104 protein-coding genes, 2 tRNA genes and 10 pseudogenes (1 of these 116 only partly in view) are annotated in these 113,625 nt (G+C 68.7%); 32 read left to right on the top strand and 84 right to left on the bottom strand.

Translation table 11 applies throughout. The features are described 5' to 3' along the window. The 6 genes from ACRRRO_RS06935 to ACRRRO_RS06960 form a co-directional block, all read right to left on the bottom strand. Positions 1–336, bottom strand: the 5' end (the start) of a protein-coding gene (locus ACRRRO_RS06935; protein ID WP_424787163.1) for a sugar ABC transporter permease. It extends 591 nt beyond the left edge of the window; only the first 336 of its 927 coding nucleotides appear in the window; the start codon lies at positions 334–336; its stop codon lies off the left edge, out of view. After that, entirely contained in the window at positions 336–1,241 is a 906-nt protein-coding gene (locus ACRRRO_RS06940; RefSeq protein WP_434081286.1) for an ABC transporter permease subunit, read from the bottom strand. The genes ACRRRO_RS06935 and ACRRRO_RS06940 overlap by 1 nt, the downstream gene beginning before the upstream one ends. Then, complete coding sequence (locus tag ACRRRO_RS06945; protein WP_434081287.1) at positions 1,208–1,987, bottom strand: hypothetical protein; 780 nt, start codon at positions 1,985–1,987, stop codon at positions 1,208–1,210. Before ACRRRO_RS06945 ends, ACRRRO_RS06940 begins: the two co-directional genes overlap by 34 nt. A gap of 84 nt (positions 1,988–2,071) precedes the next feature. Beyond that, positions 2,072–2,275 carry a hypothetical protein gene (locus ACRRRO_RS06950; RefSeq protein WP_434081288.1) on the bottom strand — a complete coding sequence of 68 codons (204 nt, stop codon included), beginning with the start codon at positions 2,273–2,275 and terminating at the stop codon, positions 2,072–2,074. Beyond that, complete coding sequence (locus tag ACRRRO_RS06955; protein WP_434081289.1) at positions 2,250–3,341, bottom strand: sugar ABC transporter substrate-binding protein; 1,092 nt, start codon at positions 3,339–3,341, stop codon at positions 2,250–2,252. The genes ACRRRO_RS06950 and ACRRRO_RS06955 overlap by 26 nt, the downstream gene beginning before the upstream one ends. Positions 3,342–3,422: 81 nt before the next feature. Beyond that, on the bottom strand, positions 3,423–5,609 hold the full coding sequence (locus tag ACRRRO_RS06960) for a beta-galactosidase (RefSeq protein WP_434081290.1): 2,187 nt from the start codon (positions 5,607–5,609) through the stop codon (positions 3,423–3,425). 200 nt (positions 5,610–5,809) lie between these two features. Here ACRRRO_RS06960 and ACRRRO_RS06965 point away from each other — a divergent pair. Next, a pseudogene (locus tag ACRRRO_RS06965) lies at positions 5,810–6,814 on the top strand (LacI family DNA-binding transcriptional regulator). A 14-nt stretch (positions 6,815–6,828) separates the two neighbouring features. Here ACRRRO_RS06965 and ACRRRO_RS06970 read toward each other — a convergent pair. The 3 genes from ACRRRO_RS06970 to ACRRRO_RS06980 all read right to left on the bottom strand — a co-directional run bounded on the left by ACRRRO_RS06970 (position 6,829) and on the right by ACRRRO_RS06980 (position 8,798). Next, positions 6,829–7,182, bottom strand: a complete 354-nt coding sequence (locus ACRRRO_RS06970; protein WP_434081291.1) for a hypothetical protein — start codon at positions 7,180–7,182, stop codon at positions 6,829–6,831. Between the two features lie 42 nt (positions 7,183–7,224). Further along, on the bottom strand, positions 7,225–8,136 hold the full coding sequence (locus ACRRRO_RS06975; protein ID WP_424795659.1) for a macrolide 2'-phosphotransferase: 912 nt from the start codon (positions 8,134–8,136) through the stop codon (positions 7,225–7,227). A 251-nt stretch (positions 8,137–8,387) separates the two neighbouring features. Further along, a complete protein-coding gene (locus ACRRRO_RS06980) occupies positions 8,388–8,798 on the bottom strand; it encodes a DUF6463 family protein (protein ID WP_424795658.1) in 411 nt (136 codons plus the stop codon). 115 nt (positions 8,799–8,913) lie between these two features. On the opposite strand from ACRRRO_RS06980, the gene ACRRRO_RS06985 reads away from it, so the two are divergent. Then, on the top strand, positions 8,914–9,282 hold the full coding sequence (locus ACRRRO_RS06985; RefSeq protein WP_424795657.1) for an ArsR/SmtB family transcription factor: 369 nt from the start codon (positions 8,914–8,916) through the stop codon (positions 9,280–9,282). Further along, positions 9,279–9,722 carry an SRPBCC family protein gene (locus ACRRRO_RS06990; RefSeq protein WP_424795656.1) on the top strand — a complete coding sequence of 148 codons (444 nt, stop codon included), beginning with the start codon at positions 9,279–9,281 and terminating at the stop codon, positions 9,720–9,722. Before ACRRRO_RS06985 ends, ACRRRO_RS06990 begins: the two co-directional genes overlap by 4 nt. Before the next feature lie 99 nt (positions 9,723–9,821). Here the strand turns inward: ACRRRO_RS06990 and ACRRRO_RS06995 are convergent, their stop codons facing one another. Next, on the bottom strand, positions 9,822–10,217 hold the full coding sequence (locus ACRRRO_RS06995) for a RidA family protein (RefSeq protein ID WP_424795655.1): 396 nt from the start codon (positions 10,215–10,217) through the stop codon (positions 9,822–9,824). A gap of 125 nt (positions 10,218–10,342) precedes the next feature. On the opposite strand from ACRRRO_RS06995, the gene ACRRRO_RS07000 reads away from it, so the two are divergent. Together ACRRRO_RS07000 and ACRRRO_RS07005 are read left to right on the top strand one after the other, a co-directional pair. Continuing rightward, on the top strand, positions 10,343–10,876 hold the full coding sequence (locus ACRRRO_RS07000; RefSeq protein ID WP_434081292.1) for a helix-turn-helix transcriptional regulator: 534 nt from the start codon (positions 10,343–10,345) through the stop codon (positions 10,874–10,876). Continuing rightward, positions 10,806–11,228: pseudogene (locus ACRRRO_RS07005) on the top strand (WYL domain-containing protein); the annotation flags it as partial. The gene ACRRRO_RS07000 and the pseudogene ACRRRO_RS07005, both read left to right, overlap by 71 nt. Before the next feature lie 358 nt (positions 11,229–11,586). Here the strand turns inward: ACRRRO_RS07005 and nrdF are convergent. From nrdF to nrdH, 5 genes and pseudogenes are all read right to left on the bottom strand, one after another. Further along, positions 11,587–12,545: pseudogene (gene nrdF, locus ACRRRO_RS07010) on the bottom strand (class 1b ribonucleoside-diphosphate reductase subunit beta). A gap of 28 nt (positions 12,546–12,573) precedes the next feature. Continuing rightward, entirely contained in the window at positions 12,574–13,128 is a 555-nt protein-coding gene (gene nrdI, locus ACRRRO_RS07015) for a class Ib ribonucleoside-diphosphate reductase assembly flavoprotein NrdI (RefSeq protein WP_434081293.1), read from the bottom strand. A gap of 3 nt (positions 13,129–13,131) precedes the next feature. Further along, a pseudogene (gene nrdE, locus ACRRRO_RS07020) lies at positions 13,132–14,723 on the bottom strand (class 1b ribonucleoside-diphosphate reductase subunit alpha). 30 nt (positions 14,724–14,753) lie between these two features. After that, positions 14,754–16,481: pseudogene (locus ACRRRO_RS07025) on the bottom strand (ribonucleotide reductase N-terminal alpha domain-containing protein); the annotation flags it as partial. 236 nt (positions 16,482–16,717) lie between these two features. Further along, positions 16,718–16,966, bottom strand: a complete 249-nt coding sequence (nrdH, locus tag ACRRRO_RS07030; RefSeq protein ID WP_424787182.1) for a glutaredoxin-like protein NrdH — start codon at positions 16,964–16,966, stop codon at positions 16,718–16,720. A gap of 596 nt (positions 16,967–17,562) precedes the next feature. Here nrdH and ACRRRO_RS07035 point away from each other — a divergent pair. Continuing rightward, positions 17,563–17,895, top strand: a complete 333-nt coding sequence (locus tag ACRRRO_RS07035) for a hypothetical protein (protein WP_434081294.1) — start codon at positions 17,563–17,565, stop codon at positions 17,893–17,895. A 16-nt stretch (positions 17,896–17,911) separates the two neighbouring features. Here ACRRRO_RS07035 and ACRRRO_RS07040 read toward each other — a convergent pair whose 3' ends face one another. From ACRRRO_RS07040 to ACRRRO_RS07090, 11 genes are all read right to left on the bottom strand, one after another. Next, entirely contained in the window at positions 17,912–18,961 is a 1,050-nt protein-coding gene (locus ACRRRO_RS07040; RefSeq protein ID WP_424795651.1) for an NAD(P)-dependent alcohol dehydrogenase, read from the bottom strand. A gap of 9 nt (positions 18,962–18,970) precedes the next feature. After that, on the bottom strand, positions 18,971–20,011 hold the full coding sequence (locus ACRRRO_RS07045) for a Gfo/Idh/MocA family protein (RefSeq protein ID WP_424795650.1): 1,041 nt from the start codon (positions 20,009–20,011) through the stop codon (positions 18,971–18,973). After that, positions 20,008–20,907 carry an NAD(P)-dependent oxidoreductase gene (locus ACRRRO_RS07050; protein ID WP_424795649.1) on the bottom strand — a complete coding sequence of 300 codons (900 nt, stop codon included), beginning with the start codon at positions 20,905–20,907 and terminating at the stop codon, positions 20,008–20,010. Before ACRRRO_RS07050 ends, ACRRRO_RS07045 begins: the two co-directional genes overlap by 4 nt. Continuing rightward, on the bottom strand, positions 20,904–21,695 hold the full coding sequence (locus tag ACRRRO_RS07055) for an SDR family NAD(P)-dependent oxidoreductase (protein WP_424795648.1): 792 nt from the start codon (positions 21,693–21,695) through the stop codon (positions 20,904–20,906). The genes ACRRRO_RS07050 and ACRRRO_RS07055 overlap by 4 nt, the downstream gene beginning before the upstream one ends. After that, on the bottom strand, positions 21,695–22,573 hold the full coding sequence (locus ACRRRO_RS07060) for a carbohydrate ABC transporter permease (RefSeq protein ID WP_424795647.1): 879 nt from the start codon (positions 22,571–22,573) through the stop codon (positions 21,695–21,697). Before ACRRRO_RS07060 ends, ACRRRO_RS07055 begins: the two co-directional genes overlap by 1 nt. 30 nt (positions 22,574–22,603) lie before the next feature. Then, positions 22,604–23,545 (bottom strand): carbohydrate ABC transporter permease, encoded by a 942-nt coding sequence (locus tag ACRRRO_RS07065; protein WP_434081295.1) that lies wholly within the window; start codon positions 23,543–23,545, stop codon positions 22,604–22,606. A 55-nt stretch (positions 23,546–23,600) separates the two neighbouring features. Further along, positions 23,601–24,299, bottom strand: coding sequence for an extracellular solute-binding protein (locus ACRRRO_RS07070; RefSeq protein ID WP_434081296.1), 699 nt, complete (start codon positions 24,297–24,299; stop codon positions 23,601–23,603). Continuing rightward, positions 24,235–24,789, bottom strand: a complete 555-nt coding sequence (locus ACRRRO_RS07075) for an ABC transporter substrate-binding protein (protein ID WP_434081297.1) — start codon at positions 24,787–24,789, stop codon at positions 24,235–24,237. The genes ACRRRO_RS07070 and ACRRRO_RS07075 overlap by 65 nt, the downstream gene beginning before the upstream one ends. 158 nt (positions 24,790–24,947) lie before the next feature. After that, entirely contained in the window at positions 24,948–25,496 is a 549-nt protein-coding gene (locus tag ACRRRO_RS07080) for a sugar phosphate isomerase/epimerase family protein (protein WP_434081298.1), read from the bottom strand. Beyond that, the gene (locus ACRRRO_RS07085; RefSeq protein WP_434081299.1) at positions 25,454–25,762 is read right to left on the bottom strand and encodes a hypothetical protein; all 309 of its coding nucleotides are present in this window, start codon (positions 25,760–25,762) and stop codon (positions 25,454–25,456) included. Before ACRRRO_RS07085 ends, ACRRRO_RS07080 begins: the two co-directional genes overlap by 43 nt. Further along, positions 25,759–26,871: a Gfo/Idh/MocA family protein gene (locus tag ACRRRO_RS07090; protein ID WP_424795643.1), complete on the bottom strand. Its 1,113-nt coding sequence runs from the start codon at positions 26,869–26,871 to the stop codon at positions 25,759–25,761. The genes ACRRRO_RS07085 and ACRRRO_RS07090 overlap by 4 nt, the downstream gene beginning before the upstream one ends. Positions 26,872–26,954: 83 nt before the next feature. Between ACRRRO_RS07090 and ACRRRO_RS07095 the strand changes: the two genes are divergently transcribed. Then, positions 26,955–28,166 (top strand): substrate-binding domain-containing protein, encoded by a 1,212-nt coding sequence (locus ACRRRO_RS07095; RefSeq protein ID WP_424795642.1) that lies wholly within the window; start codon positions 26,955–26,957, stop codon positions 28,164–28,166. A 72-nt stretch (positions 28,167–28,238) separates the two neighbouring features. On the opposite strand, the gene ACRRRO_RS07100 is transcribed toward ACRRRO_RS07095, so the two are convergent. The 19 genes and pseudogenes from ACRRRO_RS07100 to ACRRRO_RS07190 all read right to left on the bottom strand — a co-directional run bounded on the left by ACRRRO_RS07100 (position 28,239) and on the right by ACRRRO_RS07190 (position 46,026). After that, positions 28,239–29,651 (bottom strand): NAD(P)(+) transhydrogenase (Re/Si-specific) subunit beta, encoded by a 1,413-nt coding sequence (locus ACRRRO_RS07100; RefSeq protein ID WP_424795641.1) that lies wholly within the window; start codon positions 29,649–29,651, stop codon positions 28,239–28,241. 3 nt (positions 29,652–29,654) lie between these two features. After that, the gene (locus ACRRRO_RS07105; RefSeq protein ID WP_424787195.1) at positions 29,655–29,954 is read right to left on the bottom strand and encodes an NAD(P) transhydrogenase subunit alpha; all 300 of its coding nucleotides are present in this window, start codon (positions 29,952–29,954) and stop codon (positions 29,655–29,657) included. Continuing rightward, complete coding sequence (locus ACRRRO_RS07110) at positions 29,954–30,331, bottom strand: hypothetical protein (protein WP_434081300.1); 378 nt, start codon at positions 30,329–30,331, stop codon at positions 29,954–29,956. Before ACRRRO_RS07110 ends, ACRRRO_RS07105 begins: the two co-directional genes overlap by 1 nt. Then, positions 30,313–31,077: a hypothetical protein gene (locus ACRRRO_RS07115; protein WP_434081301.1), complete on the bottom strand. Its 765-nt coding sequence runs from the start codon at positions 31,075–31,077 to the stop codon at positions 30,313–30,315. Before ACRRRO_RS07115 ends, ACRRRO_RS07110 begins: the two co-directional genes overlap by 19 nt. Before the next feature lie 70 nt (positions 31,078–31,147). Next, complete coding sequence (locus tag ACRRRO_RS07120) at positions 31,148–31,870, bottom strand: FadR/GntR family transcriptional regulator (RefSeq protein WP_434081302.1); 723 nt, start codon at positions 31,868–31,870, stop codon at positions 31,148–31,150. 3 nt (positions 31,871–31,873) lie between these two features. After that, a complete protein-coding gene (locus tag ACRRRO_RS07125) occupies positions 31,874–32,041 on the bottom strand; it encodes a hypothetical protein (RefSeq protein ID WP_424795638.1) in 168 nt (55 codons plus the stop codon). After that, the gene (gene dgoD / locus ACRRRO_RS07130; RefSeq protein ID WP_424795637.1) at positions 32,035–33,183 is read right to left on the bottom strand and encodes a galactonate dehydratase; all 1,149 of its coding nucleotides are present in this window, start codon (positions 33,181–33,183) and stop codon (positions 32,035–32,037) included. The genes ACRRRO_RS07125 and dgoD overlap by 7 nt, the downstream gene beginning before the upstream one ends. A gap of 203 nt (positions 33,184–33,386) precedes the next feature. Continuing rightward, positions 33,387–34,253, bottom strand: coding sequence for a 2,3-bisphosphoglycerate-dependent phosphoglycerate mutase (locus ACRRRO_RS07135; RefSeq protein ID WP_434081303.1), 867 nt, complete (start codon positions 34,251–34,253; stop codon positions 33,387–33,389). Positions 34,254–34,464: 211 nt separating this feature from the next. Next, complete coding sequence (locus tag ACRRRO_RS07140; RefSeq protein ID WP_434081304.1) at positions 34,465–35,280, bottom strand: FAD-linked oxidase C-terminal domain-containing protein; 816 nt, start codon at positions 35,278–35,280, stop codon at positions 34,465–34,467. Beyond that, positions 35,277–36,146 carry an FAD-binding oxidoreductase gene (locus ACRRRO_RS07145; protein ID WP_434081305.1) on the bottom strand — a complete coding sequence of 290 codons (870 nt, stop codon included), beginning with the start codon at positions 36,144–36,146 and terminating at the stop codon, positions 35,277–35,279. The genes ACRRRO_RS07140 and ACRRRO_RS07145 overlap by 4 nt, the downstream gene beginning before the upstream one ends. Further along, positions 36,143–36,784: a lysophospholipid acyltransferase family protein gene (locus ACRRRO_RS07150; protein WP_434081306.1), complete on the bottom strand. Its 642-nt coding sequence runs from the start codon at positions 36,782–36,784 to the stop codon at positions 36,143–36,145. Before ACRRRO_RS07150 ends, ACRRRO_RS07145 begins: the two co-directional genes overlap by 4 nt. Further along, entirely contained in the window at positions 36,726–37,154 is a 429-nt protein-coding gene (locus tag ACRRRO_RS07155) for a 1-acyl-sn-glycerol-3-phosphate acyltransferase (RefSeq protein WP_434081307.1), read from the bottom strand. The genes ACRRRO_RS07150 and ACRRRO_RS07155 overlap by 59 nt, the downstream gene beginning before the upstream one ends. Next, positions 37,151–37,950 (bottom strand): annotated as a pseudogene (locus tag ACRRRO_RS07160) (SDR family NAD(P)-dependent oxidoreductase). The gene ACRRRO_RS07155 and the pseudogene ACRRRO_RS07160 overlap by 4 nt, the downstream one beginning before the upstream one ends. Next, a complete protein-coding gene (locus ACRRRO_RS07165) occupies positions 37,950–40,241 on the bottom strand; it encodes an HAD-IB family hydrolase (protein WP_424795632.1) in 2,292 nt (763 codons plus the stop codon). The pseudogene ACRRRO_RS07160 and the gene ACRRRO_RS07165 overlap by 1 nt, the downstream one beginning before the upstream one ends. A gap of 5 nt (positions 40,242–40,246) precedes the next feature. Further along, positions 40,247–41,110, bottom strand: a complete 864-nt coding sequence (locus tag ACRRRO_RS07170) for a hypothetical protein (protein ID WP_424795631.1) — start codon at positions 41,108–41,110, stop codon at positions 40,247–40,249. Then, a complete protein-coding gene (locus ACRRRO_RS07175) occupies positions 41,107–41,901 on the bottom strand; it encodes a ferritin-like domain-containing protein (protein ID WP_424787206.1) in 795 nt (264 codons plus the stop codon). Before ACRRRO_RS07175 ends, ACRRRO_RS07170 begins: the two co-directional genes overlap by 4 nt. A gap of 13 nt (positions 41,902–41,914) precedes the next feature. Further along, entirely contained in the window at positions 41,915–42,190 is a 276-nt protein-coding gene (locus ACRRRO_RS07180) for an HPr family phosphocarrier protein (RefSeq protein ID WP_424787207.1), read from the bottom strand. A gap of 137 nt (positions 42,191–42,327) precedes the next feature. Continuing rightward, positions 42,328–43,983, bottom strand: coding sequence for a threonine/serine ThrE exporter family protein (locus ACRRRO_RS07185; RefSeq protein ID WP_424795630.1), 1,656 nt, complete (start codon positions 43,981–43,983; stop codon positions 42,328–42,330). A gap of 297 nt (positions 43,984–44,280) precedes the next feature. Continuing rightward, positions 44,281–46,026, bottom strand: a complete 1,746-nt coding sequence (locus tag ACRRRO_RS07190; RefSeq protein WP_434081308.1) for a cobalamin-independent methionine synthase II family protein — start codon at positions 46,024–46,026, stop codon at positions 44,281–44,283. 252 nt (positions 46,027–46,278) lie between these two features. On the opposite strand from ACRRRO_RS07190, the gene ACRRRO_RS07195 reads away from it, so the two are divergent. Next, complete coding sequence (locus ACRRRO_RS07195; protein ID WP_434081309.1) at positions 46,279–47,055, top strand: IclR family transcriptional regulator; 777 nt, start codon at positions 46,279–46,281, stop codon at positions 47,053–47,055. Between the two features lie 135 nt (positions 47,056–47,190). Here ACRRRO_RS07195 and ACRRRO_RS07200 read toward each other — a convergent pair whose 3' ends face one another. The 10 genes from ACRRRO_RS07200 to ACRRRO_RS07245 all read right to left on the bottom strand — a co-directional run bounded on the left by ACRRRO_RS07200 (position 47,191) and on the right by ACRRRO_RS07245 (position 59,214). After that, positions 47,191–49,341 carry a malate synthase G gene (locus ACRRRO_RS07200; RefSeq protein WP_424795627.1) on the bottom strand — a complete coding sequence of 717 codons (2,151 nt, stop codon included), beginning with the start codon at positions 49,339–49,341 and terminating at the stop codon, positions 47,191–47,193. Then, positions 49,338–50,741, bottom strand: a complete 1,404-nt coding sequence (locus ACRRRO_RS07205; RefSeq protein WP_424795626.1) for an FAD-binding oxidoreductase — start codon at positions 50,739–50,741, stop codon at positions 49,338–49,340. Before ACRRRO_RS07205 ends, ACRRRO_RS07200 begins: the two co-directional genes overlap by 4 nt. Before the next feature lie 362 nt (positions 50,742–51,103). Further along, on the bottom strand, positions 51,104–53,398 hold the full coding sequence (locus ACRRRO_RS07210; protein ID WP_424795625.1) for a dipeptide ABC transporter ATP-binding protein: 2,295 nt from the start codon (positions 53,396–53,398) through the stop codon (positions 51,104–51,106). Positions 53,399–53,422: 24 nt separating this feature from the next. Beyond that, complete coding sequence (locus tag ACRRRO_RS07215) at positions 53,423–53,788, bottom strand: ABC transporter permease (RefSeq protein ID WP_434081310.1); 366 nt, start codon at positions 53,786–53,788, stop codon at positions 53,423–53,425. Further along, on the bottom strand, positions 53,757–54,590 hold the full coding sequence (locus tag ACRRRO_RS07220; RefSeq protein ID WP_434081311.1) for an ABC transporter permease: 834 nt from the start codon (positions 54,588–54,590) through the stop codon (positions 53,757–53,759). Before ACRRRO_RS07220 ends, ACRRRO_RS07215 begins: the two co-directional genes overlap by 32 nt. An 18-nt stretch (positions 54,591–54,608) precedes the next feature. Then, positions 54,609–55,601, bottom strand: coding sequence for an ABC transporter permease (locus ACRRRO_RS07225; RefSeq protein ID WP_424795623.1), 993 nt, complete (start codon positions 55,599–55,601; stop codon positions 54,609–54,611). A gap of 54 nt (positions 55,602–55,655) precedes the next feature. Beyond that, positions 55,656–56,126, bottom strand: a complete 471-nt coding sequence (locus ACRRRO_RS07230) for a hypothetical protein (protein WP_434081312.1) — start codon at positions 56,124–56,126, stop codon at positions 55,656–55,658. Next, positions 56,123–56,719 carry an ABC transporter substrate-binding protein gene (locus ACRRRO_RS07235; protein WP_424795621.1) on the bottom strand — a complete coding sequence of 199 codons (597 nt, stop codon included), beginning with the start codon at positions 56,717–56,719 and terminating at the stop codon, positions 56,123–56,125. Before ACRRRO_RS07235 ends, ACRRRO_RS07230 begins: the two co-directional genes overlap by 4 nt. A gap of 232 nt (positions 56,720–56,951) precedes the next feature. Continuing rightward, positions 56,952–58,019, bottom strand: coding sequence for a substrate-binding domain-containing protein (locus ACRRRO_RS07240; RefSeq protein WP_424795620.1), 1,068 nt, complete (start codon positions 58,017–58,019; stop codon positions 56,952–56,954). A 187-nt stretch (positions 58,020–58,206) separates the two neighbouring features. Next, entirely contained in the window at positions 58,207–59,214 is a 1,008-nt protein-coding gene (locus ACRRRO_RS07245) for a hydroxyacid dehydrogenase (protein ID WP_434081313.1), read from the bottom strand. A gap of 159 nt (positions 59,215–59,373) precedes the next feature. Between ACRRRO_RS07245 and ACRRRO_RS07250 the strand changes: the two genes are divergently transcribed. Then, positions 59,374–61,374 carry a heparinase II/III domain-containing protein gene (locus ACRRRO_RS07250; RefSeq protein ID WP_424795618.1) on the top strand — a complete coding sequence of 667 codons (2,001 nt, stop codon included), beginning with the start codon at positions 59,374–59,376 and terminating at the stop codon, positions 61,372–61,374. 22 nt (positions 61,375–61,396) lie between these two features. On the opposite strand, the gene ACRRRO_RS07255 is transcribed toward ACRRRO_RS07250, so the two are convergent. The 3 genes from ACRRRO_RS07255 to ACRRRO_RS07265 form a co-directional block, all read right to left on the bottom strand. Next, positions 61,397–62,113: an endonuclease III domain-containing protein gene (locus tag ACRRRO_RS07255; RefSeq protein ID WP_424795617.1), complete on the bottom strand. Its 717-nt coding sequence runs from the start codon at positions 62,111–62,113 to the stop codon at positions 61,397–61,399. 9 nt (positions 62,114–62,122) lie between these two features. Continuing rightward, entirely contained in the window at positions 62,123–62,782 is a 660-nt protein-coding gene (locus ACRRRO_RS07260) for a response regulator (RefSeq protein ID WP_424795616.1), read from the bottom strand. A gap of 132 nt (positions 62,783–62,914) precedes the next feature. Beyond that, positions 62,915–63,793, bottom strand: coding sequence for a sensor histidine kinase (locus ACRRRO_RS07265; protein WP_424795615.1), 879 nt, complete (start codon positions 63,791–63,793; stop codon positions 62,915–62,917). Between the two features lie 228 nt (positions 63,794–64,021). Here ACRRRO_RS07265 and ACRRRO_RS07270 point away from each other — a divergent pair, with 228 nt between their 5' ends. Beyond that, positions 64,022–64,711 carry a DUF4352 domain-containing protein gene (locus ACRRRO_RS07270; protein WP_424795614.1) on the top strand — a complete coding sequence of 230 codons (690 nt, stop codon included), beginning with the start codon at positions 64,022–64,024 and terminating at the stop codon, positions 64,709–64,711. Positions 64,712–64,831: 120 nt separating this feature from the next. On the opposite strand, the gene ACRRRO_RS07275 is transcribed toward ACRRRO_RS07270, so the two are convergent. The 3 genes from ACRRRO_RS07275 to ACRRRO_RS07285 form a co-directional block, all read right to left on the bottom strand. Next, positions 64,832–66,220 (bottom strand): MFS transporter, encoded by a 1,389-nt coding sequence (locus ACRRRO_RS07275; protein ID WP_424795613.1) that lies wholly within the window; start codon positions 66,218–66,220, stop codon positions 64,832–64,834. 18 nt (positions 66,221–66,238) lie between these two features. Continuing rightward, a complete protein-coding gene (locus ACRRRO_RS07280; protein ID WP_424795612.1) occupies positions 66,239–66,715 on the bottom strand; it encodes a nucleoside deaminase in 477 nt (158 codons plus the stop codon). A gap of 97 nt (positions 66,716–66,812) precedes the next feature. After that, positions 66,813–68,066: a trans-sulfuration enzyme family protein gene (locus ACRRRO_RS07285; RefSeq protein ID WP_424795611.1), complete on the bottom strand. Its 1,254-nt coding sequence runs from the start codon at positions 68,064–68,066 to the stop codon at positions 66,813–66,815. 122 nt (positions 68,067–68,188) lie between these two features. Between ACRRRO_RS07285 and ACRRRO_RS07290 the strand changes: the two are divergent. From ACRRRO_RS07290 to ACRRRO_RS07300, 3 genes and pseudogenes are all read left to right on the top strand, one after another. After that, positions 68,189–68,892 (top strand): annotated as a pseudogene (locus ACRRRO_RS07290) (MSMEG_4193 family putative phosphomutase). Positions 68,893–68,901: 9 nt separating this feature from the next. Then, positions 68,902–69,453: a DUF3090 domain-containing protein gene (locus ACRRRO_RS07295; protein WP_424787228.1), complete on the top strand. Its 552-nt coding sequence runs from the start codon at positions 68,902–68,904 to the stop codon at positions 69,451–69,453. Then, a pseudogene (locus ACRRRO_RS07300) lies at positions 69,453–70,216 on the top strand (SCO1664 family protein). The gene ACRRRO_RS07295 and the pseudogene ACRRRO_RS07300 overlap by 1 nt, the downstream one beginning before the upstream one ends. Positions 70,217–70,336: 120 nt before the next feature. On the opposite strand, the gene ACRRRO_RS07305 reads toward ACRRRO_RS07300, so the two are convergent. Next, positions 70,337–70,744 carry a CarD family transcriptional regulator gene (locus ACRRRO_RS07305; RefSeq protein ID WP_434081314.1) on the bottom strand — a complete coding sequence of 136 codons (408 nt, stop codon included), beginning with the start codon at positions 70,742–70,744 and terminating at the stop codon, positions 70,337–70,339. A 599-nt stretch (positions 70,745–71,343) separates the two neighbouring features. Then, positions 71,344–72,132 carry an LLM class flavin-dependent oxidoreductase gene (locus tag ACRRRO_RS07310; protein WP_424795609.1) on the bottom strand — a complete coding sequence of 263 codons (789 nt, stop codon included), beginning with the start codon at positions 72,130–72,132 and terminating at the stop codon, positions 71,344–71,346. 98 nt (positions 72,133–72,230) lie between these two features. Between ACRRRO_RS07310 and ACRRRO_RS07315 the strand changes: the two genes are divergently transcribed. Further along, entirely contained in the window at positions 72,231–73,256 is a 1,026-nt protein-coding gene (locus tag ACRRRO_RS07315) for an ATP-binding protein (protein WP_424795608.1), read from the top strand. Between the two features lie 53 nt (positions 73,257–73,309). Here the strand turns inward: ACRRRO_RS07315 and ACRRRO_RS07320 are convergent, their stop codons facing one another. Then, positions 73,310–73,894: a hypothetical protein gene (locus tag ACRRRO_RS07320; RefSeq protein ID WP_424795607.1), complete on the bottom strand. Its 585-nt coding sequence runs from the start codon at positions 73,892–73,894 to the stop codon at positions 73,310–73,312. A gap of 35 nt (positions 73,895–73,929) precedes the next feature. Further along, complete coding sequence (locus ACRRRO_RS07325; RefSeq protein ID WP_424795606.1) at positions 73,930–74,535, bottom strand: hypothetical protein; 606 nt, start codon at positions 74,533–74,535, stop codon at positions 73,930–73,932. Between the two features lie 460 nt (positions 74,536–74,995). Here ACRRRO_RS07325 and ACRRRO_RS07330 point away from each other — a divergent pair, with 460 nt between their 5' ends. Continuing rightward, the gene (locus ACRRRO_RS07330; RefSeq protein WP_434081315.1) at positions 74,996–77,563 is read left to right on the top strand and encodes a LuxR C-terminal-related transcriptional regulator; all 2,568 of its coding nucleotides are present in this window, start codon (positions 74,996–74,998) and stop codon (positions 77,561–77,563) included. Positions 77,564–77,649: 86 nt separating this feature from the next. On the opposite strand, the gene ACRRRO_RS07335 is transcribed toward ACRRRO_RS07330, so the two are convergent. Beyond that, complete coding sequence (locus ACRRRO_RS07335; protein WP_424787236.1) at positions 77,650–78,282, bottom strand: TetR/AcrR family transcriptional regulator; 633 nt, start codon at positions 78,280–78,282, stop codon at positions 77,650–77,652. Positions 78,283–78,363: 81 nt separating this feature from the next. Here ACRRRO_RS07335 and wrbA point away from each other — a divergent pair, with 81 nt between their 5' ends. Then, complete coding sequence (gene wrbA, locus ACRRRO_RS07340; protein ID WP_424795604.1) at positions 78,364–78,978, top strand: NAD(P)H:quinone oxidoreductase; 615 nt, start codon at positions 78,364–78,366, stop codon at positions 78,976–78,978. Next, entirely contained in the window at positions 78,975–80,450 is a 1,476-nt protein-coding gene (locus ACRRRO_RS07345) for an MFS transporter (protein WP_424795603.1), read from the top strand. The genes wrbA and ACRRRO_RS07345 overlap by 4 nt, the downstream gene beginning before the upstream one ends. A 215-nt stretch (positions 80,451–80,665) precedes the next feature. Here the strand turns inward: ACRRRO_RS07345 and ACRRRO_RS07350 are convergent. Continuing rightward, positions 80,666–80,749 (bottom strand) — tRNA-Leu (locus tag ACRRRO_RS07350). Positions 80,750–81,028: 279 nt separating this feature from the next. Between ACRRRO_RS07350 and ACRRRO_RS07355 the strand changes: the two genes are divergently transcribed. The 8 genes and pseudogenes from ACRRRO_RS07355 (at position 81,029) to pknB (ending at position 90,012) form a co-directional block, all read left to right on the top strand. After that, a complete protein-coding gene (locus ACRRRO_RS07355; protein WP_424792793.1) occupies positions 81,029–81,730 on the top strand; it encodes an FhaA domain-containing protein in 702 nt (233 codons plus the stop codon). 10 nt (positions 81,731–81,740) lie between these two features. Then, positions 81,741–82,220 (top strand): FHA domain-containing protein FhaB/FipA, encoded by a 480-nt coding sequence (locus ACRRRO_RS07360; RefSeq protein ID WP_424787240.1) that lies wholly within the window; start codon positions 81,741–81,743, stop codon positions 82,218–82,220. A gap of 7 nt (positions 82,221–82,227) precedes the next feature. Continuing rightward, positions 82,228–83,571 (top strand): PP2C family protein-serine/threonine phosphatase, encoded by a 1,344-nt coding sequence (locus ACRRRO_RS07365; RefSeq protein WP_424795602.1) that lies wholly within the window; start codon positions 82,228–82,230, stop codon positions 83,569–83,571. Then, positions 83,571–85,064 (top strand): FtsW/RodA/SpoVE family cell cycle protein, encoded by a 1,494-nt coding sequence (locus tag ACRRRO_RS07370; RefSeq protein ID WP_424795601.1) that lies wholly within the window; start codon positions 83,571–83,573, stop codon positions 85,062–85,064. The genes ACRRRO_RS07365 and ACRRRO_RS07370 overlap by 1 nt, the downstream gene beginning before the upstream one ends. Beyond that, a complete protein-coding gene (locus tag ACRRRO_RS07375) occupies positions 85,061–85,933 on the top strand; it encodes a penicillin-binding transpeptidase domain-containing protein (RefSeq protein ID WP_434081316.1) in 873 nt (290 codons plus the stop codon). The genes ACRRRO_RS07370 and ACRRRO_RS07375 overlap by 4 nt, the downstream gene beginning before the upstream one ends. Further along, positions 85,818–86,513, top strand: a complete 696-nt coding sequence (locus ACRRRO_RS07380) for a penicillin-binding transpeptidase domain-containing protein (RefSeq protein WP_434081317.1) — start codon at positions 85,818–85,820, stop codon at positions 86,511–86,513. Before ACRRRO_RS07375 ends, ACRRRO_RS07380 begins: the two co-directional genes overlap by 116 nt. Before the next feature lie 65 nt (positions 86,514–86,578). Then, positions 86,579–87,981: pseudogene (locus ACRRRO_RS07385) on the top strand (serine/threonine-protein kinase). A gap of 3 nt (positions 87,982–87,984) precedes the next feature. Beyond that, entirely contained in the window at positions 87,985–90,012 is a 2,028-nt protein-coding gene (gene pknB, locus ACRRRO_RS07390) for a Stk1 family PASTA domain-containing Ser/Thr kinase (RefSeq protein WP_424795598.1), read from the top strand. Between the two features lie 76 nt (positions 90,013–90,088). Here the strand turns inward: pknB and ACRRRO_RS07395 are convergent, their stop codons facing one another. Both ACRRRO_RS07395 and ACRRRO_RS07400 read right to left on the bottom strand, forming a co-directional pair. Next, a complete protein-coding gene (locus ACRRRO_RS07395; protein ID WP_424787246.1) occupies positions 90,089–90,742 on the bottom strand; it encodes a glutamine amidotransferase-related protein in 654 nt (217 codons plus the stop codon). Positions 90,743–90,805: 63 nt separating this feature from the next. After that, positions 90,806–91,591, bottom strand: coding sequence for a DUF881 domain-containing protein (locus tag ACRRRO_RS07400; RefSeq protein ID WP_424787247.1), 786 nt, complete (start codon positions 91,589–91,591; stop codon positions 90,806–90,808). A gap of 67 nt (positions 91,592–91,658) precedes the next feature. On the opposite strand from ACRRRO_RS07400, the gene ACRRRO_RS07405 reads away from it, so the two are divergent. Further along, positions 91,659–91,904 carry a cell division protein CrgA gene (locus ACRRRO_RS07405; protein WP_424787248.1) on the top strand — a complete coding sequence of 82 codons (246 nt, stop codon included), beginning with the start codon at positions 91,659–91,661 and terminating at the stop codon, positions 91,902–91,904. Positions 91,905–92,082: 178 nt separating this feature from the next. Here ACRRRO_RS07405 and ACRRRO_RS07410 read toward each other — a convergent pair whose 3' ends face one another. The 3 genes and pseudogenes from ACRRRO_RS07410 to ACRRRO_RS07420 form a co-directional block, all read right to left on the bottom strand. After that, entirely contained in the window at positions 92,083–92,283 is a 201-nt protein-coding gene (locus tag ACRRRO_RS07410) for a hypothetical protein (protein ID WP_434081318.1), read from the bottom strand. Beyond that, positions 92,280–92,801, bottom strand: a complete 522-nt coding sequence (locus ACRRRO_RS07415) for a rhomboid family intramembrane serine protease (protein ID WP_434081319.1) — start codon at positions 92,799–92,801, stop codon at positions 92,280–92,282. The genes ACRRRO_RS07410 and ACRRRO_RS07415 overlap by 4 nt, the downstream gene beginning before the upstream one ends. 237 nt (positions 92,802–93,038) lie before the next feature. Then, positions 93,039–93,562, bottom strand: a pseudogene (locus ACRRRO_RS07420) (peptidylprolyl isomerase). A gap of 143 nt (positions 93,563–93,705) precedes the next feature. Here ACRRRO_RS07420 and ACRRRO_RS07425 point away from each other — a divergent pair. Together ACRRRO_RS07425 and argS are read left to right on the top strand one after the other, a co-directional pair. After that, positions 93,706–94,569, top strand: coding sequence for a hypothetical protein (locus ACRRRO_RS07425; protein ID WP_434081320.1), 864 nt, complete (start codon positions 93,706–93,708; stop codon positions 94,567–94,569). Then, positions 94,512–96,347 (top strand): arginine--tRNA ligase, encoded by a 1,836-nt coding sequence (gene argS, locus ACRRRO_RS07430; RefSeq protein ID WP_434081321.1) that lies wholly within the window; start codon positions 94,512–94,514, stop codon positions 96,345–96,347. Before ACRRRO_RS07425 ends, argS begins: the two co-directional genes overlap by 58 nt. A gap of 39 nt (positions 96,348–96,386) precedes the next feature. On the opposite strand, the gene ACRRRO_RS07435 is transcribed toward argS, so the two are convergent. Further along, positions 96,387–96,665, bottom strand: a complete 279-nt coding sequence (locus ACRRRO_RS07435; RefSeq protein WP_424795597.1) for a DUF2277 domain-containing protein — start codon at positions 96,663–96,665, stop codon at positions 96,387–96,389. Positions 96,666–96,822: 157 nt separating this feature from the next. Here ACRRRO_RS07435 and ACRRRO_RS07440 point away from each other — a divergent pair, with 157 nt between their 5' ends. Then, the gene (locus ACRRRO_RS07440; protein ID WP_434081322.1) at positions 96,823–97,764 is read left to right on the top strand and encodes an aldo/keto reductase; all 942 of its coding nucleotides are present in this window, start codon (positions 96,823–96,825) and stop codon (positions 97,762–97,764) included. Positions 97,765–97,819: 55 nt separating this feature from the next. Here the strand turns inward: ACRRRO_RS07440 and ACRRRO_RS07445 are convergent, their stop codons facing one another. Then, the gene (locus tag ACRRRO_RS07445; protein ID WP_424795595.1) at positions 97,820–99,040 is read right to left on the bottom strand and encodes an RNA polymerase sigma factor; all 1,221 of its coding nucleotides are present in this window, start codon (positions 99,038–99,040) and stop codon (positions 97,820–97,822) included. Positions 99,041–99,047: 7 nt separating this feature from the next. Next, the gene (locus ACRRRO_RS07450) at positions 99,048–99,410 is read right to left on the bottom strand and encodes a YciI family protein (protein WP_424795594.1); all 363 of its coding nucleotides are present in this window, start codon (positions 99,408–99,410) and stop codon (positions 99,048–99,050) included. A gap of 198 nt (positions 99,411–99,608) precedes the next feature. Here ACRRRO_RS07450 and ACRRRO_RS07455 point away from each other — a divergent pair, with 198 nt between their 5' ends. The 3 genes from ACRRRO_RS07455 (at position 99,609) to ACRRRO_RS07465 (ending at position 102,009) form a co-directional block, all read left to right on the top strand. Beyond that, positions 99,609–100,574 (top strand): phosphotransferase enzyme family protein, encoded by a 966-nt coding sequence (locus tag ACRRRO_RS07455; protein ID WP_424795593.1) that lies wholly within the window; start codon positions 99,609–99,611, stop codon positions 100,572–100,574. Positions 100,575–100,595: 21 nt separating this feature from the next. After that, the gene (locus ACRRRO_RS07460) at positions 100,596–100,967 is read left to right on the top strand and encodes a TraR/DksA family transcriptional regulator (protein ID WP_424795592.1); all 372 of its coding nucleotides are present in this window, start codon (positions 100,596–100,598) and stop codon (positions 100,965–100,967) included. A gap of 268 nt (positions 100,968–101,235) precedes the next feature. Continuing rightward, positions 101,236–102,009 (top strand): SDR family NAD(P)-dependent oxidoreductase, encoded by a 774-nt coding sequence (locus ACRRRO_RS07465; RefSeq protein WP_424787259.1) that lies wholly within the window; start codon positions 101,236–101,238, stop codon positions 102,007–102,009. A gap of 313 nt (positions 102,010–102,322) precedes the next feature. Here ACRRRO_RS07465 and ACRRRO_RS07470 read toward each other — a convergent pair whose 3' ends face one another. The 9 genes from ACRRRO_RS07470 to dnaA form a co-directional block, all read right to left on the bottom strand. Continuing rightward, positions 102,323–102,454, bottom strand: a complete 132-nt coding sequence (locus ACRRRO_RS07470; protein ID WP_424787260.1) for a DLW-39 family protein — start codon at positions 102,452–102,454, stop codon at positions 102,323–102,325. A gap of 25 nt (positions 102,455–102,479) precedes the next feature. Further along, a tRNA-Ile gene (locus tag ACRRRO_RS07475) sits at positions 102,480–102,556 on the bottom strand. 151 nt (positions 102,557–102,707) lie between these two features. Continuing rightward, positions 102,708–103,001: a DUF3566 domain-containing protein gene (locus tag ACRRRO_RS07480; RefSeq protein WP_434081323.1), complete on the bottom strand. Its 294-nt coding sequence runs from the start codon at positions 102,999–103,001 to the stop codon at positions 102,708–102,710. A 264-nt stretch (positions 103,002–103,265) separates the two neighbouring features. Next, a complete protein-coding gene (gyrA, locus tag ACRRRO_RS07485; RefSeq protein ID WP_434081562.1) occupies positions 103,266–105,869 on the bottom strand; it encodes a DNA gyrase subunit A in 2,604 nt (867 codons plus the stop codon). A gap of 108 nt (positions 105,870–105,977) precedes the next feature. Next, a complete protein-coding gene (gyrB, locus tag ACRRRO_RS07490; protein ID WP_424795789.1) occupies positions 105,978–108,014 on the bottom strand; it encodes a DNA topoisomerase (ATP-hydrolyzing) subunit B in 2,037 nt (678 codons plus the stop codon). A gap of 270 nt (positions 108,015–108,284) precedes the next feature. Then, on the bottom strand, positions 108,285–108,872 hold the full coding sequence (locus ACRRRO_RS07495) for a DUF721 domain-containing protein (RefSeq protein ID WP_424787262.1): 588 nt from the start codon (positions 108,870–108,872) through the stop codon (positions 108,285–108,287). Next, complete coding sequence (gene recF / locus ACRRRO_RS07500; RefSeq protein WP_424795589.1) at positions 108,862–110,049, bottom strand: DNA replication/repair protein RecF; 1,188 nt, start codon at positions 110,047–110,049, stop codon at positions 108,862–108,864. The genes ACRRRO_RS07495 and recF overlap by 11 nt, the downstream gene beginning before the upstream one ends. Positions 110,050–110,127: 78 nt before the next feature. Next, on the bottom strand, positions 110,128–111,255 hold the full coding sequence (gene dnaN / locus ACRRRO_RS07505; protein WP_424787264.1) for a DNA polymerase III subunit beta: 1,128 nt from the start codon (positions 111,253–111,255) through the stop codon (positions 110,128–110,130). Between the two features lie 631 nt (positions 111,256–111,886). Then, positions 111,887–113,239: a chromosomal replication initiator protein DnaA gene (gene dnaA, locus ACRRRO_RS07510; RefSeq protein WP_434081324.1), complete on the bottom strand. Its 1,353-nt coding sequence runs from the start codon at positions 113,237–113,239 to the stop codon at positions 111,887–111,889. Positions 113,240–113,625: the final 386 nt, after the last annotated feature.

A 113,625-nucleotide genomic window follows, 5' to 3' on the forward strand; every position in this document is an offset into this window, starting at 1 on the left:
CATCAGCACCGAGCCGAGGGCCACCGAGACGCCGATGATCAGGCTGTTGACGGCCCAATCCCAGAACCGGGTCCCACCCAGCGCGGTGAAGTTGTCCAGGGTGAAGGTGGTGAACAACGAGGTGGACCCGGTCAGGGTGCCGGTGGTGGCCACCGCGGCGGAGAGCACGTACACCAGCGGGAACGCGGCGTAGAACACCACGATCGCGCCCAGCGGGTACTTCCAGCCGACCTCGGCCCACCACCGCGCGCGCCGCGGGCCGGTCGGGGTCGAATCCGCACCCCTGCCCCGGCCGGAGCCGAGCGGTCTTTCACGAGAAATCGAAGGAGTGGACATCACATGATCTCCTCGAGCTTGCGGGTCTGCCGGAAGGCCAGGGCGGAGATGCCTCCCACAATCAGGAAGATCACGATCGACAGCGCACTGGCCAGACCGAAGTCAGCGCGCCCGCCGGCCACGCCGGAGATCTGGTAGACCATCGTGATCAGGATGTCGGTGTGGCCCAGCACGGCGGTGGTGTCGGTGAACCTGGGACCACCGCCGGTGAGCATGTAGATCAGCGTGAAGTTGTTGAAACTGAACGCGAACGAGGCGATCAGCAGTGGCGCGGTGGAGATCAGCAGCAACGGCAGCAGCACCGAGCGCCAGGTGCGCAACCGGCCGGCCCCGTCCAACGTGGCCGCTTCGGTCACGTCACTGGGCAGTGACTGCAACGCCCCGGTACAGACCAATAGCCAGTACGGGAAACTCAGCCACAGGTTCACCCCCAGGATCGCCAGTTTGGCCAGCCACGGGTCGGTGAGCCACTCCACCCGGGTGCCGAAGAAGAAGATCTGGTTGATGATCCCGTAGTCGGGGTTGGAGTTCAGCATTCCCCGCCACAGCAGGGCGGACAGGAACGCCGGGAAGGCGTAGGGCAGGATGAACAACGTCCGCCACACCCTGCGGCCGCGGATCCGGGTGTCGTCGAAGATCGCCGCCAGCACCAGCCCCATCAGGAAGCTGCTCAGCACGGTCAGCACCGCGAAGGAGAAGGTCCAGGCCAGGATCTTCACGAACGGGCCGGAGTAGTTGGTGTCGGTGAAGGCGGTGGTGAAGTTCTCGAACCCCACCCCCACTCGCCAGCCCACCGGCAGCACCGATCCGTCCTCGGCCTGGAACTGACCCCGGTCGTTGGGGGTGTAGGCCACACCGGTCTCGGTGTTGGTCATGACGTCGGCATCGGGATCCCAGTCCAGCACCGAGGTGTAGACCGCGCCGGTGGAACCGTCGTCCGGGTGCGGCGGATCGACCCGTCGGTGGCCTCCTGTGAGACCGGCACCCGCAGCGCCACCACCTCGTTCTGCAGTTCACTGAGGATCCGGGCTCGCTCCACCACCTCCCAGCCCGGTACCGCCGTCACCCGCTCGTCGGTGACGGTGGCCTCCGGCTCCTCCGCCAGGGGTTCCTCGGCCGTGCCCACCCGGGCCACGCCGTCGTCGTAGATGGCGAAGCCGAGTTCGCCGTCGGCCTCCAACACGGTCAGGGGGTAGGAGGGGGACTCCGGCGCCCGCCGCTCGTCCTGGATCAGCAGGGCGTCCACGGCCTGGGCCTTGGTGGCGTTGTGGCCGGTGCCGTAGTTGGTGAAGGCCACGTACCCGGTGTAGACCATCGTGAACAACTGGAACACGATGAGGAATACCAGGCCGGGCGCGATGTACTTCAGCGGCAGCGTGCGGCGGGAGAAGTAGACCCAGTTCGCCGCCACCACCAGGATGAGCGAACCGGTGAAGATCCCCCAGGAGCCCTCGGTGTAGGCGGACCAGAGCAGGTAGACCCCGAAGGCGTTCACCAACGCCATCAGGGCCAGTTTCACCGCGTACCCCACCGGGGAGTTCCACTCCTTGGCGTGGGCCGTGCGCACCTTCGACGAGGCGGGCCCCGGTGGCTCGGGTACGGTCTCACCGGGCGGCGCCCCCGCGGTGGGGGGCTGGGAAAACTGGGACATCGACGTCTCCGTTACGGGGCGCTAAAGGGAAGGGCCCGCCGGGCCGGCGTGCGGGTGGTGGTGCCGGCCCGGCGGGTGGTCTGATCAGCCGAGGGTGTCCTCGAGGTTGGTCAGCATCCGCTCCCAGGCCACCTCGGGGTCATCGGACCCGGAGATGATCGCGGCCTGAGCGGCGTTCCAGTGGTCCCACACCTCAGCCATCTCCGGGATGGAGGGCATCGGCGCACCGTTCTGGGAGGAGGCCAGGAAGCCGGCCACGACCTCATCCTCGGCGACCTGCTCGGCCACCGGTGAAGGCCGGGATGCGCGGGTCGGCCTCGTGCAGCGCCGTCATCGCCTCCGGGGTTGCGATGAAGTTGACCAGGAAGTCGTTGGCCACCAGGGCGTTCTCGCTCTGTGCCGAGACGTAGAAGCCCTGCACGCCCACGAACGGCGCGGCGGTCTCGCCGCCGGCCGAGGGGATCGGGTCCACGGCCACGTCCACACCAGCGCCGGTGAAGTCGGCGATCGCCCACGGGCCGTTGATGGTGAACGGGGCGTTGCCGTCGGCGAACTCCTGCACCGCGATGTCGTAGGTCCAGTCGGTGGAGAAGACTCCCTCGTCGGCGCGCTCACCGAGCCACTCGGCGAAGGCGTAGCCGCCGTCACCGCCCATGCCCACCTCATTGGTGTAGGAGCCGTCGGGGTTCTGCTCGAACACCGGGGCCCCGAAGGAGGTCTGCATGGCGTAGTAGTTGTAGGCGTCGCCGTCGGCCCCGCCGGTGTTGATCACGAACGGGTAGTTGGTGCCGATCTCACGGCCCAGCTCGATCATCTCGTCGAAGTCCGCCGGGACCGGGTCCGGGGCCAGTTCGGTGTTGCGGATCAGGGCGATGGCCTCCAGGGCGTAGGGCAGGCCGTAGAGCTGGCCGTCATAGCTGAAGCCCTCGATCGCGACGTCCTCGAACTGGCCCTCGTTGCCGGCCAGGTCGACCGAGTCCACCACACCGTTGACGATGAAGGACCCGAGCCAGTCGTGGGCGCCGACGGTGATGTCGGGGCCCTCCCCGGTGGGAACCTGGGCCAGGAAGTCGGCGCGGATGTCCTCGAAGTTCTTCACCACGAGTTCCACCTCGATGCCGGTCTCATCGGTGAAGGAGGCGGCAGCGGACTCCACGGCCGGCTGGCGGTTCTCATCCACCCAGATGAGCAGGGAACCGTCGGCGGCCGGAGCCTCTTCTTCCTCGGTTTCCTCCTCGACCGGGGCTTCGGTCTCCTCGGGTTCGGCCGGCTCACCGTTCGTGTCGCCGTTGCCGCAGCCCACCAGTAGGGCCGCCGAGGCGAGCATCGCGATCGGGATTGCTGTTCTGCGCATGTGATCATTCCTTCACTTGTGAAAGCCGGGCCGGTCCGGTGACGGGCCGTGGCGGGTAGGGGATGGAGGGGCACCCGGGGGTCAGTCGACCTCGGGTGAGTCGGGAACGGGGACGCGCACGACGGCGTGACCGCCGGCGGGTAGGTCCAGCGGACCGGACAACGGGGCATCGGTGAGCAGATCATGCGCACCGGACTCGAACGGCACGGTGGCCCCGACGTGGGAGTGGTTGAGGATGACGACGTAGTCGCTGCCGCTACCGTGCCGGCGCACCACTTCCACCTGCTCGGGAAGGGTCGACGGCGACAGTCCGGCGTCCGCGTAGGCGGCACCCAGGACCGGGGCCAGGTGCTCCACGTCCAGTTTGGTCGCCACGTACCAGCCGGTGCCGGAGCCGTGGCTGTGCCGGGTGATCGCCGGCATGCCGTGGCTGGCCGCCTCGGTGCCTGCCCGGCCGTCCCCTGCGGCGGCGCCACCGGCGCTGCCGGGTGCGGAGTCGCCGTCGGGCGCTGCGGCGGCCGGGGTACCGGCGCCGGCGTCACGGTCCTGGAAGTAGCCGGGCTCGGCCGCCGGGCCGCTGGCGAAGGTGGCCAGCACCTGCGCGCCGTGGGTGATGACCGCTTCCTGCCAGGTGTCCACGGGCAGTTCGCGCACACCGCCGTCCGGTTCGGGCCAGCTGAGCGCAGCCCGCTCACCGGAACGCATCGGCAGGAACTCCTCCACGCTGACCCCCAATGCCTCCCGCAACGGTGTACCGAACCCGCCCTCGTGGACCGCGTCGTGCTCATCGACCACTCCGGAGAAGAACGACACGACCAGTGTGCCGCCTTGGGCGACGTAACGGGTCAGATTCGCCGCTGCCGCGTCGGTGAGCAGGTAGGAGGCCGGGGCCACCACGAGTCTGTAGGCGCTCAGATCGGACTCCGGGTGGGCGAAGTCGGTGGTGATCCCGTCGCGCCAGAGGCGTTCGTAGTAGGCGCGGATGCGCTCCTTGGCGTCCACGTCCACGCTCGGGCGCCACTGGAGGGACTGGGCCCAGTGCGACTCGGTGTCCCACAGGATCGCGGCCTGGGCGCGCACGGTGGAGCCGGCGATCTCGCCCACCTCGCCCAGCGTGGTGCCGAGCCCGCGCACCTCGCGCCAGGTCCGGGAGTCGGTGCCGGCATGCGGGAGCATCGCGGAGTGGAACTTCTCCGCGCCGAAGCGGGAGGCGCGCCACTGGAAGAAGCAGATCGCGTCGGCCCCGCGGGCCAGGTGGCCCAGGGAGTTGCGGGCCATCTCACCGGGTCGCTTGGCCACGTTGCGGGGCTGCCAGTTCACCGCGGAGGTGGAGTGCTCCATCATGATCCATGGCTTGCCGCCACCCACCGAGCGGGTCAGGTCCGCGGCCAGGGCCAGACCGATGTGGCCCTGCGGGTCGGCTGCGGTCAGGTAGTGGTCGTTGGAGACGATGTCCACTTCCTTGGCCCAGGCGAACAGGTCCGTGGTGGGGCATTCGTTCGCCATGAAGTTGGTGGTGATCGGTTGGCGTGCGTGCGCCCGGATCGCGTCGCGCTCGGCGATGTAGCACTGGCGCAACTGGTGGTCGGTGAACCGGGCGAAGTCCAGGCTCTGGGAGGGGTTGGGCACCGATGGCGTGGGGCCGGGCGGGTTGACGTGGGACCAGTCGGAGTAGGCCTGGCCCCAGAACGCGGTGCCCCAGGCCTCGTTCAGTCCGTCCAGGTCGGTGTAGCGGCGTTGCAGCCAGAGGCGGAACTCCCGGGCGGCATTGTCGGAGAAGTCCTCCCCCACCGGGGCTCCGTACTCGTTGTGCACGTGCCACATCACCACCGCCGGGTGGTCGGCGTACCGTTTGGCCAGCTCGGTGGCGATGCGCACCGCGGCGGTGCGATACTCCGGGGAGTTGGGTGAGGCCATCCCACGTGAGCCCGGACCCAGTGGCAGTGGCACTCCGTCACGGGTGCGCACCCGGGCCTGGGGGTAGGCGTGGTAGAACCATGCCGGCGGGGAGGCGGTCGGTGTGGCCAGATCCACCGAGATACCCCCGGCGTGCAGCAGGTCCAGCAGATCGTCGAGCCAACCGAAGTCGAAGACCCCCTCCTCCGGCTCCATGAACACCCAGGAGAACATCCCCAGGCTGACCATGTTCACCCCGGCTTGGCGCATCAGGGCGACATCGTCCTCCCAGACCTCCCGCGGCCACTGCTCGGGGTTGTAGTCCCCGCCGAAAGCCACCGTCGGGACGCCCTCCCACGGGCTGGTGATCATGCACGCTCCATCAACTCGGGGTCACCGGGCCATGGAGAAATCAGCGGCGCCGGCGGCAACTGGGATCGTGCACAGCCTACCGGCGATCGGAGGGAATGTAACCCTTGGATATGGCGCCGTAATCAAACTGTGACCGTGCACAGTCTCACTAGGTGAGTTTTGTCTGAACCGCAGGTCGGAACGGGTCTAAAGTCCCTTCTGTGACCGTGCATCGTCGTCCTACCATTCGCGACGTCGCCGCCGAGGCCGGCGTCTCCCGAGGCACCGTGTCGCGCGTGATCAACGGCGGGCACTGGGTCTCCCCGCAAGCCCGGGCGGCGGTGGAGCGGGCCATCCGGGTGACCGGCTACCGGGCGAACCAACACGCTCGCAGCCTGGTCACCGGCCGGTCGAACTCGGTGACGTTCCTGCTCACCGAGCCACAGCAATTGTTGTTCACCGACCCGACGTTCTCGGTGCTGCTGCGCGGCGCCGCCGAGACCCTGTCCAGCCGCGGCATGACGCTGGTGCTGCTGGTGGCCTCCACAGATGCCGAGCGCGAGCACGTGGCACAGTACGTGGGGGCCGGACACGTGGACGGAGTGCTGCTGATCTCCTCCCATGAGCAGGAGCCGCTGCTGGACTCGCTGCTGGCGCTCAACGTCCCGATGGTGGCCTGCGGAGTGCCACTCTGGGGCGGAGGGCCGGGTGCCCTCGGTGGCCGTCGACGAGGCGGGCGGCGCCCGGGCCATGGTGCGCCACCTGCGCGAGCGGGGACGACGACGGATCGCCACCATCACCGGCCCGCTGGACACCCCCGGCGGCAAGTTCCGCCTGGCCGGCTACACCGAGGAACTGGGCGAAGACTTCGATGAGGCACTGGTGGCCCACGGGGACTACTCGGCCGAGTCCGGTTCGGCGGCGATGGCCCGGTTGCTGCAGCAGGCCCCGGACCTGGATGCGGTCTTCGCCGCCTCGGACCTGATGGCCGCCGGGGCACTGACCACGCTGCGCAAAGCCGGAAAGGTGGTGCCCGACGACGTGGCGGTGGGAGGCTTCGACGACTCCGGCATGGCGGGCACCCTCGATCCGCCGCTGACCACGATGCACCAGCCGTTCGCCCAGATCAGCACCGAGATGGTCACGCTGCTGCTGGACATCATCGACGGCGCGGGGCCGAAGTCGGTGACGATGCGGTGGAACTGGTGGTCCGCGCGAGCACCTGAGCCAGGGATGCGGATCAGCGCGGTTTGCGCGGGCGCCGGGGCGGACGGCGCGCTCGCAGCCAGGCCGGCAGGTACCAGCGCGGCACGTACAGTTGCAGGCCGCCCCACATCGTGGCGGCCAACCCCAGCATCACCACGGGGGCGAACGCCAGGCGCCACTGGCCGGACCGGTCGAACTCGCTGTACTCGATCAAGGGGCCCAGCGCCACCAGCACCATCGCGATGCCGGGCAGGAAGAACAGCACCATCCGCTCATCCAGGGTGCTCCCATCGCCGCGGTGGGCCCACCAGCGAGCGCGGTCGGTTCGACCCGCCCGCGACCAGAGCACGAACGCGGCCAGCGCCGTGCCCGCGGTCGCAGACAGCACCGGCCACATGTGGTTCATCATCGCACCCGGTTGAGGCGGTCTTCAGCCCTCCGTCGGCGGGTTCAGGCCCGCCTGTGCGGCGGCAGCGTGCTCCGGATCGCCGGTGGTGAGGGCATACAGGCCATATCCGACCGGGAAGAAGGACTGCATCTCCACACAGTGATCCTCCAGCCGGGGCCAGGTGTGCCCGCCGGCCTCGGTGAAGGCGCGCATCGTCTCCTCGAAGGTCTGCGCCGGTGCGGTCATCTTCTGCATCATCAGATCCGACGCCGGGTCCCCGATTCCCGCAGTGGTCCAATCGAGCACCCCGGTGATCCGGTGCTGCTGATCGACCAGGACGTGCGCCTGATACAACTCTCCGTGGGTGAAGGCGGTCCACTCCGGCCAGTAGGAGTCGGTGTCGAGCCAGGCGTGCCAGCGCGCCAGGAGGTCATCGGCAACGCGGAACGCGGTGGCGACCTGCTCCAGGTCCGCCCGATGCTTGGCGCGGACCTGTTCCGGGGTGGTGTCCTGAACCTCTGCCTCGGTCAGAGCCCCTCGTGGGATTGCTTGCAGCGCGGCGGCCAAACGACCGAACTCGACCGCATACGTGCGGGAGGCGACGTCGACGTGGAAGGTCGGTTCGCCGTCGTCGATCGTCAGGGCGGGTGCGCCCGGCAGTTCCGGGTAGGCGACCAACTCCTCGTTCGCGACCTGCCACTGCGGGACCGCCACGTCGAGATGTTGCCCCACCACTGCCAGGACGGCAGCCTCGGCACTGATGGACTTCCCCATCCCCGACCGGCGCGGTATGCGTAGGATCCAGCGCTCGCCGTCATCGGCGTTCGCATAGGCCACGCGGTAGTCCAGCCCGGCTTCGTTCAGCCGGATCGAGTCCGCGACGATCGCGAGACCGTGCCGGCGGGCGAGTGCGGTGATCTCCTCGGGGGTGTGCGGGACGGTGGGGGTGCTCATGCCGTCCACCCTCGCCTCCGGGGCCGGCCGGGTGCAACAGGATTGGTCCCGCTGGGACCTCGTCAGCGGCGAAATGACCTGCCATCCCGTTGCCGGCCGCAAAGCGGTCGCCGAAGCCAGCATCAGTCGGCTCAACCGTCGCTTTAGCCGATTAATGCTGGCTTCGACGGGAGGGCGGGGGGTGGCCGGGGGGCTGGGGGTGGGGGTTCCTGGATGAACGTCAGGCCATCATGAGTCGGGTTGGGAGATCCTCACGCGCCCCGGCGCCGCCCGGTCCGTGCGGACCGGATGACCGCGAGCAGCCCTACCAACCCCACGAGTACGAAGCCGGACGTGGGCGCCATGCTCACCCCGATCAGGGCGACCACCAGCAGGGTGCCGCTCACCGACCACGGTAGGGGCCCGGCACGCTCGATCACCGTGATCGCGACCCCGGCTACCAGGCCCACCAACCCGGTCATCAGGAACCACTGGACCACCGCCCGGTCGCCGGTGAAGGCACCCGCCCACCCCTCCCGCGCGGCGTCGGTCAGTTCAGACCCGGCGCCCACCACACCGACCACTGTGTGCAGGACGCACACGCCGATCAACGCCGGTCCCACCAGGGGACGGAGGGGCTGCTCGGGCTTCGCAGGTGCGGAGGCGTGGGGGGTGTCGGTCATGACCCCCATGTTCCCAGCGGCGCCGACGGGTTCGGAAGTGGCAGGAGTCACGGGGTCTTCGCATGGTCCACCCGGGCAACCCTTGCACACATTGTTAACTTCTTGGTTAACTATCATGGTGGAGTCGGTGGCGATGCACGCCAGGTTTCGCGCACTGGGTGATCCCACCCGGTGCGCCATCGTGGAGCGCCTGGCCCGGGGGCCGGCGACGGTCGGTGAGTTGGCGGTGCCTCATCAGATGTCCCTGCCGGCGATCACCAAGCATCTGGCCGTGCTCGAAGCGGCCGGGCTGATCCAACGGGAGCGCACCGGGCGCCACGTGCACTGCGCCCTGCAGACACACGCGCTCGAGGACGTCGCGTCCTGGGCCGACCGACAGCATCGGTTCTGGACCGAGGCGCTCGCGCGCCTGGACGACGAAATCGCCGGATCCGCGACCATTCACACCACGAGTGCGGACCACCCACCCGAGGAGAACCCATGAACACCCGCGCACCCCACGACAGTGTCGTCGTCGAACGCTCCTTCAACGTCCCGCCGCAGCAGCTCTTCGCCGCCTGGACCGACCCCCTATTCCTCGCCCGGTGGATCAGCCCGAACCCCTCCCACCAGGTCCAGGTGGAGGGAGTCGCCGAGCCCGGCGGCGCCTACGCCATCCGGATGGGCCCGAGTTACACCGTGCGCGGCACCTGGCTGACGCTGCGCCCACAGGAGCTGATCGAGTTGGACTGGTCCTGGGATCACGAGGACCTACCCGCCTCCCACATCCGGGTCGAACTCATCGCCGAGTCCGGCGGCACCAGGCTGGTACTGACCCACTCCCGCCTGGCCGATGCCGAGGAGGCAGCCGGGCACGGGGAGGGTTGGCAACTGAACCTGGCGCGCCTGGCCGACGTCCTTTCCGGTACGGCCGGCCGATGGTAGTCGGCTTGCGGCCCATGATTGAGGGCATCTGTGGTTCCCCCTCTGCCTGCTGCTCGTGCCGTCCAGATCGGCACGAGCAGCAGGAGTGGCACGGACGCCTTACGCGACCGCAGTTCCTTCGAGTTCGACCATCTGGCCGGGGATAGCGAGACGGGTCACCCCGAGCATGGTGGTCGTGGGGGCGACTCCTGCAGCTCCGAGTTTCCCGGCGAGCACGCCGTAGTGCGGGAACAAGGCGTCCACGTCGGTGGTGTACACGTTGAGGCGGACGAGGTTCGCCAGGGACATGGAGGCCTCGGTGAGCACCGCTTCGAGGTTGTCCACAGCCAACGCGAGTTGGGCCGCGATATCCCCGTCGTGCTCGGGCCGACCATCCTTGCTCATCGCGGTCTGCCCCGAAATGTACAGGGTGCGGGTATCCCCGGAGACGACCTCACCCTGATTGAACCCCATCTCCTGCGACCACGTCACCGGGTTCACTGCTGTTCGTTCCATTGCCACTCCAATCGTTGCGACTGCGTGCGCCGGCGGCTGGGTAGCCGCCGTCCTTGACGCCCGCCAAACCAGCCTTCCAAGGAATCACGACACCTCATGTCATGTTTTTCGGTCAGAATGACGCTATGCGCGCCGATCGCCTGGTCTCGCTGGTGCTGTTGCTGCGCCAGCGAGGTCGGATGACCGCAGACGAGCTCGCCGGCGAACTCGAAGTGTCCTCACGCACGGTGCTGCGCGACATCGAGGCGCTGTCCACAGCCGGCGTTCCGGTCTACGCCGATCGCGGCCGCCACGGAGGCTTCTCCCTGCTCCCGGGTTTCCGGACCGAACTGACAGGCCTGAACCACGATGAAGCACTCGCGCTGCTCACCGCCGGGTCGGGCCGCGGCGAAAAGGTCTTCGGCCTGAGCACCGCGCTTGCGTCCGCGATGCGCAAGGTGGTCGACGCGCTGCCCGAAGGCCACCGAGCCAACCTCGACGACGCCGCGAAGCGGTTCCTCGTCGAACCCGAATCCGACCTGCTCTCCCGGCGGCTGGTCACCGAGGATGTCGCCAAGGACGTGAGGCCGAGCCGAGGTTCGCCACGCGGTGCTGACAGGTCACAGACTCCGCTTCCACTACGCCGCGCCAAACAAGGAGCCGCGCTGGCACACCGTTGACCCGATCGGCCTGGTCACCGTCCGCGACCGCACCTACCTGCTGGCCACCAAGGATGGAGAAGATCGCACCTACCGCCTGACCCGGATGCTGACGGCAAAAGAACTTCCGGAACTCGCCCAGCGTCCTGCTCAGGTCGACCTGGACCGAATCTGGGCCGAACGTAGCGCGCAGTTCTTATCCGAGGACCACATCCCTGTGCTGGTTAGGGTTGAGCCCGCACGACGGGAGGAACTGCTGAACACCGCACGCGCCGTCCGAGCCGAGGAACCAGAAGCAGACGGCTGGGTCCGCCTTCACGTGACCTTCGAGGATCTCCGACACGCGGTATGGGCCATCTGGCAACTGGACACCGCGGCTGATGTCCTCAGCCCGCCATCACTGCGCGAGGCCCTCCAGCGGCGAGCGGCGGCGAACTTGCCGCGCGGTACGCCGACCGCCACTAAGGGTTCACCTCCGGGCGCCGATCAGCATGACCAAGGCTGTGGTTCCGTGGATGCCCCTTGCCACACCGGTACTGCCACGCGACGCCACCACGGTCGCGGCATCACCGCGAATCGCTGCTGGCTGAGCGCGCACTGCGGTGAGCCCTGCATCAGTCATGAGAAACACCGCGGGCGGCGACGGCACACTTCCCCTTGCGCCATCACCGCCCGCGGCGGGTGGAACGGATTGCCCGGACCGGCCTACGCCCAGTCCGGACAATCCGGGTCTAGAAGTCCCAGTCGTCGTCCTCGGTTTCCTCGGCCTTGCCGATCACGTAGGAGGACCCGGAGCCGGAGAAGAAGTCGTGGTTCTCATCGGCGTTCGGGGACAGCGCGGACAGGATCGCCGGGTTCACCGCGGTGGCGTCGGCCGGGAACAGCGCCTCGTAGCCCAGGTTCATCAGGGTCTTGTTGGCGTTGTATCGCATGAAGAAGGCCATGACGTCCTCGGACAGACCCAGCGGATCGTACAGATCCCGGGTGTAGGCCTCCTCGACCTCGAACAGGTCCTGGAGCATCTCGAAGGTGTAGCCCTTCAGTTCATCCTGATGGTCGGCCGAGAGCCGCTCCAGGTTCTTCTGGTACTTGTACCCGATGTAGTACCCGTGCACGGCCTCATCACGGATGATCAACCGGATGAGATCGGCGGTGTTGGTGAGCTTTGCCCGGGAGGACCAGTACATCGGGGCGTAGAAGCCGGAGTAGAACAGGAACGACTCCAGCATCACCGAAGCGATCTTGCGCTTGTACGGGTCGGCGCCCCGGTAGTGCGCCACGATCGTCTGGGCCTTGCGCTGCAGGTGCTCGTTCTCCACCGACCAGCGGAACGCGGCATCGATCTCGTTGGTGGAGATCAGGGTGGAGAAGATCGAGGAGTAGCTCTTCGCGTGCACCTGCTCCATGAACACGATGTTGGACAGCACCGCCTCCTCGTGCGTGGGGTGATCACATCGGGGATCAGGCTGACCGCACCCTGGGTGCCCTGGATGGTGTCCAGCAACGTCAACCCGGTCAGCACCCGGGTGGTCATCGCCTTCTCGTCATCGGTCAGGGTGGCCCAGGACTGGATGTCGTTGGACAGCGGCACCTTCTCCGGCAGCCAGAAGTTCGACGTCAGCCGCTCCCAGACCTCCAGGTCCTTGGGGTCCTCGACCCGGTTCCAGTTGATCGCGTGGATCGGGCTGATGAGCGGATTGTCGCTGAGGGTGGAGGACTCAGGCGTAAGCGTGCTCAAGGGTTGTCTCCAATGCTTGGTGAACGGCGTCGATGTCCGATGGGGTGCCGAGCAGTTCGAATCGGTGCAAGTGCGGCACGCCCAACTTGCGGGCGATGATGTCGCCGGCGATGCAGAATCCGGCGCCGAAGTTGGTGTTGCCACCCGAGACCACACCGCGGCACAGGGAGCGGTTGTGCTCGTCGTTGAGGAACTTGATGACCTGCTTGGGCACGGCCCCGCGCTGGGTCCCGTGCCCGTAGGTGGGCGTGATGAGGATGTACTCGGTGTCCCCCACGTGCAGGAACTCATCGGTGGGGCGTAGCGGAATGCGCAGCGCCGGCACCCCCAGTCGTTGCACGAACCGGTGGGTGTTGTTGGACACCGAGGAGAAGTAGACGATGCCGGCCATCGTGATCAGGCCGTCCCTGCCGGCGGTCCGGCCGGCTGCTCGATCGTCATCTGGGGTTCCTTCGTCGCCTTCGGGTGTGGGTCGTGTGGGGTGTGGGGCCCGACGGCGGGTGGCCGAGTGCGTCGGCCACTCACCGCTGGTCACGGGTCAGGTGGTCACAGCGTGCAACTGACGCAGCCCTCCACCTCGGTGCCGGTCAGCGCCATCTGACGCAACCGGATGTAGTACAAGGTCTTGATCCCCTTGCGCCAGGCGTAGATCTGCGCGCGGTTCAGGTCCCGGGTGGTGACGGAGTCCTTGAAGAACCGTCAGGGACAGGCCCTGGTCCACGTGCTGGGTGGCCGCGGCGTAGGTGTCGATGATCTTCTCGTAGCCGACCTCGTAGGCATCGGCGAAGTACTCGACGTTGTCGTTGGTCATGTGCGGGGCCGGGTAGTAGACCCGCCCGATCTTGCCCTCCTTGCGGATCTCCACCGGCGCGGCGATCGGGTGGATCGAGGAGGTGGCGTTGTTGATGTAGGAGATCGACCCGGTCGGGGGCACTGCCTGCAGGTTCTGGTTGTAGATCCCGTGGGCCATCACCGTAGCCTTGAGTTCGCGCCAGTCGTCCTGGGTCGGGATGTGCACCCCGGCCTCGGTGAAGAGTTGACGCACGCGCTCGGTGGCCGGCTCCCACGCCTGGTCGGTGTACTTGTCGAAGTACTCCCCGGAGGCATAGGTGGAGTCGGGGAAGCCCTTGAACGCCTGGCCGCGCTCGATCGCCAGTTTGTTGGACTCGGTGATCGCGTGGAAGGCCACGGTGTAGAAGTAGATGTTGGTGAAGTCCACCCCCTCCTCCGAGCCGTAGTGGATCCGCTCCCGTGCCAGGTAGCCGTGCAGGTTCATCTGGCCCAGGCCGATGGCGTGGGATTCGTTGTTGCCCAACTCGATCGAGGGCACCGAGTTGATGTGGGTCTGGTCCGACACCGCGGTCAGGGCCCTGATCGCCGTTCCCACGGTCTTGCCGAAGTTCGGGGAGTCCATCGCCATCGCGATGTTCAACGAACCCAGGTTGCAGGAGATGTCTTTGCCGACGTGGGCGTAGGACAGGTCCTCGTGGTAGGTGGACGCGGTGGAGACCTGCAGGATCTCGCTGCACAGGTTGGAGTGGGTGATCTTGCCGGCGATCGGGTTCGCCTTGTTCACCGTGTCCTCGAACATGATGTAGGGGTAACCGGACTCGAACTGGATCTCGGCCAGGGTCTGGAAGAACTCACGGGCCTTGATCTTCTTCTTGCGGATCCGGCCGTCGTCGACGAGTTTGCGTACTCCTCGGTGACGTTGATCTCGGCGAACGGCTTGCCGTACACCCGCTCCACGTCATAGGGCGAGAACAGGTACATGTCCTCGTTCTTCTTCGCCAGCTCGAAGGTGATGTCCGGGATCACCACGCCGAGGGAGAGGGTCTTGATCCGGATCTTCTCGTCGGCGTTCTCCCGCTTGGTGTCCAGGAATCGCATGATGTCGGGGTGGTGGGCGTGCAGATACACCGCCCCTGCGCCCTGGCGGGCCCCGAGCTGGTTGGCGTAGGAGAAGGAGTCCTCCAACAGCTTCATCACCGGGATCACCCCGGAGGACTGGTTCTCGATCTTCTTGATCGGGGCCCCGTACTCGCGAATGTTGCTCAGCAGCAACGCCACGCCGCCGCCGCGCTTGGACAACTGCAGCGAGGAGTTGATCGCCCGGGAGATCGACTCCATGTTGTCCTCGATCCGCAGCAGGAAGCAGTTGTGAACGATGACACCGTGAACCGAATAGGTGTGGGTGTCTGCCACCTCGAGGTTGTAAACCTCCCCTTCGGTCTCCTCGGTCGAGGTCGTTGTCACCCTGTGGGCGGGTTGCCCGTCGATCCATTCCGCAGGGCTGGGGTGGTGCGGTGTAGCACCTGAAAACTTGTGAAGGTCCTTGGCGACATCAAGAACGAAGTCGTAGTGCGAGCCCGGGTATCCGGTCACATCGATCTGGCTGGTAGGAGTTCCCGAGGCACTCCGGTAGGAACGCGTCCGAGCCAGCACGCCCACCCGTCGAGACACTAATGCCAGTTGCTCAACGAGCCCGACGTTGCTCAACGACATGGTGACGCCGCTACCCGTGGTGCACCCATCGCCCCGGAACGCACCGATGAGCACCTCCCGCTGGAACGCTTGAGGAGCGGTCATCAGGACCGCCGGAAGCGACTTCTGGTCGAATCCGCTGCCGACGAGGTTGAGCATGAATCCGCCGAGCACCGTCGAGTTCAAGTAGACGTTAGTCGAGCCGTCGCGGTTGATCTTGGTGCGAGCATCGAGGCCGAAGAGGCTCTTCCCCAGGAGCACGACGTCCTCGATGTACGCCTCCTCCTTGCTGCCGAAGGTGAAGTTGATACCCTTGGGGCCGAAGACGCCTTCCGTCGTCTGATGACGCAAGACGTATCCTTCGGCTAAGTAGTACCCGACGAACCTGCCGAACTCAGAATCGAGTGGGATCTCATCGATGACCGGGGTCGCGCCGCGATTGACGTCGCCGAACTTGCGAACCGTCTTCGGGTCGCGGTTGAGGCGCACCACCATGCCCTCACGCACCGCGTACTTATCGGTCTCTCCTAGGTAGTCACTCATGTTCAGCGACCGACGCGGGCTCGGCGCCGCCGAAGGGTGCGACATGACGACATAGTCACCGGGCCGAATGTCCTTTGCCGCGACCCACGTCAAATTGCTGGTGGCCCCGTCACGTCCGGCCAGTTCCCTGATCCCCTCCGGCTGGCCCGCCGGCCTGTGAACGAGTAGCGGGTGCTCCGGCGTAGAAGTCAGATCACGCGCGATACCGGCCACGCCCAGGGTCGTCAAACCCTCCCGCGAATGGCGGCTCATGACGCCGGTCACCTTGTGGTAGTTCCCATCGTGCGAGAGCACTTCATCACCTGTGCTGATCTCGTCGATACGCACTGGACCAACACGCGTGTCAACCAGCGCTTCACCAGGGAAGCAGGAGACCGGCTCCCCGCGCTGCTTCTTGCCCGAGTTCAGGAACGTGGGCGTGGCCGGCTGGAATCGGCCGGCCACGATCTCATCGACCATCTCGCGGGCGAAGTCCTCATTGCCGGCGGCCAGCGTCAGGGCCACCATGACGACCCGGTCCTCGAACCGCTCCAGGTAGCGCTTCCCGTCGAAGGTCTTCAGCGTGTAGGAGGTGTAGTACTTGAACGCCCCGAGGAAGGTGGAGAACCGGAACTTCTTGGAGTAGGCGTAGTCGAACAGGTCCTGGACGAACTCGAAGGAGTAGGCGTCCAGTATCTCGGTCTCGTAGTAGCCGTTCTCGATCAGGTAGTCGAGTTTCTCGCGCAGGTTGTGGAAGAAGACGGTGTTCTGGTTGACGTGCTGCAGGAAGTACGCCCGCGCCGCCTCACGGTCCTTGTCGAACTGGATGTTCCCGTCGGCGTCGTACAGGTTCAGCATCGCGTTCAACGCGTGATAGTCCATCGCGGGCTCGGCGAGCTCGATCTCCTCGCGCGTCAGTGTCGCTGCCACAGTTGTTCCCATCCCTCATGGACGCCATGCGCGTCCTCAGTTGTTCCAGTAGTCGAGTTGTCCGGAATCGGCTCCCGTCTCAGGTGCCGGCGCTTCCCGGTTGTGTAGTTGCGGTGCCGTTGTTCAGGTGATGGATAACAGAACCGCCCGGCCGGCTGAGCCCGACGGGCGGTCTGTGGGTGGCGGCCTCAGGCCGTGGCGGCCTGTGGTACCCGGGCCACGAGGGACTTGATCTTGTCGGGCCGGAACCCGGACCAGTGATCACCGTCGGCGAAGACGACGGGTGCCTGCTGGTAGCCCAGCGCCTTCACCGTCTCCAGCGCCTCGGCGTCGAGGCTGATGTCCACGATGGTGTAGTCCAAGCCGTGCTTGTTCAGCGACCGGTACGTGGCGTCGCACTGCACACATGCCGGCTTGCTGTAAACGGTGATGCTCATGCCGTTTCCCCTTCTTCGAATGCTGCCCGCTGGTCTGAGGGTCTGGCGGTTCCGCCACACAAATCACGAGCACGTAACTACATGGATGTTGTTCGCTCGACCACTATACCTAGTGGTGCGGAACTTACGTGGACCCTAGGTGTTGTGTCGTGCCGACGGGCGCGTCGCGCACGCGGCGTGTCCTCCACACCCCCTGCGGGGTCTCCTGTGGACGACGACGGCGAACCTGTGGATAGCGTGTGCGCCGCCTTGTGCACAACGTTGAGATGGCAACGATCGACCCCCTATGGTCCACATCCACAGGTGGAGGAACCTCATCCAAGGAATCTGTGGGTCCACCGCGGTGTGCACAGGAACGCGCGGTGTCCACAACCTCCGACACACCCCGCGCCCGGCGTGTCCGCACCAGACCCGGAGAGTCAATCACCTCCACACCGGGCCGGGCCCGGCCGGACCCGAGTTGCGCCGTCGTGCACATTTTCCCACCGGCCACTGACATCGGCCGTGGACGTGGGCGGCTCCGGCCCGAGGACCGGACCTTCGATGGGTTCCTCTACCCATTCCGCAACCGTCCAGGTGGCAGCACAGTGGTGTCCATGAAGACACCACGCATCATCGCCGCCCTTGTCGTCGCACTCGGCGCCGGAACTCTCGTCAGCGCCTGCACCACCACCCAGTACAACTGCCAGAACAGCGCCTGCACCATCACCCTGAGCGGTTCGGGTGCCAGCACCGAACCGGCCGGGTACACCGTGGAACTGCAGGGCTCGGACGGTCAGAGCGCCGACTTCTCCATCAACGGGCAGGCGGCAACGTGTACCGAGGGGCGAGACCGTGGAGGTCGGTGGTTACAGCGCCACCTGCACCGAAGTGGGCGACAACCATCTGGTCGTCGACATCGCCTGATCGACCCCGGAGCGCCCGCGTAGGGCCGGAAGCGGCCGGTCAGGACGGGGCGACGTCGACGAGGACCTTCATCACCTCGGCCTCACCGTTACGACGGATCGCCTCACCCAGCGCCTCCAGGGGGAACCGGGCCGAGACCAACCGGTCAAGGTCGAGATCGGCTGCCAGAGCGATAGCGGCCGGCCATGTATCGGTGTACCGGAACAGCCCCTCGATCTTCAGTTCCCGGCTCTGCACCAGGAACACATTCAGCGCCACCTCCTCGGCTGCCATCCCCACCAGGACCGCAAGCCCGCCGCCGCGGAGGGCACGCAACCCAGCAGCGAGCACGCCCGGCGCACCAGAGGCGTCGATGAAGGCGTCGAAGGCCCCTTCGGGAGCCGTCTCCGTGAGCGGGTCGAAGACCTCGGTGGCGCTCATGTCCTGCGCGACCTCGCGGCGCGGCTGCACCGGATCGGCCACCACGACCTGCGTAGCCCCGAAGCCCCGGGCCGCGGCTGCACACAGCACCCCGATCGGTCCGGCGCCTGCCACGAGAACGCGCGATCCCGGGACCACGGCGGCCTTCCGCGCTGCGGCGATCCCCACCGACAGCGGCTCCAGCAACGCCACCGCGTCGTCGGAGTATCGCTCCGGCACCGGATGGGCGAGGTCCGCCGGCACGGTGACGTACTCGGCGAAGCACCCGTGCACCGGTGGTGCGGAGAGGAACTGCATCTGCGGGCACAGGTTGTACTGGCCGGTTCGACAGTGCCAGCAGTACCGGCACGGCCGCTGCGGCTCGATCGCCACCCGGCGCCCGATCAGTGAGTCGGGCCCGCCAACCTGCTCACCGGTGGCAACGATCGTGCCCGCGGCCTCGTGGCCGAGCACCAGCGGCTCGAGCACCTCCAGATCACCGACCCGACCGTGCTCGTAGAAGTGCACGTCGGAGCCGCACAAACCCACCGTATGGACGCGGATGAGGACCTCGCGCGGACCCGGAGCCGGAACCGGCCACTCCTCCAGGTGCAGTTCCCGAGCCCGGTGCAGCACCGCGGCACGCATGGTTCGCGGGACCGTCGTCGTCCTTCCCGTTGGTGTGTTCACGCAGGCACCCTACTGCGCGCCATCAACAGTCTCGAGGGGGACGAGGTCTCCGCCTGCGCATGCGGAGGCATGGGCCGCTTCCAGGACGGCGACGGTGTGAGCCGCTTCCCTCGGATCCACCGGCACCGGACCGTGCCCACGTATTGCCGCGGCCAATTGGTGGTAGAACTCATCACAGGACTGCAACGGCGCCAAGTCACCGTAATGCTGAGTTGTCCCGTCCGCCCGCTCCAGGCGCAGCGAGGTGAAGTCATCACACATGATCGTGCCCTGCTCTCCGAAGACGGCCCACTTGGGCAGATCGAGCACATTCTCCCGGAAGATCTCGATCCGGGACAGCACCCCACCCCCGAAGCCGAGCCGCAGATCCAGATAGTGCTCGACCTCGTCGCCGGCGTAGGTGTGCATCACTGCCGAGACCGTCTCCGGCGGCCCACCGTGGAGGACGACTTGGTGATCGATCAGATGCGGCGCGATCAGGTAGGACACCCCGCCACCACCTCCTCGATGGGCCCAGGTGGCCAGGTCCGACCCGGCGTGCGGCCGGTCGGTACCCGCGACGACGTACTTGCCGCCATGCATCCGTCGTTCCTCGACGCGCCACACGGGCCCGACTTCGCCCTCGCCGACCAGCCGCCTGATCAACTGGAACGAGGGTTCCCATCGGCGGTTCTGGAAAACGGTCAGAATCCGGCCATGGGCCTGGGCCGCATCGAGCATCGCACCGGCCTGGGCGGTCGTGACAGCCATCGGCTTCTCCACGACGACATGCTTCCCAGCGGCCAGGGCGGCCACCGCGACCGACTCACGCAGATGGTGCGGGGTCGCAACCACGACCACCTCGACGCGGTCGTCGGCGATCAGGCCTTGCCAGTCCTGGTGGGCGACGGCACCGAAGCGGGCTGCCGCCGCTTCCCGGCGCTCGGCACGGGCGCTGGTCACCGCCACCAGCTCGAAGTCGTTCGACCCCGCCAGGGTGCCCTCGGCGTGGTAGTGCCAGCCGCTGTTGCCCAAGCCGATCAGGCCGACGCCGATGCGCTCACCACTCATTCGGCGTCGTTCGCCGCGCTGGTCTCGGCGGCGGATGGCCGGTACCACTCGACCAGCGCCGTCTGGGTCCACCGGGAGTCGCCGGCAGCCAACACATCCTCGAACACCCGCCGCAACGCCGCGGTGAACGGCATCCGCGCCCCGATGCTCTCCGCAGCCGTGAGGGCGTATCCCATGTCCTTGGAGTGCAGCGCCATCGTGCCGCTGGTGCCGTAGCGGCGCTGCACCATGGCCGGCAGTGTGCGTTCCAGCATCCGCGAGTTCGCGCCGGTACGGCGAAGTGCCTCCGGCAAGACCTCCAGGTCCACCCCGGCGTGTTCGGCGAAGCCGATGACCTCACCGATCACCCCCATGCCGACACCGCTGAGCACGTTCTGCACGAGTTTGACGTACTGCCCATGCCCGTGCGGGCCGACGTGCTCGGTGTGCACCGTGACCGCATCGACCCACGGCCGCACGGCCGCCAGCGCCTCGGTCGTCCCACCGGCGAACCCGACCAGGCCCTCGGGACCGTAACTGACCGGGATGTCGAGCACGTGCACCCCGCGGGCATTCCCCTCGGCGGCCAGGGCCTGGGAGCGTGCCGGGTGATTGGTGCTCATGTCGACCAGGTACGCCCCCCGGCGCAGCACCTCGATCGCGCCCTCGTCGAAGAGCACCTGATCCACGATCTGGGAGTTCGGCAGTGACAGCACGAACACGTCGGCCACGGCGGCAACGTCGCGCGCCGACGCTTGCACCGTGGCTCCGGCGCTGCCGGCCCGCTCCCGGGCGTCCGGATCCACGTCGTAGCAGTGCACGACCAGGCCTGCCTCGACCGCTGCGGCTACCAGATCTGCTCCGACGTTTCCGAGGCCGATGAGGCCATAGGTGTCGGTTCTGTCCTCGATGGTCATCGGCTTGCTGCTCCTCCTCCGTCGACGGCGACGGTCGTCCCCGTCATGAAACTTGCGTCATCGCTGGCAAGGAAGGCGATCGCTGCCGCGATCTCCTCCGGTTCGGCCAGCCGACCCAACAGATTCCCGCCCGTAGCACCGCGCATCTGCTCACGCGCTGCCTGTGGGTCGGCATGATCGTTGATGTGCATCTCGGTGATCGTGCCCCCGGGAGCCACCCCCAGCACGCGTACACCCTGCGGTGCCAGGGCCGCAGCCATTGACCGGGTGACTGAAACCAGCGCCGCCTTCGTGGCGTCGTAGATCCAGCGTCCCGCTCGGGACCGGTAGGCCGCCTCGGAGGAGACGGTCACCACCACCCCACGGGCCGCCACGAGAGCCGGGGCCAGTTGGTGGACCAGGTCGGCCATCCCGCGTACGTTCACGGCGAAGAGTTGGTCCCAGCCGGCGAGCCCCTTGCTCAGGAACGGATTCTCCTGGACACCGTCAACATGTACCGCCCCGGCACAGCCGATCAGACCGCCCAGTTGTGGGTACCGGTCCGCGATCTGGGTGACCGCTGCGACGATCGAAGCCGGATCGGCGAGGTCGCAGCCGATGACGGCGGCGCTCCCCGCTGCGCTGCGCACCGCCTCCTCGGTGGTGGTGGCACCGGGAAGGTCCCGGTCGAGCAGGATCACGTGTGCACCCTCGGCTGCGAGCCGCTGCGCGGTGGCTCGTCCGATCCCGGAGGCCGCGCCGGTCACTGCGATGGCACGGCCGGCGAATCGCTGCGGATGCGCGTTCATCACTTGATTCCAGTGGTCGAGATGCCGTCGAGGAGGAGTTTCTGGAATGCCAGGAAGAACCCCAGCACCGGCAGTAGCGACAGCAGGGACATCGCGAAGAGTCCTCCGTAGTTCGAGGTGCCGGACGCATCCACGAACAATGCCAGACCGATGGGCACCGTGTAGTTGCCCTGGCTGGTGAGGTAGATCAGCGGGCCGAGGAAGTCGTTCCACGCCCAGATGAAGGAGAACGCTCCCGTTGTGGCCAACGCCGGCACCGACAGCGGCAGCATGATCTTCAGGAAGATCCGGGGGTGCCCGCATCCATCGATCCGGGCCGCCTCCATCAGTTCCTTGGGGATGAGCCGGAAGAACTGAACGAGCAGGAAGACGAAGAACGCTTCGGTCGCCAAGAACTTCGGCACGATCAACGGCAGGAACGTGTCCACCCAGCCCAGGGAGTTGAAGAGCAGGTACTGCGGGATCAACAACACGTGGAAGGGCAGCATGATCGTGCTGATCATCAGCGCGAACCAGATCTTGCGACCCCGGAACGGAAGCCGCGCGAACGCGTAGGCAGCCAACGAACAGGACAGGATGTTCCCGGTCACGGTCAGACCGGCGATGATGAGGGAGTTGAGGAAGAACGTTCCGAAACTGGTCTGTGCGACGGCGTTCCAGCCCTGGGCGAAGTTCTCCAGGGTTGGATTGGCGACCCACAGACTGTCCTCGACCAGAACCTGCTCCGACGGCCGGAAGGCCGAGGACGCCATCCACAACAGTGGGTAGACCATCACGAACGCGGCAGCCACCAGACCGACATGGATCAGTGTGCGCTGTGTATAGAACGGGATGGTGCCCAGTCGTCGTCGCGCCATCACCGAGGTCGCCGCACTCATGACTCACCATCCCCGTAGAAGACCCAATACCTACCGCTGGCGAAGACCGCCGCGGTCGCCAGTGCGATCACGACGAGCAGCACCCACGCCATCGCCGAGGCGTAACCGAAGCGGGACTCGGTGAACGCCCGCTGGTACAGGAGCAGCGTGTAGAACAAGGTGGAGCCGGCCGGACCGCCACTGCCCCCACTGATGACATACACCTGGGTGAAGGCCGAATCCGCCGATGACGGCCAGGACCCCGTTGAACAAGACGATCGGGGAGATCGAGGGCAACGTGATGTGCCGGAAGCTGCGGAACCGGCTCGCGCCGTCCAACGCAGCGGCCTCATAGAGGTCCGCCGGCACCTGCCGAAGTCCGGCGAGGAAAATGATCATCGGGGCCCCGAAGGTCCACACGTTCAGCACCATGATCGTGATGAGCGCGGTGTCGGGGTGTCCGATCCAGCTACGGCCGTCGATACCAACCACCGACAGCACGGCGTTGATGAGGCCCGCCTCACCCCAGACGAATCGCCACAGCACCGCGATCGCCACGGACCCTCCCAGTAGGGAAGGGACGTAGAAGATGGTGCGGTACAACCCCAGTGCGCCGATCCCCTTGTTCAGCAGCGTTGCCACGGTCAGGGCGAACGCCAGCATCACCGGTACCGAGATGCCCACGTACAGGAAGGTCACCTTGACCGACCCCCAGTACGCGGGGTCGACGGTGAACATCAGCCGGTAGTTGTCCAGGCCCACCCAGCGCATCGTCTGGAAGGACCCGGAGTAGTTGGTGAAGGACAGCGCCAGCGAGGCGAGCATCGGCAGCACCGTGACCCCGAAGAACCCGACCAGCCAGGGGGTGAGGAAGGCATAGCCGGCTGCGGTGGTGCGAGCCGACTCGCTCCATGTGCGCCTGGGTCGGCGCGGTCGCGGGCTCGATGCGGCTGACGGCGGCGGTGCCGAGTTGCGCGGTTCGATGTCGATCATGTCAGACGCCTTTCCGGGGTGGGCGCGCGGTGCGCGCCCACCCCGATGTTGCGGCTCAGAGTCCGGAGAGCGCGGTCTCGACCTGGGCCATGAACGCGGCCGCAGCGTCCTCTGACGTCGACTGGCCGAACACCACCTCTTCCCACGCTGTGGACAGCTGGGTGATCAACGGTTGGGTACCGTCCGGCCACACGTCGATCACCGCACCGGATTCGCGCAGGTCGTCATAGAGCGTGATCCGGTCCTTGATCGACTCATCGACGTCCGGGCTCGCCAGCATCTCCTCCAGGATCGAAGTCACCGGCGGCAGGCCGGTCTGCGTCTCCAGGATGAACGCGCCCTCGGAGGAGTTGATGAAGAAGTCGATCAGCGCAGCCGAGTCCACCACGTTCGTGCAGTTGTCCGAGATCGCCCACGAGTTCGCACCGACAACCTGGGCGGGACCTCCGGTGGGCGCGGGGGCCAGCGAGACCTGCCCGAGATCGAGTTGATCCAGCGTCCGTTGGAAGTCGGGCATGTTGTTGTCACCGGTGAAACTGACCAGGTTCCGGCCCGTCGCCATCATGCTCTGCGCGGTGGGCACGCCCTGGTACTCAGCGGTGACCTCACCGGAGGGCGCGGCGCCCTCCTCGACGGCGCGCATCCACAGGTCGAACCAGTCCACCAGCGTCTGTTCGCTGAACCCTGCCTCACCGTCGTCGAAGAGGCTCTCCCCCCGTCCGATTGCGAAGACCTGGAACTGGGACCGAGCCACCGCTGGCGCTGATGGCGAACCGATCGTCGGAGATGCTCGGCTGCGTATCGATGGCCCAGTCCACATAGTCCTCCCAGGTCCCGCTTGGATCTGGTGGCGTGCCCCCTTCCTCCTCGATGAGGGGAACATTCAGAAGCGCACCCTCGTACCAGATGCCCTTCGGTATCGAGTAGAGGTTCCCGTCCGGCGCCCGCTGGCTCTCCAGAATCTCCTCCGGGATCCCGGAGACGTCGATGGTGCCGTCCTCGATCAGATCATCCAGTGGGAGGAGTGAGCCCCGGTCCTCGTACCGCGCCTGGTACCGGGACTGCATCGCGGGGATACACGGCAGGTTGTTCGCCGCTGACTGCACCGAAAGACGGTCCCAGTGACCATCGAAGGTGGTCGGTTGGGTCTCGATCGTCACGTCCGGGTTCTCTTCCGAGAACAGGTCGACCACGTCCTGAACCGCGGCGTTACGTTCATCGGAGCCGTACCAGCTGATCGTCACCGGGCCCTCATTGGGCAGGTCGTCGCCGGCGGCACCACTGTCCGAACCACATGCTGCGATGAGCGCGACGGATGCGAGTCCCGCCGCCATCGGTACGACTCGTCTACGGCCATGGATCGGTGCCATGGCCTCGTTGCCATTGTGCTTCATGATCATCCTTATCTCTCGAGATCAGAATCTGATAGGGGCAGATAGCGCGCAGCGATCTCAGCACCTGCGCGAAGGTCGGCGAGCATGGTGTCCTCCTCGATCAGGGGGAGCTCGATGACCACGTATCCGTCGAATCCGGTTGTCAGGATTCGCGACAGAACTGCATCAAAATCGACGGCGCCGGCACCGAAGCGAACGAAGGTGGCCGCTCCGGGTGCTGCGCAGTCCTTGAGGTCCACCTGGACGATCCGTCCGGCGAACTCCTCCACGATGGCGACCAGATCATGGCCTGAGGCAAGGAAGTGCCCGGTGTCCAGGCACATCCCCACCGCCGGTGTCTGCACCGCATCGAACAGGTCCCGATAGTCCTGCGGGTGCTCGATGACGTTGTTGAAGTGGTTCTCCACGGAGATGGTCAGGTTCCGCTGTTCTGCTACCGGACCGATCAACGCCAAGAGGTCGATCAACCGCTCCAGACCGCCTCGTTGCCCGCGACCCGATCCGGTCGCCTTGATCACGCGCACGCCCAGGCGCTCGGCGGCTTCCAGCAGCCACATCCATCGAGCCGTCTCCCGGGCCACGTCCGGTGCATCCGGCCGGGGGCGAACGGGGAGATCTGCAAACTGGCCGGCGTGAGGTCATGCTCTCGGCATCGCGAGACGATGCTGTCCAGACCAGCGGGCGTGAGGTTGCGGGCGTACCAGGCATTGAACTCGATCTGCCGGACACCGACCTGCTTGGCGTGGGTGAAAGTCCGGTGAAAGTCCTCGTCACCGAATCCGTCGAAACAGATGGTGGCGATGCTGACGGTCGCGGTGCTCATCGTGCACCTGCCGAGAAGTCAGGAATGTGCACACGCTCGCCATCGGCCATCGCCGACTGATGGGCGCAGATGCCCACCGAGGTCCAGTTCGCCGCTGTGACGGCGTCGATAGCGGAGGGGCGGGCCTCCACGATGCTGCGCACGAACTCGTGCGCCAGGTGCGGATGCGATCCGCCGTGCCCCCCGCCCTGGATGAAGGAGAGGTGCTCGTTGTCGTCGTCGTAGACGCCCTGCGTGGTGAACCCGGCGATCTCCTCCGGTAGCCGGCCGGCGAAGTCGGGGATCTCGATCGGTTCGGGGTCCTCCCCGACGTGCAGGATGTGACCACCGCCCTCGATCTGCTCCCACTCGAAGGACGCGCGGTCCCCGAAGACCGTGAAACTCTCGACGTACTGGTGGGCCGTCTCGAACAGGGACCGTGCAACCTCGGCGCCGACCGCCGAGTCCTTCAGGGTCAACAACGCACTCTCGACGGCGAACGGGGACCCGTACTTGCCGGCCAACTCCGGTGAGATGCGGCCGGATCCGAGGCAGACGACGCTCTCCGCCAGAGTGCCGGCCAATGCGAGCACCGGTCCGACCGCGTGGGTGGCGTAGTGCATCGGCGGCAGCCCTTCCCAGTAGCCCGGCCAGCCGGCCATTTCCTGGTAGTGCGCGCCGCGCAGGAACTGGATCCTGCCGATGGTGCCGTTGTGGACGAGTTCCTGCACGTGCAGGAACTCCCGGGAGTACACCACCGTTTCCATCATCATGTAGTTGCGTTCGGCTTCTTCCGCCGCGGTCACGATGGCTTGGCACTCCTCCAGGGTCGTCGCCATCGGCACGGTGCACGCCACGTGCTTGCCCGCCCGGAGCGCGGCGATGGTTTGCCCGGCGTGGTCGGGAATCGGGGTGTTGATGTGAACCGCGTCGATGTCCGGGTCCTGGATCATCTCGTCGTAGTCGGTGTAGCGGCCCTGGACCCCGTACCGGTCTGCCGTCTGCTTCAGGGCACCCTCGCTGCGTTGACACACCGCGACCAACTCGGCATCGGGGTGCGCCTGGTAGATGGGTATGAACTCGGCGCCGAAGCCGAGACCAGCAATGGCTACCCGTACCTTCTCTGTCATCGTTGACCTCCTTGCTCTCAGATTAGGAAGCCGACTGACCCGAACTCCATGCGTGATCCAGCATTGAACCTTAGATTTCTTACATGGACGCCATGACGGCATCTCGGCACGTGGCACTGCTCGTCGAGACCTCGAACGCCTACGCTCGCGGTCTCCTCGCCGGGATCCGCAAGTACGTGACCGACCGTCCCGGGTGGTCGATCTACCTTGCCGAGCACTCACGTCACGAGACCGACTTCTCCTGGTTGGAGGGGTGGCAGGGTGACGGGGTCCTTGCCCGCATCGAGAACACGGAGACAGCGGACTTCATCGGGCGGCTCGGGCTGCCGACGGTCGATCTGAGTGCTGCCCAATTGGTACCCGAACTGCCCGGTGTGGAAACCGACGACCGTGCCATTGCCCGCTCCGCGGTCCAGCACTTCGCTGATCGTGGCCTGACCAACTTCGCCTTCTGTGGGGATGCCCGGTTCCGATGGTCGACCAAACGCGGACACTGGTTCAGCGCGCATGTCCTCGCCCGCGGGAGCCAGGCTCACTCCTTCGAGATCCAGCCTTCCGGCATGCGCGCCACAGATCGGGACCGGCTCGCCACCTGGCTGCTCCGCCTTCCCAAACCCGTGGGAATTCTGGCCTGTTACGACATCGCCGGCCAAGAGGTACTCGAAGCCTGCAAGATCGCCGGCCTGTCGGTCCCGGACAGCGTGGCCGTGCTGGGGGTGGACAACGACGAACTCATGGTGAACCTCACCGCACCGCCGCTCTCCAGTATCGAACCCGACACCACCCGGACCGGCTATCTGGCGGCTTCGCTCCTCGATCAACTCATGAACGGGCACCGACTCGAGCCAGGGCTACGACTGATCGCCCCCGTGCGGACCGTGGCGCGGCAGTCCTCGGACATCCTCGCCGTCGACGACCCGCTCGTGGCCAAGGCACTGCGCTTCATCAGGGACCGCGGGCACGCGACCATCTCGGTGGAGCAGGTGCTGCGCCATGTCGGTCTGTCCCGTCGTGCCTTGGACTACCGGGTCCACGACACCGTGGGACGTACGGTCCACGGAGAGATCCTGCGGGTCCGCATGGGGCATGTGGCCGAGTTGCTGACCTCGACCGATTGGACGTTGCCGCAGATAGCCGAGCGCCTGGATTTCAAGCACGCCGAGTACATGGGAGTGGCGTTCAAGAAGGCCACCGGGAAGTCGCCCGGTCAATACCGCCGCGACAGCAACGGCGCGGTCGCGCGGCAGGATTTCGGGGTCCCGGCACCGGAGGACGCGCCAACTGAGCAGACCTGATCCGAAGCATCGGTCGGGGCGGTTCGGGCGTCGTCACCTGAACTTCGTGTCGTCGGCTTGGCCTCACCGCGGTCATACCGTCGTCAGGGCCCCCACGATCGCGGCCAGGGACTCCTTGGCGTCGCCGAACAGGACCTGGGTGCGCTCGGCGAACAGCAGTTCGTTCTCGATACCGGCGAACCCCGGGCGCATCGAGCGTTTCAGGAAGATCACCTGCCCGGCCCGGTCGGCGTCGATGATCGGCATCCCGTAGATGGGTGCACCGGGATCGGTGCGGGCTGCGGGATTGACCACGTCGTTGGCGCCCACCACGACCACGACATCGGTGTTGGGCATCGAGGGGTTCACGTCGCCGGCCTCGACCAGCAGGTCATAGGGCACGTTCGCCTCCGCGAGCAGCACGTTCATGTGCCCGGGCATCCGTCCCGCCACCGGGTGGATGCCGTAGACGACGTCCACACCACGCTCGCGCAACCCGGTCACCAACTCGGCGACGGTGTGCTGAGCCTGGGCGACAGCCAGGCCGTACCCGGGCACCACCACCACCCGGCGCGCATAGGCCAGGGTGATGGCCACGTCCTCCGCATCAGCCCTACGAACCGGACGATCGGAGGTCTCGGTGGATCCCGCCGTCGAACCCCGCAGCGCCCCGAAGAGGATGCCGGTGACCGACCGGCCCATGGCCCTGGCCATGGCGTGGGTGAGGATCGAACCGGCGGCGCCGACCAAGGTTCCGGAGATCAGCAGCAGGGTGTTACCCATCGCCCACCCGGAGGCCGCCACGGCCAGACCGGTCAGAGCGTTCAGCAGGGAGATCACGATCGGCACGTCCGCTCCGCCCACCGGCAGCACCAGCAGCACCCCGACGACCACGGAGATCAACGCGGTCGCGATCCCGGCGCCGACGCCGGCCGTCACCCCCACCATCACCGCACCGGTCAGGCCCGCCAGCACCCCTACCACCATCAGCACCGGGGCGCCGGGCAGCACCACCGGTCGGGAGGTCATCAACCCTTGGAGTTTGGCGAACGTGACCATCGACCCCGACAACGACACCGATCCGGCCACGATCCCGAAGGCGGTGGCCGGGCCCGCCACGGCGGTGCTGACCGCCAGTTCCCCGACACCCGGGCCGGCGGCGGAGAGTTCGGTCAGCTCGCTGATGCCCACCAGGGCCGCGGCGCCACCACCGACACCGTTGAACATCGCCACCAACTGAGGCATCTGGGTCATCTGCACGCGCGCAGCCGCGGGGATCGCGATCGCCGATCCGACCAGCATCGCGGCAAGCACCACGTACAGGTTCATCGCCTCGAACTCGGTGGACAGCATCACCACGACGACGGCGACCACTGCGCCGGCCACGCCCATCAGGTTCCCGTTCCGGGCGGTCCGCGGGGCGGCCATCGACTTCAGCGCCAGGATGAACAGCACGGCGGCGAGCAGGTACCCCAGTGCCGTGACCGTGGGAGGCAGCAGATCCACGACTCAGCCCTCCGCCCGGTCCGGTCGGCGTTCGGCGGAGAACATCCGCAGCATCCGCGCGGTGACCCAGAACCCGCCCACCAGGTTCACCGTGGCCAGGACCACTGCGAGGGCCCCGACGGTGGTGACCGCCCAGTGCTGGGAGTGGGCCGTCACGATGATCGCGCCCACCAGGATGATGCCGTGGATGGCATTCGCCCCGGACATCAACGGGGTGTGCAGGATGGTCGAGACCTTGGAGACCACCTCGAACCCCACGAACGCCGCCAGCACCAGCAGCGTGAGCGTCAGTACCGCGTCCATCACCGGCTCCTGCCCTCGTGGGTGTAACACATCCCGTGGATCAACTCATCGTTGAGGTTGAGGGTGAGGGTGCCGTCCTCGGCGACCATCGCACGGAGCACCTGGGCCACGTTCCGGGCGAACAGCCCAGAGGCGTCCACCGGGAGGTCCGCGGCCGCCGCGGCCAGCCCGAGCAACGTCACCTCACCGCCCCCACGGGTGGAGGGGATGCGCGCCTCCACCCCGGGCAGGGACCCCTCCACGTTCCCACCGGCCGAAGCGGCCAGATCGACGACGACCGAACCCGGGCGCATCGCGGCCACCGTGGCGGCTGCGACCAGTCGGGGGGCGGGGCGGCCGGGCACCGACGCGGTGGTGATCAGGACGTCGGCGTCCATGATGTGGTTGGCCAGGACGTCCTGTTGGGCGTGCGCGGCGCCGGCATCCAGGTCGCGGGCGTACCCCGCCCCGGCCCGGGCTGCGGGGCGATGCCGACGTCGATGAACTCCGCACCGACCGAGCGCACTTCCTCGGCGGAGTCGGGCCGGATGTCGTTGGCCGCGACCTTGGCACCCAGGCGCCGCGCGGTGGCGATCGCCTGGAGCCCGGCCACCCCCACGCCCAGCACGATCACCTTCGCCGGCGGCACGGTCCCGGCGGCGGTCATGGCCAGCGGGAAGAACCGGGGCAGGCGGATCGCGGCCTCCAGCACCGCCCGGTAGCCGGCGACGAAGGCCTGGGAGGACAGCACGTCCATCACCTGCGCCCGGGAAGTGCGGGGCAGTCGTTCGAAGGACAACGCGGTGATGGATCCGGCGTTCAGGGCCTCGACGATCACCGGATCCACCCCTCCGGTCAGGCCCAGGGTGATCATCCCCGGCGGCAGGGCCGCGATCCGCTCGGGATCCAGGGGCCGCACGTGCACCAGGACCTGCGTGGTCGCCAGGGCGCGGGCCAGATCACCTCCGGTGGCGACGGTGGCGCCGGCGGCAGCGAAGTCGTCATCGGTGTGCAGGGCGAGCGTCCCGGCCCCGGACTGGATGGTCACCGACAGGCCGTGGCGAGCCAACTGGGCGACTACCTCGGGAACGAGGGCCACCCTGGTCTCCGGATCCGGCTCGCGCAGAGCCACCACGGTGCTCACACTGCCCAGGTTAGGGTCGCGGATCGGGACGCGCTGGGGCTTTGGTCCCTGCGTGTGGGCGAGAACCCGTTCAGGCGTGGTCGGTGGTGCCCGCGCGTGCCGCGGCGACCACGGTCCCCGCCTCGGTCACGAGTCGGCGCATCGCCGCGGCGGCGGTGGGCCCATCCTGCTCGCGGATCCCGGTGGCGACGAGTTGGTGCAGCAGCACGGCGATGTCCCGGGGGTGGTCGGGCACCAGGTGCCGGGCGTGGCGGGCTTTGAGTGCCTCACCGATCGGGGCGTCGAGCGCGGCGAACATCTCGTTGCCGCAGTGCTGCAACAGGAGGGAATGGAACGTCAGGTCCGCCGCCAGGAACGCGTCCAGGTCGCCCGCGGCGGCCAGGGCCGCCATCGTCTCGGCCAGTGCCACGAGTTCGGCGCCCACATGCTCCGGCGCGTTCATCGCGGCCAGTTCCGCCGCCTGAGGTTCCACCGCGGTGCGCAACTGGGTCAGCGACACCAACTGTGCCGGTGCGTCCGGCCCGGCGAGGCGCCAGTGCACCACGTCCGGGGCGAACACGTTCCAGTGCGATCTCGGCGTCACCCGCACCCCGACCCGCGGGCGGGATCGGGTCAGGTGCAGTGATTCCAGATACCGGAGCACGTCCCGGATCACGGTGCGGGAGACCCCGAAATCGGCCTGGAGATCCTCGATCCGCAGCGTGGTTCCCCGAGGATGAACACCGGAGACGATGGCCTGGCCGAGTTGATCCAGCACCTGCCGGGACAACGTGTTCGGACGATCGGCCGGCACGGCTCACCCCTTCGTGTCTCCGGCCGTGCGGCCGGAGACGATGCGCTGTGCTGCGTCGGAGGTCGATGACGTGGCGGTCCTGGCGCTGGTACTCATTCGGTGGCGCACCCCGGACGTGCTGTTCAGCGGCAGCGTGGGCACTCCGGTCACGTCGGGTTCTCCGGTCACCACTCGGCGATGCTGCCGTCCTCGCGGTGCCAGCGAGGGGTGCGCCAGCGGTGCGGGTGCCGGCCGAGCTCGCGGACGACGTTCTCATCGATCTGCACGCCCAGGCCGGGCCCGGTGGGGCGGTGGATGTAGCCGTCGGAGAATTCGAACACGGAGGTGTCGAGCACGTAGTCGAGCAGTTCGTTGCTGCCGGTGTTGTAGTGGATGCCGATGGACTGCTCCTGGATCATCGCGTTCGGGCTTGCGAAGTCCACCTGCAGGCTGGCGGCCAGTGCGAGCGGACCGAGCGGGCAGTGCGGGGCCAGTGCGGCGTCGTAGGTCTCGGCCTGGGCGGCGATGCGCCGCACCTCCGAGATCCCACCGGCGTGGGCCAGGTCGGGCTGGACCACACCGACTCCGGCCTCCAGGGCGGTGCGCATCTCACCGCGGGAGTACAGCCGCTCCCCGGTGGCGATCGGGATCGAGGTACCGGCCACCAGGGTGCCCAGGGCGGAGGTGTGCTCGGGCAGCACCGGCTCCTCCACGAACAGCGGGTGCAGGTCCTCCAGCGCGGCGAGCAGCCGGCGGGCGTACGGCAGGGAGACCCGGCCGTGGAAGTCCAGGGCGAAGTCGCCGTCGTCGCCCAGGGCTTCCCGTGCGGCGCCGGCACGTTCGATCACGCCCCGGGTGTCGGCCAGTGTGCCGAGGTGGCCCACCGGGCCGGTGGCGTTCATCTTCACCGCGGTCAGGCCCGCTTCCCGGACCGCCTGCACGGCTTCGCGCACACCGCCGGGGTTGTCCCCTCCGACCCAGCCGTAAACCCGGATCTTGTCCCGGACCGCCCCGCCGAGCAGGTCGTGGACCGGTACGCCGAGTTCCTTGCCGCGGATGTCCCACAGGGCCTGGTCCACACCGGACACCGCCGAGGAGAACACCGGCCCACCGCGATAGAAGCCGGATCGGGTCATGGTGCCCCAGAGCTGTTCGATCCGGGTGTGGTCGGCGCCGATCAGAATGTCCTCGAACGCGTGCACGGCGGCCTGAGCGGTCTCCCCGTGCCCCTCCAGGCTCGACTCACCCCAACCGACGACACCATCGGTCGTCTCCAGGCGGACGAACAACCAGCGTGGGGCGGCCAGGAAGGTCTCCACGGTCTGGATCGGCATGTGACCTCCGTTGCGGACATACCTGCATGAGGCAGTGTTTGGCGACGCGGTGGCGCGGGCCGATCTGGCTGACGCAACTGTCCGCTCGGCCCGATCGGGCTCCCGCCGCTCTGGGCTGGGCTCACGTATTGATAGCACTATTGATAGCGATCGTGCAATGTCCCCGTCTGAGGATGCCGGCGCGGCCCGGAGCCAGCGTCCGGTCAGGTCCCGCCCTGGGCGGCGATGAGTGCGGCTTCCCGCCGCGCCGCTTCCGGGTCGAGGTACTCCCCGCCCCGTGTTTCCGCGGCCAGTGGGGGATTGGACCGGCGGGCGGTGCTGGACTGGCCCGGGTCGGCGTCAGCACCGGTTCCACCGTCGGCCAGGGACTCGGTGCCGGCGCGATGGGTGGCTCCGGTGCTCGTATCTGCACCTACGGCGAACCGGTAGCGCAGCGGGCGCGCATTGGGCAGATTGAGCGCGGACAGTTCCTCGTCGTCCAGGTCGTCGATCACCGCGCAGAGCGCACGCAGCGAGTTTCCGTGCGCGACGACCAGGACGTCCTCCCCATCGAACAGGCGGGGCGTCAGCATTTGGTACCACCAAGGCCTGATGCGCTCGACCACGTCCCGCGGCGACTCGGTGGCGGTGAGGGCCTCAGCCGGCAACCGGTCGAACGGGGACAGGGTGCGCCACAGCGCCAGGGTGCGCTCGGGGAGGGGTGGTGGCCGTCCGGCATAGGAGCGGCGCCAGAAGCGGAAGCGTTCCGCACCGTGCTCGATGCGCACCTGCGCCTTGCTCAGGCCGGACAGTGCCCCGTAGTTGCGTTCGTTCAGGTGCCAGTCCCGCTCGATCGTGCCGGGGAAGCCGATCTCCTCGCAGATCAACTCGGCGGTACGCCACCCGCGCACCAGTTCGGAGGTGATGAGCGCGTCCGGGCGAAAGCCCAGGTGGCGCAACCGGGAACCGGCCAGGCCGCAGTCGCGGATCCCCGAGGGGGTCAGGCCCACATCCAACACACCGGTGAACAGCGACCGTGCGTTGGCCACCGACTCCCCGTGCCGGACCAGCATCAGCGTCCCAGGCGTCATAGTCCTACCCTGCCACCACGTCCGGTCTCACCCGCACGTGGCCGTACAGTCGCACAGCCGCTCGCATCCGGCCCCATCCGCTCGCATCCGGCCGCTCGAATCGTCCAATTGGATGCTTGTAGCGATCCCGAGCGCCCGGAACTCGCTGCAATCGTCCAATTGGATTAATGTGGCGGGTGTGGGGGGTGGGGGGTGTGGCGCGGGCCGGGGGTCACCACTCGCGTTCCGGCGGGATCAGGGTGCCAGGGTTGAGGTTACGGCTGGGGTCGTTGGCGCGCAGCAGGCCAACCAGCATGTCGGTGCCGGCCTCCCCGATGTCCTGCTCCAGCCACGGCTGGTGGTCGATACCCACGCCGTGGTGGTGGGACAAGGTGCCGTGGTAGTCCACGAAGGACTGCTGGATCGCCGACTTGACCAGGTCGTACTGGATGAGCGGGTCCAGGCCCTCCTTCGGCCGGAACGCGAACGTGAAGTACAGGCATGCCCCGGAGTGGTAGGAGTGCGACAGGTGGCACATGACGTACCCCTTCACACCCAGCTCCTCGTACGCGGTGTAGGCGTTGCGCATCGTGTTGACGTACAACTCCCCCAGCTTCGACCACGGTGCCGCCGTGTCGGAGACGTCCCCGAGGGCGCCCCGGTCCAGCAGGAAGTCCCGCAGGTACGGGGTGTCGAACTTCTTGGCGTCATACATCGCGCCCGGGCCCTTGCCCAGTTTGATCGCACCGTGCTTGCCGACGATCTTCCCGACGATGCCCTTGGTGTAGCGCATGTGAGCGGTGGTGCCCTCATACCCGATGTAACTGATGCAGACCTTGTCCAGGTCCCAGCCGCGCCGGCGCAGCACCTCGAACAGCCCCTCGCCGATCTTGGACGACAATGAGGTCGAGGCCTTGCGGGTCTGCAACGAGAACGCCGTCTCCGGGGCATCGGAGACCCGGGTGATCGTGGGTTCGGCGTCGGAGTTCGCGATCTCCTCCATGGCGGCCAGGCCGGCGGAGAAGTTCGGGAACAGGTAGGCGATCACGTCCCGGTTCTCCGGAGCCGGTGCACGTGCACCCAGGCCTCGGTGATCACACCCAGGCGCCCCTCCGAGCCCAGGATCATCTCCCGCACGCTCGGTCCGGTGGATGTCGAGGGGAGGGGACGCACCACCACCACCTTGCCCGGCTGGACCATCCGCAGCCCGCGGGTGATGTCGGCGATGTCACCGTACTTGTCCGACTGCATCCCCGAGGAGCGGGTGGCGATCCACCCACCCAGGGTGGAGTGCCGGAAGGAGTCCGGCTGGTGGCCCATGGTCCAGCCGGTCCGGCCGAGTTGTTCCTCCAGGTCCGGACCGAGCGCGCCGGCCTGCACCCGTGCGAGTCCGGCCTGCTCGTCGATCTCCAGCACCCGGTTCAGCCTGCCCAGGTCCAGGGAGATGATCGGGCGGCCCTCCTGGGCCTGCGGGGTCAGGCTGCCGGAGATGTTCGAACCGCCGCCGAACGGGATGAGCACGGCGTCCGCGGTCACGGCGAGGTCGACGAGCGCTTGCACCTCGGCCTCGTTCGCCGGATAGACGACGACGTCGGGCACGCGGGGCAGGATCCCGGCCCGGATCATCACCAGGTCGCGCAGGCCCTTACCGTAGGTGTGCACCACCCTGTCGTAGTCGGTGGTGTTGACATGGTGATCTCCGAGGATGTCGCTCAGGGCCTGACCCACGTCCTCCGGCAACCGGCTGGCGGGGACGTCCAGGTCCTCGAACCTGGGCACCTCCGCTGCAGGTTCGGACAGATCCAAACCGATCTTGTCCTTGACGAACGGGGCGAAACCGGGCTTGTCCGTGTGGTTGAAGGCGATCCCTTCCACGCCCCAGCCCCACCACTTCTGGTGCTGCACTTCGTTCATCGGTGTCCTCCTGCTTCTTCTCCGCCGTCGTCGGGGCCGCCAGTGGCCGCCTCGGAAGTCGTGTGATCCTTGGTTCGGTTCTTCCGGCGCCAACGACGCCAGCGGCCGCCGGAGCCGTCCTTGGTGCCGCCCCCGTCGGTCCCGGGCGCCTCAGCCGGGTCATCCCCGGGTGCCTCCCCCGTCTTGCCGGACCGGGCCGCGTCGTCGTCGGCCGTGCCGCCCGGGTCCCCCGGGCCCGCGGTGGGTTCGTCGCCGCCCGGGGCTGCGTCGTCGTCGGCCTGGTCCTCGCCATGACCGCTGCTGGCGCTGGGAGCGCTCTCGGGCACCACCACGTACGGGGTCTGGTTGGTGAGCATGTGCCGCACCTGGGTGGTGAGGCGTTCGTTCAGGTCCGGCAGGTTCTCCCCGCGGCGGGCCTCGATCGGTTTGCCGATGATCACCTTCACCGGCAGCCGGCCCGGCTTGGGCCAGCTGGCACCCGGGGGCATCGCGTCGTGGGCACCGACCAGGGCCAGCGGCACCAGCGGCACCCGCAGCGCCCGCGCCAGCGCCGCCGCGCCGGGGGTGAACGGGGCCATCTCACCGGTGCGGGAGCGGGTGCCCTCGGGGAAGATCGCCAGCGGGATGTTCTCGCGCAACAGCGTCACCCGACAGGCCGGCCTCACGCTTCTTGCCGCGGCCGCGTTCCACGGGATAGGAGTTGAAGAAGAACGAGGTGAGGGTACGGCGCCAGGCCTGCCGGTAGAAGTAGTCGGCCGCCACCGCGGTGGCCAGGTGACGGGTGACGCGCCACGGCAGGGCGGTGATGACGAGCGGGGCGTCCAGGTGGGAGGAGTGGTTGGCCACTACCACGAACGGGGGACGCAGGCCCTCCAGGTTGCCCTCACCGGTCACGGTGACCCGGGTGGTGGAGAACACGATCGGGCGCAGGATGAGGCGCTGTGCCACATACCGGGCCCATCGGTGCCAGGCCCAGTGGTAGCGGTCGGTGCGGCGCGCAGCCCTCATCCACGACCGCGTTTCGACATGAGTTTGCCGGCGACGGCGCGCACCAGCGGGCGGGGCAGGCGGCGCAGGAAGAAGCAGATCAGCCAGAACCGCTTGGAGGGGATGGACTCGACCTTGCCCTTGTCCACGTCGGCCAGGCAGTCGTTGACCAGCCGGGTCGAATCCAGCCACAACGCGTTCGGGATCGATCCGGTGCCGATGCCGGCCCGGTCGTGGAACTCGGTGCGTACCCACCCGGGCACCAGCGTGGTCACCTGCACGCCGGTGCCGGCCAGTTCCAGCGCGAGGGCCTCGGAATAGGTGTTCACCCAGGCCTTGATCGCCGAGTAGCCCCCCAGCGGGATCAACCCGGCCACCGACCCGACGTTGACGATCACGCCCGAGGCGCGCCGCCGCATCGCCCGCCCGGCCCGGCCCCCGAGCACCAGCACCGAGTTGACCATGAGTTCCACGGCGGAGGTGTGCTCGCCGATCTCCGCGGTGGTCAGCGGGGTGTGGATGCCGTGCCCGGCGTTGGAGATGAGCACCTGCACGGGGTTCTCATCGTCCTCCAGCCGCTCGGCCACCGCTTCCATGCCGGCCTCGGTGGCCAGGTCGGCGGTGATGGTGTCCACCGCCACGCCGTAGTCGCGGTGCAGTCCTGCGCGGTGACGCTCAGTCGCTCGGCGTTGCGGGCCACCAGGATCAGGTCGCAGCCGCGCCCGGCCAGGGCACGGGCGAAGGACAGCCCGATTCCGGAGGTTCCCCCGGTCACCAGCGCGATCCCACCGATCGGTGAGGTCTGGATGTCCACCATTACCGGCCTCCAGCCCGGATCGAGCGCAACACCGGGGAGAACCGTCCCTCCGCCGTCGTCGTCCAGGCCCGTACCGGCCAGCGTTTGGCGCGCGCGTACCGGTACAGGGCCGCGTCGGGGTTCACCGCGCTGGGGTTGCCCACCACGTCCAGCCAGGGCCGGTCGGCGTAGGTGTCGCCGTAGGCGTAGGACTCCTCCAGGTTCAGGTTCTGCTCGCGGGCGTAACGCAGCAGCCAGGTGGCGCGGGCCTCATCCACCAGCGGGGAGGTGAGCAGGTGCCCGGTCCAACGTCCGGCCGGGTCGGTCTCCATCTTCCCGGCCACGATCTCATCGAACATGTCCGCCAGCGGCTCCACGAACACGTCGATCTGCCCGGTCACCAGCACGGTGCGGTGCCCGGCGGCGCGGTGTTCGGCGATGCGCTCCACGGCCTCGGCGTGCAGCCGCGAGCGCAACGAGGTGGCGACGCGTTCGGCGATCACCTTGCGCAGTTTCTCCTCGTGCACGCCGGCGTAGCGGCGCATGAAGGAACGGATGAAGTCACCACGATCGCGCCGTTCGGCCTGCAGGTAGGACGGTGAGGTGGCCACCATCCCGCCCAGGTGCTGCAGCGACTTGCGCGCCCCCTTGGCGGCCAGCTCCACCCAGATGTAGTGCTCCAGCAGGTTCGCCGCGGCCACGGTGCCGTGCAGGTCGAACACGGCCAGCACATCGGTGCGCTCGGGCAGGGTGGCACCCGTGGCCGACCGGGCAGGCCCGCGCTTGTCCCGGGAACGCATCAGACCCGGGACGGTGGGGATGTGCACTTCCTGCAGGTAGTGCGCCCAGTCGATCTCGGTGACGTCGAAGCCGTGCTCGGCGCGGCGCTCCGGCGGCAACGCCTCGTGCAGCGCACGGGTGTTGGCGTCGTCGAAGATCACCTCGGTCTGGGTGTAGGGCTGGTACAGGTCGGTGAACTTGCGCAGTGTGCCGAGGTCCCGCTTGGCCTTGTACAGGGTGGAGATCCACTTGCGGGTGGTGTCGTTGCCGGGCAGCCGGCCCACCGCGTTGTCCGCGGTGCGCACCGCCCACTCCCGGCGCCGCAGCCCGCGCTCCACCACCGGGGCGTTGGGGAAGGACCAGTTCGGCACATGCACCACCGAACCCTCCTCGTCCAGCAGCGGGTTGGCCCGGAAGTACTCCCGGATCAGGCGCAGGATCTGCCCGAAGCGCACCGGGTTGCGGATCCCGGAGGAAACCTGGAAGTACTGCGGCTCCCCTTCCGGGGGCGGCTCGGCGGCAGCGGCCAGGGTGGCGTTGACGACGTGGTCCACCGGGATGACGTCCAGGATGGCGTCGGCCAGGGCCGGGAACTCCGGAAGCAGGCCCCGCCCGTAGGCCGCGATGAGGGGATCGGCCACCTTGAACCCGTCGATCCAGCCCGGGTAGGGGTGCTTCAGGGAGGACTCGATGATCGTGGGCCGCACCACCGACAACCGGCGCGCTCCCCACAGGTCCTCGGCCGCACGCTCCCCCAGCGCCTTGGTGAGGGTGTACACATCGGGCCAGCCCAGCGACTGCGCGCGCGTGCGGGCCGCGCGCACCAGCTGGTCGTTGACCCACTCCAGCCGGGCTGCCTCGGCGGCCTCGGCCACCGCCTGCGCGCCGGCGCGCCGGTGCTCGCTCCGGGCCTGCTTGGTCAGCGAGCCGAGCACAGCCGGGGCCCGCGAGGCCGACTCGGCCTTCTCCCGGAAGGCCAGGGCCATCCGCGTCTCGGTGGCCCGGTCGATGTTGTGCTCCAGGCTCCGTTCTTCGGCCACGCCCTTGCGCAGACCGGCCACGTAGCAGGTGGAGACGTGCACCACGTGCGGGTTCGAGCCGGAGGCGGTCAGGGCGGTGTACAGAGCCTCCGGACCGCCGACGTTGGCGGCGAAGGCCTCATCGATGGGCAGATCGAAGGAGACCGAGGACGCCGAGTGGATCACTACGTCCAGATCTCCGGGTAACTCCGGCACCGAATCCAGGTCACCCTCCAGCACGGTGACCCGGCGCTGTGCCTCGGCGTCGGCCTGCTCGGCCCCGATCTCCTCACGCCACGGCTTGAACACCGCCTTGCGGAGCAACTTGTTGACGCGCATCCGCCCGGTGAGGGTGCCCCGTGGGCGCACCAGCACGGTGATGCGGGTGGAGGGATAGGCGCTGAGCAGTTTCTCCAGGACCGCCTGACCGACGAAGCCGGTGGCACCGGTCAGCAGCACATGGGCACCCTCGAGGGGCCGGGCGGCAGCACGTGAAGGTTCAGAGACGGACACCTCGGCTACTGTACGCGCAGTTGCCAGCGGTTGGTTCCATGTACAACGAATCTGGCGAACTCTGTGCGCAACACCGCGCGCCGGGGTGCGCCGGGCAGTGCGGACAGGGCGGTATCGGCCTGTGCCAGGAGCCAACGTGCCTCCGGGTGGCCGAGCACGTACCGCAGGATCGCCCCGATCCTGCGGGGTTCGGCGTACCGCGAACCCGGCCAGCGCCAGCCGCGCAGGGCCCGGTGCAGCGACCGGCGGGCGGGGGCGTTCGTGCCGGCCCGCCGGTGGATCTGTTCGGTGTAGAAGGCCACGTGCCGCTCGGTGCTGTGCAGCACCGAGCGGGTGAGGTCATCCAACGCCGGCACCAGTTCGGCCAGCCGGATCGTCATCACCCGCAGCGCGAAGGTGTCCGCCAGCCCGGTGGCCAGCTGGCCGGCGATCACCCGTGGTCCCAGGAGGTTCGTCCCGATCGCGGCCAGAGTCGGGAAGAACCGTTCGTGTGCCTGCTCGGCGAGCCGCGCCCGCAGGCCGGGCCCAGGTGCCTCCGGCGGCGGGTGGTCGGCGAGGACCCGGCCCAGCAGGTCGGCGAGCCAGTACTTCTCATACGCCCAGGTAGTCAGGAACGCGGTCACCTCGGCGTCGGCGTGGGTGGGGGTGATCAGCAGGTCCCGCAACCAGTCCAGGGCCGCCTGCTCGACGTCCCGGATGAGTTCCAGTGCCTGCAGCACGCCCGCGGGCAGGTCGGCCTGTGCGAGCGCGGCCTGCCCACCGGCGGCCAGGGTGATCGGGCGCGGGTTGTTGATGAAGTCGGCCATATCGAAGTCTCCGGCGGGACCGACGACGACGAAAGCCCGGCTCGCACGGGGCCGCGGGCTCATCCGGTGATCCCCCGGGCGTCCATCGCATCACCCACGATGGTCAGACCCTCCATGCCGGGCAGTTTCGCGATGTGGGTGTCGATCGCGTCGATCTCCCTGCGTCCTTCTGGGCCGGAGAACAGGTGCGACATCACGTGCTGCACCTCGCCATCGTCCATGATCGAGGAGCCGACCGGCTCCCAGGCCTTGCGCAGGGCGAGCCGGGCGAAGGTGCGGGCACGCTCGGAGCCGGTCAGGCGGGTGCGCGCCTGCGTGGCGTAGAACGCGACGTGACGTGCCTCCTGGGCGGCGATCCGCTTGAGCAGCACCGCCAGGCCCGGGTGGGGTTCCATCGCCGCGAGACGTTTGTAGGCGGCGCCGGCGGACCACTCGTTGACCGCGCCCCAGATCATGTGCACCGCGATGAAGTCCCGGCCGAGCACATTGCCCAGCATCGACTGCTTCACCGGCACCAGGCGCTCGCGCCAGCCGAGTTTGATGCGCTTGGCCTTGAGGTAGTCATACGTGACGCTCACCCCGTGGAGCCCGAGCACGTGCGCGAGCGCCTCCCCGTGCCAGAACTCCTCGCGGTTCCACATGGTCATGAATGCACCCACGTCGGCCGATCGCCGGGAGGGGGTGACCAGTTGGTCCCGCAGGTAGCAGACGGTGTGGTACTCCACCTCGCACATGTACCGCAGGGTTCGCAGCGACTCCGCGCCGAGCGGCTCGTCGACGAAGGAGTCGAAGTCCAGATCCTGCCACCGCACTCGATCGGATGAGCGAGTGAACCTGTCGACATCGAAGACCACCGTCGTCCCCTCGCTACTCGGCGGTCGCCTCGAGGTCCCTGCTGAGCAGGGCGGCCAGGTCGTCCAGGACCTTGTCCGCGCGCGGCCCGTCGGCGTAGAGCGTGACGGTGTCGCCACCCTTGACCCCCAGTGTCATCACACCCAGGATCGAGGACGCGTCCTGGGGGGCCGCTCCACTCTTGGTGATCCGCACCGGGATCCCGGAATCCTCAGCCGCACGGGTGAAGATCGCCGCGGGTCGCGCATGCAACCCCACGGCGGACTTGACCGTGACGGTGCGCTCGGCCATGAGCTCGCCTTTCACTGATCACGGATGGAAGTCTCATCCTAACGGGCTGGTCCCACCGCGCGGGGGGTTCGGCGGGGGCAGGTGATGAGCATCACCTGCGGCCGTGCGGACCCCGGCGCGGGGTCCCACCCGCAGGTTCAGTTGCGAGCGCCGCGGGCACGCACGCCGACCATCTCGTTGAACCGGTCGATCCGGCGCCGCAGCGGTGTCGCCAGGTAGCCACCGAGGGTCACTCCGGCGGCCAGCGCCAACCCGATCATGAACGCCCCGATCAGTTCGGAACTGCCCGCCAGCACGTGGTCACCCTCCACCAGCGCGAACATGCCCCGGTAGATCGCCAGCCCGGGCAGCAGTGGTGTCAGGCCCGCGATGGACAGCACGAGGGAGGGTGTGCGGGTGCGCTCCCCCACCGCCACGGCGGCCAGCCCCACGACCATCGCGGCGACGAAGGCCGAGGCCTCGAAGCCCATGCCCAGGTCGATCGCGCCCCAGCGCACCGCGGTGGAGCCGGCGCCGATGGCCAGCATCAACATCACCGTGCGCAAGCGCCCGTAGGAGGCCACCCCCCACGCGGCCGCGGCCACCCCGCCGCACGCGGCCTGCACCCACACCGACGTCTGAAAGGCCATCGACTCGTTGAGTACCAGGGGGATCCCGATCGCCCGCGCGAGGTTGAGCATCACACCGATGCCGGCCACGAGCCCGATGGTGTTGAGCACCACCTCGAAACTCCGGGCCGCTGCGGTGAGCGGATATCCCTGGATCGCATCGCCGGCCGCACCCACGAGGGAGAGCCCGGCCAACAGCACCACCATGCCGGCACCGACCACCACCGAGGGCGGGAGCAGGTGCGCCGGCCAGCCCAGCATGTCCCGGCCCACCATCAACAGCATCGCCACCAGCGTGGCCATTCCCGCGCCGATCACCTGCTGGAACAGGTAGGGCAGGTTCCGGCGTCGGAAGAACCGCAGCACCCGGTCGATCGCGGCCGAGGTCAGCCCGGCCACGAGTGCCACCAGGATCCCGCCGCCGAGCAGGCCCGCGATCGAGGCGCCCATCACACCCAGCGCCACGGTGACGATCCAGCGCCGGTAGGAGTGCGGGGAGGTGACGATCTGGTCGAATCGGGACTGGGCATCGAGCAGCGTGAGTTTGCCGGTGGCGACGTCGTCGATCATCCGGTGCAGGTCGGTCAGGCGTGAGTAGTCGGCGGTGCGCACCGAGATGATCCGCACCTTGGTGAGCGGGTCGTCGCTGCGGTCGATGGTGGCGGTGATGGAGATGAAGGTGATGTCGATGTGGCAGTTGGTCACGCCGAACCCGGCGGCCATCCGCAGCAGATCCACGGTGGTGTCGGCAACCGCCGCTCCGGTGCCGATCAGCGCCTCGCCCATCCGCACCACCAGGTCCAGCACGTCCCGCTCCACCGGCAACGGCAGGCTGGAGGTACGGCGGGGGGCACTGAACTGCTCGGTGGGCGGGGAGGTCGCGGCCATGGCTGCCCGGGCCCGGTGCCGTAGCGGACGACGCAGCGGAGCCGGTGCGGACGGGGACTCTCCGGCCGATGGCAGGAACGTGGGTGGCGGGCTGGTGGCCGGTGGGGTGGGCATCACCGGGGTGTTGGCCGAGGGCGTGAAGGAGGGCGGAGGCGGCGACGTCGTCTCGGAGGGTGCGGCCCCGGCCGGTTCCGCACCGGAACCGGGCGTGACCGCACGGCGACCGACCGGCACGCCGGGGAGGCGGCGCCCCGGGCCGCGCCGGTTGCCCTGGTCTGCCGAGCCGGAATCGTTCACGCTTAGCACCGTAGAACACCCCGGGCCCGGTTGCCGAGGGGGATTTCGTTCCGTGCCTGGTGATGACCACCACACGTCGGGCCGGCACCGGCATTGCAGGACGCTTCGGGGCGCCCCGCCGCCGCCCCACGCCTCTCACGCAGGCCTCCCCCACCGCCCTCCACGCTGCCTGCGCCGCCCCGAGGACGGGTTCGACCGCCGCGACCATCCGGCCTCCTCGCTTGACCGCACCGTCCCGGTGGACGAGCCTGTGCGTCCATGGACGACGGCGAACTCCGGCGCGCACGAGGCGCCCACCTACGCAGGGTGCTGGCCTGGGCGGGGGCTGCCGTCGTCGTCGTCGGCGGTTGTGCACAGCCGCCCGAGCCGCTGCCCGCGCAGATCGAGTGCACCCACCAGTTCCGGCCCGACGCCGACCGGGACGCCGGCGCCACCCATGACACACTGGTCATCGAGCAGGGCGAGAGCGCCGAAGCCGAGTTCGATGCGATGGCCCTGCAGGTCACCTACACCGCGGGGCAGCCGGACGGGAACGGGGTGCGCGTGGTGGTCACCGGCGATACCGGAGAGCCGCTCAGCGAGTACCTGTACCAGGCCGGTACCGCCGCGCAGACGCTGCACACCGAGTTCGCCGGTGGGCACGGTTTCACCGGCCTGCTCACGACCTACGACGACGACGCCCGGCTCCAGTTCTGGTGCTCGGCGAACCGGGCGGCGGAAACCCCCTAGCGGTGGCGCGGGGTTGCCACCGTAGTGATCCCGACTGACCGGCGCGGCCGCCTCAGCGCCACAGGCGACGGGTGGCCAGCTCGCGCCCTTGGCCAGGGTGTCGAGCTTGGCCCAGGCGATCTGGGCGTGCACCCGCCCACCGAGCCCGCAGTCGGTGGAGGCGATCACGTTCTCCCGGCCGACCCGGGTGGCGAACCGTTCGATGCGCTGGGCGACCAGTTCGGGATGCTCCACCACGTTCGTGGCGTGGGAGACCACACCGGGCAGGATCAGTTTGCCCTCGGGCAGTTTCACCTCGTCCCACACGGTGTACTCGTGCGCGTGCCGCACGTTGCCGGCCTCGAAGGTGTAGGCGCCGGCGTTGACGCCCAGCACGGTGTCGATGATGTCGCGCATCGGCAGGTCGGTGGTGTGCGGGCCGTGCCAGGACCCCCAGCACAGGTGGTAGCGGATCCTGTCCGTGGGCAGCCCGCGCAGGGCATGGTTGAGTGCCTCCACCCGAACCCGGGTGAACGCCAGGTAGTCCTCCAGTGCGGGCTCGGGCTCGATCTGGTCGAAGTTCTCCGCGATGGAGGGGTCATCGATCTGCAGGATCAGGCCGGCGTCGATGATCGCCTGGTATTCCGGCCGCAGCACCTCGGCCCACGCCTCCAGGAGCTCGTCGTCGCTTCCGTAGTACTCGTTCGCGATCCGTGAGGCCGAACCCGGAGCCAGGGAGGTGATGAAGGCATCGGACACCCCGGCAGCGTCCGCGGCCGCCTTCAGGTGCGCGGCGTCGGCGGCGATCGCTTCTGCCCCGGTGTAGGACAGCGGGCCGGTGACCTTGGGGAATGCCGGCGCCTCCCCCACCATCACCCCGGAGGTGGGGTCGGTGTAGGCCTCCCGGAAGGCCTGTTGATCCCGCCGGAAGGCGAAGCCGGTGAGTTTGGTGCTGCCCGGTTCGGAGATGTGCCGCTCGGTGACCCACTTGGCGGACTCATCCAGTTCCAGACCCGCGGTGCGCTGGAAGATGTAGGACCACCACGCCCCGAAGTCCATCGGCGAGGTCATCGCCTTGCCGTACTCGCCGTCGCCCACCACCGTGATGCCGGTGTCGACCTGGCGCTGCACCAGGTCACGGACCTGCTCGCCCAGGAAGTCGTCGAAACCCGCCACCTCCTCGCCGCCGACCCGGGCGGCGTTGGCCTCGATGAGTTCGGGGGTGCGCGGCAGGGAGCCGGCGTGACTAGTCTGGATCTTCTCGGCGCTGTTCAGCATGGTGGCATCGTGGCACAGCCGGCCACCGGGCTCATCCCGGGTCGGCAGGCCGGGCACGCCCCCTTGGTAGGTAGGCCGGGCTGGGCACGCCCCCTTGGTAGGTAGGCCGGGCTGGGCACGCCCCCTTGGTATGTAGGCCGGGCTCATCCCGGGTCCGTAGGCCGGGCACGCGTCACGTCCACGGGCCCGGCACGCCCCCTTGGTACGTTCGATGCCCGGGGGCGCCGACACGTTCGGCGCCCCGCGGTAACGAAGGTCCGGGCGGACGGGAGCAGGAGGTGGCGCACATGGCGGCACACGACGACGCCGGTGACGCGCACACACCCGGCGCACCGGACCGCCGGTGGGGTGCAGTCGGTGAGCCGGGCGCTGGAGCTGCTGGACCTGATGGCCGGTGCCGGTACGGACATGTCGCTGTCCGAACTGGCCGGGGGCACCGGAATGGCCGCAGCGACCACGCACCGGCTGATGCGCACCCTGCTCGCCCATGGCTACGTCCGGCAACTCCCCTCGCGCCGCTACGGGCTCGGTCCGGCGCTGATCCGTCTCGGTGAGCAGGCCGGCCTGCACCTCGGCGCCGCGGCGCGTCCACACCTGGACGACCTGGCGGCGCAGGCCGGGGAGACGGTGAACCTGGCGATGCTGGACCAGGACATGGTGGTCTACGTGGCCCAGGCCGCCTCACGGCACTCGATGAGGATGTTCACCGAGGTGGGCCGGCGGGTGCACGCTCACTCCACCGGGGTCGGCAAGGCCGTGTTGGCCGAACTGCCCGACGCCGCGGTGCTGCGGCTCCTCGAGCGTGCCGGGATGCCCCCGGCCACCGAGCACACCATCACCGGGCCCGAGGAGTTCCTGACCGAACTGGGCACCATCCGCAGCCGTGGCTATGCCATCGACGACGGTGAGCAGGAGGTGGGGGTGCGGTGCGTGGCCATGGCTGTGCCCGAGGCGCCCACCCCCACCGCGGTCTCGGTCTCGGGCCCGGCCGCCCGGCTCGACCTGGCCGGCCTGGAGGCACTGCTGCCCGCACTGCGCCGCACCGCGGGCGTGCTGGCCGAGTTGTACGCCACCGAGGGCCCCTGACCGCCACCCGCACCCGAGGCCGACGGCCACCGCCACGCCACCCGAGGCCGAGGGCGAGGGTTACTGCCGAGGGCGAGCGGTCTACCACTCGTCCTCGGCGCGCAGGGTCGTCCTCGGCGGTTGTTGGGTGGGCCGTCAGCGGGCTGCGGCCTTGGCCTCGCGGCGGCGCCGGTGCAGGATCGGTTCGGTGTAACCACTGGGCTGGGTGGCGCCGGCGAAGATCAGTTCCTCCGCGCTCGCGAAGGCCACCCCGTCGAAGTCCGGGGCCATCGGCCGGTAGTGCGGATCGCCGTCGTTCTGGGCATCGACCACCTGCGCCATCCGCCGCAGGCTGTCCCGCACCTGCTCGGGGCTGACCACGCCGTGGCCCAGCCAGTTGGCCAGCAGCTGGCTGGAGATGCGCAGGGTGGCGCGGTCCTCCATCAGGGCCACCTCGTGGATGTCGGGCACCTTGGAGACGCCCACGCCCTGGTCTACCCAGCGCACCACGTAACCCAGCAGCGACTGCACGTTCAGGTCCACCTCCTCGGCGCGCTCGTCCTCAGACCACTGCCCATCACCCAGCGGGATGGTGAGCAGGTCCGTCAGCGTGGCGGGCTCCCGGCCGGCCAGGTCGCGCTGCCGGGCGGGCACATCCACCCGGTGGTAGTGCAGTGCGTGCAGGGTGGCGGCGGTGGGTGAGGGCACCCACGCGGTGCTCGCCCCGGCCTCGGGGTGACCGATCTTCTGGTCGAGCATGTCCGCCATCAGATCCGGCATCGCCCACATGCCCTTGCCGATCTGACCGTGTCCGGGCAGGCCCACCTGCAGGCCCACGTCGACGTTGTGGTCCTCGTAGGCGAGGATCCAGGGCTGGGTCTTCATGTCCGCCTTGCGCACCATCGGCCCGGCGGCGGAGGACGTGTGGATCTCATCACCGGAGCGGTCCAGGAACCCGGTGTTGATGAACACCAGCCGGTCGCTGGCTTCGGCGATGCAGGCCCTGAGGTTGACCGTGGTGCGGCGCTCCTCATCCATCAGCCCCAGTTTCAGGGTCCGTTCGGGCAGGCCCAGCAACTGCTCCACCCGGGCGAACAGATCCACGGCCAGGGCCACCTCCTGGGGGCCGTGCATCTTGGGTTTGACGATGTAGACCGACCCGTGCCGTCCGTTGCGCCACGGATTGTCCGGATCGAGGCTGGGGAGGGCGGCCAGGGTGGTGAACACCGCGTCCATGATCCCCTCACCGATCTCGGCGCCCGATGCGTCGAGCACCGCGTCGGTGGTCATCAGGTGCCCCACGTTCCGCACGAACAGCACCGCCCGTCCGCTGAGCACCAGGTCCGAGCCATCCGGGGCGGAGTACTGGCGGTCCTCCGCCAGGGTGCGCATCTTGCTGCGCCCGCCCTTGTCGAAGGTCGCGGACAGGTCCCCGCGGTTGATCCCCCACCAGTTGCGGTAGGCGGCGACCTTGTCCGCCGCGTCCACGGTGGCCACCGAGTCCTCGAAGTCGATGATGGAGGTCAGGGCCGATTCGATCTGCACGTCCGCGATGCCGGCGGGGTCGGCCCTGCCCACCTCGGTACCCGAATCGAAGAGGATGTCGATGTGCAGGCCGTGATGGCGCAGCAGCACCGACCAGGGCTGGTCGGGCGGGCCGCCGTACCCGGCGAAGGCACCCGGATCGGCCAAGGGGGTCACGCCGTCGTCGGTGGTGACCTGCAGGTGCCCCTCGGCAACGCGGTACGCCCGGGCCCGGGCGTGCGAGCCGCGGGCGAGCGGCACGAACTCATCGAGCAGGCTGCGCACCAGTTCCACGACCTTGGTGCCCCGCGCGGTGTCGTACCCGGCGGTGGGGATCAGGCCGGGCAACGCGTCGGTGCCGTAGAAGGCGTCATAGAGGGACCCCCACCTGGCATTGGCCGCGTTCAGGGCGTAACGGGCGTTGGTCACCGGGACCACCAACTGCGGGCCGGCGAGGTCAGCGATCTCCGGATCGACGTCGGTGGTGCTCACGCGCACCGGTCCGGGTTCGGGCACCAGGTAGCCGATCTCGGTGAGGAATCGCTGGTAGGCCCCGGAATCGACGGGGGCGGGGTGCTCGCGGTGCCAGGCGTCGATCGCGCTCTGCATCCGGGTGCGCTCGGCGAGCAGGTCGGCGTTCCGCGGACCCAGGTCACGCACGATGGCGGCGAAGCCGGACCAGAAGTCCTCGGGGGCGATCCCGGTTCCGTCCAGGATCTCGGTGGTGAAGGCGTCCAGTTCGAGGTGCACCTGCAGGCCGGCGCGCTGGATCCGGTCGGTCATCGGGGAGTCTCCTTGGTGGTGGGGGTCGGTGGGGTCGCGTCGGCGGCGAGGATGACGCCGGGGTTGAGGATCTGCTCCGGGTCCAGCGCGGCCTTGATCCGCGCCGAGACCTCCAGCACGTCGGCGCCGACCTGGGCGGCCAGCCAGGGCTGCTTGAGGCGTCCCACGCCGTGCTCACCGGTGATGGTGCCACCCAGGTCGATGGCTAGGTCCATGATCTCGCCGTAGGCGGTCTCGGCACGGGCGCGCTGGGCGGGGTCAGTGGGGTCGACCACGACCAACGGGTGGGTGTTGCCGTCGCCGGCGTGGGCGATGAAGGCGATCGGGACGTCCCGGTCCCGGGCGATCTGCTGCACGCCCTCGATCAACTCACCCAGCCTGGGCAGGGCAACACCCACGTCTTCCAGGAGCAGGTGGCCCAGGCGCTCCACCGCGGGGATGGCGAGGCGCCGGGCGTGCACGAAGTTCTCCGCCATCTCTCCGACGGCCTCGTGCGCGTCGGTGGCCCCGTGCTCGGTGAGGGCGGTCAGCAGCGCGGTCACCTCGGGTCCGTCCGGGTGCTGGTCGTCGGTGCCGGCGATCACCAGCGCGGCCGCGGAGCGGTCCAGCCCGAGGCCGAGTTCGTCCTCGACGCAGTTGACCGCCAGTTGGTCCATGTACTCCAGCATCGAGGGGCGGATGCTTCGCGCGGCGGCATGCACGGCGGCGGCCGCCGCGCCGGAGTCGTCGAACCAGCCGACGACGATGCGCGCCCGGGGAGGTTGCGGCAGCAGGCGCAGGGTCGCCTCGGTGATGATGCCCAGCGTGCCCTCGGACCCCACGAACAGGCCGACCAGATCCAGGCCCGCCACGTCCTTGATGCGGGGGCCACCGACCTTGATGGCACGACCATCGGCCAGCACCACTTCCAGGCCGAGCACGTAATCCCCGGTGACGCCGTACTTCACGCAGCACAGGCCACCGGCGTTGGTGGCGATGTTGCCGCCGATGGAGCAGAAGGTGAACGATGCCGGGTCCGGGGGGTACCACAGCCCGTGCTCGCCGGCCGCGCCCTTGAGGTCGGCGTTGATCACGCCGGGCTGGACCACGGCGGTAGCGGTGCCGGGGTCGATCCGGACGGCGCGCATCCGCATCGTGGAGACGACCAGGCCCCCGTCGAGTGCTGTGGCCCCTCCGGACAGTCCGCTGCCCAACCCTCGCGGCACGATCGGGACCCGGTGCTTCCCGGCCCAGCGCACCGCCGTCTGAACGTGTTCGGTGGACTCGGCGAGGACGACGGCGATTGCCGTGCCGGCTGCCGGGTCCAGCGCGCGGTCGCGGCGGTGGGCCTGCAGAACCTCCGGATCGGTCTGCACGATCGACTCCGGCAGGTCGCGGCGCAGCTCGGTGAGGGCATCCATCACATACGATTCCACAATACGGAACACGAATATCGCATAGTTGAATCTATGCTCGAGGATCGCTGCACGTCAAGGGTGTTCGGGGCGGGCCACACCCCGGTGCGGAGTTCATCGAAGGCATGTTCCACCGTGACATCGCAGGCCTCTGTGCACCACCCCGGGGCGCAGGCGGGACCGGCCAGTGCGCGGGGGCCGGGACGAGGTGGGCTGGGGCCGAGGCGGCTCCGGCCGCCGGGCAGGGCCGGGACGATGTGGACCGGACCGAGGCGCTGCAGGACGGGTAGCGCCCGGGCCGCCGCCCCGGGGAGAACTGAGAGGTGGCTCCCGGTGCCGACGACAGGGTGCCGGCGCTGGGGAGCGGCTCAGACCTGGTCGGCCTCGCGGGTGGTGGGGGTAGCGACGCCGCTCAGGGCCAGTTTCTCGGCGTAGTGGCAGGCGACCCGACCATCACCCAGGGTGCGCAGCGCCGGACGGTCGGTGGGACACAACTCGGTCTGCACGTGGGGGCAGCGGGTGTGGAACAGGCAGCCGTCCGGTTGGTTGGCCGGGTCGGGCAGATCGTCGGTCCCGGCGCGCTTGAGCCGTGCCTCCCGGCGGGAGGGGTCCGGGATCGGCACCGAGTGCAGCAGCGTCTCGGTGTAGGGGTGCCGGGGCCGGCGATAGAGTTCGCCGGTCTCCGCCTCCTCGGCGATCTTGCCCAGGTACATCACCGCCACCCGGTCGCTGACGTGCTCGACCACGGACAGGTCGTGGGAGATGAACAGGTAGGTGAGCCCGAACTCTTCCTGCACGTCCACGAGCAGGTTGAGGATCTGGGCCCGGATGGACACATCCAGCGCCGAGACGGGTTCATCGGCGATGACCAGGCGTGGGTTGGTGATCAGCGCCCGGGCGATGTTCAGCCGCTGGCGCTCCCCGCCGGAGAAGGCGTGCGGGTAGCGGGGCATGTACTCGGGCCGGATACCCACCCGGCGCAACATCTCCGCCACCCGGTCCTGGCGTTCGCTGCCCGAGGCCATCTTGTTCACGAGCAGCGGTTCGCCGACGATCTGCTCCACGGTCATCCGCGGGTTCAGGGAGGAGAACGGGTCCTGGAAGATCACCCGCACCTGGGTGCGGTACTTGCCCAGGGCACGACCGCTCAGCGTGGCCAGGTCCACCTGGTCACCACCGGCCTCGCGGTACAGGATCTGCCCGGAGGTGGCATCGATCAGCCGAGCGATCGCCCGGCCCATCGTCGTCTTGCCACAGCCGGACTCCCCGACCAGGCCCATCGTCTGGCCCGGCGCGATGCTCAGGTCCACCCCGTCCACGGCTCGCACGTTGCCGGTGGGGCGGCGGAACATCCCCCCGCCGATCGGGTAGTGCTTGGTCAGGCCCTTGACCTGCAACAACGGCTCGACCGAGGCGGCCGGCGCCTCCTCCGGCCGGCGCGGCTCGACGACGGCGACCGGTCCCACCGTGGGGCGGTCACCCTGGGCCGGGGGACCGGACTCGACCGGCTCGGACGCACCTGCCGGCTCGGACTCCTCTACTCCGGGGGCCTCGGGCACCGAGCCGGGGGCATCGGGGTGGCTGTAGAGATAGCAGAAGGTGCGGTGGTCCTGGTCGAAGTCGGTGGCCGGGGGCATCTCCTGGTCGCAGATCCCGGGCATGGCGAAATCGCACCGGCTACGGAACGGGCAACCACTGGGCCGGTTCTGCGGGTGCGGCACCATCCCGCGCACGGTGCGCAGACGCTGGCGCTCCCCGCCGTCGCGCACATCGGGGATCGAGCGCAGCAGGGCCTGGGTGTAGGGGTGCTTGGGCTCGGAGAAGATCTGCTCCACCGTGCCGCGCTCGGCCACCTTGCCCAGGTACATCACGGTCACCTCGTCGGCGATCTCGGCCACCACGCCGAGGTCGTGGGTGATGAAGAGCATGCCCATCCCGTTCTCGGCCTGCAGGTCCTTGAGCAGGTCCAGGATCCTGGCCTGGGTGGTCACATCCAAGGCGGTCGTGGGCTCATCGGCGATCAGCAGTCTCGGGTCACAGGACAGCGCGATCGCGATCATCACCCGCTGACACATACCCCCGGAGAGCTGGAAGGGGAAGACGTCCATGCGCCGCTCCGGGTGCGGGATCCCCACCCGGCGCAGCAACTCCACACCCACCTCCCGCGCTGCTTCCTTGCTGATCTCCCGGTGCAGGCGGATCGTCTCGATCAGTTGCGCGCCCACGGTGTACATCGGGGACAACGACGACATCGGCTCCTGGAAGACCATCCCGATCTGTCCCCCGCGGACCTGCCGGATCTCCTCCCCGTCGGTGTCCAACGCGGCCAGGTCCACCGGTTCGCCCCCGTCGGGGCTCCACAGCACCTTGCCGTCGACGACCTCCCCGGGTGGCTCGATCAACTGCAGCACCGAACGGGCGGTCATCGACTTACCGCACCCCGACTCCCCCACCACACACATCGTGGTACCCGGGCGCACCGCGAAGTCGACCCCGTCCACCGCCTTGACCACACCGTCGGGGGTGGTGAAGTGCGTACGCAGACCCTCGATGCTCAACAGCGCCCGATCAGCGGCCACCGCCTCACCCCGGGCCTCGGGGTCCATCGTGGTGGCCCCACCGTGGTCCGTGCCCATGGTCACCTCACCGGTTCGTCGCTTCATAGGATCAGCAGATCTTCCCAAAGGTCAGTTCTTGTAGGGGTCGGCCGCATCGCGCAGCCCGTCCCCGAAGAAGTTCATTGCCAGCACGGTGATCACCACCGGGATACCGGGCAGCAGGATCCACGGCGCGGTGGAGACCGCCCGGATGTTCTGCGCCTCCTGCAGCAACACACCCCAGCTCACCGTGGGCGGTTGCAGGCCGAGGCCGATGAACGACAACGCCGTCTCGGCCAGGATGATCGTCGGGATGGACAGTGACAGGTTGGCGATGATGTGGGAGGTGAAGGAGGGCAGCATGTGCCGGAACATCACCCGGGACTGACTGGCCCCATCGGCCACGGCGGCGGTGACGTACTCATCACTGCGCACGGCGAAGAACTTGCCCCGCACCTCCCGGGCCCATCCCCACCCAGCCGACCAGGGAGATCACCACCGTCAGGGCCAGATACCGCTGCACCGGTGACCACGACGACGGCACGGCGGCGAACAGGGCCATCCACAGCGGGATCGTGGGGATGGACATGATCAGTTCGATCGCGCGCTGGATGAGGTTGTCCACCCGGCCCCCGACGTACCCGGAGATGCCGCCGATGATCACCCCCAGGAACAACGACAGCAGCACCCCGATCAGACCGATCGACATCGAGATGGTGGTCCCGTGGATGATCCGGGACAGGATGTCGCGGCCGTTGGCGTCGGCCCCGAAGAGATACATCGGCGGCCCGTTGATATCCACCGGCCCGATCAGGCTGCGGTCCCAGGGGATGAAGCCGAACAGGTTGTACTCCTCCCCGCGCACGAAGAAGCCGATCGGGATGATCTCCTCCTCATCCAGGCTGAAGGTCAACGCCAGGGTGTCCGGATCCTGCTCGAAGGTGTACCCGTTCACGTGGGGGTGGAAGGAGCCCTCGTGGAAGAGATTGATCTGCTGGGGCGGCGCATAGGGGTACTCGGAGTTGTGCGCGGTCTGGGAGTACGGCGCCAGGAACGGGGCGAAGATCGCGATGCCATAGATCAGCACCGTGATCACCCCGCACACCAGCGCGACCTTGTGCCGCTTGAAGCCCCACCACACCAACTTGGACTGCGAGGCCAGCGCCAGATCGCGCCCACCCTCACGCTGGGCTTCGGGTTCCTCGGTCTCCGGGGTCTCCAACTCGGTGCCGGTGCGCGGCATGAACGGTTCGGTCATGGTGAGCCCTCCCTCCTGTCAGTACCTGAACCGCACACGCGGATCGAGCCACGCCAGCGCCAGGTCGGAGATCAAAGTCCCGATCACCACCAGCACGGCGCTGATCAGCAACACCGATCCGGCCAGGTACATGTCCTGGGCCATCAGGGCCCGCAACAGCAGCGGACCGGTGGTATTGAGGTTCAGCACCTGGGAGGTGATCGCGTCCGCGGCGATCAGACCGGGCAGAATCCACCCGATGGTGGAGAAGAACGGGTTCAACGCCACCCGGACGGGGTACTTGATCAGCATCTTCGTGCGCGGCACCCCCCGCGCCCGGGCCGCGACCACATAGGGCTTGCGCAACTCATCGAGCAGGTTCGCCCGCAGGATCCGGATATTGGCCGCAGTACCCGCGGTGCCCCAGATCACCACCGGGATCCACAAGTGCGCCAGCAGATCACCCACCCGCGCCAGCGACCACGGCGCGTCCCGGAACTCCGGAGAGAACAACCCACCCACACTCTGACCGAAATAGGTCAGGCTCAGCCACATCAGTACCAGCGCGATCAGGAAGTTCGGCACCGCCAACCCGACGTAGCCCAGGAACGTGAAGGCATAGTCCCCGGCGGAGTACTGCCGGATCGCCGAGTACACCCCGATCGGGAAGGACACCGCCCAGATGAACAGCAACGTCAGCACCGACAACAGGATCGTCAGCGGCAACCGCTCGCCGAGCAGGGAACTGACCGTGCGACCGTAGTCGAAGGAATCCCCGAAGTCACCGTTGAAGATGATGTTGGAGAACCACATCCAGTACTGCACGTACCAGGGCTGGTCCAGCCCGTAGCGCTGGGTGAGCCGCTCCAGCTGGGCCGCCCCCAGACTCCCGTCCCCCTGCGCGGCCAACTGGGCCTGCAGGGTGGTCAGGTAGTCCCCCGGGGGCAACTGGATGATGACGAAGGTGATCACGGAGATGATCCAGATCGTGGGGATCAGGATCAACACGCGCCGCATGATGTACTGCAGCATTCAGCGCACCACCCCATCTGGTGACAACGAGTTCGCCATGAACCGGACCCGGGCTCAGTCCTCGGAGAAGAACCAGGCTGGGATGTCCGTCGGGCCCGGCGTCAGGTACAGCCAACTGTCCGGGTAGGACTCCACGACGTTGCGCAGGTTGTTCTTCCTGATGCCATAACCGTCGGTGGGCAGGGCGATCCCCATGGCGTAGAACTGCTCCTTGGCGATCTCCAGGATCCGCCGGAACATCACCTTCTGTTCCTCCAGATCCGGCTCCAGCGGGATCTGCCAGTACAGTTCCATCTGCTCCAGCGTCTCCGCTGGCGGCTCCTCGACGTCCTCGCCCTCGCCCAGGCTGGAGAAGTAGGCGGACCACTTCACGCCGTAGAGGGATTCGTCGCTGGTGGGGAACCACCAACGAGTTTCGTTCATCTCCACCCGGTAGCCACCGTCCCCGGCCCACACGCCGGCGTCGAACTGGTTCGCGTCGGGGTTCTTACGGTCGTAGAACAGGGTCCGTTCGATCGTGTTCACCTCAGGAAGCCCGGGGGGTTGGCGTTCAGTTCCTCGTTGAAGTACACGTCCTCGATGGCGAACATCACGTCGTCCGCGGTCACCGGCTCACCATCGGACCACCGCATGCCCTCGCGCAAATGCATGGTGAACTCGGTGGCGTCGTCATTGATGTCGACGGACTTGAAGGTGCCCGGCAGTCCCACCTCGGCGAGCGAGTGGTCGGCGCGCATCATCGGTTCATAGGCGATGATGCGCTCCAACCAGGGGTCATCGCCCTGGCCCAGCGCAGCACCCTGGTAGGTGCCGCCGTAGACGCCGAACTCCTGGGTCTCCACGACCAGTCGGTCGGACTCGATCGGCAGGCGCTCCTCCAGCGGGGGCAGTTCCCCGGCCTCGACCTGCTCGGTCAGCAGCGGGGACTCCTTCGGGCGGTCCGGGTCCGGGGCGGCCTCGGCGCCATCGCCCTCGCCGTCGGCATCCGGGTCGGCGGTGCCTCCGCCGCCGCAGGCGGCCAGGGACACGGTCGCCAGTGCACCGCCGCCGGCGTAGAGCATGGTGCGGCGGGAGAGCAGACTCGGGTCGGGTGTGGCTGAACTGGTTCTCGCGTTCATTCCTGGGTCCTCCTTGACTCCGTATCCCGGCACCTGCGCGCGGGATGAAAAACCTTGTGTGTGGATGCCGTGTGTGCTATGAGGGTGTGCGTACGAGACCTCCACCTGCCCAGCGACTATAGGAAAGCCCGCGCACGGAGCAGAACAAAAGCGACATATTCGATCATGATCTGTGGCGCTTCGGGCACTCAGGACGGACCGCTCCCCGGGTCGACCCGTGCGCACCACCCCGTCAGTACTCGACCACAGCCCCACAGGACTCGCGCACCGTCAGCCGGGGGAGCAACTGGGAATGCCTGGGCGCCTCCTGCTCGGCCTCGGTGCGCAACCGCCGATCGATCAGCCGCAGGGCCTCCCGGCCCAGTTCCCGACGCGGTGGTGCGATCGCCGTCAACGGAACCGCGCCGTGCCCGGCCACCACGTCGTCGTAGGAGATCACCGCCAGGTCCTCGGGGATTCTCAGGCCGCGCAGTTGGGCGACCTCCACGATCCGGATCGCGTGCCGGTCCGAATGCGCGAGCACGGCCCGGGCGCCCAGCCCGTGCCGGTGCTCGATGAACTCCTCGATCGCTGCGGTCAAGTCGTCCGGGTCGTCGTGATCGCTCGGCAGCGTCACCGCCGCCACCGGATCCAGCCCGAGTTGGGCCACCGCCTGGTGGTATCCCTCCCGGATCGCCGGCGCAGTGGGAGTCGCCTCGGTCGCAGCGAGCACCACGCTGCGGTGACCCAGCCGGGCGAAGTGGTCCACCGCGAGCAGACCACCGTGGCGGTGGTCGGTGCGCACGCTGTCCAGTTCCCGTACCGCCCGGCTGGCTCCCACGTCGCGTTCCAGCACCACCACCGGCACCGGGATCGACTCCAGCCAGGCCGCGATGTCGGCAGGCACTTGCTCGTGCAGGGTGGGGGTCAGCACCAGGCCCTTGACGCCCAGGGCCAGCAGCCGCTCCACCTGGGTCCGTTCGGCCTCCGGTCGGTAGTCGGAGATGCCCAGCACGATCCGGACACCCAGTTCGGCGGCCACCGACTCCATCCCCGCGATCACGTCCGGGTAGTAGAACGTCGATGAGGGCACCACCACCCCGATCAGGGTGCGCGCCGGGCGTGGTTTGGCGGACTTGCGTTGTGCGGCCACCGCGCCGCCGTGCACACGCTGGACCAGGCCGTCGGCCTCCAACTGACTGATGTCCCGCCGGATCGTCACCTGGGTCACGCCCAGTTCGGCGGCGGCCTCGCTGGCCCGCACGGTTCCGTAGAGGGTGATCTGCCGGAGCAGGTACTCCTGGCGGGCACGCGCCAGCATCAACGGGCCCCGGGAAAGCAGCCGACGACGTCGGTGCGCAGTCCCCCGAGGGGACGGTCGGTGCGGTGCCGGCCGGCGAGTGGGGACGGGCCGGCGAAGCGCGGCCGGCCGGGGCGGTGCGCGCTGCCGGTCCGGGCAGGTGCGGGGCGGATCATGGTCCTCGTCTTCTCTGGCGGGATCCTCGGGCTCAAGCGGTCAGCGACGCGGCGTCGGGCAGGTGCTGGCTGCGCAACGGTGCTCCGCTGAGCCATCGCTGGAGTTCGTTGATGGCGTGATCACTCATCCGACGCGCCTCGTTGCCCAGGGAACCGGCGATATGGGGTGTGATGAGCACATTATCCATCGCGCGCAGGGGGTGGTCCGGCGCCAGCGGCTCGGGGTCGGTCACGTCCAGGATCGCGTACAGGCGTCCGGTGCCACATTCCCGCGTCAGTGCCTCCTGGTCGATCACCACGCCGCGGGCGGTGTTGATCACCGTGGCCCCGTCCGGCAGCAGGGCCAGTTCCCGGGCCCCGATCATGCCCCGAGTCTCGGGCAGTGCTGGGGCGTGCACGCTGAGGATCTCGGAGGTGGCCATCGTCTCGTCCAGGCTGGTCAATTCCCCGCCGAGAGCAGCCACCTGCTCGGGATCGGCGTAGGGGTCGTAGACTCGCAGCGCACCCAGTTCGAGCAGGGACAGCAGGTCCATCACACGGCGGCCGATGCGGGAGAAACCGACGATGCCCACCGCCCGGCCCCGGTTGGTCAGGTCCGAACGGCCCATCCCGGCTTGCCCGCTCTGCACCGAGGTGCGGGCGATGAACGGCACCCGCTTGCCGGCCATGATGATCGCGGCCAGGGTGTACTCGGCCACCGGGATCGCGTTGACGTCAGCGGCAGTACTCACCACGATCCCGCGTTCGTGCACTTCCTCGGTGACCATGTATCGCACGCTGCCGGCGGCGTGCAGCACCGCTCGCAGCCGGGGTGCCGCGGCCAGGACTTCCGGGGTCAGCGCCGGCGCCCCCCAGGAGGTGAGGAGCACCTCGGCCTCCGCCAGCCGCGCTCGGGCGGCCGCGGAGGTCAACTCGTGCACCACCGCTGGTTCCTCCATCGATACCAGCGTGTCCAACCTGTCGAGTTGGTCCTGCCCGAACTGCAGCGCGAAGGACTCGGGGTTCATCACCAGCAGGGCTCGGGGGGGCGCGGACAACATTGCTCCCACAGGCACCTCAGTTCTCGTGACCGGTTTTGTTTAGTTCGATCGCCAATGATCGGCAATTGGTCGTCGCAATCAATCTAGAGTGGAGGATCCGCAAATCGGCCATGGCGGCCAAGAACCCGGACAGAAACGAACATTTCGGATGGAGGCGGCGTGCAGGAATCCACCACTCCGATGCGCGCATTGTGGGGGGGTCGGGCCGAGGCGCCGGCGCTGCGGCACGTACTGCGAGCCCCCGACCAGGCATTGCCGGTGGCGCCGGCCACCGACCGCGCCGTCTGGGACCTCGGGGCCGGCCGGCTACACCACCCCACCGTGGCCGACCTCATCGAGACCGCGCAGCGAGACCGCGAGCACCCTTGGCCGCACACGCTGGCCACGCTGCTGGCCGACTACGTCCGCGCCGACAACCGGGTGGGCTATGAGGAGCAGATCTTCACCCGGCAGGGCCGGTTGTCCCGTGCGGTCATCGCCGCGGCCGCGACCGGCGAGGCGCACTGGCTCGATGATGTGGCCGACGGCCTGATCCAACTGTGCGAGCAGACCACCTGGTGCTGGCCCGCCCATGAGGAGTCCTTCAGCAAGCGCGGCTGGCTGCTACCCGACCCGGACGCCCCGGTGCTGGACCTGGGCGCCGGTGAGGTCGTCGCCCAGATCGCCTGGACCGATCACCTGCTCGGCGCGTCCCTGGACGAGCACTTCCCCGGCCTGCGCACCAGGCTGCGCCGCGAGGCCCGGCTGCGGGTGCTGGACCCCTACCTGGAGCGGCGGGACTGGTGGTGGATCGGCACCGAGCGCCGGGTGAACAACTGGAACCCGTGGATCTGCGGCAACGTCGCACTGGCCGCCCTCCGGTTGCTCGACGGACCCGAAGAGGCGGACCTGCGCGCCCGGATCGTGGCCCAGACCATCGCCGACGCCGACAACTTCGTGGACTCGCTGCCGGCCGATGGCGCCGTCGATGAGGGCGCCTCGTACTGGTGGGAGGGCGTCGGCCGGCTGCTGGAGATGCTCGACGTGCTGCACCACGCCACCGGAGGCGAGCTCGACGCCGGCGCGATCCCGGCCGTCGGAGCCGCACTGGCCTACCTGCACCGGATGCACCTAGGGAAGGGCTGGTACGTCGGGGTGGCCGACAGCGCGGCCCGCGCCTACCCCGGGGTCCCCTGGAACGTGCCCTACCGCTGGGCGGTGCGCCTCAGCGACGAGCGGGCCCGGGACCATGCCGCCGCCCAGGTCCACCCCGGGGAGCCGCTGATCACCGTGCACCGGCGCCCGACCAGTTCACTGGGCCGGATCCTGCACACGATCACCGACACCGCCTTCGCCGCCGCCGCCGGGGGTGCTGAACCTGCCCCGGAACCCGCGGTGTGGCTGCCCTCGGTCCAGATGCTGGTGCGTCATGGCCCCGCCCAGCGGGAGCCGCGCCTGAGCCTGGCGATCAAGGGCGGGCACAACGGGGAGAACCACAACCACAACGACATCGGCGCCGTGACGGTGGCCCTGAACGGGGTGCCCGTGGTGGTCGATGCCGGACGGCCCACCTACACCCGGCAGACGTTCGGACCGGACCGGTACCAGTTGTGGCCCATGCAGAGCCAGTGGCACAGCGTGCCGCTGATCCGCGGCAGTGGACAACGGGACGGGGAGCAGTACCGGGCGCGGAGCGTCTCGGTGCTGCCCGACGACGACGCGCCCCGGGGCATGGAACTGGACCTGGCCGCGGCCTACCCGCGCGCGGATGTGCGCACCTGGGTGCGCCGGGCGGAACTGGGCGACGGCGAGGTGCGGGTGAGCGATTCCTGGCACCTGGACGCCCCGGACGGTGAGACCGGACCCACCCGGGTGCACTGGATCCTGGCCGGGTCGGTGCGGCTCGTCGAACCCGGGCGCGCCACGGTGACGCCCGTGCAGGGCGAGGATGCTCTCGAACTCACCTGGGATCCGGACCTGCCCGCCGGCCTGGAGGTGCAGGAACTCGATGACCCGATGCTGACCGAGGTCTGGGGGGACCGACTGACCCGGTTGTTCATCGAAGTGGACACCAGCACCACCGGCTCCACCGGCTCCACCGGCTCCACCGGCTCCACCGGCTCCACCGGCTCCACCGGCTCCACCGGCTCCACCGGCTCCACGACCATGGTGATCCGCTGACTGGCAGCCGCTGCGCGTGAGTTTAGCGGCCGCGCTTGGCCGCAGCCGGCACGATGTCGACGGGTGCGGGTGTGGTCTTGCGGCGCCCGGCGCGGGCCTTGGCCTCGGACTGCATCTGCTTCTTGGTGGCCGCGAAGGAACAGATCGGGCAAATGGCCAGATCGTGGCGCTGCGCCGGGCAGTACTCCCGGCCGAAGTAGATGATCTGCAGGTGACGGCGGTTCCAGGTGTCCTTGGCGAAGGCGCGCTTGAGGTCGCCCTCCACCTTCTCCACCGTGGTGCCGGTGGACAGCCCCCAGCGGCGGGCCAGGCGGAAGATGTGGGTGTCGACCGGGAAGGCCGGGATGTCGAACCCCTGAGCCATCACCACACTCGCGGTCTTGTGCCCCACCCCGGCCAGGGACTCCAGGAACTCCCAGTCCGGGACCACCTCGCCCCCGGCGTCCATGATCTGCCCGGCCGCGGTCCAGAGGTTGCGCGCCTTGGTGGGTGCTAGGCCGATCTCACGGATCAGTTCCCGGATCCGTTCCGCACCAAGGGCATACATCTGCTCCGGTGTCGAAGCCTCCGCGAACAGAACCGGGGTGACCTCATTGACCTTCTTGTCGGTGGTCTGGGCGGACAGGGCCACCGCCACCAGCAGGGTGTAGGCGTCGGTGTGGTCCAACGCCGGCACCGGTTCCGGGTAGAGGTCCTCGAGGATCTCGCTGATCCGCTCCACTTTCTCCGCTCGTCGCACCCGACCAACCTACCCGTGCGAGCGCCCACTGGCGGCGCGGTCGATCACCAACGCCACCTGCACCCGGTTGGCTGCGTCGAGCTTGGTCATCGCGTTCGTCAGGTGCGTCTTGACGGTGGCCTCACTGAGGTAGTTCTGGCGAGCGATCTGGGCGTTGGTCAGGCCGGCGGCAACCGCAGTGGTAATCGTCTGCTCCCGGTCCGTGAGCCCTTCCACCCGCTCCCTGGCCTCCCGGCGCTTCTGACCGGAGGTGTCGGCCTGGACGTGGGCCATCACCGTACGAGCCGCTCGCGGGGACAACGCTCCGTCGCCGGCGGCCACCGAGCGGATCGCGGTGATGATCTCGGCCGGGTCGGCATCCTTGGCCAGGAAGCCGTGGGCCCCGGCGTGCACGGCCTCCAGGATCACGTCCTCGCTGTCGAAGGAGGTCAGGGCGATCACCCCCGGCGGGTCCGGTAGGGCCATCACCGACCGGGTCGCTTCCACTCCGCTGACGCGATGCATCCGCAGGTCCATCACGACAACGTCGGGATGATGCTTGTGCACCGCGGGGATGACCTCATCGCCGTCGCCGACATCGGCGACCACGGAAAGATCGGCCTGCTCGATGATGGTGCGCAGTAGCTGACGCACCATCGCGTCATCGTCCACCACGAGTACCCGGATCATTCCGCCGAGTCTAGAACCGACCTCCGACACCGCCCAGCGGCAACGACGCGGCAGCCGCCCCCGGCAACACTCGGCGCGCCGGCACTCTCTTTCGCCCGCCCCGGCTGCCTGCGCACACGTCGGGTGGGGGCGCTACCCCGAGGTGGTCGCCACCCAGGGCAACTCTGCGTGCAGGAGGTACGTGTCGCCGTCGACTCCTGCCTGAAAGGTTCCCCCGAGCATGTGCACCCGTTCGGCAATGCCGCGCAACCCGGATCCGCTTGAGCCCGGCGCCGGCCCCGGCTCACTGCCGGTAGGCCCGACGACGGCGTCTGCCGATCCGAACCGCCCCGGCGCGCCGCTCCATGACCCGGACCCGCCGATCCCCTGTGGGAGCAGGCGGTTGGTCACCGTGACCTGCACGCCCCGCCCGGGAGCGGCACGCAGGTCCAGGTGCACCGGTGCGGTCGGGGCGTGCTTGACCGCGTTCGTCAGGCCCTCCTGCACGATCCGGTAGACCGCTCGGGTCAGCGCCGGCGGGGCCGATTCCGCTCCGGAGACCATGATCATCGGGGTGATGTCCGCTCCGGCGCTGCGGGCATCGTCCACCAGCCCGGGCAGGTCAGCGAGCGTGGGGGCGCCTGCGCCGAGGCGGTCCGAGGCCGCGGAGTCGCGCAACGTGCTGATCAACGAGCGCATCTCCTCCAGCGCTCTGTGCGCGGCCGAACGCATCGAACGGGCCGCCCCGGGCACGTCGGTGCCGGGATCGGCGGCGGTGACTTCCAGCGCCGAGGCGTGCAGGGACACCAGGGACAGGTGATGGGCGACGGTGTCGTGCATCTCCCGGGCGATCAGGTCGCGCTCCTCCTGACGGGACAGTTCCGTGCGCAACTGATGCGCGGCGCGCTCGTGCGCCCGCTCGGCCCGCCGGGCGGCACGGGCGCTCGCGCGATAGCGGCGGGCCATCCCGACCGCTACCGTCAACCCCACGCCCAGCACCACCAGGGCGACATAGCCACCGGCGCCACCCACGCCGGCGGGGCACGCTCGGGCAGCGGGCGATCCGGGCCGGGGCTGGTCATGTCACGCATCGTAGGCATCACCACCCACAACGGACGTCATCCGGTTGGCCATGATTACCACCGCCCGGCTACGACTTTCGGCTGGCCGGGTGCACCGGATCGGACGAAGCGCTGAACGGGTCCGGGCGGACAGGCTCGATGACGTACTGCAGGTTCGCCATCGAGGAACAGGAGCATCATGAGTCAGCATCCACAGGGTCCGCCGCCGGGAACACCTACCGGTCCACCGCACGGTGCCGCGGCACCACACGCCCCTTACCCCGGCCCGGAACAGCCGGAGCCCCCCGCACCTCGCAAGCGGAACTGGTTCGCCCGGCACAAGATCCTCACCGGGTTTCTCGCTGTCCTCGCGTTCGTCGCGGTCATTGGCATCGCCACCTCCGGGGATGGGGACGAGGGCACCGGCGCCGCACCCGGTCAGTCCGCGGAGACGAACGCGGATGCCGCGCAGCAGGATGATGAGCCGGCCGAGGCGCCCGGGATCGGTGAGAACGTATCCGATGGGGACTTCGAGTTCGTGGTCACCGAGGTCGAGACCGGCGTGGACCGGATCGGGTCGGAGTTCCTGAACGAGCAGCCCCAGGGTCAGTTCGTGCTGGTCTACCTCGAGGTAACCAACACCGGCAGTGCCGCCGAGACCTTCTGGACGTCCGAGCAGGGCCTGGTCGACACCGAGGGACGCACCCATTCCGCCGACGATTCCGCCGCCCTTCTCCTCGACGACGGCGAGTTCCTGCTGACCGAGATCAACCCGGGGAACACCGCCCGGACCGCCCTGGTTTTCGATATCCCAGCAGACGCCGAGCCGGCCGCGGTGGAACTCCACGGCTCGATGTTCTCCCGGGGGGTGACGGTGAACCTGCAGTAGCCGCCGCACGGGAGAACCGGGGGGCGTGGCCCCGGGCACCGATCCGGTGTCCGGGGCCACGGGCCGTGCGGCCCGGGTTCGATGACAACGGACCACGGGATCTGTCCGGAGGTCGTCGTCTCACGCGTCAGGGGTGCGGCGGCCGCGCCGCCGGGCCCACACCAGCACCGGAATCAACATCAGGGACAGCACCCCACCGGCCAGGGACAGCGTGGCGAAGTCTGTCGCCGCCACCACCACACCGGACATGGCACCACCACCGGCGCCGGCCAGAGCGATCAGGACGTCGATAGTGCCCTGGGTACGCGGGCGGTTCTGTAGAACGGTGGCATCGACCACCAGAGCCGTTCCGGCGATCACCCCGAAGTTCCAGCCCAGGCCGAGCAGGGCAAGGGCCAGGATGAGCCAGAACAGGGAGTCCCCGGGCGCCAGCGCGGCGGTGAGCCCGGCCAACAGCAGCGTGACTCCCGAAGCGATCGCCATCGGGGTGCGACCGACCTTGTCCACCAGCACCCCGGTGATCAGGGACGGCAGGTACATGGCACCGACATGGACGCCGATCACCAGCCCCACCGCAGCCAGGTCGTGGTGGTGGGCCCGCATGTGCACCGGCGTCATCGTCATGATCGCCACCATCGCGATCTGGCTGAGCACCATCACGGTGGCACCCACGTACGCCCCCGCACCCGCCCTGGGTACCGGTTCGGCCGTGTCCGGACCCGTACCCGCCCTGGGTACCGGTTCGGCCGTGTCCGGACCCGCAGGACCGGGCGCTCGTCCGGGTGCTTCCGTCGTCAGGGGACCTTCCGCCGTCCCGGCACCCTCCGCCGCCCGCGCGTCGCGGCGACGCGCCAGCAGGTACGGGTCCGGCCGCAGGAACATCATCAAGGTTGCCCCGGCCGCCAGGTAGGCCACGCCGGCGAGCAGGAACGGACCGGCCAGCGGCGGAATCCCCAGGGTCGTGGCCAGGACACCCAACGGTTCCACCAGGTTCGGCCCGGCCACCGCACCCAGGGTGGTGGCCACCATCGCGATACTGATCGCCGCGCCCCGCCGCGCCGGGAGGGCCAGGTCCGTCCCGGCGTACCGGGCCTGCAGGTTGGTCGCGGTGCCGGCGCCGTAGACGAACAAGGACACGAACAGCAAGGGCACGTTGCCGGTGACCGCCGCCAGGACCACACCGAGCGAACCGATGCCCCCGGCCCCGAACCCGATCCCGAGACCCACCCGCCTTCCCCACCGGTGGGTGAACCGCCCCACCAGGTAGGCCGCGAGCGCCGACCCGAGGGTGAACAGACCCACGGGGAGCCCTTCCAGCCCGTCGCGGCTGAGCATCTCCTGGGCCAGCAGCGCGCCCACGGTGATACCGGCGGCCAGACCCGCCCCGCCCAGGACCTGGCTGACCACCACCACGGTCAGGGTGCGCTTCTGGACCCGGACCCGGGTCGACTCGTCAAGGTCCGCAGCCGGGGCCGGGCCCACCGGCCGCTCGCCACGGTTCGTGGTCACGCCGCGCCGCCTGCTCGCTCAGTCCTGGTGGTAGCGGCGCTGCAGATCACGAACCTCCTCGGCGAACTCCTCGACCGGGCCCTCCGTACGTATTCCGGGGGCCACCTGAGCGATAGGCAACGGTGCCACCGGCGCGGGCGCCGCCCCGAGTTCACCCCACCAGCCCCGCAACTGATCGGAGGAGGTGGCGTAGACGATCCGGCCCAGACCTGCCCAGGCGTGCGCGGCCGCACACATCGGGCAGTGCTCGCCGGAGGTGTACACGGTCGCCGCCGATCGCTGCTTGGGTCCCAGATGCGCCACGGCCCACCGGGCGATCGAGAACTCCGGGTGCCGGGTGCGATCACCCTCTGCGTCCCGGTTGTGGTCCTCGAACAACACGGTGCCCTGCGATCCCACCAGCAGCGAGCCGAAGGGCGAGTTTCCGCCGTCCAAGGCCGCGCGTGCCAGTTCCACGCATCGGCGCAGGTGCGCGCGATCCACGTCAGTGACCATGGCGCCATCCTGACCGATGCCGCCCCGATTACGGCGGAAGCCACGGCGAGCCGCCGGATGCGAGCCACGTCTCAGGCACCACACCGCCTCGACGCACTCACGTCGAGGCGTGGTGGGTCGAGGGTGTGGTCCGCACCGGGGTCGACGGCGATGCCTGGGCGCAGGGGCGGTGCCTCGGCGCCGGGTCGCCCAGGGCCTGCTGCAGGTCCGCGATGAGATCGACCGGGTCCTCCAACCCGACGGAGATCCGCAGCACGTCCGGATGGGGACGCGCCTCCGGTGCCACCGGGCGGTGGGTCAGGGCGGCCGGGTGCTGGATGAGGGAGTCCACGCCACCAAGGGAGACCGCGTGCCCGATCAGCCGGCACCGCCCGGCCACCCGCACCGCTGCCTCGAAGCCGCCGTGCACCTGCACCGCCAGCATCGCCCCGGGCCCCGACATCTGCGTGCCGACCAGTCCCTTCGGATCCTGACCGGGCAGCCCGGGGTAATACACCCGGGCGACGGCGGGATGTTCAGCCACGACTCTGGCCACCTGGCGGGCACCCTCCTGCTGGGCCCGGACCCGCACCGGAAGCGTCTGCAGACCGCGGTGCAGCTGATACCCGGCCAGCGGGTGCAACAGGCCACCGGTCAGGGCCCGCACCGCCCGGAGCCGGCGGGCCCAGTGGGCATCGGTGGCGATCACACCGCCCACGATGTCGCCGTGGCCACCGAGGTACTTGGTGGCCGAGTGCAGCACCAGTCGCGCCCCCTGCGCGACCGGAGTCTGCAAGACCGGGCTGGCGAACGTGTTGTCGACCAGTACCGGCACCTGCCCGGCCTGGGCAACCACGGCGGCGATGTCCAGCAGTTCCAGGGTGGGGTTGGCCGGAGTCTCGATGATCACCAGGCCGGTGTCGGGCCGCAGCGCAGCCGCAATGCCGTCCGCCCGCGCCCAGGTCACCTCCGTACCCAACAGACCGGTGGCCAGCACGTGGTCACTTCCCCCGTAGAGCGGACGTACCCCGACCACGTGCGGGGTGCCGGCCTGCACGGCGGCCAACAGGGCTGCGGACAAAGCCGCCATGCCGGAGGCGTAGGCGACGGACTCCTCGGCACGTTCCATCGTGGCCAGGGCGTCCTCGAACCGGGCCACGGTGGGATTCCAGAGCCGGGAGTAGACCATCGAGCCGCCCGGCTGTGGACGCCCGCCACCGGCGAGCACCTCATAGGACTCCCCACCCGATTCCACATCGGTGATCTGGTAGGTGCTGGACAGGTCGATCGGCGGAACGTGCGCCTGGCCGAGGTTCTCCCGGCCGGCGTGCACAGCGTTGGTGTCGGGTCCAAGGGTGTTCGGGCGCGACATGGTTTCCTCCTTGCAGACGGCGTCGTCCGTCAGGTCCGTAGGGTGAACGGGTCCTCCCAGCGTGTCACACGGGGGTCGGGAACAACCCCCTTCGGAGAGCCGGGCCCTTAGGATCGGGACACATGTCCACGGTGATCCTGGTCCGGCACGGTCGTAGCACCGCGAACGCCGACGGCGTGTTGGCCGGCCGCACGCCCGGTATCGAACTCGATGAGACCGGGCGGGAACAGCCGAGCGCACCGGACGGCGCCTCGGCGCCGTGCCCTTGGTGGGCGTCGTCTCAAGCCCGCTGGAGCGCTGCCGACAGACCGCGAACGCGATCCTGGCGCACCAAACCGGCTCCCCGACGGCACCAACCGAGACCGCTCTGACCGAGTGTGACTACGGCGATTGGCAGGGCCGCAAGATCGCCGACCTGGCGAACGAGGACCTGTGGACGGTCGTCCAACGACACCCTGCGGCCGCGGTGTTCCCCGGCGGGGAGTCCCTGGCCGCGATGCAGGCACGGGCGGTTGCGGCGGTGCGACGTCATCTCGCTGCGTTCCAGGCCACGCACGGATCCGCGGCGGTATGGGCGGTGGTCAGTCATGGTGACCTCATCAAGTCGATCCTGGCAGACGCCCTCGGTCTGCACCTCGACCTGTTCCAACGCATCCACGTCCATCCGGCATCGGTGTCGATCGTGCGGTACACGACCGCCAGCCCCGAGGTGGTCGCCATGAACACCGACGCGGGAGACCTATCGTGGCTGCGCGAGCAGGCAAGCGAAGCCCAGGTCGGTGGCGGAGCGGGGCCCGGGCACGCACGTGCCTCCGGCGACTCCTAACATGGAGAGGTGTCCCGCATCGTCCATAGTTTCGACTGGCCCGATCGGTTCGTCGTCGGCACGCTCGGTCAGCCCGGCTCACGTACCTTCTACCTGCAGGCCCGCACCAAGGCCGAGATCGTCAGCGTCGCCTTGGAGAAGGAGCAGTCGGCCGCGCTCGCCGAGCAGATCGACAAGCTCCTCGATCAACTGATGTCCCACCCGGACAACCCCTTCAGCGTTCCGGAGTCGCCACCGGAACGACTTCTCGACGACGACCCGCTGGATCAGCCCGTGGAGGAGCAGTTCCGGGTGGGTGCGCTGACGCTGGGCTGGGACGCCTCGACCTCCCAGATCGTCATCGAGGCCCTCGCGGCCCCCGAGGTCGATCCTGAGACGCTCGAGCCGCTCGCCCCGGAACCGGAGGAGTCCCTCGTGGTCCGGATCCCGGTCGGCGCCGCGCGGGCATTCGCCGAACGCACCCGGGCCGTGGTGGGCGCAGGCCGGCCACTGTGTCCGCTCTGCCGCGAGCCGGTGGATCCGCACGGCCATGTCTGCGATCTGACCGACGGATTCCCGTGATTCCCGCCGACCTTCGAGACGGCGAACTCGTCCTGGAGGGTCGGATCATCCAGGCTTCCAACGCCACCTTCCTCGGCCGGATCGGCACGGTGAAGGTTGTCTACAAGCCGGTGGCCGGCGAACGTCCCCTCTGGGACTTCCCCGGCTCCACCCTGGCCCGCCGGGAGGTAGCGGCCTATCTCGTCTCGGAGTCCTTCGGCTGGGACCTGGTTCCACGGACCTGGCTGCGCGATGGCCCCTTCGGCCCGGGGATGGTTCAGGTGTGGCAACAACCCGATCCGGCCCAGCAGGCTGTCGACCTGGTCCCCACCGACGACGTTCCCGTCGAAGGCTGGTGTCACGTTTCGACGGCCTGGACGCACAGGACCGTCCGGTCTCACTGATCCACGAGGACTCGCCGGTGCTGCGGCGGATGGCCGTGTTCGACGTCGTGGTGAACAACGCCGACCGCAAGGGCGGGCACGTGCTGGAGATGACCGATGGGCACCGCTATGGCGTGGACCACGGGCTCACCTTCCACAGTGACAACAAGTTGCGCACGGTCCTGTGGGGGTGGCTGGGCCATGATCTGCACGCCGAGGAGCGGGCGGGCCTGGAGCGCCTCCAGGGCGCTCTGGACACCGACTTGGGCGACCCCCTCGGCGAACTGATCTCCGGTTCCGAGATCGCGGCACTGGTCGGGCGGTGCGACCACCTGCTGCGCCACGCGCGGTTCCCCGCTCCCGCGGGTGAGATGCCCCCAATCCCCTGGCCCCCGTTCTGAAGACCACCGACGGCCGCAGGCGGAGCGATCTCAGCCATGGTCCTGCCGCCCTGCCATCCGGGCAGCCGAACACGGGCCCACGAAAGATGGTCTCGCGGCCAGCCCGTGAGGTGCCCCCGCTCAGCTGGCGGCGGCCAGCGCGGGCATCGGCGGGATCGTGCCCTGCAGGATGGCCGCATCGATCGTGGCCTCGGTCTCGGCCTCGTCCATCGACAGCACGATGGAGATCTCCGCCACCAGCGGGATCAGGGCGTCGCGCAGGAGGTTCTTCTCACCGAACGACAGACCCTTGCCGTCGAGGCGACGACTGAGGTCGCGGACCAGTCCGGCGATCGTGCGGATGTCACCGCTACGGAACCGGTCGGTGTTGGCCTTGATGCGCCGGGACCAGTTTGAGGGCTCTTCCTCGCTCGGAGCCGCCAGCACGTCGAAGATCTCCCGCAGATCCTCGATGCCGAGCACCGGACGAAGGCCGGTCTCCTCAGCCCGCTCCTCGGGAACCTCGACGACGAGGTCGGTTCCGGACACCTGCAACTTCAGGTAGCGGATGCGCGTGCCCCGTAGGGTGCGCGTGGTGTGGTCTTCGTGATGGTCGCCGGTCCGTGGTGGGGGTGGACGATGACCTGACCCTTGGTGAAATTCAATGCGTGACCCTTCGACGAACGAGCGCCACACTCGACCGCTTGGGTCGGCTCTTGAGGCCCACCGGCGGTCGTCTCGAGACCCACCATCGGTGGGTGATGACACAGCGGAACTTACACCCCTATGGAGGAACGTACGCGACCGCTGCGAGCCAGCCTTTCTATTCTCTCATGAAATGTGTCGATTTTCCTGACGACTTGATCACTATTCGGCGGCGCGGACCGGATTAGTTCCCGATCGCGGGGTGCCAGATGGTAATGCCGGTGGGTAGGAGGCGGTTCATCCGGAAGTACCGGACGCCGCGGGGGCAAGTGCCGAAGCTGCACGTCACCGCCGTGGCGGCGGCGACGTCGACGCCGCGAATTCGCGCCGGGAGGATCGTCGTGTCCGATTCCACCGGGCATAGGAAGAATCCGGGCCCGAACGGTCCGGAAATGCCGCCATGATTCATGGCCGGCCACTTCGGCCGCCAGGCAACTGCGTTCCTATCGGGGCAGCGCCGTATTGATCGTTCGGCGCATCTCATCCACCCAGCCCAACGCGGTGGGCCAGGCCGATACCACCAGCCAGGTCACGCCGGCATCGGCGTACTCCTGTGCCGGCACGCCTTCGGCCCAGGGGGCGACCACGTCCCACTCGCCGTCCTGCTCCGCCGCAGGTGGCACCTGGTCGAGGTAGGCGACCAGCTCCCGGGGTGTGGGCAACGACTCGGCCATCGGCGCGATGCCGTCCCAGCGGCGCGCGCGGCGCAGGGGCCGAACATTCGGCAGCCCACCTGCAACCCAGATCGGCGGGCGCTGCTGGATGGGCCTGGGCAGGAAGTTCGCCCTGACCCGGTAATGCTCTCCGTCGAAGTCGGTCGGGCCCCGCCACAACTGGTCGATGAGGTCCAGCCCCTCGTCGAGCATCGCAGCCCGCACCTTGCCGTCGGCCTCATCACCCAGATCGGCGAAGTCCAGGTCCGGCGGCTCCCCCAGTCCGACGCCCAGCACCGCACGACCGTTGCTGAGGTGGTCCAGGGTGGTGATCTGCTTGGCCACCACCCACGGGCGCCGCCTCGACAATGGGGTGACCAACGGTCCGAGCACCACCCGCTCGGTGGCCTGGGCCAGAGCGCCGAGCAGCACCCACGGGTCGTGCACCTCCATGCCCTGGGTCCACTGCACGTGGTCCCACAGGAACACCCCGTCCCATCCGGCGTCCTCGGCCTCCCGGCCCAGGGCCATCACAGTGGCCACGTCGGTGAACGGGGGGATGCTCAACGCGTACTTCATACTCCCCCAACCTACGCGAGGCCTCACGGTAAGTTCTGGCTCTGGAGCCCGACCTCATCGCCGCACTGCGCCGCGCGGTCGCGGCAGCGCCGCAGGACGTGACACTACGGGTGCACCTGGCCGAACAGTTGCTACAGACCGGCGACGGCGCCGGTGCGGTAGCCGAGGCCGCCGCGGCCCTGGGGGTCGATCCCTCCAATGAAGAGGCTCGGGCCATCATGGCCCGGGCGTTGCAGCCCGGTCCGCCGGGCTCCGGGGCGGGCACGGAAGCGCCGGGCCCCGGCGCGGCACCGGCAGGCGGGGAACCGGATGGCTTCGACTGGGCCGCGGCCCAGTCCCAGTTCGACCACGACCCCGACGATCCCCTCTTCTCAGACTCCGAGGGCCCGCACACCAGCAGTGCCGAAGGGCAGCACGTCGGGAACGACCGGTACTCGATCGACACCCCGGCCATCACGCTGGCCGAGGTCGGGGGGATGAAGACGGCCAAAGACCGACTCAACGCGGCATTCCTCGCGCCGCTGCGCAATCCCGAGTTGCGCCAACGCTTCGCCAAGACCCTGCGTGGCGGGCTGTTGCTCTACGGTCCTCCGGGATGCGGAAAGACCTTCATCGCCCGGGCGTTGGCGGGTGAATTGGGGGCGAAGTTCCTCTCCATCGGCATCACCGACGTCCTCGACCCGCACTTCGGCCAATCCGAACGCAATCTGCACGACGCGTTCCAACTCGCCCGCCGGGAGGCACCGTGCGTGCTGTTCTTCGACGAGGTGGACGCACTCGGTGGCCGCCGCAGTCACACCTCCACCTCCATGATGCGCACCGCGGTGAACCAGCTGCTGAGCGAGTTGGACGGTGTCGGCACCGACAATGACGGCGTGTTCGTCCTTGCTGCCACGAACCAACCCTGGGAGGTTGATCCGGCGTTACGCCGTCCGGGCAGGTTCGACCGCACCGTGCTCGTGCTCCCTCCCGATCGCGAGGCACGAGCGGCCATCTTCGCCTTCCACCTGCGCACGCGTCCGACCGGGATTATCGATATCAACGCCCTCGCCCGCGCCTCCCCGGTGAACCTCGCTAAGCGGGGTAGGCCGGTGCGAGCGCCGATCCACCCGAGCATTCTTTGAGGCGTCCACGGAGTTTCCCCCTGACCAGGCTCGTCGCCGCGTCCTCCCTTTCGCTAGTCGCAGGTCACCTGGAGTTCCGCGTTGCCGACGGCGGCATAGGAGCCGTCGTCGGTGCGGACCATCTCGGGACTGGCGGTGATGCGTGACCCCTCGACGTGGAGTCCGGCCAGGTCCCCCAGGACGTCAGCGTGCTCATACTCTCGCTCGGCCTCGCCAAAGGGGTCGTCCGTCCCGATGTACACGTTCAACTGGTTGTTGTCGCCGGAGTCCACGAAGGCCGGTGCCCCGGTGTCGTCAGTGCCCGGCCCGCTGACGATGATGTGATCCCCGGTCAGGCAGGTCTCCGGTGTGAAGGTGACCTCGTAGCCGTCGACAGACACCACACCTTCGGCAGCTGTCGTCGAACTCGCACCATTCCCCTCCTCGGTGCCGTCGGCGTCATCCTCTGGGGTGGCGACGGTGTCACCGCCCCCCTCCCCGGTGCCGTCGGCATCGGCCTCCTCGGCGGAGACGTGCACGGAGTCGCCGGCCCCGCTCTGTGTGTCGTCACTCGCTGCGCCGTCGTCGTCGCCCGAGCCGCATCCCGCGAGCAGCAGCGCGCTGGTGAGCGCGAACGCGGCGGCAGTACTCTTCTTCATGTCTCTCCTGGTCGGTGAAGTGGTGTGAGGAACTGTCAGGGGCAGGTCGCGGCGGCGACGAAGTCGCCTTCCAGTGGTTCTTCGGCGAACATGACCCCGGCCAGCGTGCCGATCGCCGTTGCTTCATCGCCGACAGCACGCACCAGTGGGGACTCGCCGGCGCCCTCCAGCCAGTCAGGTTCTTCACCTTCGTCACGCCCGTGCTGCGCCATCGAGTTGCTGTACTGCGCCATGGCCTCGTCGTCACCGGAGTCGATCAGGTGCGCGAACTGAACGTGCTCGTTCTCGAAGTTGAAGCCGAGATCGGCGCCGATCTCACGACTGAGGTAGAGACGGTGGCCGCTGCCGGTGCTCTCCTCACTCGCACTGACGATGAACTGGCCGCGACCTGGCTCGTCGTTGACGGTACAAGAGAGAGTCGTGAACTCGAAGCGCTCCCCTCCGATCTCGATGTAGGCGGTGCCCGGGGCTGCCGGAGCGACGCCTTCGTGCAGCCCATCGGCATAGAGTTCGTCCAGATAGTCGGTGGACGGCGCCGGTGCGGCGGCGTCCTCATCCTGTTCCTCTGCCTGCTCCGTGGACGACGCGGGAGCGGCGTCCTGCGGTTCTCCGGCCGCCTCCGTCTCCACCGGATCCAGCACCTCACCGTCATCCCGTGCAGTGCTCGAGGCGCATCCGGCGAGCAGTCCGAAGGCCGCTAGCACGGCGGCCGCCCTGGTCATGGTGGTTCCCAGCCTCACAGCGCGACTCCCTCTCGGTTACCCAGACGACGCCCGATCGCGAGCAAGCACGCGCCGAGGCCAAGAGCGAGAATGCTCACGGCTCCAGTCCACGCACTGACCATCGCGACCGCCTTGTCGGCAGCGTGCGCGGGGACCATCCCGACGGTAAGGAGCACCACAGCGTACTGCCCGCGACAAGTGCGGGCAGCGGGAACTGAGCAGAGCGACGTCTCGACATATTCAACTTTCCTGAACGGCATTGGCGTAGCGGGGGGCAACGCTAGGCTCGACGTCGCACCAAAGCGATAGTGAAAAGTTGACTATGCCGAGGGTCCGCGGTTTCCGCGCCCTCTCGAAGCCCGGAGAGGACACGACGCGCGTGACCGGAGCGCCACATCAGGACGGCGTACGTCGCCTCCTGGAAGCCGTGGCCGCCGGTCGGGCCTTGATCCTCACCGGACCCGGTGGTGGCGGCAAGTCGTACACGCTGCAGTTGACGCAGGATGCACTGTTGGCTGCCGGCAAGAGTGCGCCCCTCATCGCCGGCCACGTCTCGGGCTCGTCGGTGCCACTGGGCGTCTTCGCGGGCGTGAAAAAACTCTCCGCGACGGTGCTGGAGTCCCCGGCGGCTGTTGTCGATGTCTTTGCGCGCCGCCGCTCGGAGACCGTCTTGTTGGTCGACGATGTGGACCACCTCGACGATGCGTCTCTCTACGTCGTGACTCAACTGATCTCCACGACACGGCTGCCGGCGGTCCTCACCACCCGTTGCCTGAACACCGCACCGCAGTGCATCCAGGACCTCTATGACGGCGGGCACCTCATCGAGACGGTGCGCTCCCCGTTGGCCGAGGCCGAGGCCCGGGCTCTCGTCTCCGACCTCGTCGGCGGCGCGCTCACACCCCGCGCCCTGTCGGAGATCCTCGCGGCGGGCGACGGGAACCCGCTACACCTGCGGGAGATCGTCCGCGGATCGCTGGCCGATGGTCGTCTCACCCAGACCCCCCATGGCTGGGAGCTCATCGGGTCGCCTGCGCTCACGTCGCGGCTGACCAGCCTCACCGCCGAGCGTTTCGAACGACTGTCCGCGACCAATGTGGAGGCCGCGACCTTCATCGCCATGGCCGGGGAGTGCCCGTACGACGCGATCAGTGACGACGACCGCAGTGCGTTGGCTCGTCGTGCGGACGTCATCGAACTCACCGACTGCGGTTGGTTGCGACTGTCGCACCCGCTCGATGCACAGCATCTCCTGTCGACCTGCCCGTCTGCGCTGCGGCACGAGATCACGCACCGTGCAATAGACGTGCTGCGGGGCCCCTCCGCGGCATCACGCCCGCACGCGAAGCGCCAGGCAGACGTTCTGTCCCTCGAGCACGGTTGCGACTTCGAGATCTCATCCATGATCGCGCTGGGTGAGTACGCGCTCGGATCCTTCGATGCGCAACTCGCACTGCGTGCTGCCACCGCTGTTCTCGAGCGCGATCCGGACGCACTGCACGCCCGACGTACCGCTGGTCTTGCCGCCTCACTGCTCGGCCACACCGAGACCGCCGATGTGCACTTCAGGATGGCGACGTCGCTCGCTCGAACAGATGACGAACGGACGTCGGTGGCGCTCGCCCGCGCACAACACCTCGGCGTGCGTCAGTACGATGCGACGGCAGCACGAGAGGTCGTCCGAGAGGCCCTGGAGGTTGTCACCGACCCGACGAGCAGCGCCCATCTGCAGGCCGCGATCCAGCGCTGGGCAGCCGTCGCCGGGCAGTCACACGAGGCGATCGCGGCGCCAGAGGAAGCCGGCAGTCTCGAGGGGGTGGTCAGCCTGATCACCGCCGGGGTCGCCGGTGTGATCACCGGACCCTTGCACCACACCACCGCATTGCTGCCCAGAATGCGGGAGGTCCCCGCCGAACTCCTGGCCCTGGTTCCCGGTGGCGGTTCCCTCGTCGAACTCACCGAAAGCATGGTGTTGTCCTACAGCGGCGACGTTCTTGCCACCAGGCGCCGGTTGAGCCAGGCGATCACTGCGGCCGGAGTGGAGGAGCCAGAGTCCGTAGGCGTCTGGGAGTACGCGCTGGGGTTCCTGGAGTTCCTCTCCGCAGATGCCGAGCAGGCCTACCTCCTTGGTCGTGCCGCCGTCGCTCACCTCTCGTGGCGCGACAGCACCGGCCTCATGCCTGCCGCACAGGCCCTCACTGCCGCAGCCGCGATCGCGACCGGGCGAGACATCGAGGCACGCATGGCACTCGACGCGGTCCCTGAGGCTGCCGCACAGGACCCCAAGGTCGTCATGCTGCGAACCTGGGCCGACGCCTGGCAGGCGAGCGCTGAGCGCCGCGCCGACCAGGGCGCTGACATGCTGCTCGAGACGGCTCGATGGCTCATGACGGTCCAGCACACGTACTTCGCCGGCATGATCGCCCACTGCGTCGCGAGGATGGGCCGGCGAACTGCCGAGACCGCTGCTCTGCTCCGGTCCGCGTCCGAACTCGCAGGTGGTGGCCTCCTGAGGCTGTTCGCGAGCCACGCTCACGCCGTCGCCAACCATGATGTCCCCGCGCTCGAGGACGTCGCCTCAGACGCAACCGAGTTGGGTCTCCGCACGACCGCCGCTGATACGCGGCTCTGGTTGTCACACATCACCGATCGTCGGATCATCTCCGAAGCGGGGGCGCGCCGGCACCTTCTCGCCGCAGACGAGATGCGTGTGCGAATGCCGACCATGGCGTTGTGGAACGCGGCTCCGGTTCGCTCCACACTGCTGACCGAGAGGGAGCACGACGTCGTACGACTCGCCGCCGACCGGTACACCACGAAGGAGATCGCGGAGATCAACAACGTCTCGGTCAACACCGTGACGAACCAGCTGGCGTCCGCGTTCCGCAAGTTGGCGGTGGGCAGTCGAGCCGAGTTGCGCGACCTCCTGCACGCCGGGCGGCGATGAACCCAGGCCCACCGACGACAAACGGCGGAACCCGGGGACTCCGCCGTTCCGTTCTGTGCGCGAGGGGGAACTGAACCGTGAGACCATCACGCCGGCTTCTGTCCGCCCTGCCCCTCGAGTTCGCGCGCCACTGAGGAGAAGACCCAGTGGCGCCACTCGGTCAGCGTCCAGCCGGACTCGAGCACGAAGAGCAGGTAGCACTCCACCGACTCGGTCGCATAGATCACTGTTGCGAGTCGGCCGCGGTCGACGAGCGCGCCGCCCGGTCGGCCACAGATCTGGTCGGCCAGCAGCCGGCTGAACTCGGCTCGCTGTCGCCGCATCGTCCGCATCAACTCCATGACCTCGGGGTCGGCCTCCGCCGCGAGCATGGCCCGGTAGATGGGGGCCACCCGGGCCGTGCGGACGTGCATCTCGTCCAACGCCGCGCGCCAGGCCTCGGTCGCCGACTCGCACCGGGACAGTGCACGGAACCAGGCACGGTCGACTAGCGGCACCGGTTCGCCGTCGCCCGCGAGCGCGACATCATGTGCGGCCGCGATGAGGCCGACCTTCGAGCCGTGGGCGGAGTAGATGGTCTGCACCGCCACGCCAGCCTCCTGGGCGATCTCACCGAGTGTCGTCGCCACGTAGCCCTGGCGGATGAACAGCTCCGTTGCAATACGCACCACCTGCGCCCGCGCCTCATCGTTGCGCGGCCTGCCTCGTCGATGCGTCACACCACACCTCCCTCGTTGTCCCGATCGGGTCCCAGTGTATATTCTGGAATTACATTCCACTATTTCGTTGGAGAAACTACTATGACTCGCATCACGATCGCCTACTACTCCTCGACCGGATCGGTTCACGCCCTGGCGGACGCCATGGCCGACGGCGCCCGGCAGGCCGGCGGAGACGTACGCCTGCGTCGCGTGGCCGAACTCGTTCCGCAGGACGTCATCGATCGCCACCCGGAATGGCGCGACCACCTCGACGCAACCGCCCACATCCCTACCGCCACCGTCGCGGACCTGGCGTGGGCCGATGGCTTCGCGCTCGGCACACCCGCGCGGTTCGGCCAGCCGGCCGCGCAGGTCAAGCAGTTCCTCGACTCGACCAGCGCGGCCTGGCAGCAAGGTGCCCTCGCCGACAAGCCGGCGACCGGGTTCACGAGTGCCTACGAGCGACACGGCGGGCAGGAATCGACCCTCCTGGCGCTGTACCACACGTACTGTCACTGGGGCTCGATCGTCGTCCCGACGGCGTACATCGACGCGGACCTGGCCCACCGGGCCGGGGGCAACCCTTACGGCGTCAGCAACATCGCGGCCGACGGGCCGCCCGATCCGGACGTGCTCGAACTGGCCCGCTTCCAGGGCCGACGCCTCACGGCCATTGCCGGCCTGATCGCCGCTCGACAGGCAGCCGCAGCATGAGCATCACCGACGGCCGCCCCGGGAAGGAGCGACGGCTGGCTGGCCGCCGGAGGGTGGCACTGGCGACCCTGACCGGCGCGAACCTCCTGGTCTTCGCGTCCGTGACCATCATGAACGTGGCCCTGCCCGACGTGCGTGCCGACCTGGGGCTGTCGGCGAGCGCCACCCAGGGAATCGTCACGCTCTACTCACTCACCTTTGGGACGCTGATCCTCCTGGCCGGTCGCCTTGCCGACGTCGTGGGGCTGCGACGGTGCCTCACTGCGGGCCTCACCGGCTTTGCCGCTGCATCTCTGGCGGGAGGACTCGCCGACGACGCCGCCGTCCTGCTCACCATGCGTGCACTCCAGGGCGCGGCCGGCGCCTTCGTCGCTGCCACCGCCGTGTCCCTGATGTCGGTCACGTTCCCCCGAGGCCGCAGCCGCCAGATCGCGTTCGGGACCCTCGGGGTCGTCATGGGGATCGGGACGGCTGGATCGTTCCTGCTGGGCGGTGCGCTGGTCGACCTGCTCTCATGGCGCTGGTGCCTCCTCGTCAACGTCCCGCTGGCCCTCGTCCTCGCCGCCGGGGTCACGTCCACGGCTCCACCCGGCCCCCGTCCGGAGCGCGCCCGCAGGGTGGACGTCGTCGGCGCGGCGCTCATCACCGCGTCCCTCGGCGCCCTCGTCCTGGGGCTGGACCGAACGGCGGCGTGGGCCTGGACGCACCCCGGCACGGTGGGTCTCCTCGTCGCCGGCGCCCTGGGTGTCGCGACCTTCGCCGCCACCCTCAGGAGCAAACAGCATCCGCTGGTGCCGCTGTGGCTGCTGCGAGACCGGAGCCGGGCCATCGCCTACGCCTCAGCCGCCGTCGGGGGGTTGGGCATGTTTGCTGGCATGTTCATCCTCACCGCATTCCTCCAGGAGGCCAAGGAGCTCTCGCCCGTCTGGATCGGGCTCGCCTTCGTCCCGTTCGGGATCGGAGCGGTGACCGCGACCTCGACACTCCCGGCACTGCGGTCACGCGTCTCCCCCGCCAGGGTCCTCGCTCTGGGACTCACGCTCACCGCGGTTGCGATCGTCACGTTCGTCGCCCTCCGACCCGAGTCCGGCTACCTCACCGGCGTCGTGCCGGCGATGTTGCTGCTCGGCTCGGGCGGCACCGTCGTCATGATCACGGCCGGGGACGTAGCCACAGCAGGGGCAGGCGGGGACAGCGGTGTCGCTGGAGCCATGGTCAACTCGGCGCAACAGGTCGGCGCAGCCCTCGGCACCGCCCTGCTCACCGCGGTAATGACCGCGGCCACGCGCGAGCAGCTCACCTCAGGCTCACAGCCACTGGATGCCGTAGTAGCAGGCTACGCACGCGCCGGCCTCGTCGGAACGGCCATCCTCGCCGCGGCAATGGTGGGCGTAGTTCTGCTAGGGAGGACTGCCGATGAGGCCTGGCGGGTTGATCCCACGCAGCAGGCCACGAGACGCCCCGTCGACTGACGCCAGGGTGCGTCGACGGCGCCGGTCACCATCGACGAATTGGCGGCGCGTGCCGGGGCGGCGACCGCGTCGGCGGCGCGTCCTACGAGCACCGGGACCTGATCTCGCCCGAGATGGCAACCAGCGCAGCGACAGCACCCCACGTGCACCCTTGGTCGTCCAGGCCAACTCCGGAAACGCGAGCCCCGGATCGACGACCCGGGGCCTGCCACCTGTGCGCGAGGGGGGAGTTGAACCCCCACGTCCTCTCGGACACACGGACCTGAACCGTGCGCGTCTGCCTATTCCGCCACTCGCGCTTGACTGCTGAACATCCCCACCGTGGTGGGCGATGTTCAGCCCGGTTAGGTTAGCACGCAGGCCCGGTTCGAACCGCATCCCAGGCGCCCGCGTGATACACGCCACTGCCGCCCCGGGCAGCGGGATCACCCTGCCCGCGGCCCGTTTCGGGCGCGGCATCGCCCCACCGGGGGCCCGAGACGTTTACGATCGAGGAGACTAGGTGTATCCGATGACGTCGCGCGCCCCCGTCCGTGAGGGGCACCCGCCGCGTCCGAGCGCAGGGAGGAGGTGCCGCTATGGGTGTTCTGGACCGTTTCGAGAAGGGCGTGGAACGCGCTGTGAACAGCGTCTTCTCCAAGGCCTTCCGATCCGACCTCAAGCCGGTGGAGATCGCCAGCGCCATCCGACGGGACATGGACGACCGCACCGCCGCCCTCTCCCGGGGCCGCACCGTGGTGCCCAACACCTTCACCGTCGAACTGTCCGAGAAGGACTTCGGGCAGGTCCAGGACTGGGGCGAGGAGGCGATGGCCCAGGAGATGGTCGAGTCCGCAACCGAGCACGCCCGGAGCCAGAACTACGTGTTCGTGGGCCCGGTGGATGTCACCTTCGCCCCGGCCGAGGACCTCGAAGCCGGCCGGTTCCGGGTGCATTCCTCCTCCCGCCGCGGCGCCGTCGCCCCGGCCACCACCCCGAACGCCGCCAGCCGCCACCCGATCCTGGACCTCGACGGCCAGCGCTACCTGCTCACCGGACCGGTCACCGTGATCGGGCGGGGCAGCGAGGCCGACATCATCGTCGACGACGCCGGCGTCTCGCGCCGCCACCTGGAGATCCGGATCACCTCCGACGGCGTGATCGCGAGCGACCTGGGTTCGACCAACGGTAGTTACGTCGAGGGGCACCGGGTGGATGCGGCCACCCTGGTGGACGGCAACACCCTGACGATCGGCCGCACCCGGATCCTGTTCTGGTCCGGCACCGACTCCGACCAGTGAGCCCGGCTGGATGAGCGAACTCGTCGTCACGGTGCTGCGCCTGGGCTTCCTCGTGCTGCTCTGGTTGCTGGTGCTCTCCGCTATCGGAGTGCTGCGTCGCGACATCTTCGGCACGCGCGTGTTGGCCCGGGACTCGGTGCATCCCCGGGGTGGCCCGAGTCCGGCTCGGCCGGCGGCACCGGGGCGGCGCGGGCGCGGCACGCCCACGCGGTTACGGGTCACCGGCGGGCCCCTGAACGGCACCACCCTGACCCTGGGGGAGTCGGCGGTGCTGATCGGACGCTCACCAGGGTGCACCCTGGTGCTCGACGACGACTACTCCTCCAACCGGCACGCCCGGATCTTCCCCTCCGAGGGCCGCTGGTACGTGGAGGACCTGGGGTCGACCAACGGCACCTACCTGGGCGCCCAGCCCATCGCCGAACCGGTACCGGTGGGGATCGGGCAGCCGATCCGGATCGGGCAGACCGTCATCGAGTTGCACCGGTAGGCGCGCAATGACGGTTTCGCTTCGCTACGTGGCCCGCTCCGATGTGGGCCTGGTGCGCGACGTCAATCAGGACTCCGGCTATGCCGGCCCGGACCTGTTGGTCCTCGCCGATGGGATGGGTGGGGCCGCGGGCGGTGACATCGCCTCCTCGGTGGCGGTCGCCCATCTGGCCCCCCTGGACGGGGAGTCCCACCGCAGCGAGGACCTGCTGGACCGGTTGCGCACCGCCCTGGGCAACGCGCACCGGGACCTGGTCGCCTACTCTGCCGAGCAGGCCGACCTGCAGGGCCTGGGCACCACGGTGATTGCGTTGCTGCGCTCCGGGACCCGTCTGGGGATGGTGCACATCGGGGACTCACGCGCCTACCTGTTGCGTGATGAGCACCTGACCCAGGTCACCACCGACCACACCTACGTGCAGCACCTGATCGACACCGGCGAGTTGACCGAGGCCGAGGCCGAGGCGCACCCCCAGCGTTCGGCGCTGCTGCGGGTGCTGGGCGATGGTGAGGCCGCGCCGGTGGTGGATGAGTCGATCCGGGAGGCCCGCGCCGGGGACCGCTGGTTGCTGTGCTCCGACGGGCTGTCCGGGATGGTCTCGGCCGAGACCATCGAGCACATCCTGATCGAGACCGCGGACCTGGACGCCTGCGCCGACGAGCTGGTGAACCTGGCCCTGCGCGCCGGCGGCTCGGACAACATCACCGTGGTGATCGCGGATGTGGTCGAGACCAAGGACCTGCCCGACACCTCCCCCCAGGTGGTCGGGGCCGCGGCCACCGACCGGGCCCGGCCCACCCGGGGCGGGGGCGGCGCTTCCAGCCGGGCCGCCGCACTGACCCGGCCGGTCGGGACCGACGACGACGCCTCCGCCCGGCCCGTGCGTCGCCGTCGGCGCGTCCTCACCTGGGCGATCGCCGCCGTCGTCGTCCTCGGGCTGCTGGCCGGGCTCGGCACCCTGGGGTACCGCTGGACCCAGACCCAGTACTACGTGGGACCGAACAACCACCACGTGGCCATCTACCAGGGCATTCCCCAGCGCATCGGGCCGCTGCAGTTGTCCTCGGTGCATGAGAACACCGACATCGCCCTGGCCGATCTGCCCGGTTTCGTGCGCAACCGGGTGGAGCGGACCATGGCCACCAACTCACTGCCCGCGGCCGAGGCGATCGTGGCCGACCTGCGTACCCAGGCCAGACCGGCCGATCCCGATGAGGACGACGAGGACGGCGCAGATCCCGGCAACGGGGAGACCGGCCCCGGTGACGAGGGCGGTTCCGACGACACCACCGAGGACCCCGAGGACGATGAGGACGCCGCTCCCGAGGAACTCGAAGCGAGCGGTCCCTGATGGCTACCGTCACACCCCAGCCGATCAGCACCGGCCGCTGGTCCGAGGCCGGGCTGTTGCTGCTGGCCGTCGCCCTGGGCGTGAGCGGCTACCTGCTGGTCGGTGTGAACATCGAGGGCACGGTGCCCTCGGAACTGCTCCCGATGGCGGCCACCCTGGCCGGTATCGCGTTGGTGGCCCACCTGGTGCTGCGCTGGCGGGCCCCCTACGCCGACCCGGTGCTGCTGCCCCTGGCCCTGGGCCTGAACGGGGTGGGCCTGGCGATGATCTACCGGATCGACTACGCCACCGGGGACGCCGCCGGCCCGCGTCAACTCATCTGGACCGCGCTGGGGGCCGCGTTGGCGGTCACCATCGTCATCGCCCTGCGCGACCACCGGCAACTTCGCCGGTTCACCTACACCTCGCTGGTGGTCAGCCTGCTGCTCCTGCTGCTGCCGATGATCCCGGGGCTGGGCCAGGAGATCAACGGGGCCCAGCTGTGGATCCGCATCGCCGGCTTCTCCTTCCAGCCCGCCGAGATCGCCAAGATCACCCTGGCGATCTTCTTCGCCGGCTACCTGGTGGCCCACCGGGACGTACTGACCCTCGCCGGCCCGAAGATCCTGGGCCTGCAACTGCCCCGGGTGGGGGACATGGGACCGATCCTGCTGGCCTGGGTGGCCAGCGTGGCGGTCCTGGTGTTCCAGCGGGACCTGGGCACCTCGTTGCTGTTCTTCGGGCTGTTCGTGGCGATGCTGTACGTGGCCACCGACCGGTTCAGCTGGATCGTGATCGGCCTGGGCATGTTCGCGGTCGGGGTTCTCGTGGCGGTCAATACCTTCGGGCACGTGGCGGCCCGGTTCGATGTGTGGCTGAACGCCCTGGACCCGGCGGTGTACAACCGGCATCCGGGTGGCTCGGGGCAGGTGGTGCAGGGCCTGTTCGGGCTCGCCTCGGGCGGGCTGATGGGCACCGGCTGGGGAGAGGGCTACCCGGATCTGGTGCCCTACTCCAACTCCGACTTCATCATCGCCAGCCTCGGTGAGGAGCTGGGTCTGACCGGATTGCTGGCGATCCTGCTGTGCTACCTGGTCCTGGTGCAGCGGGCGTTGCGCACCTCGATCGGGGTGCGCGACGGGTTCGGCAAACTGCTCGCCTCCGGTCTCGGGTTCGCGATCGCCTTCCAGTGCTTCGTGGTGGTGGGCGGGGTGACCCGGCTGATCCCGCTGACCGGCCTGACCATGCCGTTCCTGGCCGCCGGGGGGTCGGCGATGATCGCCAACTGGATCGTGCTGGGCCTGCTGCTGCGTATCTCCGACGGCGCACGCCGCCCGGCCGCGGTGGACCGTGAGGTCTCCGACGAGACGGTGCTGTCGATGATGCCGGACAGCGCCGGGGCCGCGGGCCCTGATCGCACAGCGGGTGCGCCCCGCGGAACGGGCGCACGCGGCCCCGGCGATGGCGCCGACGACGGCGATGATCACCCCACCGAGGTGGTGCAGCGACCATGAACACCCCGCTGCGACGCCTCTCGGTGGTGGTCCTGGTGATGTTCCTGGCCCTGATGGGCGGGGCCACCTGGGTGCAGTACGGCCAGGCCGGTGACCTCAACGACGACCCGCGCAACGTGCGCACCGTGTACCGGGACTACGGGCGCGACCGCGGCCCGATCGTGGTGGCCGGCAACGAGGTGGCCCACTCCACCCCGGTGGACACCCCCTTCGGGTTCCAACGCGTCTACTCCGACGGGCCGCTGTACGCCCACGCCACCGGCTACTTCTCGATGTTCCAGATGACCGGGATCGAACGGGCGTCCTCCTCGGTGCTGTCGGGCACCGACGACTCCCTGCTCTGGTCCCGGATCAGGTCCCTGTTCACCGGGAGCCAGCAGCAGGGCGGTTCGGTGGAGCTCACCCTGGATCCCGCCGCGCAGGAGGCCGCGCGCGACGCCCTGGGCGACCAGCAGGGCGCGGTGGTGGCCCTGGACCCGCGAACCGGGGCGATCCTGGCGATGGTCTCCACGCCCAGTTTCGACCCGAACGACCTGGCCGTGCACTCCTCTGCGCAGGTGAACGAGACCTACAACGAACTGGTCGCCGATGAGGCGAACCCACTGATCAACCGGGCCATCGGCGGTGGCCTGTACGCCCCCGGGTCGGTGTTCAAACTGGTCGATGCCGCGATGTTGCTGGAGTCGGGGGAGTACGACCCGGACAGCCAGGTCCCGGCCCCGGCGGAACTGGAAACTGCCGCAGACCTCCCACGTGATCCGCAACCCCGGCGGTGGGCCGTGCACCGCCGAGGACACCGTCACCCTCACCTACGCCCTGCAGCAGAGTTGCAACACCCCGTTCTCGGCGCTGGCGATGGAGTTCGGTGAGGACGCGCTGGCCGAGCAGGCCGAGGCGTTCGGGTTCGGCCGGGACCTGGATATCCCCATGGGCGTGACACCGTCGCGGTTCCCCGGTGGAATGGACCAGGCCCAGCTCGCGATGAGCGCGATCGGCCAGTACGACGTGCGGGTCAGTCCGCTGCAGATGGCGATGGTCTCCGCGGCGATCGCGAACGACGGCGTGCTGATGACCCCGCACCTGATCGGCACCGAACGGGGCCCGAACCTGCAGGTGACCTCGAGCACCGAACCGGAGGAGTTCTCCCGGCCCATCTCGGCCTCCACCGCCGCCGACCTACGGCAGATGATGCTCGCCGTCGTCGAGTCCGGCACCGGTACCCCCGCGCAGATCCCGAATGTGGCGGTGGCCGGTAAGACCGGCACCGCCGAGTCCGGTACGGACGCGCCCCAGCACGCCTGGTTCACCGCGTTCGCCCCGGCGCAGGATCCGCAGGTGGCGGTAGCCGTCGTGATCGAGCACGGTGGCGCGGACGGTGATGAGGCCTACGGCGGGCGCTCGGCCGGCCCGATCGCCCGTGCCGTGATCCAGGCGGTGGTGGAGCAATGATCCCGGCCAAGGGGCTGCGTCTGGGCGACCGGTACGACCTGCGCGAGCGGATCGCCATCGGCGGCATGGGCGAGGTGTGGATCGCCTGGGACGACCACCTGCACCGCAACGTGGCGGCGAAGGTGCTGCGCGGTGAGTTCGTCGGGGAGTCACTGTTCCTGGACCGGTTGCGCGCCGAGGCCCGCAACGCGGCGGGGTTGAGCCACCAGAACATCGCCGCGATGTACGACTACGGCGAGGCCGACGGCTCGGGCTACCTGATCATGGAGTACGTGCCCGGTGAGCGTTGTCGGAGTTGCTGGCCCGGGAGGGCACCCTGACCCCGGATCAGGTCCTGCCGATCCTGGCCCAGACCGCCCGGGGTCTGCACGCCGCCCACCGCGCCGGCGTGGTGCACCGTGATATCAAACCGGCGAACCTGCTGCTCACGCCGGACGGTTACGTCAAACTCACCGACTTCGGGATCTCCCTGGGATCCAACCAGGCTCCGATGACCGCCGCCGGGATGGTGATGGGCACCGCGCAATACCTGCCCCCCGAGCAGGCGATGGGTCGTCCGGCCACCGCTGCCGGGGACATCTACGGCCTCGGTGTGGTCGCCTACGAGGTACTCGTGGGTAGGCGGCCCTTCACCGGCAGGACCCAGGTGGACATCGCCTTCGCGCACGTGAACAAGCCGGTGCCGGCGTTGCCGGAGAGCATCGATGCCCGGGTCCGCGCGGTGGTGGAGCAGATGCTGGCCAAGGATCCAGAGCAGCGGCCCCGCAGTGCCGCCTCGCTGGCGCGGTCCCTGGAAGAACTGGCCCGCTTGCTGCACGTGGACGTCGAACCTCCCGATACCCCCTCCCTGGGGGAGGCAATCCGGACCGCCGGCGCGGCCGGAGCCTCCGACACGGCGCCCGGGAGGGCCGGAACCGCTGTTCCGTCCGACTCCGCCGCCGCGGCGGCCACGAGGTCACCGGAACGGGTCTCGGCCCGACGGCCCCGGCATCTGGGCAGCCCGGCGCACGCGGAGTTCGGCCCCGAGGACCTGCACCCCGACGGCCACAGCGAGCAGCACGACCACGGCCCCTCGCCCCGCTGGCTCCCGCTGGATGCCGGTGGGCCGGACGCTGACCCGGTCGCCGCCGCGCCGGCCGGGCCGCCGCCGGCCACCTCCCCGACCCCGAAGGCCGCACGCGCCCCGCAGCCCCGTTCGGCCCGGCTGGCGAAGACCCGCCGGGCGCTGCGCCGGGCCGCCGAACGCGGTGAGCGCACCACGCCCCCGCGGCGTCGCCGTCCGTCCGGATCGGCTGGTCACGCCCAGCCACTGATGCTGGCGCTGGGCCTGTCGATCGCCACGGTAACCGTCACGGCCCTGGGCCTGCCGCTGGGTAGGCTGGGCGGGTCGAGCGCGGTAGCGGTTGTGGCTGCGCCGCTCGTGAGTGCCCTTGTGATAGCCACCAGAGTCCCCAGAGCGAAGGAATAGTCAGTGGTAGACGACGTACCGCGCGTGCTCGCCGGCCGCTATGAGGTGGGTGAGCTCATCGGGCGTGGCGGCATGGCCGAGGTGCATATCGGGCGTGACAACCGCCTCGGGCGCACTGTGGCGGTCAAGATCCTGCGTGCGGACCTGGCCCGCGACCCCTCCTTCCAGGCCCGGTTCCGCCGCGAGGCACAGTCCGCGGCGTCGCTGAACCACCCGGCGATCGTGTCGGTGTACGACACCGGCGAGCAAGCCGTGCGCAGCGGCGACGACGCCGAGGTGCAAGTGCCGTTCATCGTGATGGAGTACGTCGAGGGTCACACCGTGCGGGACCTGCTGCGGGACGGCTCGGCGTTGCCGATCGAGGAGGCGATCGAGATCACCATGGGGGTGCTGACCGCCCTGGAGTACTCCCACCACGCCTCCATCGTGCACCGGGACATCAAGCCGGCGAACGTGATGCTCACCCCAACCGGGGCGGTGAAGGTGATGGACTTCGGGATCGCCCGCGCGATGGCCGATTCCTCCTCGAGCATGACCCAGACCCAGGCGGTGATCGGTACCGCCCAGTACCTCTCCCCCGAACAGGCCCGTGGCGAGGTGGTCGATACCCGCTCGGACCTGTACTCCACCGGGTGCCTGTTGTACGAACTGCTCACCGGCAAACCACCGTTCGAGGGCGACTCGGCGGTCGCGGTGGCCTACCAGCACGTCAGCGAAGCCCCCCAGCCACCCTCGGTCGTGGCCCCGGACGTACCGGAGGCACTGGACCGGATCGTGATCAAGGCCCTGGCCAAGGATCGGGATACCCGCTACTCCACCGCCGCGGAGTTCCGGTCCGACCTGGAGGCCGCCGCCCGCGACGAGGCGGTCACCGCCCCGGCGATCGGGGCGATGGCTGCCCCGGCCGCAGTGCCGACCCAGGTGCTCACCGGCCCAGGTGCCGCGGGAGCCGGCGCCGTCCAGGAGGAAGCAGGTCCCCTGGACCAGATGGATGGTGCCGAGGAGGACGAACCCCGCTCCAACAAGGCGCTGGTCTGGATCCTGGTGATCGTGGCACTCCTGGCCGCTGCCGGGATCGGGTACCTGATCTGGGATCGGGCCAACCAGGAGGAACCAGCGCCACCGGCCGCCGTCGTCCCGGACCTGGAAGGGATGGATGAGCAGGAGGTGCGGGCCGCGCTGGCCGAGGTCGAGCCGCCACTGCAGCCGAACTTCGAGTACGAGTCCCACGATGAGATCCCCGAAGGGATCACGATCTCCTGGAGCCCCGACACCGGCGAGGAGATGCCCGAGGGCGAGACGGTCGTCGAGGTGCTGATGTCCTCCGGCCCGGACAGCGGGGAGATCCCGGACGTCTCCGGGCTGACCCAGTCCAGGGCCCGCGACATGTTGGAGGGGGAAGGTTTCGAGAACATCCGCACCGAGACCCGCAACGAACCGCGGGTGGCCGAGGACATCGCGATCGGGACCGACCCGCCCTCCGGGGACACCGTGGGCCTCGACACCGAGATCACCCTGATCCTGGGTACCGGCAACGTGGACCTGGAGGACATGACCGGCGAGTCCATCGAGGCATTCCGGGAACACATCGAGGAACTGAACCTCAGTTACCGGGAGCACGAGCAGGAGGACGACGGCCCGCCCGGGATCATCCTCAGCCAGGACCGCTCGGGCACCGTCCCGCAGAACACCACCGTGGTGGTCTACGTCTCGGTGGAGGCGCCACCGGACCCGACCGTGGCGGTCCCGGATCTGGACGGGATGACCGAGGAGGAGGCGGAGGAGGCGCTCGACGAGGCCGGCTTGGAAGCGGAGTTCGAAAGCCAACCGCACGACGACATCCCCGAGGGGAGCGTCATCTCCTGGGATCCGGACACCGGAACCCAGATCGGGCGTGGTGAGACGGTGGTCGTGCAGATCTCCTCCGGACCGGAGGACGGCAACGGCAACGACGGCAACGGCAACGAGGGCAACGGCAACGAGGGCAACGGCAACGAGGGCAACGGCGAGGGCGGCGGCGAGGGCGGCTGACTCGGACCCTCAACCGAGCAGATGAACGACCCGGCCGGTCCGTACCCCGCTGGCCGCGGACTCCCGAGCAGCCGGGCTAGGCCGTCGCCGGCTCCGGCGCATCCAGGACCAGCGGTGCCAGGCCATGACTACGCCCCACCGCGCCCTCGTCGCCGGTGATCGCGAGCCAGTTCGCCAGCAACCGGTGCCCGCCCTCGGTCAGAACCGACTCGGGGTGGAACTGCACCCCGTGCAGCGGCAGCTCCCGGTGCGCCAGGCCCATGATGATGCCGTTCTCGGTGGTGGCGGTGACCGTCAGCTCCTCCGGGACCGTGCCGGTGAGCACGGCCAGGGAGTGGTAGCGGGTGGCGGTGAAGGGGCTGGCCAGGCCGGCGTACACGTCGGTGCCTGCGTGCACCACCGAGGAGGTCTTGCCGTGCATCAGTTCCGGAGAGTGGGCCACCGTTCCGCCATAGAGCTCGGCCAGTGCCTGGTGGCCCAGGCACACCCCGAGCATCGGCACACCGGCCTGGGCACACGCCTCGATCACCGCCAGCGAGGCACCCGCACCGGCCGGGGCACCGGGGCCCGGAGAGACCAGCACGCCGTCGTAGCCGCGCACCGTGCGTGGATCAGTGAACTCGGGAACGTCGTTGCGCAACACGGTGGTCTGCGCACCGAGTTCCTGCATGTACCCCACGATCGTGTAGACGAAGGAGTCATAGTTGTCTACCACCAGGATCCGGCTCATCCGAGATCTCCCACAGTTTGTTCGTTGATCGCCCACCGCTGCGCGGACATCTGACCCACTTGCTCACTCCGGCTCCGGAACCGGGAACAACGGCTTCGAGTCCTCGGGGACATAGGGCTCATGACCGGGCACCTGGGCGTACTCCAGGGTCAGGTTCCCCTCGAAGCCGGGGATCTCCACGGTCTCTTCCAGTTCCAGCGACCAACCCAGCCGGATCGCGTCGACATACTCCAGGTAGACCTGCACCGAGTGCTGGGCCAGCACCGAGTCGCGCAGTTCCTCGCCGTCGCCGATTGCGGTGATCACGTATGGCGGGGAGTAGGTGTTACCGTCCAGCAGCATCACATTGCCCACGCACCGGATCGAGGTGGTGGCCGTGACCCGGTGGCCCTGGACCGCGATCGCCTCGGCACCACCGGCTCGCAAACCGTTCAGAACCCCCTCGATGTCCTGCTGGTGCACCACCAGATCATCGGGTGCGAAGCCCTCGGGCACCTCGTTGTAGGGCGCGTCCCACAGTTCCACCTGGACGCCCGGGCCCTGCAGATCGATCCGGCCGGCGGCCATCTCCACCTCGGGGCGGCGGGTGGCGTCGGGGTTGCTGGCCTCCTGCAGGCTGATCAGTTCCTCGACCTCGCTGCGCAGATCGCTGACCTCCTCGGCCACCTCCTGCATGCGGATGCTCTCATCGCGGACCAGGTCGCGCAGATCCTGGGGCTGGCGGCCGGCGGCCTGGGCGAACAGGCCTGCGTTGGTGGCGAACAGCATGCCGGCCAGCACCCCGACGGCCCCCAGGGCCAACGAGGCGCGCACCGAGCGCAGTCGCGCCTTGCGCCTGTTCTTCGCCATGGGATCAGTCTAGGTGGCCCAGCCTTTAGGATTGCCCTAGACCCGACCACCGACAGGAGCCGTGGGCATGCCCGAGTCCAAACCCCGGAAGAAGCCGGCCTACACCCCGCCACCACCACCGGCAGGGCCGAAGAAGAGTGCGTCCTGGTGGGCCCCGACGATGGTGGCCCTGATGGTGATCGGCCTGATCTGGGTGGTGGTCACCTACCTGAGCGACTCCAGGTTCCCCGTCCCCGGCATCGGCTCGTGGAACCTGGCCGCGGGTTTCGCGGTGATGATGGTCGGATTCCTGATGACCATGCGGTGGCGCTGAGGGCGGGCTCGCTCGCTGCCCCGGTCGTGCGCGGCCCCAACGCTCCTGAGCCGGCGTAACGCTCGTGCACCGGCGGCGCACATCCCCAGGTGTGCACACACCTGGGGATAATCACACTCGTGTTATTCACAGGTGTGCACACAGGTGTGGATAAATAACATCCATGTGACTTCGCAGGTCAGAGCCACAGGCCCGCGAGAGCGTAGGCGAGCACGGTGATCCCGATGAGCGCCGCCGCAATCGCGGCGGCACCGAGGACCGCACCGGTGGTGCGCCACTTCTTCGGCAGGTACAGGTACAGCACGGTGATCAGCCCGCCCACGATCATCCCGCCCATGTGCGCCTGCCAGGAGATGTTCGGAATGGTGAAGGAGATCACCACGTTGATCCCGACACCAGCAGGATCTGGCGGTAGTCACCACCAACCCGGCGCAGCAACAGGGCAGCGGCGGCGAACAGGCCGAACACCGCCCCGGAGGCGCCGACGGTTCCCACCCGCCAGAGGTCGTAGGGGGTCAGCACCAGTACCGCCACGCTGCCCCCGAACGCGGCGAGCAGATACAGCGCCAGGAACCGCCAGGTCCCCAGGAACCTCTCCAGGAACGGCCCGGTGATCCATAGCGCGTACATGTTCACCGCCAGGTGCAGCACCCCGGCGTGCAGGAACGCGGTGGTCAGCATCCGCCACGGCTCGACCGAACCCGCCAGCGGGGAGAAGATCAGCTCCCGGCGGGCGGCCCCGCCGTCGGCGAAGTCCAGCAGGAACAGCGCGACGCACAGCCCGATCATGGTCAGCGTCACGTACGGGCGGGTGCGCATCCGCCCCCCGAGCCGGGTCCGTTCGGCCGGCGCGGATCGCTCGGCGGCCGCGGCACAGTCCACGCAGTGCACGCCCACCCGGCGGGCGGGCCGCTGGCACTCGGGGCAGGCCGGGCGCCCGCACCGCTGGCAGGTGACGTAACTGACGCGGTCGGGGTGGCGCGGGCAGACCGGGGCTACCCCGGGTTCACCCGAAGACCCCGAGCCGGGCCCATCGAACCCCCCACGGCCACCGCCCGAACCCGGAACGCCCGGGGAACCCGGGGAACCCGGGCCTGACCCTGGCGGTGGCGCGGGTGGATAAGCGGTCATACGTCAGTCGATGATCTCGATGCTGTTGAGCACCACGTCCTGGACCGGGCGGTCGTTGCGGGGGTCGGTGGAGACCTTCCCGATGGCGTCCACCACGACGCGGGAGCCGGCATCGGTCACGCGACCGAAGATCGAGTGCTTGCCCTGCAGCCACGGGGTGGGCACGGTGGTGATGAAGAACTGCGAGCCGTTGGTGCCCCTGCCCATCTGGACTCCGGCATTGGCCATCGCCAGCACGTAGGGCTCGTTGAAACTGAGTTCGGGGGGATCTCGTCATCGAACTGGTAACCGGGACCGCCGGTGCCATCACCCAGGGGGTCGCCTGCCTGAATCATGAAATCAGGAATCACCCGGTGAAAGATGGTGTCGTTGTACAACGGCTCGTTGCTCTCCGCGCCGGTGGCGGGGTGGCGCCAGGTGCGCTCACCGGTAGCCAGTCCGGTGAAGTTCTTGACGGTCTTGGGGGCGTGGTTCGGCAGTAGTTCGACGGTGATGTCGCCGGCCGTGGTGTGCAGAATGGCTTCCATGCCCTTATCTTCGCATTGATCGCCGAAGAGAGAATTCAGGCTCGTGTGCACAACTCCGCCGCGAGTGCCACACTAGGACCAGTAGCACAGGTACGACACGACCAGAAACTCGCGCGCCGCGCGGGAAAGGAACTGGGGAGCACATGTCGCGAAAGACGAAGAAGCTCGAGAAGGAACTTCGCAGCCGGTCCGAGGATGCCGGAAAGGCCGCGCGCGAGTTCGCTGATCAGGGCAAGGACTGGGCCACACCGAAGGTCGAGGCTGCGATCGACTGGGCCGGTCCACGGGTGGAGAAGGCCTGGAAGGCCGGCGTCACCGCCACCGCCCCCAAGCTCGCCAGTGCAGCCGGCCGGACCCAGGGCGCGGTGGACGTGGCGCACGACAAACTCGTCGACGACGTCCTGCCCAAGGTGATCGCTGCCCTGGAGGACGCGGCAGCCGCGGCCAAGGCCGGGGCCGACGGCGCGCAGTCCCGGGTGCACAAGGCCGTGGGGAAGGCCGAGAAGGCGCTGAAGGAACAGGAGAAGGCCGCCAAGGGCGGGTCCAAGTGGGGCAAGACGCTGGGCTGGGTTCTGGTGGGTAGCGCCGTGGCCGGTGCCGGGGTGCTCATCTGGCGCCGCACCCAGCCGGTCGACGACCCGTGGGCCGAGGAGTACTGGGACGACGCCGTCGCGCCGGTCGCCGAGAAGCCGAACGTGGCCGCCGCAGCCGCCGAGAAGACCGAGGACCTGCGTGACCTGCGGCCGATGCTGCCAAGGAGGCCTCCCAGAAGGTCGAGGACGTCACCAAGGACATCAAGGACAGCGCGGACGAGAAGAAGGACTGACGACGGCGTAAGCCGGGCCGTCCCGGGCCCCGCCGCCACCCCCTGGGTGGCGGCGGGGCCTTCTTGTGTGCCGGTGATCACCCGCATCGATCCGGTAGCGGCCCGTGATGGAACAATGGGGCGGTGCCCATCTCACAGACTGCTCCCAGCACCGCCAGCCCCGCCGGAGTTCCGGCCCTGACCACCCGCCTGACCGATGCACTCGGCGCCGCGATCACGGCCGCCTACCCCGATCAGGCCGGCGCCGACCCGGTGGTCCGGCCCAGCGACCACGCCGACCTGCAGGCCAATGCCGCGCTCGCGCTGGCGAAGAAGGTGGGCGCCCGGCCTCGGGATGTGGCCGCCGCGGTGGTCGAGGCGCTGTCGGCGCCGGAACTGATCGAGCAGGTGGAGATCTCCGGCCCGGGTTTCCTGAACCTGCGCCTTTCCGATGAGGCGCTGTGGGAGCAGGTGCGCGCCCGAGCGGGCGACGACCGGCTCGGCGTACCGGCAACCGAGACCGGCCGGCGCACCGTGATCGACTACTCCGCACCCAACATCGCCAAGGAGATGCAGGTCCACCACCTGCGGTCCACCATCATCGGTGACGCCCTTGCCCGGGTGCTGGGCTTCCTGGGCTCCGATGTGGTGCCGCAGAATCACCTCGGCGACTGGGGCACCCAGTTCGGGATGCTGATCCAGTACATCGATGAACACCCCGAGGCCAACTGGCGGCTCAGCGACCTGGACCCCGGCCAGGACGGTCCGCAGGCCTCCCCGGTATCGGCCCTGGAGCAGTTGTACAAGAAGGCCCGGGCCGTCTTCGACGCCGACCCCGACTTCGCCGACCGCTCCCGCGCAAGGGTGGTCGCCCTGCAGGGCGGGGACCCGGGCACCGTGACGGTGTGGGAGGAGATCGTCAAGGAGTCCCAGCACTCCTTCGACGCGATCTACGAGCGCCTCGGGGTACGCCTGACCCCGGCCGATTCGGCCGGCGAATCCTCTTACAACGGTGTGCTCGGCGACGTGGCCCAGGAACTGGCCGACGCCGGGATCGCCGAGATATCCGACGGCGCCCTGGTGGTGCAGTCCGAGGAGGTCACCGGCGCCGACGACAGGCCCGCGGTGCTCATGGTGCGCAAGTCCGACGGTGGGTACGGCTACGACACCACCGACCTGGCCACGATCCGGCACCGGATCCGTAACCTGGGAGCCGACCGGATCCTGTACGTGGTCGGCGCCGAGCAGGGCCTGCACTTCCGGCTCATCTTCGAGGCCGCGCGCCGCGCCGGCTGGCTCACCCAGGATGTGGTGGCCGAGCATGTCCCGTTCGGTTCGGTGCTGGGTCCCGACGGCAAACGGTTCCGTACCCGGGAGGGCAAGACGGTGCGCCTGGTGGACCTGCTCGATGACGCCTCCGCAGCCGCCCTCAAGGTGGTGCGCGAGGGCGCCGAGGCCAAGGGAGAGCAGGTCGATGAGGCCGCGCTGGCCACCATCGCCGAGCAGGCCGGCATCGGTGCGGTGAAGTACGCCGACCTGTCCAACTCCCGGGTGAAGGACTACGTGTTCGACGCCGAACGGATGACGGCGTTCAACGGCAACACCGGGGTCTACCTGCAGTACGCCCACACTCGCCTGGCCTCCATCCTGCGGCGGGCCGCCGGGCGCGATCTGGCTGTGCCCGACGCCGCGCAGGTGGCGCTGGACGGTGCGCTGGAACCAGCGGAACGGGCACTGGTGCTGCGCCTGGACACCTTCGGCCAGGCCCTCACCGAGGTCGCCGCCGATCTGGAGCCGCACCGGCTGGCCGGGTATCTGTATGACCTGGCCCGGGTGTTCACCGACTTCTACGAGGCCTGCCCGGTGCTGGCCTCGGAGGGTGCGGTGCGCCAGCGCCGCCTGGTACTGGTGGACCTGACCCGCCGCACCCCCGCCACCGGGCTGGACCTGCTGGGCATCAGCGCCCCGGACCGGATGTAGCCCCGGGCGCGGGTCCGGCGTCCGGCTGACCTCGGTGGGTCAGGAGGCGGCGACGCCGAACCGCTTCGCGCTGCGCGCCCTGGCCTTGGCGGCCTCCACCTCGCGGTTCTTCGGCGGGGCGGAGGTGACCAGGTCAGCGAGCAGATGCTCGGTGACGTGGGCGATCTCGTCCACGGCACGCTCGAACACCTCGGCGTTGGCCTGGGAGGGCTTGGTCATCCCGGCGACCTTACGCACGTACTGCAGTGCGGCGGCGCGGACCTCGTCGTCGGTGGCGTGCGGCTCGAAGTTGTGCAGGGGCCGGATGTTGCGGCACATGCCCCCATGGTGCCACCGCCCGGCGCCCGAGCGGAAGGGTGAACTCGGGGATCTCCTGCCCTACCGGGGTGTGCGGTGTTTCGCCGTGGTGGGCCCGAGCCGCTACGGTCATAGGTATGCAGACGGCCACCTTGGACGTACCGGACACGACGTGAGCATGATCGGGCTCGGCGCCTGGCAGATCGGCGATGCCTGGGGCACGGTGGCCGACGACGACGCCCGCCAGGTGGTCCGGGCGGCCACCGATGCAGGTGTCACCTTCATCGACACCGCCGACGTGTACGGCTCCGGACGTAGCGAGCGCTTCATCGGGGAGTACCTCGCCGGGGACCATCCTCCGGTGTTCGTGGCCACCAAGATGGGACGCCGGGTGGATCAACTCCCGGAGAACTACACCGAGGAGAACTTCCGCGCCTGGTTGAACGACTCCCGCTCGAACCTGGGCGTGGACCGGATCGACCTGGTCCAACTGCACTGCCCGCCCACCGCGGTGCTGGAGGATGACGACGTCTTCTCGGCCCTGGACGGGTTGGTCGAGGAAGGGCTGATCGCGTCCTACGGCGTGTCGGTGGAGACCACCGAGCAGGCACTGATCGCGATCGCCCGGCCGAATGTGGCGACGGTGCAGATCATCCTCCTGAACTGCCTGCGCCTCAAGCCCCTGGAACGGGTGCTGCCCACCGCGCGCACGCGCGGGGTCGGGATCATCGCCCGGGTGCCGCTGGCATCCGGGTTGCTCTCGGGCCGCTTCGACGCCCGGACCACCTTCGCCGCCGACGACCACCGCAACTTCAACCGCCGCGGAGAAGCCTTCGACATCGGTGAGACCTTCGCCGGGGTGCCCTACGACGTCGGCCTCTCCGCAGTGGCCCACCTACGCGAACTGGTGCCGGAGGGCATGACCCTGTCCCAGTTCGCCCTGCGCTGGGTGATGGACCAGCCCGGGGTCTCCACCGTGATCCCGGGGGCCAGCACCCCCGACCAGGCCCGGGCGAACGCGGCGGTTGCGCAGATGCCCTCACTCACCGACGAGCACTTCGCCGGGGTGCGGCGCATCTACGACGACCTGGTCCGCCCGCACGTGCACCATCGCTGGTGACGCCGGGACCGCCGGCAGGACGCCAGCGCACGCGGGGTGTGAGAGCGCTGCCGGCTCAGCGCCCGAGCGCATCACGGCGGCGGCGCAGTGCCGCCCGTTCCGCACCGTTGCGGATCCGCACGATCGCGGCGTCGTAGTAATCCCGCGCCTTCGCCGGCCGGCCGAGCATGGCCAGGACGTACCCGCAGACGGCGTAGTAGGGGGAGTAGCCATCCAGGTCGAGTTCCTGGAGGGCGCGCCAGGCAGCCGCCGGGTCGCCGGCCTCCGCGACCGCTACCGCCCGGTTCAGCCTCACGACGTGGGAGGGCCGAACCTGCAGCAGCGCGTCGTAGAGCAGGACCAGCTGGGCCCAGTCGGTGTCGGCGATGCTGGTGGCGCCGGCGTGTACCGCGTTGATCGCCGCCTGCAGGCGGTAGGGCCCCGCCGGCGCGTGCTGGGGAATCGCCCGCAGCAGTTCCAGCGCCTCCAACACCATCTGCTGGTCCCACCGGGCCCGGTCCTGGTCAGCCAGCAGCACCGCCTCTCCCTCGGGACCGATCCGCGCCGTGCGCCGGGACTGCAGCAACAACAACAGCGCGAGCAGTCCCACCGGTTCGTGCCCGCCAGGGGTCAGGTCCACCACCATGCGGGTCAGGCGCAGCGCCTGCGCACACAACTCGTCACGCCCCAGCCCGGGGCCCTCGGTGGCGACATAACCCTCGTTGTAGATCAGGTAGAGCACGTCCAGCACCACCACCCAGCGCTGCTCCAGGTCGGCTGCCTGCGGCACCTCATACGGGATCCCGGCGTCACGGATCTTGGCCTTGGCCCGGACCAGGCGCCGAGCCATCGCCGATTCGCTGACCAGGAACGCCCGGGCTATCTCCGCGGTTCGCATGCCGCCCAGTAGGCGCAGTGTGAGCGCAACCTGGGCGGGCCGGGACAGCGCGGGGTGGCAGCAGGTGAAGATCAGCCGGAGCAGGTCATCGCTGACCGCGCCGGGCGATGGTGCCGGCTCGGGTTCGTTCAACAGGGCGGCCTCGAGGTGTTTCCGCACGCGGTTGGCCTCCCGACGCATCTGGTCCACCGCCTTGCGCCGGGCGGTGGTGATGATCCAGCCCGCCGGGCTGGGCGGCACACCTTCACGGGGCCACCGCCGGCACGCGACGGTGAACGCCTCGGCCACCGCGTCCTCGGCGAGGGTGAGATCGCCGAGGACGCGGGTCAGAATCGAGACCGCGCGAGCGTGCTCCTCGCGAAAGGTCTGCTCGACGGCGTGGGTTCCGGGCACGGACATCGCGACCTCAGAGGTCGGAGATGGCCGCGATCGGTCGAACCTCGGTGGGCAGGGTGGTGGCCGTCGAGATCTTCTCGGCCCACCCCAGTGCCGTGTCAAGGTCGGGGGCACGCACTACCCAGAACCCGCCCACGTGTTCCTTGGACTCCACATAGGGGCCGTCGGTCAGGTCGACTCCGTTGGCGCCGGAGCGCACCACCGTGGCCACATCGGCAGGATGCAGTGCCGCCGTCATCACCCAGCCTCCCGCGTCAGTGATCTCGGCCTGGATCTGCCCGAGGCGGGCCATCACCTCATCGAGGACTCCCTGCTCGGGCGGGGGGCCGTCCGGTTGCATCAGGCTGATCAGGTAGGGCTTGTACTCTGTCATCGGATCCTCCGTGTAGGTCGCAGACCCCGGCCGGGTTACCGGTGTCTCACCACTGACACGAACGGCCCGGGCCGATCACGACGCTGGTGCCGGCACTCGTTGCCGCCTTCTCCGATCATCACCGGGACCGCCGGAGATGACAACCGGCTGCACGGCAGTGTTAGGTCGTGCTGAACACGCGCGACGAGAGGATTGCCGATGTGCACCGTTGAACCCACCGTGCTGGCCCGCACCTTCGGCCTGGTCGAGGTTCACGCCGATTCCCTGTCGCCATGGGCATGCGTGCACCGCGCCCGCACTGCCGATGGTCGCGACGTCGTCGTCAAGCGCACCGCCCCCTCAGCCCGGCGGGCCGAGGCGATGGCCGGCTGGACCCGTGCCTTGGTGCACGAGGGGGTGCCGGTGGTGACCCCGGTCGAACTCGCGCTGGCCAACCCGGCGCAGGTACAGGACGACTGGTGCGTGGTCTATCCGTTCGTCGCGGGCCGCGCCTATGCCGCGCAGGATTTGGGCGATGTGCGCGCCGCCGGCTCCCTGCTCGGACGGATCCACGCCACGCCCCTCGACACCTCGGTCCTCCAGGCGCTCCGACCCTACGCCTGGCCCGGGACCACGCGGGCGGAGGTGGAGGCGGACCTGGCCACCCTGGGCACACGGCTGCCGGCGATGCTCGGGCCGCGGGCCGGCGAGCACGCGCTGGGCGCCGTCACCGCACTCGCTGACCGGTGGTGGCAGGAGTCCTTCCCGATGTTGCGCAGCGCGGACGCTACGCTCCCGCGGGCGGGTGTGAGCAGCGACTTCAAGGCGGCGAACCTGATCTATGCCCCGCCGGTGCTGGTGGATCCGGACAATGGCGGGCTCGAACCCCGGCTGTTCGATCTGGCGATGGCGGTGGTGTTGTTCCACCACGAGTCCCCGAGTGCCCCCGGCCGCCTGTTCACCGAGACCGAGTGGCAGGCCTTCTACGCCGGCTACGCCGAGCACGTCACGCTGACCCCTGCGGAGCGGGACCTGTGGCCGGCCGCGCTGGACCACATGTTCTGGGAAGAGGGCACCTGGGTGCTGGAGGACAACGACGACGACGCCTGGGCGGATCCGCGCCAGGGCGCCTACCTGCGGGATCTGGCCACGATCAACCCGGCCAGATTCTCGTTGCCGCATTGACCTGGGATAGTGAATCTTCTGATGGACGATGCCGCCCTGCCAGACGACCGCGCCGGCTTCGGTGATCTCCTGGCCGCCGACCGGGAGCAGACGGTACGCCGGATCGCGGCGCTGACCCGGGATTTCACCTCGATCGTCGACAGTGCCCGGCTCAGTGCCACCGACGACGAGCACGACCCCGAGGGATCCACGATCGCGTTCGAGCGGTCCCAGACCACGGCGTTGCTCGACTCCGCCAACCGTCACCTGGCCGAGGTGGATGCCGCGTTGGCGAAACTGGCCGAGGGCACCTATGGACGCTGCGAGAACTGCGATGAACCCATCGCCAGGGAACGACTGCAGGCTCGCCCGGCGGTGCGCACGTGCATCACCTGCGCCTCCCGCCGCCGTTAGTCTCGAACACGTTCGCCAACCCGGCCGCAGTCCTTCCGCTCATGCGCGGCCCGCTCGTGCGGAGAGCACCTCCCGCGGCACAGTGACGGCCCGGCTGAGACGTAGGTGGCTTCCACCGATGCGAAGGTGCCACCACCTGCGCGAGCCTGACGAGACGGCAAGACCGGCGACCACCGGAGGAACTGAGCGTGTGCCCACCATCCCGAGGAGTTCACCATGTTGGCCGCGGTGAATGGTCTCCGGGCAACAAGTAGACGGAAGGTTCACCATGATCACGCAAAGATCACGAGGCGCCATCATCACCGGTGCGGGAAGCGCCCAGGGGATCGGGTTCGCGGCAGCCCGCCTTCTCGGCGCCGGCGGATGTCGCGTGGTGATCACATCAACAACGGATCGCATCTTCGAACGCGTCGCAGAGTTGCGCGCCGCCGGAATTCGAGCGGAAGGGGTGGTCGCCGACCTCACTGATCAGGCCGGTGTGGACGCCGTTGTCGCGTGCGCATGGGACTCGTTCGGGGGCGTGGACATCCTCGTCAACAACGCCGGGATGACTTCCGTGTCCGACTCGTACGCTTCCGGCTCGATCGACGGACTGTCTCGCGACCACTGGCATGCTTCACTCGATCGAAACCTGACCACGTCGTTCCTGATGACCCGGGCGGTGGCGGGCCTGATGCAGGCCGCCGGCTACGGCCGCATCGTCAACGTGTCATCGGTATCGGGGCCTGTCGCTGCCTACGCCGGCGACGTTGCCTACCACGCAGCGAAGGCCGGCGTCGTCGGACTGACGCGCGCGACGGCGATCGACGCGGCCGCGGCGGGCATCACGGTGAACGCGGTCGCCCCGGGGTGGATCGACACTGCATCCGCCTCCGATTACGAGCGGGAGATGGGCGCGGCCACCCCCGTCGGCAGGTCCGGCACCGCAGACGAGGTAGCGTACGCAATCGCGTTCCTCGCCGGTGAAGGCGCGTCATACATCACAGGTCAACTCCTCACGGTTGACGGAGCGAACTCCGTCAGCGAAGAGCGCGGGCGCTGAAGCCCCCTGGTTGCGCCCCGTAAGTGGGAATAGCGGGCGCATGTTCCGGTGTATTCCGCCCCTGCGCGGTATCTGTGTATCGGCACCGTGACACCGTCATACGTCACGGCTCTGTGACAATGCCGGATGATCCGGCCTTGCCATGGCTGCACACTAGGCGTTACCCGGCCGGTTCTCGCCACCCGCCCGCGCACTACAATCGTTGCAATCATGCGGTAAATGGTGGAGCCAGCGGGACTCGAACCCGCAACCCCCTGCTTGCAAAGCAGGTGCGCTACCAATTGCGCCATGGCCCGTGTGCAGTGGTGGAGCGTCAGTTGTTCCGCGTCGGCACCGGATCGGTGACCTCGTGCCACATCTCCCGGCCGGAGCGCTGCTCCTCGAGCCGACGCCAGACGAGGACGCCGCCGATGGCCGTCACGAGGAACAGAAGCGTCTTCCTCATCGTCCTCACCTTCCGTTCGGTTCGATGGTGGGCCTAGCTGGACTCGAACCAGCGACCTCTTCCTTATCAGGGAAGCGCTCTAACCGTCTGAGCTATAGGCCCGTGGCAACGTCCACGAACTACAGGTGTGGACGCCGACCGAGACTACCCCAGGGGCACCTGCCGGACCAAAACGGAACCGGTGCGAGCCTGATCACACTGTCCGCCCGAGGGCGGATGTGTGGGGCGGTAGGTGTCGCGGTGACGGCCAGGATCAGTCGTCGGTGAGGGTGAGGTGCAGGCCCCCGACCATAGCGGCGACGATGTTGTAGATGAATGCGCCCAGGGTGGCCAGCGCGGTGAGCAGGGCGATGTCCACGATGGCGATCACGGTGGCCACCGACATCACCCGGGAGAACTCCAGATACTCCAGCAGCGGCCCGAACTGGGCCATCGCCTCGGCCTCCTCCAGAAGTCCGCGCATCTGGGCGAAGACCTCCATCTGGTTCAGCACCCACCAGATCACGGCAGTGGCGATGACGATCCCGATGCCGATCGCGATCGACATCAGGAAGGCCAGTTTTCATCACCGACCACGGATCCACCCGGGACACCGCCAGGCGCACCCGGCGCGGTCCGCCTCCCCGCCCGGCGGGACGGGCGGTACGAGCACCGGGATCGCGTGGCCGTGAACCCTGGGGCCGACTCGTCGAACCAGCCGACGTCGCCGTGTTGGGTCGGCTGCTGGAGCCACCCTGCACCTTCGCCGTCGCGGTGTGCGGGAAGGCGGTGGTGCGAACCGGACCGGTCGTGGTCCCGCTACTGTCGCTCATCAGTGTCCTTCTTCCGCGTTCTCACCGGCCGAGGTCGCGTCCCCGTCCGCGGTGCTACCCGAAGACGGTACGCCATCAGCGCCGCTCTGTGCAGCGTCGGTTTGCGCCGCGCCGGATTCTGAATCGGCGGGCCCGGGCCCCGCGTCCGCGTCGTCGGCGTCCTCCGGTACGACCTCCCCGGCCACCTCGGCAGCCAGTTCGAGGTTCAGGGCCATGCCGATGATCCGGTCGCCGGCGTCGGGCTTGGCGAAGGTGACACCCTGGGTGGTGCGGCCGGTGCGGGAGACCTCACCCACGGCCGAACGCACGATCTTGCCGCGCTCCATGATCAGCAGCACCTCGTCGTCGGCCGCGGTGATCAGCGCCCCGACCAGGTCACCACGGGCCTCGACCAGGTTGGCGACCTTGATGCCCAGGCCCCCACGGCCCTGCACCCGGTACTCGCGCAGCGCCGTGCGCTTGGCGAATCCGCCCTCGGTGACCACGAACAGGTCATCGTCCTCATCGCGCACCACCACCATGGACAGCAACGAGTCGTCCTCGCGGAACTTCATCCCGGTCACCCCGGACGTGGCCCGCCCGGTCGGGCGCAGTGCCGCATCGGTCGCGGCGAACCGCAGCGACTGACCCTTGCGGGAGACCAGCATCAGGTCCTCATCGGCGTCGACCAGGCGCGCCGAGACCACCTCATCGGGCCCGTCGCCGTTGTCGCGCAGATTGATCGCGATGACGCCGCCGGTGCGGGAGGAGTCGTAATCACCCAGGCGGGTCTTCTTCACCAGACCACGCTTGGTGGCCAGCACCAGGTAGTCGGCCTGGTCGTAGTCGGTCATGTCGAGCACCTGGGCGATGGTCTCATCGGGCTGCAGCGCCAGCATGTTCGCCACGTGTTGGCCCTTGGCGTCGCGGCCACCCTCGGGCACCTCATAGCCCTTGACCCGGTACACCCGCCCCAGCGTGGTGAAGAACAGCAACCAGTGGTGGGTGGTGGTGACGAAGAAGTGCTCCACCACATCATCACCACGCAACTGCGCCCCCGCGCGCACACCCTTCCCACCCCGGTGCTGGGTGCGGTAGGCATCGGTGCGGGTCCGCTTGGCGTACCCGCCGCGGGTGATCGTCACGACCACCTCTTCCTCCGGGATGAGGTCCTCGATGGACAGATCGCCGTCGAAGGGCAGGATGTGGGAGCGGCGTTCGTCGCCGTACTTGTCCACCACTTCGGCGAGCTCATCGCCCACGATGCTGCGCTGGCGCTGCGGTGAGGCCAGGATGTCCTGGTAGTCGGCGATCTCGCGCTCCAGGGCGGCGTGCTCATCCAGGATCTTCTGACGCTCCAGGGCCGCCAGGCGGCGCAACTGCATCTCCAGGATGGCGTTGGACTGCACCTGATCGATGTCGAGCATCTCCATCAGCCCGGTGCGTGCGGCGTCCACCGTGCGCGAGGCACGGATCAGCGCGATCACCTCATCGAGTGCGTCCAGCGCCTTGATCAACCCGCGCAGGATGTGGATGCGCTCCTCCGCGCGCCGCAGCAGCCACCGGGTACGCCGCACGATCACGTCGAGCTGGTGGTCCACCCAGTGCCGCACGAACGCGTCCAGGCTCAGGGTGCGCGGCACATCGTCGACGAGGGCGAGCATGTTCGCCCCGAACGTGGTCTGCAACTGGGTGTGCTTGTAGAGGTTGTTCAGCACCACCTTGGCTACAGCGTCCCGCTTGAGCACGATCACCAGGCGCTGCCCGGCGCGCCCGGAGGTCTCATCGCGGATGTCGGCCACGCCCTGGATCCGGCCGTCGCGGATCAGGTCGGCGATCTTGGCGGCCAGCGTGTCGGGGTTGACCTGGTAGGGCAACTCGCTGACCACCAGGCAGGTGCGCCCCTGGAGCTCCTCCACCTCGACCACCGCGCGCATGATGATCGAGCCGCGACCGGTGCGGTAGGCGTCCTCGATGCCGCGCAGACCCAGGATCTGCGCGCCGGTGGGAAAGTCCGGGCCCTTGATCCGCGCCAACAGAGCATCCAGGAGTTCCTCGGCGCTGGCCTCGGGATTCTCCAGCAGCCACTGCACCCCGGAGGCGACCTCGCGCAGGTTGTGCGGGGGAATGTTGGTGGCCATCCCCACCGCGATCCCGGCCGACCCGTTCACCAGCAGGTTCGGGAACCGGGCCGGCAATACCAGCGGTTCCTGGGTGCGGCCGTCGTAGTTGTCCCCGAAGTCCACCGTGCCCTTGTCGATGTCGCGCACCATCTCCATGGCCAGCGGGGCCATCCGGCACTCGGTGTACCGGGGTGCGGCAGCTCCGTCGTCACCGGGGGAGCCGAAGTTCCCCTGCCCGGCCACCAGCGGGTAGCGCATCGACCAGGGCTGCACCAAGCGCACCAGGGCGTCGTAGATCGCCGAGTCACCGTGGGGGTGGAACTGGCCCATCACGTCCCCGACCACCCGCGAGCACTTGGAGTAGCCCGAGTCGGGGCGGTAGCCGCCGTCGTACATGGCGTACAGCACCCGGCGGTGCACCGGCTTGAGGCCGTCCCGCACGCTGGGTAGCGCCCGGCCCACGATCACGCTCATCGCGTAGTCGAGGTAGGAGCGCTGCATCTCCAGTTGCAGGTCCACCTGGTCGATGCGGTCAGTGGTCGGGATGTGTTCGCTCACTCGGGTCCTTAACTCGGCAGGTCAGAAGAAGGCAGGGGCTGCGCGCGCCGCTCAGATGTCCAGGAAGCGCACGTCGCGGGCGTTGCGCTGGATGAACGAGCGGCGCGACTCCACGTCCTCACCCATCAGGATGGAGAAGATCTCATCGGCCGCCGCGGCCTCCCCGATGGTCACCTGCCGCAGGGTGCGGCTGTCGGGGTTCATCGTGGTCTCCCACAGTTCCCGGTAGTTCATCTCACCAAGGCCCTTGTACCGCTGGATGCCGGCGTCCTTGGGCAGGCGCCAGTTCTTCGCTTGGCCCTCAACCAGCAGGACGTCGCGTTCCTTGTCGGAGTAGACGTACTGGTGCTCGGCGTTGGTCCACTTCAGCCGGTACAGCGGTGGCTGTGCCAGGTACACGTACCCGTGCTCCAGCAGCGGCCGCATGTACCGGAACAACAAGGTCAGCAGCAGGGTGGCGATGTGCTGGCCGTCCACATCGGCGTCGGCCATCAGCACGATCTTGTGATAGCGCAGCTTGGCCAGGTCGAAGTCCTCACCGATGCCGGTACCGAACGCGGTGATCAGCGCCTGCACCTCCTGGTTCGCCAGGGCCTTGTCGATGCGGGCCTTCTCCACGTTCAGGATCTTGCCGCGGATCGGCAGGATCGCCTGGGTCTCGGGGTTACGTCCCTGCACCGCCGAGCCACCGGCGGAGTCACCCTCGACGATGAAGATCTCCGAGATCGAGGCATCGCGGCTGGAACAGTCCTTGAGCTTGCCCGGCAGGCCCCCGCCCTCGAGCAGGCCCTTGCGCCGGGTGGCCTCGCGGGCCTTGCGGGCGGCCATCCGGGCGGCGGCGGCCTGAATCGCCTTGCGGATCACGTCCCGGGACTCGTTCGGATGGGACTCCAGCCAGTTGCCCAGTTCGTCGAAAACCACCTTCTGGGTGAAGGTGCGGGCCTCGGTGTTGCCGAGCTTGGTCTTGGTCTGCCCCTCGAACTGTGGCTCTCCGAGCTTGATCGAGATGACCGCGGTCAGTCCCTCACGGATGTCCTCGCCGGTGAGGTTCTCGTCCTTCTCCTTGAGCAGGTTCTTCTCCCGTGCGTACCGGTTCACCAGTGTGGTCAGGGCCGACCGGAACCCTTCCTCGTGGGTCCCGCCCTCGGAGGTGTTGATCATGTTGGCGTAGGTGTGCACGCTCTCGGAGTACGCACCGGTCCACTGCATCGCGATGTCCAGGGAGATCACCCGGTCGGGATCCTCGGACTCGAAGGAGATCACCTCGGGGTGGATCATGTCGGCGCGCTTGGCACTGGTGAGGTGCTTGACGTAGTCCACCAGGCCACCGTCGTACTTGTAGGCCACCGAACGGGTGCGTTCCTCCCCCTCGGCCGGCTGGTGCGCATCGCCGGCGACCTCATCCTCGACGTCCGTCTCCCGGTCATCGCGCAGCGTCAGCCCCAGGCCCTTGTTCAGGAAGGCCGTCTGCTGGAACCGGGACCTCAGTGTCTCGAAGTCGAACTCGGTGGTCTCGAAGATCTCCCCGTCCGCCCAGAACGTCACGGTGGTGCCGTGCTCGTCGGTGGCCTCACCCTTGGCCAGGTCGCCCTCGGGCACACCCTGGTGGTAGCGCTGCCGCCAGACGTGCCCCTGGCGGCGCACCTCCACCTCCAGCCGGGCGGACAGGGCGTTGACCACCGAGACACCCACGCCGTGCAAACCACCGGAGACCGCGTACCCGCCGCCGCCGAACTTGCCTCCGGCGTGCAGGACGGTCAGCACCACCTCCACGGCCGGCCGTCCCTCCCCCGACATGACGTCCACGGGGATGCCACGGCCGTTGTCGCGCACCCGGATCCCGCCGTCGGCCAGGATGGTGATGTCGATCTGGTCGCAGTACCCCGCCATCGCCTCGTCGACGGAGTTGTCCACCACCTCATACACCAGGTGGTGCAACCCGCGCTCGCCGGTGGAACCGACGTACATCCCGGGGCGCTTGCGGACCGCTTCCAGGCCCTCCAGGACGGTGATGTTGGCTGCGCCGTAATCGGAGCCTGCCGGGTTGGAGGTGTCCTGCGGGGGAACAACGTTCTCGGGTTCCGGCACGCTCGTCTGATCAGCCACTCGTCCTGGCGCTCCTCGTCACATCTGGCGTCCGCACCATACGACTGCACGTCGTAGGTCAGCCACGGCATCGCGCCGTGAATGAGGGCATTTCCACCCCTGGGACAGGTCGCTCGATTCTATCGCGGATCGGCGTCGAACTCGACTATCCACAGACCTTATCCACAGGGAGTTGCCGGGATGTGGTGGTCTTCACCCCCCGGGCGCACGACCGAGCCCGGAAAGCGCGCTCCACACGCCCGGGAGGCGGGTTCAGCCGTAGGTGTCCCGCGGCCCACGACCGCGCACGTTCCGCGGTCCCTTGCGCCACGTAGGGCCTCCGGGACCGAGCACCTGGATGGAGGTCACGACGCCTTCCCCGACCTCCTCGGCGAGGCGGCGCTCGAGTTGGGGCAGCAGCAACCGGATCTGGGTGGCCCAGGCGGTGGAGTCGGCGCGCACCACCAGATCGCCGTCGATGAAGGTCTCCGGAGTGCACCGCTGCGCGATCTGTTCACCGACCACGTCCGGCCACCGTCCGATCACCCCACCGATGGAGAGCGGTTGGCTCCATCCCAGCGTGCGGCTCAGGTCTGCGGTGGTCTCACCCAGGAGCTGCGGGTCGCGTGCCGCACCCGGGGAACCCGCAGCGGCGTTGCGGCCCGCGTCCAGCGGACGACGACGGCGTCCCGGGCTGCCCGGTCGCAGTCCCTTGGCACGGGCTGCTTCGCGCGCCTGCGCCAGCGCGATCCGCGGAGCGTCGTCCACGTCCGGGGCGGGGCCGGCACCGGTGGCTGCCTGGTCCGCGACGCGTCGATCCTGGGCGGGCCGGCCCTCGGCGTCTGGATCCTCAGCGGACACGGGTCAGTGTCCCATCGGCCACGTCCACCCGGGCACCGGCCAGTTCCTCGGGTATGTCGCCGGCCACGGCAGCGGTGATCAGCACCTGCTGGGCCCCGGCCACCATTCCGGCCAACCGGGAACGTCGGCCGGTATCGAGTTCGGCGAACACGTCGTCGAGGATGAGTACCGGCTCGCCATCCGCCTCGAAGGTGTCCTCGGTGCGCAGCAGTTCGTAGCAGGCCAGGCGCAGCGCCAGAGCCAGGGACCAGGACTCGCCGTGGCTGGCGTAGCCCTTGGCGGGCAGACCGCCGATGGCCAGCGTCAGGTCGTCCCGGTGCGGGCCCACCAGGCTCACGCCGCGCTCGATCTCCCGCGTGCGCAACCGGGACATCGCCTCCACCAGCCGCGCCTGGACCAGCGTCGTGTCGGTGAGTTCGGCCTCGGTATCGCTGTCATCGGTGGCGGGCTGCGCCTGGTCGGGACTGTGCTCGACCATACTGGAGCGGTACCCGATCACAGCCGGGCCGGCCCCACCGGAGACGTTGTCATAGGCACTGGCCACGTGCTCGCGCAGGTCACGGATGGCACGCACCCTGGCCGACACCAGCGCCGCGCCACCGGCGGCGGCCTTCTCGTCCCACACATCCAGGGTGCGCAGGTCCCCGCCCCCTCCGGAGCGACGCGCCGCACCGGCGGACTTCAGCAGTGCGTTGCGCTGGCGAATCACCCGGTCGTAATCGCTGCGCACGGCGGCGATTTTGGGATCACGCTGGATCAGAAGGTCATCGAGAAAGCGGCGCCGTCCGTCCGGATCGCCCTTCACCAGGGCCAGGTCCTCCGGGGCGAACAGCACGGTCCGTAGGTGGCCGAGCAACTCGCGCACCCGCTGCACGGGCGAGCGGTTGATCCGACCGCGGTTGGCCTTGCCCGACACGATCTCCAGTTCCAGCACCCGTGGCCTGGTGTCGCGGACGATCTTGGCCGCCACGACGGCTCGCTCGGCGCCGGCACGCACCAGGGCCTGGTCCCCGGCCACCCGGTGGGAGGAGAACGTGGCCAGGTACCCCAGGGACTCGATCACGTTGGTCTTGCCCTGCCCGTTGCTCCCGACCAGCGCCGTGATGCCCTCCTCCAGGGACAGCACCACCTGGGAGTAGGAGCGGAAGTCGGTCAGGGCCAGATCGGAGACGTACATTACCCAGCCACTGTAGATCGCCGCCGCCGGTGCCTCACTCCGCGCCCGCGGTCGCGGTCGGGACCTGCACGCCCGGAATCAGCCTGCGAAGCGGATCGGCACCAGCAGATAGCGGAACTCCTCTGCGTGGTCCTCGCCGTGCTGCTCGTCCTGACCAGTCATCAGGACCGGCTTGGTGGGATGGTTCAACGACAACCGCACGTACTCGGTCCCCAGCGCGCCCAACCCGTCCAGCAGGTACTGCGGGTTGAACGCGGTGGTGATGTCCTCACCCTCCAGCACCGACTCGAGCGCCTCGGAGGCTTGCGCGTCGTCGCCCTGCCCGGCCTCGAGCACCACCTGGCCCTCGGAGAAGGACAGCCGGATCGGGGTATTCCGCTCGGCGACGAGGGCCACGCGCTTGGTCGCCTCGATCAGCTCGGCGGTGTTGGTGACCGTGGTGGTGCTGGTGGACTCCGGGAACAGCCTGCGCACCGGCGGGTACTCCCCGTCCACCAGCAGGCTTGTGGTGCGCCGGCCGCCGGCCTCGAATCCCACGATGTCGGAACCCTCGCCCAGGGAGACGTCGACCGAGCCGCCGCCGGCCATGTTCCGTGCCACGTCGGACAGGGTCCGGGCCCGCACCAGGGCGACCTGCTCGGCCGAGGGGCTGGAGGGGGACCAGGTCAGCTGCCGCATCGCCAGCCGGTACCGGTCGGTGGCCAGCAGCGTGAGTTTCTCGCCCTCGATCTCCATCCGCACCCCGGTGAGTAGTGGCAGCGTCTCATCACGACCCGCGGCGATGGTGACCTGGTTGATCGCCTGGGCGAACGCGGCGCCATCGATGCTTCCGAGTCGTTCGGGCATCTGTGGCAGTTCCGGGTACTCGCCGGTGGGCATCGTCAGCAACGTGAACCGGGCGGATCCGCAGCGCAGTTCCACCTTGGACTCATCCACCTGCACGTCGATCGGCTTGTTCGGAAGCGACCGGGAGATCTCCGCGAGGAGACGGCCCAGCACCAGCACAGATCCGGGTTCACTCACCTCGGCGGGCACCTCGGCCCGGGCCGAGACCTCGTAATCGAAGGTGGACAGCCGCAGCGAGCCCTGGGCATCGGCCTCGAGCATCACCCCGGCCAGCACCGGGACCGGGGGCCGGGTGGGCAAGGTTCGTGCGGTCCAGGTGACGGCTTCGGCCAGGACATCTCGCTCGACCCTGAACTTCACGATGTCGGCCCTCCTGAGCGGGAATTGGGTTCGGGCCGGGTGGGGCCCCTGTCGTTCACGGCTCGCAGGACCAGCGCCTCGACGAGCGTGCGTCCTGTGATCATAGTGAGGATTCGGGGCCGTGGTGGGCACCGCTGTGCGGCGGGGTGGAACCGGCTGTGGATTGTTGCCCCTCATTCAGCGGTTGTTCGGTCCTTGTTCACCCTGTTCGCGAGGCCGGAGCCAACGAGGTTTTGGCACGAGACCCTGATGTTGGTGGTTCACAGCCGGATGATGGAGAGAAGGATCATCATCGTCTTCGGTCCTGGGGATCATGGGGATAACTGCCATCGCCGCAGGTCAGCATGGGTGGCGGGCTGGGTAGCCAGCGCGTGGGGATATGCACAGGGCCACGGGCCGGGTGTGGATGGAGGCGCCGGTGCACAGCGCTCACCCACGACATCGGGGGGTCGGTCCACCGTTCCGGAGCGTCTGTCCACGTCTATCCACACCCCTATCCACAACTGTGCATTCGAGTCACGCGGAGGCTGTCGTGGGACCGGTGATCGCGGGCGGATGCGGTCGGCCCCGCGAGGAGACAGCCGTGTGGGAACGCAGCAACCGTGTGGTGCGCTGAGCACCGGACGGGGAGTTAGTTGCGGTGCTGCTGCTTGATCCGGTTGGTCAGTTCCGTGACCTGGTTGAAGGTGGAGCGCCGTTCGGCCATCTGTTGACGGATCTTCTTGTTGGCGTGCATCACGGTGGTGTGGTCACGTCCTCCGAACAACTGACCGATCTTGGGCAGGGAGAGTTCGGTGAGTTCGCGACACAGGTACATCGCGATCTGGCGGGCGTTCACCAGTACCCGGGACCGGTCCGCGCTGCACAGTGCCTCGATGGTGACCCCGAAGTAGGTGGCGGTCTGGGCCATGATCGCCGAGGGGGTGATCTCGGCTCCGTCGTCGTCGGTGATCAGGTCCTTCAGAACCATCTCGGCCAGGGACATGTCCACCGTCTGGCGGTTGAGGTTGGCGAAGGCGGTCACCCGGATCAGGGCGCCCTCGAGCTCACGGATGTTGGAGGAGATCTTCGAGGCGATGTACTCCAGCACGTCACTGGAGGCCTGCAGCGACTCACTGCCCGCCTTCTTGCGCAGGATGGCGATGCGGGTCTCCAGGTCGGGCGGCTGGACGTCGGTGAGCAGACCCCACTCGAACCGGGACCGCAGCCTGCCCTCGAACCCGGTGAGTTGCTTCGGCGGCAGGTCGGAGGTGATCACCACCTGCTTGTTCGCGTTGTGCAGGGTGTTGAAGGTGTGGAAGAACTCCTCCATCGTCTGTTCCTTGCCCTGCAGGAACTGGATGTCGTCGATGAGCAGCACCTCGACCTCGCGGTACCGGCGCTGGAAAGCCTCGGCCTTGTCATCGCGGATGGAGTTGATGAAGTCGTTGGTGAACTCCTCGGAGTTGACGTACCGAACTCGGATGCCCGGGTACAGGTTCTTGGCGTAGTGCCCGATCGCGTGCAACAGGTGGGTCTTGCCCAGCCCCGAGTCACCGTAGATGAACAGCGGGTTGTACGCCTTGGCCGGGGCTTCGGCCACGGCGGTCGCGGCGGCGTGGGCGAACCGGTTGGACGAGCCGATCACGAACGTTTCGAAGGTGTAGTTCGGGTTCAGCCGCGCATGCGGGTCCACCCCGGTGGAGTAGGTGTCGTTGGAGTAGGTGTCGTTGGTGGCCGGGGGCGCCGGCGCGGGCCGCACCGGGCTGGCCACGGTGGGCGTCTCGGGTTCAGCGGTGGCGACCTCTGCCGGCGCGACCTCCTCCAGGGAAGGGTCCACGGTGACGGCCATCTTGACGTTCTGGGACAGTGCCGCGGACAGAGAGTTGGTGATCGAGTCGCGGGCCCGGGTTTCGATGAAGTCCTTGGCGAAGTCGCTCGGCACGGCCAGCAGCACGGTGTCGTCGATGATTCCGAGCGGTTTGGTCAGTCGGATGAACGCCAACTGGGCGCCGCTGAGCTCACCACGGTCGGTGAGGATCTCGATCGCGCGGTCCCATCCGGCTCCGAGGCACCGGGATCCAGTGATGGTTCAGACACGGCTCCCCCAGGGACACGGATAGACACGGACGATCCACAAGCCTATCCACAGGCTGTGCATGGTGCCCCGCCATAGGGGTGACCATCGGACCAGGACTGTGGACAGTACGTTGTGGCAGCCTAACCCCTCCGCGGGTGCGGGGGCCGCGCTATCGGTATCGGCTGTGAGACCGGCTTCGGTCCGCACCGACCTGGCCCCGGAGGGGGATCGTGTCCGCGGCGCCGAGGCGGTGGAACGGGCCTGGAGTACGGTGGCAGCAGCACAGGAGGCCGGAGGCCTGCGATAGCCGG

Origin of the sequence: Sanguibacter sp. Z1732 (genome assembly GCF_051020515.1) — a bacterium.
GTDB lineage: Bacteria > Actinomycetota > Actinomycetes > Actinomycetales > Beutenbergiaceae > CALKWS01.

Bases quoted from the DNA above. Each gene is read 5' to 3' on its own strand.
- ACRRRO_RS06945 (WP_434081287.1), bottom strand. From the start codon at position 1,987: ATGTCCCAGTTTTCCCAGCCCCCCACCGCGGGGGCGCCGCCCGGTGAG.
- ACRRRO_RS06955 (WP_434081289.1), bottom strand. From the start codon at position 3,341: ATGCGCAGAACAGCAATCCCGATCGCGATGCTCGCCTCGGCGGCCCTA.
- ACRRRO_RS06960 (WP_434081290.1), bottom strand. From the start codon at position 5,609: ATGATCACCAGCCCGTGGGAGGGCGTCCCGACGGTGGCTTTCGGCGGG.
- ACRRRO_RS06975 (WP_424795659.1), bottom strand. From the start codon at position 8,136: ATGAGCACCCCCACCGTCCCGCACACCCCCGAGGAGATCACCGCACTC.
- ACRRRO_RS06980 (WP_424795658.1), bottom strand. From the start codon at position 8,798: ATGACCGACACCCCCCACGCCTCCGCACCTGCGAAGCCCGAGCAGCCC.
- ACRRRO_RS06985 (WP_424795657.1), top strand. From the start codon at position 8,914: ATGGTGGAGTCGGTGGCGATGCACGCCAGGTTTCGCGCACTGGGTGAT.
- ACRRRO_RS06990 (WP_424795656.1), top strand. From the start codon at position 9,279: ATGAACACCCGCGCACCCCACGACAGTGTCGTCGTCGAACGCTCCTTC.
- ACRRRO_RS06995 (WP_424795655.1), bottom strand. From the start codon at position 10,217: ATGGAACGAACAGCAGTGAACCCGGTGACGTGGTCGCAGGAGATGGGG.
- ACRRRO_RS07000 (WP_434081292.1), top strand. From the start codon at position 10,343: ATGCGCGCCGATCGCCTGGTCTCGCTGGTGCTGTTGCTGCGCCAGCGA.
- nrdH (WP_424787182.1), bottom strand. From the start codon at position 16,966: ATGAGCATCACCGTTTACAGCAAGCCGGCATGTGTGCAGTGCGACGCC.
- ACRRRO_RS07035 (WP_434081294.1), top strand. From the start codon at position 17,563: ATGAAGACACCACGCATCATCGCCGCCCTTGTCGTCGCACTCGGCGCC.
- ACRRRO_RS07045 (WP_424795650.1), bottom strand. From the start codon at position 20,011: ATGAGTGGTGAGCGCATCGGCGTCGGCCTGATCGGCTTGGGCAACAGC.
- ACRRRO_RS07050 (WP_424795649.1), bottom strand. From the start codon at position 20,907: ATGACCATCGAGGACAGAACCGACACCTATGGCCTCATCGGCCTCGGA.
- ACRRRO_RS07055 (WP_424795648.1), bottom strand. From the start codon at position 21,695: ATGAACGCGCATCCGCAGCGATTCGCCGGCCGTGCCATCGCAGTGACC.
- ACRRRO_RS07060 (WP_424795647.1), bottom strand. From the start codon at position 22,573: ATGAGTGCGGCGACCTCGGTGATGGCGCGACGACGACTGGGCACCATC.
- ACRRRO_RS07065 (WP_434081295.1), bottom strand. From the start codon at position 23,545: ATGATCGACATCGAACCGCGCAACTCGGCACCGCCGCCGTCAGCCGCA.
- ACRRRO_RS07080 (WP_434081298.1), bottom strand. From the start codon at position 25,496: ATGTGGCTGCTGGAAGCCGCCGAGCGCCTGGGCGTGCGCGTGATCAAG.
- ACRRRO_RS07085 (WP_434081299.1), bottom strand. From the start codon at position 25,762: ATGAGCACCGCGACCGTCAGCATCGCCACCATCTGTTTCGACGGATTC.
- ACRRRO_RS07090 (WP_424795643.1), bottom strand. From the start codon at position 26,871: ATGACAGAGAAGGTACGGGTAGCCATTGCTGGTCTCGGCTTCGGCGCC.
- ACRRRO_RS07095 (WP_424795642.1), top strand. From the start codon at position 26,955: ATGGACGCCATGACGGCATCTCGGCACGTGGCACTGCTCGTCGAGACC.
- ACRRRO_RS07105 (WP_424787195.1), bottom strand. From the start codon at position 29,954: ATGGACGCGGTACTGACGCTCACGCTGCTGGTGCTGGCGGCGTTCGTG.
- ACRRRO_RS07110 (WP_434081300.1), bottom strand. From the start codon at position 30,331: ATGGACGCCGACGTCCTGATCACCACCGCGTCGGTGCCCGGCCGCCCC.
- dgoD (WP_424795637.1), bottom strand. From the start codon at position 33,183: ATGCCGATCCAGACCGTGGAGACCTTCCTGGCCGCCCCACGCTGGTTG.
- ACRRRO_RS07135 (WP_434081303.1), bottom strand. From the start codon at position 34,253: ATGACGCCTGGGACGCTGATGCTGGTCCGGCACGGGGAGTCGGTGGCC.
- ACRRRO_RS07145 (WP_434081305.1), bottom strand. From the start codon at position 36,146: ATGAACGAAGTGCAGCACCAGAAGTGGTGGGGCTGGGGCGTGGAAGGG.
- ACRRRO_RS07155 (WP_434081307.1), bottom strand. From the start codon at position 37,154: ATGAGGGCTGCGCGCCGCACCGACCGCTACCACTGGGCCTGGCACCGA.
- ACRRRO_RS07170 (WP_424795631.1), bottom strand. From the start codon at position 41,110: ATGAGCCCGCGGCCCCGTGCGAGCCGGGCTTTCGTCGTCGTCGGTCCC.
- ACRRRO_RS07180 (WP_424787207.1), bottom strand. From the start codon at position 42,190: ATGGCCGAGCGCACCGTCACGGTCAAGTCCGCCGTGGGGTTGCATGCG.
- ACRRRO_RS07200 (WP_424795627.1), bottom strand. From the start codon at position 49,341: ATGACCGACCGGATCCAGCGCGCCGGCCTGCAGGTGCACCTCGAACTG.
- ACRRRO_RS07205 (WP_424795626.1), bottom strand. From the start codon at position 50,741: ATGGATGCCCTCACCGAGCTGCGCCGCGACCTGCCGGAGTCGATCGTG.
- ACRRRO_RS07210 (WP_424795625.1), bottom strand. From the start codon at position 53,398: ATGAAGCGACGAACCGGTGAGGTGACCATGGGCACGGACCACGGTGGG.
- ACRRRO_RS07220 (WP_434081311.1), bottom strand. From the start codon at position 54,590: ATGACCGAACCGTTCATGCCGCGCACCGGCACCGAGTTGGAGACCCCG.
- ACRRRO_RS07225 (WP_424795623.1), bottom strand. From the start codon at position 55,601: ATGCTGCAGTACATCATGCGGCGCGTGTTGATCCTGATCCCCACGATC.
- ACRRRO_RS07235 (WP_424795621.1), bottom strand. From the start codon at position 56,719: ATGAACGCGAGAACCAGTTCAGCCACACCCGACCCGAGTCTGCTCTCC.
- ACRRRO_RS07240 (WP_424795620.1), bottom strand. From the start codon at position 58,019: ATGCTGGCGCGTGCCCGCCAGGAGTACCTGCTCCGGCAGATCACCCTC.
- ACRRRO_RS07245 (WP_434081313.1), bottom strand. From the start codon at position 59,214: ATGTTGTCCGCGCCCCCCCGAGCCCTGCTGGTGATGAACCCCGAGTCC.
- ACRRRO_RS07260 (WP_424795616.1), bottom strand. From the start codon at position 62,782: ATGATCCGGGTACTCGTGGTGGACGATGACGCGATGGTGCGTCAGCTA.
- ACRRRO_RS07270 (WP_424795614.1), top strand. From the start codon at position 64,022: ATGAGTCAGCATCCACAGGGTCCGCCGCCGGGAACACCTACCGGTCCA.
- ACRRRO_RS07280 (WP_424795612.1), bottom strand. From the start codon at position 66,715: ATGGTCACTGACGTGGATCGCGCGCACCTGCGCCGATGCGTGGAACTG.
- ACRRRO_RS07285 (WP_424795611.1), bottom strand. From the start codon at position 68,066: ATGTCGCGCCCGAACACCCTTGGACCCGACACCAACGCTGTGCACGCC.
- ACRRRO_RS07310 (WP_424795609.1), bottom strand. From the start codon at position 72,132: ATGAAGTACGCGTTGAGCATCCCCCCGTTCACCGACGTGGCCACTGTG.
- ACRRRO_RS07320 (WP_424795607.1), bottom strand. From the start codon at position 73,894: ATGAAGAAGAGTACTGCCGCCGCGTTCGCGCTCACCAGCGCGCTGCTG.
- wrbA (WP_424795604.1), top strand. From the start codon at position 78,364: ATGACTCGCATCACGATCGCCTACTACTCCTCGACCGGATCGGTTCAC.
- ACRRRO_RS07345 (WP_424795603.1), top strand. From the start codon at position 78,975: ATGAGCATCACCGACGGCCGCCCCGGGAAGGAGCGACGGCTGGCTGGC.
- ACRRRO_RS07355 (WP_424792793.1), top strand. From the start codon at position 81,029: ATGGGTGTTCTGGACCGTTTCGAGAAGGGCGTGGAACGCGCTGTGAAC.
- ACRRRO_RS07360 (WP_424787240.1), top strand. From the start codon at position 81,741: ATGAGCGAACTCGTCGTCACGGTGCTGCGCCTGGGCTTCCTCGTGCTG.
- ACRRRO_RS07365 (WP_424795602.1), top strand. From the start codon at position 82,228: ATGACGGTTTCGCTTCGCTACGTGGCCCGCTCCGATGTGGGCCTGGTG.
- ACRRRO_RS07370 (WP_424795601.1), top strand. From the start codon at position 83,571: ATGGCTACCGTCACACCCCAGCCGATCAGCACCGGCCGCTGGTCCGAG.
- ACRRRO_RS07375 (WP_434081316.1), top strand. From the start codon at position 85,061: ATGAACACCCCGCTGCGACGCCTCTCGGTGGTGGTCCTGGTGATGTTC.
- ACRRRO_RS07395 (WP_424787246.1), bottom strand. From the start codon at position 90,742: ATGAGCCGGATCCTGGTGGTAGACAACTATGACTCCTTCGTCTACACG.
- ACRRRO_RS07400 (WP_424787247.1), bottom strand. From the start codon at position 91,591: ATGGCGAAGAACAGGCGCAAGGCGCGACTGCGCTCGGTGCGCGCCTCG.
- ACRRRO_RS07405 (WP_424787248.1), top strand. From the start codon at position 91,659: ATGCCCGAGTCCAAACCCCGGAAGAAGCCGGCCTACACCCCGCCACCA.
- ACRRRO_RS07425 (WP_434081320.1), top strand. From the start codon at position 93,706: ATGTCGCGAAAGACGAAGAAGCTCGAGAAGGAACTTCGCAGCCGGTCC.
- ACRRRO_RS07435 (WP_424795597.1), bottom strand. From the start codon at position 96,665: ATGTGCCGCAACATCCGGCCCCTGCACAACTTCGAGCCGCACGCCACC.
- ACRRRO_RS07440 (WP_434081322.1), top strand. From the start codon at position 96,823: ATGATCGGGCTCGGCGCCTGGCAGATCGGCGATGCCTGGGGCACGGTG.
- ACRRRO_RS07445 (WP_424795595.1), bottom strand. From the start codon at position 99,040: ATGTCCGTGCCCGGAACCCACGCCGTCGAGCAGACCTTTCGCGAGGAG.
- ACRRRO_RS07450 (WP_424795594.1), bottom strand. From the start codon at position 99,410: ATGACAGAGTACAAGCCCTACCTGATCAGCCTGATGCAACCGGACGGC.
- ACRRRO_RS07455 (WP_424795593.1), top strand. From the start codon at position 99,609: ATGTGCACCGTTGAACCCACCGTGCTGGCCCGCACCTTCGGCCTGGTC.
- ACRRRO_RS07460 (WP_424795592.1), top strand. From the start codon at position 100,596: ATGGACGATGCCGCCCTGCCAGACGACCGCGCCGGCTTCGGTGATCTC.
- ACRRRO_RS07465 (WP_424787259.1), top strand. From the start codon at position 101,236: ATGATCACGCAAAGATCACGAGGCGCCATCATCACCGGTGCGGGAAGC.
- ACRRRO_RS07470 (WP_424787260.1), bottom strand. From the start codon at position 102,454: ATGAGGAAGACGCTTCTGTTCCTCGTGACGGCCATCGGCGGCGTCCTC.
- ACRRRO_RS07480 (WP_434081323.1), bottom strand. From the start codon at position 103,001: ATGTCGATCGCGATCGGCATCGGGATCGTCATCGCCACTGCCGTGATC.
- gyrA (WP_434081562.1), bottom strand. From the start codon at position 105,869: ATGCAGCGCTCCTACCTCGACTACGCGATGAGCGTGATCGTGGGCCGG.
- recF (WP_424795589.1), bottom strand. From the start codon at position 110,049: ATGTACGTCTCCGATCTGGCCCTGACCGACTTCCGCTCCTACTCCCAG.